The 115,343-nt window shown below is 56.4% G+C and carries 102 protein-coding genes, 1 tRNA gene and 1 pseudogene (2 of these 104 running past the window's edge); 48 read left to right on the forward strand and 56 right to left on the reverse strand.

Annotated features, from left to right (window positions below; all coding sequences use genetic code 11):
* On the reverse strand, nt 1-60 hold the beginning of the coding sequence (gene rlmN, locus ACPOL_RS25020; protein ID WP_236657010.1) for a dual-specificity RNA methyltransferase RlmN. Its footprint begins 1,173 nt before the window's first position; 60 of the gene's 1,233 nt are visible here — the first part of the coding sequence; the start codon lies at nt 58-60; its stop codon lies beyond the left edge, outside the window.
* 55 nt (nt 61-115) lie between these two features.
* Here rlmN and ACPOL_RS25025 point away from each other — a divergent pair, with 55 nt between their 5' ends.
* The 5 genes from ACPOL_RS25025 to ACPOL_RS25050 all read left to right on the forward strand — a co-directional run bounded on the left by ACPOL_RS25025 (nt 116) and on the right by ACPOL_RS25050 (nt 6,450).
* Nucleotides 116-1,390 carry a M16 family metallopeptidase gene (locus ACPOL_RS25025; RefSeq protein WP_114209468.1) on the forward strand — a complete coding sequence of 425 codons (1,275 nt, stop codon included), beginning with the start codon at nt 116-118 and terminating at the stop codon, nt 1,388-1,390.
* Between the two features lie 228 nt (nt 1,391-1,618).
* On the forward strand, nt 1,619-2,131 hold the full coding sequence (locus tag ACPOL_RS25030; protein WP_114211044.1) for a type IV pilin protein: 513 nt from the start codon (nt 1,619-1,621) through the stop codon (nt 2,129-2,131).
* Between the two features lie 8 nt (nt 2,132-2,139).
* Nucleotides 2,140-2,922, forward strand: a complete 783-nt coding sequence (locus tag ACPOL_RS25035) for a LolA family protein (protein WP_236657011.1) — start codon at nt 2,140-2,142, stop codon at nt 2,920-2,922.
* 824 nt (nt 2,923-3,746) lie between these two features.
* Nucleotides 3,747-4,631: a hypothetical protein gene (locus ACPOL_RS25045; RefSeq protein ID WP_150133130.1), complete on the forward strand. Its 885-nt coding sequence runs from the start codon at nt 3,747-3,749 to the stop codon at nt 4,629-4,631.
* Between the two features lie 625 nt (nt 4,632-5,256).
* Nucleotides 5,257-6,450 carry an acyltransferase family protein gene (locus tag ACPOL_RS25050; protein WP_161557555.1) on the forward strand — a complete coding sequence of 398 codons (1,194 nt, stop codon included), beginning with the start codon at nt 5,257-5,259 and terminating at the stop codon, nt 6,448-6,450.
* Between the two features lie 164 nt (nt 6,451-6,614).
* On the opposite strand, the gene ACPOL_RS25055 is transcribed toward ACPOL_RS25050, so the two are convergent.
* The 11 genes from ACPOL_RS25055 to ACPOL_RS25105 all read right to left on the reverse strand — a co-directional run bounded on the left by ACPOL_RS25055 (nt 6,615) and on the right by ACPOL_RS25105 (nt 19,666).
* A complete protein-coding gene (locus tag ACPOL_RS25055) occupies nt 6,615-7,820 on the reverse strand; it encodes a nucleotide disphospho-sugar-binding domain-containing protein (protein WP_161557556.1) in 1,206 nt (401 codons plus the stop codon).
* 97 nt (nt 7,821-7,917) lie between these two features.
* Nucleotides 7,918-8,538, reverse strand: a complete 621-nt coding sequence (locus ACPOL_RS25060) for an acetyltransferase (RefSeq protein ID WP_114209474.1) — start codon at nt 8,536-8,538, stop codon at nt 7,918-7,920.
* 27 nt (nt 8,539-8,565) lie between these two features.
* Complete coding sequence (locus ACPOL_RS25065) at nt 8,566-9,852, reverse strand: glycosyltransferase (protein WP_114209475.1); 1,287 nt, start codon at nt 9,850-9,852, stop codon at nt 8,566-8,568.
* Between the two features lie 114 nt (nt 9,853-9,966).
* Nucleotides 9,967-11,214, reverse strand: coding sequence for a cytochrome P450 (locus tag ACPOL_RS25070; RefSeq protein WP_161557557.1), 1,248 nt, complete (start codon nt 11,212-11,214; stop codon nt 9,967-9,969).
* A 295-nt stretch (nt 11,215-11,509) separates the two neighbouring features.
* The gene (locus ACPOL_RS25075; protein WP_114211045.1) at nt 11,510-12,580 is read right to left on the reverse strand and encodes a PNPOx family protein; all 1,071 of its coding nucleotides are present in this window, start codon (nt 12,578-12,580) and stop codon (nt 11,510-11,512) included.
* 888 nt (nt 12,581-13,468) lie between these two features.
* On the reverse strand, nt 13,469-14,035 hold the full coding sequence (locus tag ACPOL_RS25080; protein ID WP_150133131.1) for a hypothetical protein: 567 nt from the start codon (nt 14,033-14,035) through the stop codon (nt 13,469-13,471).
* 271 nt (nt 14,036-14,306) lie between these two features.
* The gene (locus ACPOL_RS25085) at nt 14,307-15,536 is read right to left on the reverse strand and encodes an FAD-dependent oxidoreductase (RefSeq protein WP_114209478.1); all 1,230 of its coding nucleotides are present in this window, start codon (nt 15,534-15,536) and stop codon (nt 14,307-14,309) included.
* 647 nt (nt 15,537-16,183) lie between these two features.
* On the reverse strand, nt 16,184-16,639 hold the full coding sequence (locus ACPOL_RS36550) for an anti-sigma factor family protein (RefSeq protein ID WP_114209479.1): 456 nt from the start codon (nt 16,637-16,639) through the stop codon (nt 16,184-16,186).
* A gap of 389 nt (nt 16,640-17,028) precedes the next feature.
* Complete coding sequence (locus ACPOL_RS25095; protein ID WP_114209480.1) at nt 17,029-17,229, reverse strand: response regulator; 201 nt, start codon at nt 17,227-17,229, stop codon at nt 17,029-17,031.
* A gap of 254 nt (nt 17,230-17,483) precedes the next feature.
* Nucleotides 17,484-18,599 (reverse strand): hypothetical protein, encoded by a 1,116-nt coding sequence (locus tag ACPOL_RS25100; protein ID WP_114209481.1) that lies wholly within the window; start codon nt 18,597-18,599, stop codon nt 17,484-17,486.
* 431 nt (nt 18,600-19,030) lie between these two features.
* Nucleotides 19,031-19,666 (reverse strand): sigma-70 family RNA polymerase sigma factor, encoded by a 636-nt coding sequence (locus ACPOL_RS25105; protein WP_236657012.1) that lies wholly within the window; start codon nt 19,664-19,666, stop codon nt 19,031-19,033.
* A 251-nt stretch (nt 19,667-19,917) separates the two neighbouring features.
* On the opposite strand from ACPOL_RS25105, the pseudogene ACPOL_RS36555 reads away from it, so the two are divergent.
* Nucleotides 19,918-20,220, forward strand: a pseudogene (locus ACPOL_RS36555) (winged helix-turn-helix domain-containing protein); the annotation flags it as partial.
* Nucleotides 20,221-20,472: 252 nt separating this feature from the next.
* Nucleotides 20,473-21,900, forward strand: a complete 1,428-nt coding sequence (locus tag ACPOL_RS25110; protein WP_236657013.1) for a tetratricopeptide repeat protein — start codon at nt 20,473-20,475, stop codon at nt 21,898-21,900.
* Between the two features lie 337 nt (nt 21,901-22,237).
* Here the strand turns inward: ACPOL_RS25110 and ACPOL_RS25115 are convergent, their stop codons facing one another.
* The 5 genes from ACPOL_RS25115 to ACPOL_RS25135 form a co-directional block, all read right to left on the reverse strand.
* Nucleotides 22,238-23,008, reverse strand: a complete 771-nt coding sequence (locus ACPOL_RS25115; RefSeq protein WP_236657014.1) for a cytochrome P450 — start codon at nt 23,006-23,008, stop codon at nt 22,238-22,240.
* A 324-nt stretch (nt 23,009-23,332) separates the two neighbouring features.
* Nucleotides 23,333-24,097: a heme-binding domain-containing protein gene (locus ACPOL_RS25120; RefSeq protein WP_236657015.1), complete on the reverse strand. Its 765-nt coding sequence runs from the start codon at nt 24,095-24,097 to the stop codon at nt 23,333-23,335.
* On the reverse strand, nt 24,094-25,104 hold the full coding sequence (locus tag ACPOL_RS25125) for a metallophosphoesterase family protein (protein WP_114209485.1): 1,011 nt from the start codon (nt 25,102-25,104) through the stop codon (nt 24,094-24,096). The genes ACPOL_RS25120 and ACPOL_RS25125 overlap by 4 nt, the downstream gene beginning before the upstream one ends.
* 547 nt (nt 25,105-25,651) lie before the next feature.
* Nucleotides 25,652-25,915 (reverse strand): hypothetical protein, encoded by a 264-nt coding sequence (locus ACPOL_RS25130; protein ID WP_114209486.1) that lies wholly within the window; start codon nt 25,913-25,915, stop codon nt 25,652-25,654.
* Nucleotides 25,916-26,076: 161 nt separating this feature from the next.
* Entirely contained in the window at nt 26,077-27,717 is a 1,641-nt protein-coding gene (locus ACPOL_RS25135; RefSeq protein ID WP_236657016.1) for a hypothetical protein, read from the reverse strand.
* Between the two features lie 649 nt (nt 27,718-28,366).
* Between ACPOL_RS25135 and ACPOL_RS25140 the strand changes: the two genes are divergently transcribed.
* Both ACPOL_RS25140 and ACPOL_RS25145 read left to right on the forward strand, forming a co-directional pair.
* Complete coding sequence (locus ACPOL_RS25140) at nt 28,367-29,038, forward strand: terpene synthase family protein (protein WP_414633391.1); 672 nt, start codon at nt 28,367-28,369, stop codon at nt 29,036-29,038.
* Nucleotides 29,039-29,079: 41 nt separating this feature from the next.
* Entirely contained in the window at nt 29,080-30,477 is a 1,398-nt protein-coding gene (locus ACPOL_RS25145) for a cytochrome P450 (protein ID WP_236657018.1), read from the forward strand.
* Nucleotides 30,478-30,667: 190 nt separating this feature from the next.
* Here the strand turns inward: ACPOL_RS25145 and ACPOL_RS25150 are convergent, their stop codons facing one another.
* Entirely contained in the window at nt 30,668-31,531 is an 864-nt protein-coding gene (locus ACPOL_RS25150) for a hypothetical protein (RefSeq protein WP_114209489.1), read from the reverse strand.
* 344 nt (nt 31,532-31,875) lie between these two features.
* On the opposite strand from ACPOL_RS25150, the gene ACPOL_RS25155 reads away from it, so the two are divergent.
* Complete coding sequence (locus ACPOL_RS25155; protein WP_161557558.1) at nt 31,876-33,582, forward strand: S41 family peptidase; 1,707 nt, start codon at nt 31,876-31,878, stop codon at nt 33,580-33,582.
* A 122-nt stretch (nt 33,583-33,704) separates the two neighbouring features.
* Here the strand turns inward: ACPOL_RS25155 and ACPOL_RS25160 are convergent, their stop codons facing one another.
* A complete protein-coding gene (locus tag ACPOL_RS25160; protein WP_114209491.1) occupies nt 33,705-33,899 on the reverse strand; it encodes a hypothetical protein in 195 nt (64 codons plus the stop codon).
* A gap of 405 nt (nt 33,900-34,304) precedes the next feature.
* On the reverse strand, nt 34,305-34,850 hold the full coding sequence (locus ACPOL_RS25165; protein ID WP_114209492.1) for a carboxymuconolactone decarboxylase family protein: 546 nt from the start codon (nt 34,848-34,850) through the stop codon (nt 34,305-34,307).
* A 152-nt stretch (nt 34,851-35,002) separates the two neighbouring features.
* Here ACPOL_RS25165 and ACPOL_RS25170 point away from each other — a divergent pair, with 152 nt between their 5' ends.
* Nucleotides 35,003-35,563 carry a TetR/AcrR family transcriptional regulator gene (locus tag ACPOL_RS25170; RefSeq protein ID WP_114209493.1) on the forward strand — a complete coding sequence of 187 codons (561 nt, stop codon included), beginning with the start codon at nt 35,003-35,005 and terminating at the stop codon, nt 35,561-35,563.
* Nucleotides 35,564-35,759: 196 nt separating this feature from the next.
* On the opposite strand, the gene ACPOL_RS25175 is transcribed toward ACPOL_RS25170, so the two are convergent.
* A complete protein-coding gene (locus ACPOL_RS25175) occupies nt 35,760-36,440 on the reverse strand; it encodes a TetR/AcrR family transcriptional regulator (protein WP_114209494.1) in 681 nt (226 codons plus the stop codon).
* Nucleotides 36,441-36,604: 164 nt separating this feature from the next.
* Here ACPOL_RS25175 and ACPOL_RS25180 point away from each other — a divergent pair, with 164 nt between their 5' ends.
* From ACPOL_RS25180 to ACPOL_RS25200, 4 genes are all read left to right on the forward strand, one after another.
* On the forward strand, nt 36,605-37,231 hold the full coding sequence (locus tag ACPOL_RS25180; protein ID WP_114209495.1) for an NAD(P)-dependent oxidoreductase: 627 nt from the start codon (nt 36,605-36,607) through the stop codon (nt 37,229-37,231).
* 182 nt (nt 37,232-37,413) lie between these two features.
* Entirely contained in the window at nt 37,414-37,935 is a 522-nt protein-coding gene (locus ACPOL_RS25185) for a cupin domain-containing protein (protein WP_114209496.1), read from the forward strand.
* Nucleotides 37,936-38,469: 534 nt separating this feature from the next.
* On the forward strand, nt 38,470-39,033 hold the full coding sequence (locus tag ACPOL_RS25195; protein ID WP_338026803.1) for an alpha/beta hydrolase: 564 nt from the start codon (nt 38,470-38,472) through the stop codon (nt 39,031-39,033).
* A 471-nt stretch (nt 39,034-39,504) separates the two neighbouring features.
* On the forward strand, nt 39,505-40,857 hold the full coding sequence (locus tag ACPOL_RS25200) for an NAD(P)/FAD-dependent oxidoreductase (protein WP_114209498.1): 1,353 nt from the start codon (nt 39,505-39,507) through the stop codon (nt 40,855-40,857).
* A gap of 59 nt (nt 40,858-40,916) precedes the next feature.
* Here the strand turns inward: ACPOL_RS25200 and ACPOL_RS25205 are convergent, their stop codons facing one another.
* From ACPOL_RS25205 to ACPOL_RS25215, 3 genes are all read right to left on the reverse strand, one after another.
* The gene (locus tag ACPOL_RS25205; protein ID WP_114209499.1) at nt 40,917-41,633 is read right to left on the reverse strand and encodes a hypothetical protein; all 717 of its coding nucleotides are present in this window, start codon (nt 41,631-41,633) and stop codon (nt 40,917-40,919) included.
* 370 nt (nt 41,634-42,003) lie between these two features.
* Nucleotides 42,004-42,231 (reverse strand): DUF3606 domain-containing protein, encoded by a 228-nt coding sequence (locus tag ACPOL_RS25210; protein ID WP_114209500.1) that lies wholly within the window; start codon nt 42,229-42,231, stop codon nt 42,004-42,006.
* 159 nt (nt 42,232-42,390) lie between these two features.
* Nucleotides 42,391-42,951 (reverse strand): DUF2062 domain-containing protein, encoded by a 561-nt coding sequence (locus ACPOL_RS25215; RefSeq protein WP_414633320.1) that lies wholly within the window; start codon nt 42,949-42,951, stop codon nt 42,391-42,393.
* A gap of 536 nt (nt 42,952-43,487) precedes the next feature.
* Here ACPOL_RS25215 and ACPOL_RS25220 point away from each other — a divergent pair.
* Complete coding sequence (locus ACPOL_RS25220) at nt 43,488-44,429, forward strand: alpha/beta fold hydrolase (protein WP_161557560.1); 942 nt, start codon at nt 43,488-43,490, stop codon at nt 44,427-44,429.
* A gap of 136 nt (nt 44,430-44,565) precedes the next feature.
* A complete protein-coding gene (locus ACPOL_RS25225; protein WP_114209502.1) occupies nt 44,566-45,105 on the forward strand; it encodes a cupin domain-containing protein in 540 nt (179 codons plus the stop codon).
* Between the two features lie 66 nt (nt 45,106-45,171).
* Here the strand turns inward: ACPOL_RS25225 and ACPOL_RS25230 are convergent, their stop codons facing one another.
* From ACPOL_RS25230 to ACPOL_RS25245, 4 genes are all read right to left on the reverse strand, one after another.
* Nucleotides 45,172-45,981: a hypothetical protein gene (locus ACPOL_RS25230; protein WP_114209503.1), complete on the reverse strand. Its 810-nt coding sequence runs from the start codon at nt 45,979-45,981 to the stop codon at nt 45,172-45,174.
* An 8-nt stretch (nt 45,982-45,989) separates the two neighbouring features.
* Nucleotides 45,990-46,736 (reverse strand): PspA/IM30 family protein, encoded by a 747-nt coding sequence (locus ACPOL_RS25235; RefSeq protein ID WP_114209504.1) that lies wholly within the window; start codon nt 46,734-46,736, stop codon nt 45,990-45,992.
* Nucleotides 46,737-46,911: 175 nt separating this feature from the next.
* Nucleotides 46,912-48,096: an extracellular solute-binding protein gene (locus tag ACPOL_RS25240; protein WP_114209505.1), complete on the reverse strand. Its 1,185-nt coding sequence runs from the start codon at nt 48,094-48,096 to the stop codon at nt 46,912-46,914.
* A gap of 12 nt (nt 48,097-48,108) precedes the next feature.
* Nucleotides 48,109-49,926, reverse strand: a complete 1,818-nt coding sequence (locus ACPOL_RS25245; protein WP_161557561.1) for a VWA domain-containing protein — start codon at nt 49,924-49,926, stop codon at nt 48,109-48,111.
* A 115-nt stretch (nt 49,927-50,041) separates the two neighbouring features.
* Between ACPOL_RS25245 and ACPOL_RS25250 the strand changes: the two genes are divergently transcribed.
* The 3 genes from ACPOL_RS25250 to ACPOL_RS25260 are packed head-to-tail and all read left to right on the forward strand — an operon-like array spanning nt 50,042 to nt 53,346.
* On the forward strand, nt 50,042-51,307 hold the full coding sequence (locus ACPOL_RS25250; protein WP_114209507.1) for a ferritin-like domain-containing protein: 1,266 nt from the start codon (nt 50,042-50,044) through the stop codon (nt 51,305-51,307).
* 11 nt (nt 51,308-51,318) lie between these two features.
* Nucleotides 51,319-52,182 (forward strand): hypothetical protein, encoded by an 864-nt coding sequence (locus tag ACPOL_RS25255; RefSeq protein WP_114209508.1) that lies wholly within the window; start codon nt 51,319-51,321, stop codon nt 52,180-52,182.
* A gap of 39 nt (nt 52,183-52,221) precedes the next feature.
* A complete protein-coding gene (locus ACPOL_RS25260) occupies nt 52,222-53,346 on the forward strand; it encodes a DUF917 domain-containing protein (protein WP_114209509.1) in 1,125 nt (374 codons plus the stop codon).
* A gap of 20 nt (nt 53,347-53,366) precedes the next feature.
* Here ACPOL_RS25260 and ACPOL_RS25265 read toward each other — a convergent pair whose 3' ends face one another.
* Nucleotides 53,367-55,646 (reverse strand): protein kinase domain-containing protein, encoded by a 2,280-nt coding sequence (locus tag ACPOL_RS25265; protein WP_161557563.1) that lies wholly within the window; start codon nt 55,644-55,646, stop codon nt 53,367-53,369.
* A 181-nt stretch (nt 55,647-55,827) separates the two neighbouring features.
* A complete protein-coding gene (locus ACPOL_RS25270) occupies nt 55,828-59,097 on the reverse strand; it encodes a TonB-dependent receptor (protein ID WP_161557564.1) in 3,270 nt (1,089 codons plus the stop codon).
* 255 nt (nt 59,098-59,352) lie between these two features.
* Between ACPOL_RS25270 and ACPOL_RS25275 the strand changes: the two genes are divergently transcribed.
* Nucleotides 59,353-60,162 carry an NIPSNAP family protein gene (locus tag ACPOL_RS25275; protein ID WP_236657021.1) on the forward strand — a complete coding sequence of 270 codons (810 nt, stop codon included), beginning with the start codon at nt 59,353-59,355 and terminating at the stop codon, nt 60,160-60,162.
* 18 nt (nt 60,163-60,180) lie between these two features.
* Here the strand turns inward: ACPOL_RS25275 and ACPOL_RS25280 are convergent, their stop codons facing one another.
* Nucleotides 60,181-61,626: a hypothetical protein gene (locus tag ACPOL_RS25280; RefSeq protein WP_114209512.1), complete on the reverse strand. Its 1,446-nt coding sequence runs from the start codon at nt 61,624-61,626 to the stop codon at nt 60,181-60,183.
* Between the two features lie 159 nt (nt 61,627-61,785).
* Nucleotides 61,786-61,861 (reverse strand) — tRNA-Lys (locus tag ACPOL_RS25285).
* 131 nt (nt 61,862-61,992) lie between these two features.
* Here ACPOL_RS25285 and ACPOL_RS25290 point away from each other — a divergent pair.
* The 11 genes from ACPOL_RS25290 to ACPOL_RS25340 all read left to right on the forward strand — a co-directional run bounded on the left by ACPOL_RS25290 (nt 61,993) and on the right by ACPOL_RS25340 (nt 70,855).
* On the forward strand, nt 61,993-62,850 hold the full coding sequence (locus ACPOL_RS25290; RefSeq protein WP_114209513.1) for a hypothetical protein: 858 nt from the start codon (nt 61,993-61,995) through the stop codon (nt 62,848-62,850).
* A gap of 64 nt (nt 62,851-62,914) precedes the next feature.
* On the forward strand, nt 62,915-64,066 hold the full coding sequence (locus ACPOL_RS25295) for a type IV pilus twitching motility protein PilT (RefSeq protein WP_114209514.1): 1,152 nt from the start codon (nt 62,915-62,917) through the stop codon (nt 64,064-64,066).
* Between the two features lie 66 nt (nt 64,067-64,132).
* Nucleotides 64,133-65,065: a hypothetical protein gene (locus tag ACPOL_RS25300; RefSeq protein WP_114209515.1), complete on the forward strand. Its 933-nt coding sequence runs from the start codon at nt 64,133-64,135 to the stop codon at nt 65,063-65,065.
* Nucleotides 65,066-65,115: 50 nt separating this feature from the next.
* Nucleotides 65,116-66,087, forward strand: coding sequence for a methylmalonyl Co-A mutase-associated GTPase MeaB (gene meaB, locus ACPOL_RS25305; RefSeq protein WP_236657022.1), 972 nt, complete (start codon nt 65,116-65,118; stop codon nt 66,085-66,087).
* A 46-nt stretch (nt 66,088-66,133) separates the two neighbouring features.
* Complete coding sequence (gene mce, locus ACPOL_RS25310) at nt 66,134-66,541, forward strand: methylmalonyl-CoA epimerase (protein WP_114209516.1); 408 nt, start codon at nt 66,134-66,136, stop codon at nt 66,539-66,541.
* Complete coding sequence (tsaB, locus tag ACPOL_RS25315; RefSeq protein WP_114209517.1) at nt 66,541-67,308, forward strand: tRNA (adenosine(37)-N6)-threonylcarbamoyltransferase complex dimerization subunit type 1 TsaB; 768 nt, start codon at nt 66,541-66,543, stop codon at nt 67,306-67,308. Before mce ends, tsaB begins: the two co-directional genes overlap by 1 nt.
* The gene (locus ACPOL_RS25320; protein WP_114209518.1) at nt 67,305-67,835 is read left to right on the forward strand and encodes a GNAT family N-acetyltransferase; all 531 of its coding nucleotides are present in this window, start codon (nt 67,305-67,307) and stop codon (nt 67,833-67,835) included. The genes tsaB and ACPOL_RS25320 overlap by 4 nt, the downstream gene beginning before the upstream one ends.
* Before the next feature lie 55 nt (nt 67,836-67,890).
* Nucleotides 67,891-68,100: a DUF465 domain-containing protein gene (locus ACPOL_RS25325; protein WP_114209519.1), complete on the forward strand. Its 210-nt coding sequence runs from the start codon at nt 67,891-67,893 to the stop codon at nt 68,098-68,100.
* 214 nt (nt 68,101-68,314) lie between these two features.
* Entirely contained in the window at nt 68,315-68,980 is a 666-nt protein-coding gene (locus ACPOL_RS25330; protein ID WP_114209520.1) for a phosphatidylserine decarboxylase family protein, read from the forward strand.
* Nucleotides 68,977-69,789, forward strand: coding sequence for a CDP-diacylglycerol--serine O-phosphatidyltransferase (gene pssA, locus ACPOL_RS25335; RefSeq protein ID WP_114209521.1), 813 nt, complete (start codon nt 68,977-68,979; stop codon nt 69,787-69,789). Before ACPOL_RS25330 ends, pssA begins: the two co-directional genes overlap by 4 nt.
* 28 nt (nt 69,790-69,817) lie before the next feature.
* Nucleotides 69,818-70,855, forward strand: a complete 1,038-nt coding sequence (locus ACPOL_RS25340; RefSeq protein WP_114209522.1) for an Asd/ArgC dimerization domain-containing protein — start codon at nt 69,818-69,820, stop codon at nt 70,853-70,855.
* A gap of 169 nt (nt 70,856-71,024) precedes the next feature.
* On the opposite strand, the gene ACPOL_RS25345 is transcribed toward ACPOL_RS25340, so the two are convergent.
* The 5 genes from ACPOL_RS25345 to ACPOL_RS25365 form a co-directional block, all read right to left on the reverse strand.
* Entirely contained in the window at nt 71,025-71,717 is a 693-nt protein-coding gene (locus tag ACPOL_RS25345; protein ID WP_114209523.1) for an endonuclease III domain-containing protein, read from the reverse strand.
* Complete coding sequence (locus tag ACPOL_RS25350) at nt 71,714-72,088, reverse strand: tetratricopeptide repeat protein (protein ID WP_161557565.1); 375 nt, start codon at nt 72,086-72,088, stop codon at nt 71,714-71,716. The genes ACPOL_RS25345 and ACPOL_RS25350 overlap by 4 nt, the downstream gene beginning before the upstream one ends.
* Nucleotides 72,089-72,160: 72 nt before the next feature.
* Entirely contained in the window at nt 72,161-72,997 is an 837-nt protein-coding gene (locus tag ACPOL_RS25355; protein WP_236657023.1) for a flagellar motor protein MotB, read from the reverse strand.
* Between the two features lie 20 nt (nt 72,998-73,017).
* Nucleotides 73,018-73,791 carry a flagellar motor protein gene (locus ACPOL_RS25360; protein WP_114209525.1) on the reverse strand — a complete coding sequence of 258 codons (774 nt, stop codon included), beginning with the start codon at nt 73,789-73,791 and terminating at the stop codon, nt 73,018-73,020.
* Nucleotides 73,792-73,806: 15 nt separating this feature from the next.
* Complete coding sequence (locus ACPOL_RS25365; protein ID WP_114209526.1) at nt 73,807-74,187, reverse strand: flagellar FlbD family protein; 381 nt, start codon at nt 74,185-74,187, stop codon at nt 73,807-73,809.
* Nucleotides 74,188-74,516: 329 nt separating this feature from the next.
* Between ACPOL_RS25365 and ACPOL_RS25370 the strand changes: the two genes are divergently transcribed.
* The 5 genes from ACPOL_RS25370 (at nt 74,517) to ACPOL_RS25390 (ending at nt 81,963) form a co-directional block, all read left to right on the forward strand.
* Nucleotides 74,517-75,215, forward strand: coding sequence for a class I SAM-dependent methyltransferase (locus ACPOL_RS25370; RefSeq protein ID WP_114209527.1), 699 nt, complete (start codon nt 74,517-74,519; stop codon nt 75,213-75,215).
* 86 nt (nt 75,216-75,301) lie between these two features.
* Nucleotides 75,302-77,821 (forward strand): tetratricopeptide repeat protein, encoded by a 2,520-nt coding sequence (locus tag ACPOL_RS25375; RefSeq protein ID WP_114209528.1) that lies wholly within the window; start codon nt 75,302-75,304, stop codon nt 77,819-77,821.
* A 338-nt stretch (nt 77,822-78,159) separates the two neighbouring features.
* Nucleotides 78,160-79,773: a flagellin N-terminal helical domain-containing protein gene (locus ACPOL_RS33725; protein ID WP_161557566.1), complete on the forward strand. Its 1,614-nt coding sequence runs from the start codon at nt 78,160-78,162 to the stop codon at nt 79,771-79,773.
* Between the two features lie 268 nt (nt 79,774-80,041).
* Nucleotides 80,042-81,424 (forward strand): flagellar filament capping protein FliD, encoded by a 1,383-nt coding sequence (gene fliD, locus ACPOL_RS25385; RefSeq protein ID WP_114209529.1) that lies wholly within the window; start codon nt 80,042-80,044, stop codon nt 81,422-81,424.
* A gap of 44 nt (nt 81,425-81,468) precedes the next feature.
* Nucleotides 81,469-81,963 carry a flagellar export chaperone FliS gene (locus tag ACPOL_RS25390; RefSeq protein WP_114209530.1) on the forward strand — a complete coding sequence of 165 codons (495 nt, stop codon included), beginning with the start codon at nt 81,469-81,471 and terminating at the stop codon, nt 81,961-81,963.
* 121 nt (nt 81,964-82,084) lie between these two features.
* Here the strand turns inward: ACPOL_RS25390 and ACPOL_RS25395 are convergent, their stop codons facing one another.
* On the reverse strand, nt 82,085-83,851 hold the full coding sequence (locus tag ACPOL_RS25395) for an ABC transporter ATP-binding protein (RefSeq protein ID WP_114209531.1): 1,767 nt from the start codon (nt 83,849-83,851) through the stop codon (nt 82,085-82,087).
* Nucleotides 83,852-83,894: 43 nt separating this feature from the next.
* Nucleotides 83,895-84,608, reverse strand: a complete 714-nt coding sequence (locus ACPOL_RS25400; protein ID WP_114209532.1) for an HAD-IA family hydrolase — start codon at nt 84,606-84,608, stop codon at nt 83,895-83,897.
* 167 nt (nt 84,609-84,775) lie between these two features.
* Here ACPOL_RS25400 and ACPOL_RS25405 point away from each other — a divergent pair, with 167 nt between their 5' ends.
* Nucleotides 84,776-86,914: a protein-disulfide reductase DsbD family protein gene (locus ACPOL_RS25405; protein WP_114209533.1), complete on the forward strand. Its 2,139-nt coding sequence runs from the start codon at nt 84,776-84,778 to the stop codon at nt 86,912-86,914.
* Nucleotides 86,915-86,918: 4 nt separating this feature from the next.
* Nucleotides 86,919-87,530: a thioredoxin family protein gene (locus ACPOL_RS25410; protein WP_114209534.1), complete on the forward strand. Its 612-nt coding sequence runs from the start codon at nt 86,919-86,921 to the stop codon at nt 87,528-87,530.
* Between the two features lie 9 nt (nt 87,531-87,539).
* Here ACPOL_RS25410 and ACPOL_RS25415 read toward each other — a convergent pair whose 3' ends face one another.
* From ACPOL_RS25415 to ACPOL_RS25490, 16 genes are all read right to left on the reverse strand, one after another.
* Nucleotides 87,540-88,871: a replication-associated recombination protein A gene (locus tag ACPOL_RS25415; RefSeq protein ID WP_114209535.1), complete on the reverse strand. Its 1,332-nt coding sequence runs from the start codon at nt 88,869-88,871 to the stop codon at nt 87,540-87,542.
* Between the two features lie 34 nt (nt 88,872-88,905).
* Entirely contained in the window at nt 88,906-91,557 is a 2,652-nt protein-coding gene (locus tag ACPOL_RS25420; RefSeq protein WP_236657024.1) for a glycoside hydrolase family 31 protein, read from the reverse strand.
* 86 nt (nt 91,558-91,643) lie between these two features.
* Complete coding sequence (locus tag ACPOL_RS25425; RefSeq protein ID WP_114209536.1) at nt 91,644-92,165, reverse strand: GNAT family N-acetyltransferase; 522 nt, start codon at nt 92,163-92,165, stop codon at nt 91,644-91,646.
* Entirely contained in the window at nt 92,152-93,603 is a 1,452-nt protein-coding gene (gene argH / locus ACPOL_RS25430) for an argininosuccinate lyase (protein ID WP_236657025.1), read from the reverse strand. Before argH ends, ACPOL_RS25425 begins: the two co-directional genes overlap by 14 nt.
* The gene (locus tag ACPOL_RS25435) at nt 93,600-94,814 is read right to left on the reverse strand and encodes an argininosuccinate synthase (protein WP_114209538.1); all 1,215 of its coding nucleotides are present in this window, start codon (nt 94,812-94,814) and stop codon (nt 93,600-93,602) included. The genes argH and ACPOL_RS25435 overlap by 4 nt, the downstream gene beginning before the upstream one ends.
* 61 nt (nt 94,815-94,875) lie before the next feature.
* A complete protein-coding gene (gene argF / locus ACPOL_RS25440; protein ID WP_114211053.1) occupies nt 94,876-95,832 on the reverse strand; it encodes an ornithine carbamoyltransferase in 957 nt (318 codons plus the stop codon).
* Between the two features lie 62 nt (nt 95,833-95,894).
* Nucleotides 95,895-97,166 carry an aspartate aminotransferase family protein gene (locus ACPOL_RS25445; RefSeq protein ID WP_114209539.1) on the reverse strand — a complete coding sequence of 424 codons (1,272 nt, stop codon included), beginning with the start codon at nt 97,164-97,166 and terminating at the stop codon, nt 95,895-95,897.
* The gene (argB, locus tag ACPOL_RS25450; protein ID WP_114209540.1) at nt 97,163-97,945 is read right to left on the reverse strand and encodes an acetylglutamate kinase; all 783 of its coding nucleotides are present in this window, start codon (nt 97,943-97,945) and stop codon (nt 97,163-97,165) included. The genes ACPOL_RS25445 and argB overlap by 4 nt, the downstream gene beginning before the upstream one ends.
* A 129-nt stretch (nt 97,946-98,074) precedes the next feature.
* Nucleotides 98,075-99,163, reverse strand: coding sequence for an N-acetyl-gamma-glutamyl-phosphate reductase (gene argC, locus ACPOL_RS25455; RefSeq protein WP_114209541.1), 1,089 nt, complete (start codon nt 99,161-99,163; stop codon nt 98,075-98,077).
* Nucleotides 99,163-99,603, reverse strand: a complete 441-nt coding sequence (locus ACPOL_RS25460) for an arginine repressor (RefSeq protein ID WP_114209542.1) — start codon at nt 99,601-99,603, stop codon at nt 99,163-99,165. Before ACPOL_RS25460 ends, argC begins: the two co-directional genes overlap by 1 nt.
* 189 nt (nt 99,604-99,792) lie before the next feature.
* A complete protein-coding gene (accC, locus tag ACPOL_RS25465; RefSeq protein ID WP_114209543.1) occupies nt 99,793-101,160 on the reverse strand; it encodes an acetyl-CoA carboxylase biotin carboxylase subunit in 1,368 nt (455 codons plus the stop codon).
* Nucleotides 101,161-101,170: 10 nt separating this feature from the next.
* Nucleotides 101,171-101,668: an acetyl-CoA carboxylase biotin carboxyl carrier protein gene (gene accB / locus ACPOL_RS25470; protein ID WP_114209544.1), complete on the reverse strand. Its 498-nt coding sequence runs from the start codon at nt 101,666-101,668 to the stop codon at nt 101,171-101,173.
* 42 nt (nt 101,669-101,710) lie between these two features.
* Entirely contained in the window at nt 101,711-102,796 is a 1,086-nt protein-coding gene (locus tag ACPOL_RS25475) for a M24 family metallopeptidase (protein WP_114209545.1), read from the reverse strand.
* Nucleotides 102,797-102,846: 50 nt separating this feature from the next.
* Nucleotides 102,847-103,110, reverse strand: coding sequence for a helix-turn-helix domain-containing protein (locus ACPOL_RS25480; protein ID WP_114209546.1), 264 nt, complete (start codon nt 103,108-103,110; stop codon nt 102,847-102,849).
* A 334-nt stretch (nt 103,111-103,444) separates the two neighbouring features.
* Nucleotides 103,445-104,482 carry a 6-phosphofructokinase gene (locus ACPOL_RS25485; protein WP_114209547.1) on the reverse strand — a complete coding sequence of 346 codons (1,038 nt, stop codon included), beginning with the start codon at nt 104,480-104,482 and terminating at the stop codon, nt 103,445-103,447.
* Between the two features lie 167 nt (nt 104,483-104,649).
* On the reverse strand, nt 104,650-106,485 hold the full coding sequence (locus ACPOL_RS25490) for an AMP-dependent synthetase/ligase (RefSeq protein ID WP_236657026.1): 1,836 nt from the start codon (nt 106,483-106,485) through the stop codon (nt 104,650-104,652).
* Between the two features lie 146 nt (nt 106,486-106,631).
* Between ACPOL_RS25490 and thiE the strand changes: the two genes are divergently transcribed.
* From thiE to ACPOL_RS25510, 4 genes are read left to right on the forward strand one after another with little or no spacing between them, the layout of a single operon-like run.
* Nucleotides 106,632-107,306, forward strand: coding sequence for a thiamine phosphate synthase (thiE, locus tag ACPOL_RS25495; protein WP_236657027.1), 675 nt, complete (start codon nt 106,632-106,634; stop codon nt 107,304-107,306).
* Between the two features lie 12 nt (nt 107,307-107,318).
* Entirely contained in the window at nt 107,319-108,914 is a 1,596-nt protein-coding gene (locus ACPOL_RS25500; protein ID WP_414633321.1) for an APC family permease, read from the forward strand.
* 37 nt (nt 108,915-108,951) lie between these two features.
* Nucleotides 108,952-110,604, forward strand: coding sequence for an amino acid permease (locus ACPOL_RS25505; RefSeq protein ID WP_114209548.1), 1,653 nt, complete (start codon nt 108,952-108,954; stop codon nt 110,602-110,604).
* A 31-nt stretch (nt 110,605-110,635) separates the two neighbouring features.
* On the forward strand, nt 110,636-111,421 hold the full coding sequence (locus ACPOL_RS25510) for an MOSC domain-containing protein (RefSeq protein WP_114209549.1): 786 nt from the start codon (nt 110,636-110,638) through the stop codon (nt 111,419-111,421).
* Between the two features lie 58 nt (nt 111,422-111,479).
* On the opposite strand, the gene ACPOL_RS25515 is transcribed toward ACPOL_RS25510, so the two are convergent.
* Nucleotides 111,480-111,977 carry a TlpA family protein disulfide reductase gene (locus ACPOL_RS25515; protein WP_114209550.1) on the reverse strand — a complete coding sequence of 166 codons (498 nt, stop codon included), beginning with the start codon at nt 111,975-111,977 and terminating at the stop codon, nt 111,480-111,482.
* A gap of 27 nt (nt 111,978-112,004) precedes the next feature.
* Here ACPOL_RS25515 and ACPOL_RS25520 point away from each other — a divergent pair, with 27 nt between their 5' ends.
* The 5 genes from ACPOL_RS25520 to truB form a co-directional block, all read left to right on the forward strand.
* Complete coding sequence (locus ACPOL_RS25520) at nt 112,005-113,057, forward strand: glycosyltransferase family 2 protein (protein ID WP_114209551.1); 1,053 nt, start codon at nt 112,005-112,007, stop codon at nt 113,055-113,057.
* 62 nt (nt 113,058-113,119) lie between these two features.
* Nucleotides 113,120-113,530, forward strand: a complete 411-nt coding sequence (locus tag ACPOL_RS25525) for a 6-pyruvoyl trahydropterin synthase family protein (protein WP_114209552.1) — start codon at nt 113,120-113,122, stop codon at nt 113,528-113,530.
* A complete protein-coding gene (locus ACPOL_RS25530; protein WP_114209553.1) occupies nt 113,527-113,949 on the forward strand; it encodes a 6-carboxytetrahydropterin synthase in 423 nt (140 codons plus the stop codon). Before ACPOL_RS25525 ends, ACPOL_RS25530 begins: the two co-directional genes overlap by 4 nt.
* A gap of 77 nt (nt 113,950-114,026) precedes the next feature.
* On the forward strand, nt 114,027-114,659 hold the full coding sequence (gene folE, locus ACPOL_RS25535; RefSeq protein ID WP_114209554.1) for a GTP cyclohydrolase I FolE: 633 nt from the start codon (nt 114,027-114,029) through the stop codon (nt 114,657-114,659).
* Nucleotides 114,660-114,885: 226 nt separating this feature from the next.
* Nucleotides 114,886-115,343 carry the 5' portion of a tRNA pseudouridine(55) synthase TruB gene (gene truB, locus ACPOL_RS25540; protein WP_114209555.1) on the forward strand. The gene runs 418 nt beyond the window's last position, so 458 of the gene's 876 nt are visible here — the first part of the coding sequence; it begins with the start codon at nt 114,886-114,888; the stop codon falls past the right edge of the window.

Consider the following 115,343-nt stretch of genomic DNA (forward strand, 5'->3'; position numbering starts at 1 on the left):
CTCGTCCGTTTCAACTTGTAAGCGGTTTGGCGCTTTGGGTGGCATTCCTTCAGTCTGCATTGTGTCGCTGCTGCTGTACAGGCCCGGCTCGGAACGAGAGGGATTTCGAAAAAATATGATCAACGAACGCAACATACGACGTACTGTTTTGCCGAATGGCTTGACCATTCTGACCGAACGCATGGAGCATGTTCGCTCCGTCGCCATGGGAATGTGGGTCCGTGCTGGTTCCCGTCACGAATTGCCGGAAGTGAATGGCATCTCCCACTTCGTCGAGCACATGGTTTTCAAAGGGACCAAGTCGAGGAGCGCCCAACACATTGCCCGCGAAGTCGACGCCATCGGGGGCAATCTGGATGCCTTCACTGGCAAAGAGACCGTCTGCTTTAACATTAAGGTGCTCGACGAGCACGTTCCGCCGGCGCTCGATGTGCTGTCCGACCTGGTGCTTAACCCGGTTTTCGCGAACGAGGACATCTCTCGCGAACGTGGCGTCATCCTCGAAGAGATCAAGATGGACGAGGACAACCCCGACTATCTGGTTCACGAAATTTTCACCCAGAATTTCTGGAAGGACCATCCCTTAGGCAAGCCGATCCTCGGGACCAAGGAGACGGTGCGCCGTTTTGAGCAGGACACTCTTTTTGACTACTACGGGCAGCGGTTCGTCGGCGGGAACATGATCTTTTCCGCAGCCGGCAACCTCGAACATGACGCCTTCGTCGAGAAGGTCGTGCGCCGCTTCGAGTCAGTCTTGCCGGGAAACCATGAAGGCGGCGATGCGGCGCCAAAGACGGCGGCCCGGATCAGCCTGCGCAATAAGAAATCCTTGGAGCAGGTCCAACTATGCCTTGGCGTTCCGTCGCAGCCGATCGCTCACGAACAACGCTACGTCACCCTGATCCTGAACACTGTGCTCGGCGGCGGCATGAGCTCCAGGCTTTTTCAGACCGTACGCGAAGAGCGTGGCCTGGCCTATTCGATCTACAGCGACCTGAATCCATATCGGGATACCGGCTCACTGTGCGTCTATGCGGGAACTTCCTCATCCAAGGCAGTCCAGGTCATCGAGCTCGTCATGACCGAATTCCGCCGTCTCAAAGAAGAGCTGCTGCCTGCCGACGAACTGAGGCGCGCAAAGGACCAGCTGAAGGGAAATATTCTGCTGTCGCTCGAAAGCTCCATGTCGCGCATGTCCAATCTGGCGCGCCAGGAGATGTATTTCCAATATTTCTTCGGCATGCAGGAGATCCTGGACAAGATCGAAGCAGTCACTGCTGAACAGGTGATGGAAATGGCGCAATCGATCTTCAGGCCGGAAGAGGTGGCGGTGACATTACTGGGTAGACTCGACGGGTTGAAGCTGACGCGGAGGGAATTAGCCTGCTAAGCGAGCAGCGGCTGGCGCTGCTCGCTTGCAGATCTTTATCCGTCGCGAAGGGTGCCGGAAGACGCGCTAAGGCCGAATTTCGGACCACCCGGGTTCGTCGGCAGCTTTCCATCGGGTTGCTTGCTGAGCGTTCGCTTTCCCCTTTGCGTCTACATCAATTAGGATTGCCCTCGGAAAGCTTTCTAACAGGACACTGCACCCATGAAGCGTAGCCTTTTGAAGATTTGCATGACCCGCTCCGCCGAGCGCCGCCGCCAGCACGAAGGCGGCTTCACATTAATGGAATTGCTGATCGTTATTTCGATCATGCTGATCCTCATGCTTATAGCGATTCCCAATTTCTCCAGTATGAAGAGCCAGGCCAATGAGACGTCTGCCATCCAGTCGCTCCGCGCCATTTATCAGTCGCAAATTCAATATCAAACCAACTATCCCGCGCAAGGTTTTGCCTGTGCTTTGAGTACGTTAGGCGGGGCAGCCTCTTCCGGAGCGCCAAGTCCGCAAAGCGCTCAGGTGTTGCAAAGCGATCTTGCCAGCGGGCAAAAGAGCGGCTACACCTTCAGCATCGGAAATTGCACCAAGGTCAACGTAAACAATCAGGATATGTACACCAGCTACGAAGCGTTCGCTGTACCGCAAGCGATCGGCAAGACGGGCCATCGTGGATTTTGCATCGACCAGCAGGGTGAGATCAAGGCTGACCCGGCCGGCGGCACGAACTGTACCCAGCCCTTGCAGTGAGGGATTCGTTGCCGGGTTTTCGTCTTGCGCGGATGCGGCTGCTCCAATCCGTCGGCAAGTTCAAGACGGGCAACTTGGGCGGTGATAGCGCACCTTCCGTCCGCTACTGCGCTTTAGGATTCGAAGCCAGGCGATCCATTGGGCTTCTTCTGCTCTGCGCCGCCCTTGCTCTTTCTCGGCAGTCCTGGTCTGAAGAACACCAACCCCTCGAACTCAGCGCCTCAGTTCTTGCAGCGCGGGTTGATCATCACTACAACGCCCTTCACTCCCTTCGGGTCAACTTTTCACAAGAGTATGACGGCATGGGCCAGCACCGGCGGGAGAGCGGGATGCTCCTGCTCAAGAAACCCGGACGCATGAAGTGGAGCTATGCGCACCCCCCCGGCAAGCTGTTTGTCCTCGACGGCAAGGACGCTTATTTTTATTCGCCGGGACAGTCGGAGGTACAACGAGTCTCGGCGAAGAAGCTCGACGACTTGCGCTCTCCGCTGCGCTTTCTTCTCGGTCATGCCGAATTGGCCAAGGAGCTTCAGGATCTTCGGATCACGCATCACGATGAAGCTTATGAACTCACCGGCGTTCCCAGGAACATGGAGCAACGAGTCTCTTCGCTGCAATTTACTTTGGCGGAGGATGGGACCATCCAGGGAATCAAGATCGAGGAGATGGACGGATCCACGTCGACATTCTCTTTCAGCGATGAACAAGCGAACCCCGCCGCGACCGATGCCGATTTCAGCTTCCATGCTCCTCAGGGAACGGTGATCGTCGAGGGGCTGCCTCCGTCCTGAGGGCGACCGCCGCGGCTGCCACTGCAAACGCGTTGAAAACCGCTCCGTAGCTCTGCCTGCAGCGGGACCTTGGTGGATAATTCCGCCTCTGGAAACCAGAGCGTAAAGTCCAAGCAGGCCGGGATGCGTCCGCCGCGATAATCCTGTCCCTCGACTCTGAGACAACCATGGGTCTGTTCCTCGATTTCCGATCTAGTCCGGAGCAACTAGCTATTACGGAAACTCACAGCTCAAGGGCCAGCGAAGTCACACCACTTGCAAAAATGATTCGGTCCTCAGTGACTTTGCGTTCTCCGCGATGTCAGCCCCCGAAGTGGAGCCCAGATTTTACGCTCAGGCGGCGGAGAGTGGATATCAGCATATCTGTTGCTTGGCGCAACCAAAGGTTTGAATGGCGTCAGTCGCTCGCCAAAAAGCGCATTTCCGATTACCGCCTCGCGAGCCTACCCAAATACTTCGAAGCGCACCTTTCTGAACTTCTGGACCTCAACGCGATGTCGAAGATGTGGGACGGTTTCGATCGAAGAGCTTGGTAATTTTCGCTGCGGTCGGCAGCATGTCGCCAAGGCTACCGCATCATCTTGAGCGCTTCCACCGACCGGGTCAACGCGGCAACGTCAGCATCCTCAAGCACGGTCCGATCGGTGCAACGTCGACTTGCTATAAGTAGCTGGATATTGTCCGAATCTTGCGATTACGTGGACGGGAGACAAGTTCGTGACAACTGATCAACAAGCTGTAGTTATGTTCGCTTTGCTGTTCTGTTTTGCTCTCAGTCTACCTAAAACCGATCACCGATTCCATACACCCAATGGAGAGTCAATATGTTGAAGAGGTTCGCGAGAAGTACAGCCATCGTCGGAGCACTACTTGTCGCAGGTGCAGCAGCACAGGCGCAAAAGTATTCGTTTAACTACTTTCGTGATCCGTCCCCCAATGCGCCTGTCATATCAGGAACAGATTTATCACCCACTGGAGAACTAGTGGGATGGTATACCACGACCACAGCTGCCTGGGGATTTTCCGAGGTCGGTGGCAAGTACACTACAATCGCGCTGCCGCAGCAAGGCTCGGCTTCGCCATACACAGTAATAAACTCAATCAATGGCCAAGGTAAGTTGGTCGGAGTCGGCAGACTGCCGGAAGGCTACGTCGATGGCTTTCTTTTGACGAGCTCCGGCGAGCTAACCACAATTGCGGTTCCATTCCCCAATACACTGACAACTCCGCTAAGTATCAACTCTTCAGGGACTATCGTTGGAAATTACACGACGGAGAGTGGGGCACTAAACGGGTTCGTGCTTGAAGATGGGACCTATAAGGCCTACCAGGTCCCTGGCAGCTATAGCACAACAATTAATGACATCAATGATAACGGCGTCATTGTGGGCAGTTACACAACAAGCCGCGGCGGAACTTCCATAGGTTTCATGCTCAAGGATGGCACGCTTACTAAGCTGACCTTTCCAGGGGCAATTAACACTGTGCCCAACTCCATCAACGCCGACGGCCACATCGTGGGGCACTATGACACTAGCAATGCCGAACTTCCCTTCTATTTTGACGGCACTACGTACACTCAGATTGCCGTTCCTGGACAATATGCGTGCAATTTCACCCACATAAAGAACTCCGGCTACGTTGTAGGTACCTGTAGTAATAGCTCCACTTACGCAACAGAGGCCGTTGTTGGAACACCCACGTTGTAGCGCATCGATCGGAAGGAGTCGCTCTGCGAATAACTGGTAGTGGGTCATTGTGAATAAACAGGTGGTTGTGTGTCAACTTCCGTACCGAAATCATCCTGGATTAGTGGAGGATGCCATCCCTTCAGATGGCTTCCTCCCTGTCCTAGAGTACGGGCGCGCACTCAACACCTCAATCCGCTTCCGATCGCGTTCTCTCATCGATGTCCAGCCCCTCCCTAAACCTGGCAAAGCAAACGAGCCAAACCACGGCTACTACTGGAAGCTAACTGACGTGTTAGCTTTGCAACGCCGACCACGTTTCACACTTTGCAGCAACACCGCGTGTGGCGAATCGAAAGAACAGTCATCGGGGCAAAGCCATAGTCCGTCGCCTGATTGCAAGCAACGCTTTTGGTTGAAGCAATCGATCTGCTTCGAGCCATAATAGATGAGAATTGCCGCACCTGCTTCCCTCCGGAATTTATTTTGTCACCACGGTGGAATATCTGACCACAGAGAGCGTTGGTTGGTTGTAGCCCCTCCGGAGATCCGGGACTTGTTGCAACAAACGAATAAGTTGACAACTGTCGTACTTTCCAGACGCTCCAATCGTCTACAGGAGGAGCTAACAATTGGAGATAATGCGTTGAACCTACATCGTTACCCAAGCACCACGCCTAGGTTCCACTCGCTCGATAGTCTTCGTGCGGGGATGATGTTCCTCGGCATCGTATTACATGGAGTCCTGCCGTACACTGGAATTCGCATGTGGCCGGTGAACGACCCGACTACGCATCCTATATTTTGGGATGCCATCGTCTTTGCTATACATGTTTTTCGGATGCTTCTATTCTTTGTTTTGGCAGGTTTCTTCGCACACCTCCTCTACGAACGTCTAGGAGCGGCGGGTTTCCTTTATCACCGCACCAAGAGGATCCTGCTGCCTTTTGCCATCGGATGGCTGGCGCTCTACCTGCCGACTATCATTGGCGTCCAGTATGGGATCCACGTGCGTGATCCGCACCCCTGGGTAGAGGTATCGCATTATTTCAGCTCTGGGTTATTTCTGTCCCAGTCCTACACAATGCACCTGTGGTTTCTCTATTACTTGTACTGTTCTTACCTTCTCTGCCTCGCTATTTTGATTCTCACGCCGTCTCAGCTCAGAACCCGGCTGCAACAACCAATCACGATGAGCTTCCGGGCAGTAACAAATTCGCGATGGCGAGCATTCATTTTAGCCGTGCCTACCTGTGCACTTCTATATGTCTCGCCCATCGCATCTTTCGGAGCTCCCGAGGGCTGGTTGCCGACGATCATAGATCTTGCCACCTATGGATATTTTTTCGCGTTCGGTTGGTACTTATTTGCCGAGATCGATTTATTATTACGGTTACAGCAGCATGCCGTAACTCACCTAACGATCGCGTTCGTGTTGGGCCCGATAGCATTTAGATTGCACGGCTTGCTCCGGCACGAGCCTCGAGTTCACATTCCCCTGATCGCCATGACCGCGATTATTTGTTGGTGCTTAATCATCGGGCTTATTGGTATAGGGAACCGCTATTGGAACGGCGGCAGCCCTCATGTGCGCTATTTCGCCGACGCCTCCTACTGGGTATATCTGGTCCACTACCCTCTCGTGATCTGGCTGCAGATAGCTTTGTTATTCTTCCATATGCCTGTGATACTAAAGTTTATTTTAGTCATCTCGGCCACCACCGTGCTCAGCCTGGCAAGTTATCATCTCTTTGTGCGCTATACGCTCATAGGTAAGCTGTTGAATGGCACCCGACATCGCACCACTGGCGCGACGGTCGAATGTCCCACCGTAACTTAGCTACATAGACACGAGACTTGGCTGCGTCGCCTTCCAGACGTGCTCGCGACAAAGCTGGAAGCCGACGCAGCATAGACACCTGGCGCGCTGAGCCAGGTTTAGAGATGTGCTGAGGCGCGATACATCTCATTCACCGATCGTCTTTTGGTGAATACTCGTGCCTGCTAACGCTGCATTACATCATGTAGATGTCTCGCTGCGCGTTGAGCTCCATTCTGCCATGCAATCTTCTCTTGCATTCTTCGAGCCGCATTCCTATAAGATGGATCGCCCAACACTTCCTCTATCATTGCGGCAAGTACATCTCGATCAGGTGTCTGAGTATTTAGAAATCTGCCCACTCCGAAGTGGGCGACTCTTGCCGCCACCCCCGGCTGATCAAAGCCAATAGGAAGGACAACGAGAGGCACCCCGTGGTAGAGGGATTCCAGTACTGTGTTCAGGCCCCCGTGGGTGATACATAGATCAGCTAGTTTGAGGAGATCTATTTGCGGTGCATACGATACGGTGATCGTGTTTTCCGCCAGCTCTCCGAGATCATCCGGCTGAAGATATGGTCCCGTAGAAACGACTACTTGCCTGCCCTTTGCTTGAGCAGCTTGTACCACGAGCCGTAGCCGTTCCGCTGAACCATTCAGCATAGTTCCCATCGTTACGTAAATGAATGGATCGCCCGTGAGCCTTTCCCAAGGGAATTCAGTCGTGGTACTGACCTCAGGTGGGCTGATGAGCCCCGCATGGAATAGTTGCTCGGGCCAAAGCGGGCTGGCGAAATCGAATTCTTTAGGTACTTGAGTAATCCATGCCTGTTTCGAAAGAAACGGATAGGCCGTGGAGAGATCGGGCGTTATGCCCCTTTCGCTAAGGTATTTAAGAGCTGCAGCTCGACCAGGGCCGGCAAGTTGCAGGAGCGACCGAACACCTGCTTTGTTCCTTGCAATCGCTTCCATGCTAGCGTCCGGTCCCCAATCGAAGTAACAAGGGGGGGTTCCTCCACTGTAGTCTTCATGAACCTGAGCAGAGAGGTGGGCAAATGGAATACCTAGATTCATCGCAACCATTTCAAATCCTCGGGCACAGGAGTCGAGAATTAGCGCGTCGGCCCTGCTTACTCGAACAGCTCTTTCCCCGTCCTTGAGAACCCCAATGCCTACATCACACGCGACGGACGCTGCCTCACGAACGACATCTAAACCAAACATCGTGCGGATAGGGTGATAGCGTCGCTCGACTTCGCCGTGTGGAAAGTCCTGGATACACGCCGATACAAACTCGATTCCGGCCGCGCGAAACCATGGTTCCTGGTCTTCTAAACCGATTGCGCATACTGTATGACCAAGCGAGTCGAGCTCCCTGGCGAGTCCAGACATCACTCTCATATGACTTGATGCGGGTACTGTATAGACGGCGAATCTCATTGTCAATAATCCTTGATGCTGCTACTAGAAGTGGAGTGGCGAACGTCGGTCACGACAGGTTAGCCGATGATTCACTCTGATGGTGTTCAGGGCCGAGCGATAATGGCGCGCGGTATAAGCTAAGGTCTATAAAGTAGGAGTGATACTTGCCCTGCTCCATGGAAAACTGAGCCGCTGGATGCGTATCAACTCCCCGTGCGGCAGTTATCGACGGAACGTTATTGGCAGCAATAAAGCTGATTGCAAACGCAAACTCACGAGAGGCAGCGCGACACGCGACTGCATGCAGTCTCTGAAAGACATTCTTGCCGCGTGCCTTGCCCGAGAGGCACACTGGTCCAAATAGACACGTCTCCAGGCCGGGATCTACGATACCGTTATCTTCGAAGCTTCTATGGAGGGAGGAGAGTAACGCGTTGATGATAGAGTTGCCCATCCAATGACGCGTGCGAGAGACGCAAAAATAGCCCAGCAAGTCGGTATCTTCACAGGCGATCACGATCCCCAGATCGTTTGCGTAAGTGTCTATGTCTTGGAGCGTCATCTCGACGGAGAGGAATCCTTTTCGCCGCTCTGATTCGGATAGATTGTTTATATAGCGGGTTCGCTGCAAAGCGATGATGGAGCTGTAATCTTTGGGAGTAGCGAATCGGAGTGAAAGTCTAGTCATTGTTCAGATTCCTTTTGAATCGGTGCACTATTTAATCGGGTTTGCTATACCTGTGCTTATCGAAGCGAATGCCCGATCGATAATTCTTCCGGCATGCGCGAGACTCTGTTTCCGATCCAAGGCGGTCTGCATTAGGATCGCATTCATGCGGTATTTCGGGTTGTTTAGCACTTCGTCGACTAGCCGCGAAAGAACCGGTAACGTTATTTCCTCGGCACGGCAGAAGACGCCCACTTCTGCGTGTGCAACCCGCGCGGCGACTCCTGGCTGATCGTTCGTGATCGGAAGGACAACAAGTGGCACTCCGTACTGCAGAGCTTCCAAGACTGTATTTACTCCTCCATGAGTAATACAAAGTCTTGCTCGTTGAAGAAGTTCCAGTTGAGGGGCAGACTTTACCAAGATCAAATTACCGGGTACGTCTTCAGACTTATCCTGCTGCGCTGATCCGCCCGTTGTCAGAACTATCTGACATGTCTTCGCTCGTGCGAGCTGCACAATCATTTGGTAAAGAGGCAGAAGGCCATTTTGCAACGTGCCGAAGGACACATAAATGAGCGGCTCCCCCGTCAGAAGATGCCATGGAAAATCCGCGTGGTCAGTTGCCGATGGCTCGCAGAGTGGGCCGACATGGATGAGCTGCTCTGGCCAATAGGGATTCGGAAAATCTAACTCCGATGGTAACTGGGTGAGCCAAGCAAGCCTCGATGTTAGAGCGTGAGGGTCATTCCAGTTCACCGTGACGCCAGCATCGGTGAGGAAGTGCTTGATCATCGCCTGCATTGGAGCGGCTTTCTGAGCAAAGCGATATAGTCCCGAGCGATTCCGCTCAATAGCCTCCTTTGTTGTGTCTGGTGGCCAATCATAGCTCCAAAAAGGTGTATAGCCAGAGTAGTCACTGTGAAGTGCGTTCGAGACCTGCACGTAAGGAATACCCATCGATAGGGCTACAGCTTCCATTCCTTTGGCCGAGAAATCGATTACTAGCGCTTGAGCACGACTCTGGCGAAGAACTCTGGGGCCATCTCGGAGCACAGCTTTGCACAAGTCACTTAGCAGATCAATACTGAACTCGGTACCAGCCTGGCCTGACATGGAGCGAAGGGGGGCAAAGATAGAGGCAATCGACCCCGGAGGATATTCTTCTTCACACATGGGGAAGAAGAGCATGCCTTCTTCTTGTGTAACTCTAGCCTGGAGATCACAAAGACCAAGGACAATAACCTCATGACCGAGAAGGTGCATCTGCCGCGCGACAGAAAGCAGTACGGACACATGGCTGTAGAGCGGCAGCATATAGAACGCGATTCTCATAGTTCTTCTCGAAACTGCTCGTGCGCGTTGGGCCGTTTTAGACGGGGTGGTATTTTCCTGGTCCTTGAATCGATAGTTAGTTTGCTCAAGGCGTATCTAACTCTTGCCAGAAGGTTAGCCATCTATGCGAACGGGAAGCGATTTGAGTGACCGCATCCAATAGGCGGGCTGATAATCGAATGTCGTTGTGTTCAACTCAATGTTAGGGAACCGCTGTAAAAGAGATGCCAACGATATCTGTATTTCAAGCTTTGCCAGGGAAGCGCCGATGCAATAATGTGGTCCATATCCGAATGCTAAAGAGGAAGGGTTCTCCCTTCTCAGGTGGAGCGTCTCCGGTGAGGAATACTGTTCTGGGTCGTGGTTTGCGGCGCCTAAGCCGAGTTGCACACGGGTTCCACTTTTCAATACAATTCCATCGATGTCATGGTCGCCTGAGAGCAACCTGGTAACCCATAGAACGGGGCTAACGAAGCGCAGGAGTTCGTTGACGGCATTTCCCAGCAACTCCGGCGTGTCTAGCAACTCGACCCACAGAGAGCGCTGTTGAAGCAAGTGCCGCATGGCTCCCGAAAGCAGGTTCGTTGTAGTTTCATGTCCGGCAAACAGCAGGAAGCTAACCTGCACCATGATTTCGTCGGGCGACATCCTCGCTTCGGGGTCAGGCTCATTGACCAAACGCGAAATGAGGTCTTTCGAAGGGCTCTTCCTGCGCAGCGCAATGATGCTCTTGAGTACAAGCTCTGCCGCGCGAACCCGCTCTGCGATGTTCTCGATCATCTGCTGGTCTCCATGTAGAACCGCCCCAGGAAATCGCGTGAGCCACATGGACATCTGCCGAATAGTGTCATGAGACTCCTCAGGGATGCCTAGTATGTCAAATATGACCCCGGAGGGAAGCGGATGAGCGAAGCTGCGCACAAAGTCGATTTCGCCTTCCTCCTCGATGGCGTCCAGCAATTGCACCACTCGGTTTTCGATAGCCTTGCGCATGTCTGCTATGACGTCAGCTGTGAAGGCCTTCGTTATGGCGATGCGTTGGGTAGTATGCTGCGGAGGATCTGTCGCGAGGATTGTGGTAAACCAAAATTTGTAGCAGACGTTGAATGCGTTCGCAGTAGTGGCGGGAAGAGCTTCGGCGCGTCTCAATATCTCCGGACCGGTACCGGACCTGAAGAGTGCCGGTAATTGCAGCGCGGCTTTAACATCTTTATATCGGGACAGCATCCAGAACTGGTTTTCGGCCCGCCAATATACCGGATGGTGTTTCCGAAGACGGGTGAAGTACGGATATGGCTCCTGGATGTTTGACAGAGAAAACGGATCGAGATTGACTGAGAGCTGTTGTTGGTTTGTGTCCATCCTTGAACTCCTAACTGTCTTTACATAAACCTGGCGTACCGAACGCCACCATCGCCGCGCGACACGGTACATTTGCAAAATGCATCCCGCCTCCCCGAGGGCCTATCTCGCGAGCTCTGGTCAGTCAGCGGGCGCGGTCACAGAGGTTCTTAGGCGTATACACCAATTTAAGGTCACATCATTTATCGAGGCAGCTTCGCCCTTACTCAGGCAACTAGGCCGGACGTGTGCAACGTTGTGGCAATTAGGACTTGAACCGATTGTCTCGGCGTCGCCGGATAGACAGGCGTTCGAATCAGAGTGGCGTTCTCAAATCGGCGCAAGATGCAAGCTGAGCTGAGATGCGCTCCGCGACTTCTCTCGATATGGGAGAGCGCACGTAAAAGTCTTCTGCGGTAGACTGCAGTCTGTCAATTCCCAGATTCCTGATGCGCCAATCTTGGTAGAAACCGTGTGCGACGCAGAGTTCCGGTACGTCTGTCACTCCCTCATCGGACAGGACGCGAGCCAGAAAAAACGTATGATAGCCGAGCCGGTGAACCCGCTCGACCTGTAGCTCGCGCACTCTGCACGCAAACAGAGGCACCGGAATTTTGAAGATTTGGGACGGACGCGTGGGAAAGGGAAGCTCCTTCCAATCGATGGTAGGCCGGTTATGATTGGAGCCTAAGAAATATGCGATAGGGCCTTGCTTCATGGGAACACTGCTGAGCGCGACACGCCTGGTTTGTTGGACGAACCTTTCGGGCAAATAATTGTGCTTGAGGCAGAAGCCGAAGTAACTGCGGTTGAGTTCACCCATCACGTTCAGGGGAAAAATATTCCCGTTGCCCTCCTCATCCGCGACGCTGAGGAGAGAGACGGGGCGCGGGCAGCAAAACAGGGCCGACATGGCGTTCATCTGCCCAGCGGGAACTCGGATCTTGTTTGCCCTGCGGGAGGTAACAAGTGTATACCACAGGCGATTGCTCCAAAGCCTTACCGTGGGAAGACAGTAATTGACACACCTGCTGGAACGAAAGAGTAGAAACTCCGACCCACCGCATTCCAGCCTATCCTGATAATCAAGGTCGACCTCACTGAGGACACGATGGGCACCGCCGTTTTCGCACAAACGCAGCTTAAGTAGCTGGCAGTGGCTTTCATCGGGTGCCTGGCCCTGCGCGAATTCGATGCAGATGGTAAACGGCAATCCGGACGCCTGGCAGTGGCGCGTGGTAACGTCGATGGGCCTACCTACCCCGAGGAGCCACACCACGACTTCCTGCTGTGATGCCGTTTGCGCTAGAAAGAACCGGTTCGGCAGTTGCTCTCCGCCAAGTACTGCTTTTTTCATCCGTTTCAGCAGGTGCTTCTTTAGTGACATAGACGTTTCCGTCGGGTGCACGATGAGGCTTTGCCTAAGACAACTGATTATGTCCATGACTATCTCGGCGATCTTTGATGATGCCCCGCTCTTATCTCGGAGGTGATCACCCACACGCCACGTCTAGTAGCGATGGATTACAGACAAGGACGGTTTAGGCGCTCGATTGTGGGCCGCTCGGCCTCCAGATAGACTTGCACTCACTCTTGATATAACGCCTTCACGCGCACGCTGACCATCTCATCGTTGGCATTTGCGGACGTCACGCCTGTTGTCGCCGACTATTCCATTTAGTGCCGAGCGTCGCTGCGCCTCCGACCAGAAGGCCGCTCTTCATAAAAGAGCGGCGGCGATCAAGTGAACGCTTGATGTTGTCCCGTGAGTTTCGCATTCTTGCCTGCCTTTCTATCTAGTGAAACTAGACACAGGCATTTTTATTCTATCCATCTCGAGTTATTCCAAGAAATTCGCCTCGAGCCGATGACCTACCTCGCACACGATCGTTCACCGCTAAGTAGCGGGCACCTTATTAGATCCGGAGACATGGTTGGCTGATGTTCCATCCGGCGGCGCAATATTCCTGCAGCGAAAGCTATAAGCTCGCCCTAGGACTTGCCTGGTAGGTGTAGCAAGGCGATCGATAGGAAGAGGCTGATAACCAGGTAACCAGCCGAACACTCTTGCCCCGACCTCCGAAGAACTGGCACAACTGAAAGAGACAGATCGACCGACGAGAAGACAAGTCGGATTTTAAAACGTGAAGAAGCCCCGCCGATCGGAGCAGTAGAAGGCATAGAACCGTCGATCGGCTCTGTTGTTAGAGTTCTCGGCGAACCTATGCGCAGACGATTTCCAGCTTCTTCAGCTTTAACGCTTGATCGAAAAGCGCTATGCAGGATCAATGGATTCGAGGACCGGATAGCCGAGAACATAGCTCACTGGAAGAAACCCACTTCGGTCCTCTCCCATGTGCCATTGATAGCCGCTACGCTTCAACGGTTGCAACATGTTCTCAACTTCTTTCGTGGAGTAGACACGGAAACATGAAATTACCCCGTCGTACCACAGTACAAACGGGACAACCGGGATAAGGTAGGTCCAGAGCAATCGTGACCAGGAAAAAGGTCGTATGGTCGGAGCCAGCAACCATGTAAGCGCAGGGATGCAACAGACGGCGAGCAGGGTTCGCGGGGAGCGGCGGGCAACTTCGAACACTGCAATCCCTCGCCGTTGTTTCATGGCGTTTTCAAGTATCATTTTGGCCTGACCACTACCAAAATGATGAAACGAGGAAAAGATTGTTTGGAAGCCTTCCAGATCCGCTGGAATCATCGTGGCATCTGTTGAACGGTCCTCAAAAGATAGCAGGGTCGAGACCGCACTGGCCCGCTGGAAAGCTCGCAAATTTGGATACTTGTCGGTCAATCTGACTGATATTGCGGAAACCTTCTTCACTGCAGGCTCCCGGGCTAACCGCAACCATGGACCGCCCCCACCCGAGCAAAGATCCAGTACCTTAGAAGTTCCGGCGCGATTAATGCTTCCAAGTAATCGGCCGAGAATCGGCTTATAGAAGTTCCCAAAGTTCCACAGCGACTGTAACCCGTCGGTCACCAAGTCTCTCAGAAAGTTGGGACATGCCGGATGATCGTGAATTTCTCGCAGATCTAAGCGTTGCATAGATTCAGTAATTTACCTTCCAGGAGGAAATATCGTGGACTTGAACTTAGGAAATACCTCGGCGGTCATGAACAGAGTGCAGAAAAGGAGTCGCTGGAAGTGAAAAGGGTTGACGGCGTTTTTTGGGAATGAGGAGGGATTGCATCACATCTTCGCTGGCATAGAGGCGCATCTCTCTTTCGTACTTCGATATAGCCTGTGTCAGGTTGCCCCGCCCTTTCGCTACGGTTAAGAGCGATCTACATAAAAGCTGGGCGTCTCGCAGGGCGGCATTGGCTCCTATACCGAAGACCGGCGTCGTGTTGCGCACCGCATTGCCGATCAGGGTGACGACGCTCGAGTCCCACAGGGGAGGTTCAGGCATAGCCTTTAAAGGAACGAGGAAAACACTTTCAAGTTCGCTATTGGACATTGTCACCCAAAGGCGGCCGTGCAAGTGCTGCGAGCGCTCCAATGCTAAATCGAGCAACTGCCTTGAGGAATACACTTCCACGTCCGGTGGAAGAGTGCCATCAGCCACCGTATAAGCCCAAACAACAAACGGCGCGACTTCAACTTCGATGGAGGGAACTTTGATGTCGACAGGTGCCCTCGACAATGCTAGGAACATCGAGCCAGTTGCGCGGGAGACCACGGTATTGGGCGACCCATCAAGCATAATGCCCGGTAAGGAGTCAGCCCAGCCAAGGTGGGTTCTTCCGACGATTAAGGATACTTTCGTGCTGACTTTCTCGACACCGGGTAGCAACTGCTTCCGCACGAGTGAATCACTTCCGTCAGCCCCCACCAGGACATCGGTTGTCTCTTGCGTGCCATCTTGGAAAGATACCCCTACTTTCCCGTCGGCTCGCACTTCGTAGCGATCGAAGACTTTCCCCCAACTCACGATGTCCGCGGGGACGCCCACGTGGGAAAGGCCCTGCAACAATATCCTGTGCAGTTCTACCCGGCTGATCGACATGAGGCTTTCGTCGATCAATTTCCCGTCTATCAGGTGTGACCCTCTGACGTCCGCCAGAATCCGCAGCTTCTCATCGAAGAACCGGTTTTGTCCACCAACCCGAACGCTCTTCTGAAGGAATGTCCTCCAGTTGGCCTTTGGAAGACATTCATACAATGCCTGTTGACCAAAGGGGTTGATGTGAATTCCATATCCTGGAAGCTCAAGTAAATCCCTAGCATTGCGCTCAAAAACCTTTACCTCAATCCCGCTTCGCAACAGACCGTGCGCGAGACAAGATCCGCCGACGCCGGCTCCAATGATAATGACCTTCATGATGCTTCCTTCCACAAGGCGGATCTTAGTGAGCCTGTTCTACTTCGGTCTGTCGCAATGCCTGGGCCGCGTCGGGCCGAGATATCGTCTTAGCGGATAACACGCGGTGCATAGTTGTTAAGAGGCGGTGTGTAGCAAGATACGGTATCAGCCTGGCCCGAAACAAAGGATCTTTACCGACCCATCGGCGATATTAAGGATTGCGCTCGCTCTTCGCCGTTCAAGAGCCTGCGAATGCTTCAAGTCGGATGCCATGCACGCGTGCCCCGTCCCTCTCCGGAGGGCCGGTAGGACGTAAGTACTCAACTCATGGTCTTAATGCCGTTTACTCGGAGTATTGCCTGTCTGTCGACGGTTGATCCCGCAATGGATTGTCGTTGATCTCTAGTCCGCCCTTCTTTTACAAACCTCCTTCCTACGTTGGCTGACCAGGCAGACGATCGCGATTATGCCGTAACTCCCGGGTAGCAAGTGAGCAATCGAACCGAGGGCCATCCAGCTTCTTGTGAACCATAAAACGCCTTTGCTAAAAAGCCAGAGCGTCGCTCTCAGATGCGTTGAGCCGGAACGCGGGCCGGGACGCAACAGATAACAGGTATGTACCAACCTGGCGAGAGCGGCTTGGTTGCCGTCTTACGCGTCGCGGATCAAGGCACAATGCTGAATAGACTTCTCACTCTAAAACTGCCATTCTTCAAGGCGCTCAGGCTTCCTGTTGTGGGCTTCGACTTAAACGGCGACGTTCGGTTCGCCGCGAACCGCCACTCACTTAAGGTAGGTTCTGCACGCTGTACTGCCTGTATCACAGCTTCTCGCAGAGCGTTACGTACCCTGACTGAAGGCCGACCATTACGGACTAGGAGAGAAAGAGCCTCCGTATCATGCAACGCGCGGCTGCACCCTGAACAATTCTCTACGTGAGACAGAACATCCACACATTCCTCCCCGGTGAGCTCGCCGTCGACGTAACACTGGATGCTCGCTTCAAACCCGGCGCAGGCACTCACTTTGTTTACAGATTGCATTGCTGTCGCACCCACTCTTTGCAGAATCAACTGCGGACCGTTAATTATTACAACTACACTTGTCTTGACAGAAACCATGACTTTATAAGCGTCTCGCGCAGACCTTTGGATCTAACATCTATTTAAGTGGCATCAGAGTCTGCCTGGAGAAGGCTTCTGTCTCTAGGCAGACTTGATCCTCCTTGGTTCAAGGAAGGCTAGAGTAGTTTAGATCTCGGCCAGGGTCGAGGCGGAGACGAAGACGTAATTTGACAACAAGGTGAGATGTCGGCGGCATGGGGTACACACCTCTACTCGCGCTTTGAGAACGTGCGGCCTCCTCGACATACAAGCTCAAAAACCAGAACTCGCCGCACATCTTATCAATCCTCGCATTCGTGTAACAAGTTCTCGCAAACTGAACGGCACGTCAAGTAATCGTCGGCCCCAGCTTCCAGGAGACGAACCTTTCCGTCGACGTGCGAGCTCTAGCCAAGAACCACCAGGGAGAGACCCGAGATCGAGGTCGCAATTCTCTTGCATAGCCCGTAACCCGCAGGTTCCGGGATCTGCAGGTCGACTATCACTGCTGAAAACCGTTTTCGGGCAAGCATCTCCAGACCAGCCAAGCCATCTGGGACGAGATCGACCTCGTATCCGGCCGAGGAGAAAAGATGGTCACGTTTCATTGCACACCTATCTTTCCTGACAAGTCGATCGCCGATTGCAGGCCGTTTTCAACGGCAGATTAAGGCAATTCGGTTTGACTGCTCTGTTTTCGTTTTCCCTTCCTTGGCAGACCTCGGCAACATAGGGTTATTGGCGTCCCGCAGACCAGCCTGAATGTGCGGCGGCTCTAGCAGCATCGCAAGCTTGGTACTCGTCTCCGCTTAGAGCAGAGTACCAAGCCTGACAGGAGCGGATCAGATAGCACGTGCCACCGTTACCTGGTAGCTGCGTCGGCCGCGACGGCTAGTTCATTTAGTGTTCGCAAAAATTTCTTACTTTGACCGACGAATAGCCCATCCGCCGTAAAGCTGGCGATTGTGGCTACGGCGCCCCCAAACTCGTCACTGAGTGGGCGGATCACGGAACATTTGGGAAGATTAGGTCTTATGAAATCGCAAGGTACCGGAAATATCAAGCTGGGCTGGGTTTGCGGGTTAAGCGGATGGAAAAAATCAGGAAACGTCAATCCTTCGTCTGTTACCGGCGCCACAGGTGCCTGGACTGCATTGCCTGCAAAATCGACCCACTCCAGAAAGTGAGCGATCTCATCTCCGCCGATGCCAAGCGTAATTCGAATCACTTCCGGATGCTTCGCTTTTTGGTTCATTGCTGCGTAGAGGCTCGATCCACCCTGTTCAATATAGCCAAAGTGAAAAGCAGCGGTATTCGCGATCACCTGAAGATGGGCGGCAGAGCCGTTCAGGTCAGCATCGTCGACAGGAATAGCGCGGCGATCGGTGATCTTGAGCGCCTGGGGGAAAGTTGCTCCAAAATCAGGGTTCTTCGCGCTTCGGTAGCGAGTGAACCAGCTTGTGTCGACATTGAGATGCATGAGGTTCGTGAGACGACCGATATTTTGCGCCCCCGTGGCCCGGCTCCCTTGGAGAGTGAGAAACTCGTCGAAATTGACCGGGTCTGCGCCATTCGATTCCAAATATCCGTTTAAGAAGGTAGCGTGACTAATCTCGTCGAGGGTGTTACTGGTGATGTATTGAGTAGCGTCGCCATCAAGATTCTGAAGCGCGGCCTGGTAGCTGTTCAGCGGTTGATTTGGGTCGACCTCAAGCGGAATCCCCGAGTTCAGACCACCTAACTCCGCATATTGTACCCAGAGGTCCGACTCTATGAGTTCTGCCGCCGCCAGGAACCTAAGAATAGCGACATCGCCGGCATCGAGCCTTCGGTTCTCTCCCCATTCCTGTGCTGCTGCCGCCGTTCCATTTGCCAACAAGCCCGTGCCGATTGTCGCTGCACCTCCCGCCAGAAGACCGCTCTTCATAAAAGAGCGGCGGTCGAGTGAACGCTTGATATTGTCCCGTGAGTTTTGCATTCCTGCCTGCCTTTCTAGCTAATGAAACTAGATGCAGGCGTTTTTATTCTGTCCTTATCGAGTTATCCCAACAATTTGTCTCGAGCCGACAGGGTTTACCGGTGACGGTGCTTGCGGTGGTCGCAGACAAACGATCGATCTCCGATGCAGAATACAGGAATCGACTAAGCGCCGCTTATGGTGACTAGAAATACGATCCCTCCAAAAGCTTTGCCACATTCCGGGGGGAGGCTGTCGTGATGATCCCATATTTATTAACAAATTCGAGAGGGGCTTCTATACTAATCTGCTCGTCGGGCGAGTCGCCGTGTGTAGGAAACAGAAGCACACGGACTTCCTAGCAGGGAGCTCATTATCGATCGCTCATTGGTGATCGATGCGTACTACACTTGTTTGATTTCTCCCCTCCGCTGCTCGTCTGTAAAAGCCCCTCATTTCAGTTGACGATGTGCCCTCTCTTTAAGTGCCGCCGTACCGGCTGACTTTCTCGATTGAAGTGAACCGTGAGTACTCCGAAGTGACTCCCGAACCATTTTCCGGGCTCTGGCCAGGCGTGACATAACGGTTCCGATTGGGATCGACAATGTGTCCGCAATTTCCCGGTAAGACGCATCCTCAACGTCACAGAGCAAAATGACGTCTCGAAGGATGGCGGGCAGCCGCTCGATTGCACCTCGAACAGCATCGATGTCGGAATGCCTGATGAGGAACGACTCCGGAGTGGCGGACGTTGTCGGCAGATCCTTCTCGGGGTCTAGTGCAAGGGTCATGCGCCGCTCAAGTTTTGAGCAGGAACCAAGAAATGTGTTTTTCAGAATTTGGAATATCCATGCCCGGAAATTGGTGCCAGGTTCAAACGACTTGTAGCCGCGCATTGCTTTCAGGTAGGTCTCTTGAACGAGATCCTCGGCATCGTTCTGATTCTGTGCAAGCCATCGCGCGAAGTTGTAAAGGGAATCGAACAAAGGAATGGCCAATTCTTCGAACCCGGCCAACGATCCATCGTCCTGCGAGGATGAAGGCCCGAAGTGGACCACACCCGGTAGCCTAAAGCCAAACGGTCTCAATTGCCTGCTCCTCGGGTCACACCTCAAAAGTGCACCCTTAGCCGCAAGGCATCAATTTACCCAGGCTTTTCCCCTCCTATCCTGTATATTGCCTGTCAAATGGCTCATTGTTAAGGCAGTTACCTCTGAACATATCCTTGGCAACGGTTTGCTGGCGTGGCTGTGTAGGGGATAGGGGCGGAGACTTCTCCTTGCATATTTACGAAACCTCGACTTGTCAAAGTGATAAACTCAGCAGGAAAAGCACCAATATGGAACCATCGCGGCAACACTTCCTCGTGCGGTTCGGTACCTTTGAGTTTTCTCTACAGTCGGGCGAGGTGCGGAGAGCGGGTGTCAGAATCAGGGTCCAACAGCAGCCGCTCAAACTGCTGGAGGTCTTGTTGGAACATCCCGGAGAGCTCGTCACCAGGGAGGAACTTCGCAGCCGGGTCTGGCCGACCGAGAGCTTTGGCGATGCCGACCAGGCGGTTAACATAGCTATCGCGAAACTTCGGAGCGCTTTAGGGGACTCCGCTGAAAATCCGCGATATATCGAGACTCTCCCGAGGCGCGGGTATCGTTTCATCGCGGACGTCTCTTTCGTCGACGGGGATGGCAGGAGACGAACGCCGGAACTAGCATCCACGGATGCGTCTGCTGAATCCGAGATCGGGTATCAGCATAACGGCAACGGGGTAGCCGTTCTGCCCATAAGTGAACCCTCGCCTCAGCTTCAAAGCGCTGAGTTGTCTGTCCCACCCAGGACCCGACGGCCACCGACCAGTCGAGTGCTCATAGCGCTCGCGGCCGCACTGAGTTTGACGATGCTTGCCGTCTTGTTCTTCCTTTCCCGCTACCATAAGCCCGCAGTCATACGGTCTTTGGCGGTGCTCCCGCTAGAGAATCTGTCTGGTGATGCCGCACAGAACTACTTTTCTGATGGGATGACAGACGAGTTGATCACTGACCTGGCGCAGATCAGTGCTTTACGGGTAATCTCCCGCACCTCAACAATGGGATACAAGGGTTCTCATAAGTCGCTGCCCCAAATCGCTCGTGAGTTGAACGTGGACGCGGTAGTAGAAGGCAGCGTGGTTCGTGCCGGCGACCATATTCGCATCACAGCGCAGTTGATCGACGCCTCTACTGACAAGCACATCTGGTCGCAAAGCTATGAGAGTGAGTTGCGAGACACCTTAGCGCTACAGGACCGGGTCGCAAGAGCCATTGCCGAGCAAATTCAAATCAGCTTAACACCGCGCGAAAAAGTTGAGCTGACTAGCGCAACGGTTGTCAATCCGCAAGCTTACGAGTCTTATCTCAAAGGCCGATACTTTTGGAGTAAGCGCACAGCAGAAGGTTTAGAGGCTGCCCTTCATTATTTTAATCAGGCGATCGCAGAAGATCCGAACGATGCTAGGGCCTATTCCGGATTAGCCGACACTTATGCCTTGCTGGGGGACTGGCAATATGCAGTGATGACCCCTAAAGAAGCCTATCCTAAAGCCAAGGCCGCAGCGTTCAAAGCTGTGAATCTGGACAACACGCTCGGGGAAGCACACAACTCGCTTGCATTTGTGCTGGACGGCTTTGACTGGAATTTCGATTCCAGCGGAAAGCAATTCCAACAGGCCATTGAGCTCAATCCGGGATACGCAACTGCTCACCATTGGTTTGCTTGGCACCTGGCTCTGTTGGGCCAGTATGACCAGGCGATTGCCGAAATGAATAAGGCGAGAAGCTTGGATCCGTTATCTCTCATTATTAACTCGGATTTGGCAGAGCTTCTTGTCCTTTCACACTCTTATGACAAAGCGATAGAACAAAGCCATAAGACAATCGATCTGGACCCCAACTTTGCTATGGCACATAATCAGTTAGGCCAGGCGTACCTTCAAAAACACATGTCGGACCAAGCAATCGAAGAACTGCAAAAAGCGGTTGAGCTTTCTGGAGGTAGCCCGACGTGCATCGCTAATCTCGCTCGAGCATATAGTTTATCCGGCAAGAGGAACGAAGCGATAAAGCTGCTGAACGACCTGAAGGGTAGTTCGACGGCCCGGTATTCGTATGCTTCGGAGATTGCCGCCATTTATGTGTCGCTCGGAAATGTGGATGAAGCAATGAATTGGCTTGAAAAAGGCTACCTGGAACGATTTAACCCTGGTGTGCTGATACGGCCGGCGTTCGATCCCATCCGTTCGGAGCCGCGCTTTCAACACCTTGTGCAGCGCGTTGGCTTGCCCGGTTGAGTGACCATTACACCATTTAGGTGGGATGGATGCTGAAGCGAGAGCATCTGCTCCATTTTTCATAGTCATGCAGTAGCTTCCGTCATGCGCTTAAAGCCGCGCCGCGCGGGCGGCGATGGTGCATCGCTCGTGCCACGTCCACATGTTCAGTGGAGGGCATGACGTACGATTTCTTTCGCGCATTCAAATGAGTCGGAGCTGGGAAGGTTGGTACAAGCAGAAGGCGAGGCTTCTGAGGGTAAGGCGGGTCTTGAATTCTTCAAAGTCTGGTAGAAATGGAACCCAGGACGCTCCTAGGTTTCTCATACAAGACGGCTAACACCTGTCCATCGTCTTCTCAAATGCGAGCCTCATCCTGCGGAGCTCTCGGCAAGCGAACCCACAAAGACCTTGGGAAGCGAAAACCCGAACCGCCCTGCCACTCGACCGGGGAGACTAGAGTTGGCGCCCCAAACCGTTCCAGCAGGGGACGGGTAATCGTGGCAGCCGCCATGCGAATCAAGCCGGCTGCTACGCATGAGTGTGAGCCCGACCCTAGAGTGAAATGTGCTCCTTCATTTCGATGGATATCGACCTGATTAGGTTGGGGAAAACGGTCGGGATCGCGGTTTGCGGCGATGATCCTCAGGATGACCTGCTCCCCCTTACGAATTAAGCAACCATTCAGATCGATATCCGCCGTAGCTATTCTTGTGACGGTGCGGGCAAGCCCAGAGTATCGCAGCAACTCCTCTATAGCTTGCTCTATAAGTGCGGGTTGTTGATGCAGTTCGGTCCATTGCAGCGGATATTGGATTAGAGCGAACCAGGCATTTCCCAACAGACAAGGCAGGGTTTGTGAGAGAGCGACGAATCCGGAGCTATCTAGGCGCTCGGGGCTGGAGGGAATGTACCTTCGTATCTCTGCGTTGGCGGCCTTGGCAGAGGCGCGCAGAGCGTGGTCGTAAGGCTCGGCGGCAGCGGCTGAAACGTGTCGGGCGCCTTCATAGAGACGGGCGCCATCGTCCCGGGAGATTCCGGTCGTCATCGCTGCTAAAGAGAGACAAAGCGGCCGTGCGTAATCATCCATCAGATCGACTGGTTTTTCGGTTGATAAACCGTCGGCCACCTCATAGACCTCGCGATTTAATTTATCTCTCCACCTCCTTAATGGCACTGGGGAAAGTGACTCTAGGGCTTCTACTCGTATCCTTGCTCGCTCGCGATCGTCCGGCAGCTCAATCGTTTTCCCCAGACGAGGGCTACTCAGCACAAGACTCGATGTACGAAAGGCTGCGAGAACATCAGAGTACTTGCTGAGAACCCATGCGTTCAGCAGGGGATCGAAATAAGCAGCTTCGGTCTCGGGCGAAGATGGACAGTCGAGTTGATCCTGGCTCCAGCTCGGTATAAGTGGATTGCTTGGTTTTATCGGCATCGCGCAGCCTTGCTTTCATTGTTTAAAGTAGGCGATCAGATCCCGCCGCTCCTCAGCCTTGGGTACATAGAAGTCCATCTTGGCATCCGGTATTACCGAATCTGGACCGCTCAACCACTTATCCAGAGTGGCTTCGTTCCAGGTCAGTCCCGAATTCTTCAATCCTTGGGAGTAGTCAAACCCCGGCACGGTTCCGGCCTTTCTTCCATAAACTCCAGCCAGTTTTGGCCCCTCCTCATTGATCTCCATGGAGTGGCAACCTGTGCAGCGCTTGTCGAATACCATCTTGCCCCGTGTAGCATTCCCAGCCCCAGTCAGCGTCGCCTCGGTGTTACCTGCATTCTTGCCTAACTTCGATAACGCTTCCACGTCAGCCTGGGTAAGCTTGGCGCCCCAGTGAAGTGCCAGGTATTGAAGCGGCGGCATGTCCCCACTCTTTGCCTCACTGCTGATCTTGGCAAACAGCACTTGCTGCTGCTCCACCGACAACAACTCCCATCGAGAGAGATCCATGTGCTTGTGCGCCTCGACGACATCTCGTTCGATCAGCCAGGATCCCGGAGCAACGCGGGCGTAGACTGGCCAATGCGTTTCACTCGAGTGGCAATCCGCGCATTTACTCACCAGCACCCCCTTTGCAGCAGGCGACAGGTTGGCGCCCTCGAGCAGCCTGCCCCGTCCTTGCGCCTCCTCTACATGAGGATTGCCAAACGGATGGACATACCCCAGGCCCGTCATCGAGGCTACGAGAAGCGCCGCAACCAACCAGACGCGCCTCACACCGCCTCCGCCAGCGAAGAGTCGACAACCGCGAGGTGATTATGTCCACGAACGACGTTGACATTAGTTACCCCAAGTACGCTCTCTAGCTTGCCAGCGGGAACTGCCATGGGACCTGGGCCCGCCGCAGTTCCTGGCGCAGGCTGCGGGAATGCCGTCGACATAGCCGTATGAAAGCTGACATTGCCCTCGACCTTCTGCACGATCTGATGTATGTGGCCGTTCAAGACCGTGACCGATCCAAAACGCTTCATGTAGCCCAGCGCGGTCGCCCCATCTTGCGTCCCCCAACCCCATTTCTGATAAACCATCCACAGCGGGATGTGGGCAAACACCACTACCGGTGTCGAGGCGCTGAGCCCGCCTAAATCGGATTTCAGCCAATCCAACTGGTCTGGGCCCAGGTTGCCCATTGCATCCACCTGGACACAATTGTTCAACCCCACAAAGTGGACTCCCTTGTAGTCATGGCTGTACCAGCCGCTTCCCAGCGTCCCTTTGCCAAACCGCTGCTTGTACTGTTCGCCATCGTCAAGCGAGAAATCATGTTCTCCAGGCACATAAAATACCTGCCCCACCTTTGCGTCCTTGATTACCTCTGCGGCGGTATCGAACTCCGCTGGCTTTGAGCTTTGAGTAATATCGCCGGTATGAATCATGAACTCAGGTCGCTTCGCCCCCGCGTGCCCGGCGTTGATCTTATCGATAGCGATTTTCAGCGTGTTGGTCACATTCTGATTAGCCGCTTTATTGAAGCCAATATGACTGTCGCTGATCTGCACAAAGGAGAAATCCTCAACTATATTTTTCTTGGCTGTGCTCGTAGAGTCCGCCAACACCTTCGAAGTCGGTACGCCTGCAACCATCGACCAGATCAGCCCCGTACCTGCCCACGCCATGCACTGCAGAAAGTTGCGCCGGTCGATGCCATCTTCTGCCACGACCAGTTCATTTGTCTGGAGCGCCGTCTCTGCCTGGTTCTCGTGCTTTCCATCGTTTTTCTTCATCGTTAATACCTCTGTGTCAGATAACTGGTTCCTCCTCTTTTTATTCTTGGCAATAGCAAAAATCCGATCGATTGATCTGCCTCCTCTCGCTCTAGAGCAGTGATGTTCCCCGACTGAGTGCTCAGGATGACGAGGACATTCACCTTCCTTGAGCTTTATTCTTCCTGATGGTGTTGGGCTGGAGCTTCTTCTTCTGCAAGAGAAACATCTGGGAACGTCGCAGATGCTCCGGACCTAACGTGCGGGGCAAGCGGTGGAAGTGCTCAGCAAGCTGCCGGAACCGCACCGAAATAGGTGGGAATGGTCGATGGCGAATAGTTACGCCATTGGAAGCACGCGCCGACGAAGCGGGCTCACGGGAAGATTCTCCTGTGAACATCACGCTAGTCGCACGACGCTATTTTGCACCAGAGCCCTCAAAACATGGTTGACGTTGGAGACCAGGCCGACAATCGTCCATTGCACATCTGCAGGATGCGATCCGTGTGTGCCGTTTGTTGTTTACCCGTGTATGAGTTCCCGCAGCTCGATGCTTTCAAAATGGAGCTTAGGAGACGGCTTCTGCTGCGTCACTCTCGGAGCCTGCTGCATAATATCGAACATCGCAAGCGTGAGAGAGCGAAGCAGTGGCTCGTCCCAAGTCCGGCAAGAGGTGCAAGAGCTCACCGATCGAGGAACTGACAAACAACATCACGATGATCGCCGAAGCCGTCACAGTTGCCGTAGCGTGCGGGCTGAACACGGGCAGCAGCAGCAGAGCGGAGAAGAACATCAGCCCGCCAAGGCTCGTGACCAACGCGAACTGGCCCATTCTGCCACGAGCTGGGCTGTCTTTCCTGTGTGCCTCAATACCGCTGTCTCAAGATAATGCTGGGGTTGAGACCTCATTGTGATCGTTGCACAAACGTTCGTTTATGCAACGATATGCTATCGGCTTCTTGGATGGACACATAGGCACAACAATGCGTGAGGCTAGCCTGCCGAGTTCTTCGGCTGATGCAAATACGCACTTGCGCGAGTGATTTCCGGGCGCTGTGACGTCCGTCCACCATTGGTGACTTGTAGGAGTTGGCCGTAGAGGCGGCGAGCCTCGTCCCTTTGGCCAGCGTCTGCTGCGGCTTCGGCCGCACCTGCGAGTCCGTTGAAACGGTTAGGACTCAGCTTCAAATCCGTCTTGTACTCAGCCAGCGCCTTTGCAAGGTGCCCCTCTGCACGCAACATGTCTGCGTACATTTCACGCGCTGGTATATCAACTTCAGCCTGTCCTACCCGATCTTGTTCATCAGCAGAAGCGGAGAGTTGCGCAAGAGCTTCGGCATCGCGGTGATGCGCATAATTCTGCCATGCCTGCATAGTCAAAAACGTTGCATGGATCTCTGCTGAAATCGGCGATCCCTCAGCTTCGACGGCCTTATAGATCGATTGCGCGCTCGCCACAGCCCGATCGGCTGCGCCGGGATCCCGTAAGTGGCCGGCGGCAATCGCTTGTGCCCAAAGAAGAAAATAACGCGACGAGACAAGGGGATGGGGTGGTTCAGCAATTGCAATAATGTCTTTCCACTCGTGGCGCTCCAGATGATAAATGGAAGGGAATTCCACCTGCATGTACGAGGTGTACATGTACATCCCATCGTTCTGGATGCCGGGGATCACTGCAAGATGTTGAATCAGCGGATTGGTATCTTCGTAGATCTTTCGTGCACGCGCATCATCGCCGTCCTGCAGATAGGCATAAAGCAGGAACTCATACGCGTGCATCTCATGGGCGACTCCGTCGAGGTGCTCTTTGGCCGCCAGTTCCGAAGCGTTGACCGAGTCGAGATTGGCCGCGATATCTTCCTGCCACATACCTAGCCGTGCGAAAATGTGGCCGGGCATGTGAAGGGCATGGGCCGAGGCAGGTGCAATGGCTGCGTACTTCTCAGCTGCGGGCAGGGCTTCTCGGGCAAGCTGAGGGTTGTCGCAGGTATGGATAATGTAGTGCGCAAAGCCGGGGTGGTCGGGGTGAGCCTCAAAGCCAGGCATGAGTACGGCCAAGGCCTTTCGATCGGCTGCGATAGGATCTTTCGGGTCTAGAGATGCGGCTGCGGAGAGACCGAGACCGTAAAACGCTAAGGCTTCAACATCGCTGGGATAGGCCCTGTGCAGATCGCCCATCACATCTGCATATGTGCTGACCGCCGCGATGTTTTGTCCAGGGTCGGAGTGCAGGTAACCGCGTAGTGCGGCGATGTAGCGGAGCTCGCGGTCGGTCTTGGGGTGAAGCGCCGCTGCATTGTCGATCTCCGCGATCCCTGCCTTGCGCCTGTCATCCGGCATGCCGTCCCAGAAGGGGCGCCATTCGGTCATGGCGAGACCCCACTGCGCCATGGCGCATGAGGGATCGGCGTGGGCTACGGAAGCAAATTGCTTGCGAGCTTCTTCGTACCAGAAGGAGTGAAGCATAGCGACGCCACGTTCAAATGGGACCTGAACAGAAGCACTGCATGAGATAGGGAAGTGCACCGTGCCGAGTTTTACGAGAGCTTCTGGCGGAACGCCCTCACCGCCATTATGGTGGTGCTGCTGTGCTACCGAAACAGAAGCGATTCCAGCAATGCAAAAGTGCATCATAAGTCGTTTTAAGGTCATGCGATGAGTATAAAGTTCATCGAACAAATACTCCACTCAATGACGAGGCGCCGCCGCGCGAGAACAATTCCTCAGCACTCGTCCCTAATATCTATCATTATGGCGGAATAAATCGAGACCTTAGAAGTTTAAGGATACAGGTTGTTAGTTCATCTTCTTGACCTGAGATGCCCCGAGCACGCGCAAAGGAAAACGACAATTGGCGCAGGCTGCAGCTCTCAAAGCTGCTGCGGAGTTCTCGAAATCGGTCGGTATGGACGAGTCGCTCCATGAAGCAGGCTGCGCAATACGAACACTCGACAAACACGCTTGACTAACGAAAACGATGCTATCGCCAATTCAGTTCTTCAGCAGACCACTTGACACGACCACAATGCCGTTCAACCCCAACTCCAAAGAAGCAAAACTTGAAATTGATAACTGGATTCATACTAGCCAACTAGGACTAAGTCCTGATATCCACAATTCCCTAATGCGCGCGAGATTCGAGCGCTTCGCTGCATATACGTTGCCTTTTGCTGATGTTTCACATCTGAAACTTCATGCTTTATGGCTATGCTGGACACATCTCTTCGATGATCCCTTCGATGAGGGACAGCTATGACAGCAACCTGGTCTCGCCCGGGCAGTAATTACACGGCTGACAAATGCACTCTATGGTATTAAATCTGATGATTTGCGACCAATCGATAGAGCGGTTCTTAGTCTCTTCGAGCGGAGCTGCGCTGGACGGTCCCCGTCGTGGCAAACACGTTTCCGTCGTCACGTCGCTGAATACATTCAGATGTATCTCGTCGAAGCTGAAGCGTTTGGAACAGGCAGCGGAACGCTTCCATCGCTTAACGCTTATCTACCGCACCGAGTAAGCGGAGGTGGCGCCGAAATATGCTTAGACTTTATTGAAGTCGTCATCGATGCAGAGCTCCCTGCGCAGGTACTTGCTTTACCCGCCTACCTGAACTTTCGGGAAGCCATGGTCTTAGTTATATCGCTTGCCAATGACATTCTTGGGTATGAGAGAGATCTTCGCGTTGGCTATCGCATGAACCTGGTTCAGGTTTTATATCAGGAGCGGAGCTATAACAGGGGCTACGCTCTATTCGAGAGCGGACTCATTTTTCAGTCATACGTTTTGCGAGTCGAGGAGCAGGAACAATTGTTATTGAAGCAAATGAAGGAAGCACGGATCACTTCGAAAGAGCAGAATCTTGTCACTGAAATAATCGACCAATATAAGATTTGGATCTATGGATATTGCGCCTGGGCTTGCGACAATCCTCGGTTCAGTTCTGTGGAGGTGTGACTGTGAGATGCCCCTTCGACGGCACGTCTGAATCAATCGTGATGGACGAGGCTCTACCAAGAGTTGTTCCTCCAGCTAAAACCCCAGGTCTCTTTGCATTGCTGCGGCTGTCAGCGCGCAATCCGATTGAAGTGTGGCCGCGCGAAGTATATGAAGAAGATCTATTTCATCTTCCTGGGCCGGCTGGGGGATTAATTTTTCTGTCGGCCCCTGAACTCGTGCAAGAAGCTTTAGTCAGCTCCGTCAATGCTTTCGGACGCTCGAAGGAATTTCTTGATACCATACGCCCCCTTGTAGGCAACTCGATCGTGGCGTCCGACGGGCCGCGCTGGAGATTCCAGCGTTCGTTTTGTGCTCCTCTCTTCCGTCCCGAGCAGATAGACAAATTCAGCCAGGGGATGTTGGATGCCAGTGTCGAAGCAGCCGAACGGTTGATTGCTTCAAGTGAACACAAACCTATCTCTCTTCTGGCCGAAATGATGCATTTGTCTCTCACATCGATTGCGAAGACGATGCTCTCCGATCAGGCCATGCTGAACTCAGAGAGGGTAATCGGCGCGATATCGAATTATCTGAAAGAGGTGCCGAAAGCCGCACTCTATAGTACTTTGGGGCTTCCGAAGTGGATCCTTAGGCCTGGGAAGAAAAGCCAACTGCGCGCCCGCGATTTCCTCCATATCGAGATGAAACGCATAATCGATGAGCGCAAAGCCAGAGGTCTGGAGACGGGTAGATGTCCAGACGATCTGCTCGACCTACTGCTTTCTGCAGAGAAACAAGCGGAATGTGGAGCCTTCGGCGAGAAGGACGTATTGCACAATCTTCTAACGTTTGTTGCAGCTGGATATGAAACGACCGGTGTGGCAATGGCGTGGACTATCTACCTTGTCAGTCTTCATCCGGAGACAGAAAATCTTATTCTTGCTGAGCTTGACGAAGTGACCAGAGGAGAACCAATTAAGCCATGCCATCTTAATCGTCTTGTGTACCTTAGACAGGTTGTTTCTGAATCTCTTCGCCTGTACCCGCCTATTGCGGCGATGGCTAGGCGAGTTGTCGAACCAGTGACTATTGGAGGAAACAGACTCGATAAGAATACAACCGTGATGATATCTCCCTATGTAATTCACCGTCACCGAAAGCTATGGGATTATCCCGACCACTTCAATCCCGACAACTTCTCACCCAGCCGCGCCGCAGGTCGTCATCGGTACGCATATCTACCATTCGGCGCCGGGCAACGTATCTGTATCGGTATGAGTTTTGCCATGACAGAAATGTTGATCGCCGTGGGAACACTGGTTCGAACGTTGCGTTTCAGCTCTACGGCAATCCGCCCTCCCAACCTCCAATTACGTATTGCGCTGCATCCATCTGATGGGCTTCCTATGAGAGCGACTCGGCGAGGGCAGGTAAACCATGATCTAAAGGCAGATTAACTCTGCGGCAGATGAAGCGGCTCTGTTGTTTTGTGCGCGGTTAGCTGTGGAGTGGTGTGAACAAAGCATGGATCGTGAAGGCGTCGAACACCTTGTTGACAAAGCGCCGCTCGTCCTTTGCGTGGGGCTGCAGGTGAGGTCACGTAGACATGCGTATTAGACGTGCTCTCCAGATCGACGATGGCACGCCCTAATAGGCCTTTCTTGATCCGTCCGTCCAACGGGAACGCTCTGCGGCTTCATCTTGCCCGCCCTTCCAATCGATCTGTCCAAGGGCCTCGTCGCATGACTGGGCCAACCGGCCTCGAATGCTGCAGCTTGAAAACTGTGTAGACTTCGTGGGGAGTCTAGCGAGGATATGAGGGTACGGCCGAGGATTCGACAGATCCTTAAGTCCTTGTAAATCAGACAGCAGCGATGGATCTTTTACCGCCTCGTTCGTCTTGAGATGTATAAAGTGCCGCGAGAAGCCGGTCCAGCGGTCTACCTCCATCAGCTGGTCGGTGATCTTGACGTGCGACAGCATACTGCTGAGGGCATCCCGAAGAGCTTCGCCTTCCTTCGGAACGCCGTTCTCAAGCGGACTGATCTTGGGTCCCGCACTGTTCAACTCCGCGTTGCGCAATTGATCCTCGCGGGCGAGAGCATCGGTGTGGTCGAGAGCACTCCGGAGCAGAGACATTCGCTGCTCGATATATGCCGCCCCTATCGTAGGGACAGCGACATGTAGCTGGCCTTGCGTAAGCCTGCGATCTAACTCCGGGTGCGGCATCAGGTAGTCCTCGAAGTCGCGAAACTGGCGAGAACCAGCTAGCAATACATCGCCGGAGCGCGAGGAATTCTTCAACTCAGCCATGACACAGAGTTCATAAAAGCGCCGGTCTATGGCTTCAGGACCGAGCACATAGGCTTCCCGCCGCCTCCGAAGGAAGCCCAAAGGTGCGTTCTGGGGCACTTTCCTCAACCCGCCCCACTTCATTTCCCGTAGCAATTCAATCGCTTCGATCAACTCGCGGGCAACCGGAGCAGGCCGGAGTTGAAGAGTCTCGATCAACGCAGGACCGTAGCGCCTGAGCTGACGGTAGTGTTCTCCGACAAGTGAGAGCGCATCGAAGTCCTAATCCCGAGCGAGCTCGGCTGCCTCTTTTACGCTGGCAGAAAATATCCCCGTGCGTTCGCAGAACAGGGCAAAGCCATCAACGAGAAGGTTCGGCTTTGCGCAAAGGTCGGGGCGGCGCTGGTCGATGCCGGTGAGCAAGGCCGCGACCCATTCGCGGATGCGATCGTATCCTGAAGAATAATCCCGAGCCAGAGGCCGGTTTCATGGTTATGGATCGACACATAGCCTGCCTACAACCTGCAGACCGCAGTCGGGGGCACCTCAAGAAAGGGAAGTTTATGTACGCTAAGCTCCACGCTATACCGCACTATTCTCAAACCCACCGTCTGAAAGGAACCTTCATCGCTATGTTGCGCACTTGTTCGCTCGCCTTGGTTTGTCTCTTTACTTTGCCCACCCTTGGCCAGGAAGCCACTTCTGCGACGGCCAACCTGATGAAACAAGCTGAGGCCGCGTACGAGGCAAAACATTTCAGGGAAAGTGCAGGCTTTTACATTCGCGCTCTTCCGCTCGTTCAAGATAATGATCGTGCAGGCGTCGAGTACAACCTCGCGTGCTCGCAAGCTCTCGCAGGGGACCGAGCGTCTGCTTTCGACTCCCTCGATCATGCTGTCGAAGATGGCTACACTGACCGCAAAGATACCGAAGCCGATAAGGACCTCGTCTCACTCCACACCGACCCACGGTGGCAGCCGCTGCTTGAGCGGATGACCAACTTCACCGCGCAGCAAGATGCACGTTGGGGTGATGCCGCGTTCGCTACCCCAAACGCAACCAATATCGCTGATGTGGATAAGCTCGCGGGGCTCGCCGAGCTTTGGGCCCAAGCCAAGTTCGGTTTTGCCAACTTCTGGCACGTTCCGCAGCTTAATTGGGACCAGACCTACCGCGACTTCATTCCAAAGGTTCTGGCTACTCGCTCGACGGAAGACTACTATCGCGTTCTTCAGAGCTTCTACGCTCTGCTTCAGGATGGCCATTCCAATGTGTACTCACCTGAATTGATCGAAGGTAAGCTCAGCCGCTTACCACTCCGCACTCGGCTGGTAGATGGCCACCTGCTCGTCATTGGTTCTCGCGATCCTTCCGCAAACCTGCAGGGTCTTCATGCCGGCGACGAGATCATCACGATCAACTCTGAACCGGCCACTAGCTGGGCTGAGCGCAACGTGGCACCCTTTGTGAGCGCCTCGAGTTCTCAAGATCGCAACACCCGCACCTACGAGTACGTGCCCTTTCTCGCGCCGATCGGGACTACCTTCACCCTCGGTGTCGAAACGACTTCGGGAAAACAGAGCACACACGTCTTCGAAGTTATGAAGAGTGCTTCGCAACACAGTCCCCTTTTCGACCTAAAGTTCCTTCCCGGCAATATCGCCTACGTAGCATTAAACGGCTTTGACGATAATACTGCCGCGAAAGAGTGGGACAAACACTGGCCCCAGATCAGCAAAGCCGACTCGCTTATTCTTGATTTGCGCAAAAATGGCGGCGGCAGCGACGCGGTGGGAGCCCATATCATGGCCACCCTCATAGACAAGACCGCGCTGGGCGAGTTGTCGCGATCCACCCGGTGGATTGCCACCTATCGTGCCTGGGGAAACGCCGAGACTCCCTTACGTTTTCCCGTCGGTACTGTAGAGCCAGATCCTGCGCGCCACTTTTCTGGTCCTACCGTTCTGCTCATCAGTCCCCGGACCTACTCTGCCGGGGAAGACATGGTCGTCGTCTTCGCTCAGGCACATCGAGGCAAGACCATCGGTGAACCCACCGGTGGTAGCACCGGCCAGCCTCTTATGTTCAAACTACCCGGCGGCGGCGGCGCTCGCGTCTGTACCAAACACGACAGTTTTGCCGACGACCGCGAGTTTGTTGGTGTTGGTATCCAGCCTGATATCCCGGCTCATTCGACACGCTCTGACATTATCGCTGGTCGCGATTCCGTTCTCGAAACAGCCATCCATTCGCTTCAGACAAAGCCCTAACAGGGTCTCAAAACGTCTCTACCTAAAGCCCTCCGCTGCTTGCCTCGGAGCTTAGCGTACATAAATTTCCCTTTCTTGAGGTGCCTCCGACTGCGGTCTGCAGGTTGTAGGCATGCTGTGTGTCAACCCATAACCATGAAACCGGTCTCTGGCTCGGGATTATTCTTCAGCTTATCCAGCGCTGCCTGCACAGTGGAGCGGTCGAACTCCGGCGTCTGCTCGTCATCCATCTTCTCCATGCTGTCGAGATAACGCTGAAGCTGGAACCGCTCGCGCACTGTGTCGATGCTGACCAGGGCGTGAAACCTGCTCCCCATCGCTGACGAAGCCGCGGATCAGGAGACCGTAGCGCCGCGTATTGGTTATCAGAATGCTTCTCAGTTCAATCGCAGTATCATCGTCTTTTTGGTCGTTCCCCGGGATCGTGATTGCACCTCATTCGAATCAACTTATCTGACTCGCAATGACAGGGCTATGACCATACGCCTGGGGAAGGTGAACGTTCCAACAGACCACATCCCCACGTCGGTCTCTAGTCAGCAACCGGATCTCGCAGAATCGCGCTCGGTGAGTTCCGTAACAGGCTCGTAACCTCAGCCTATCCTCCGCCAGGTTCAGCCAGCGTTCGAGGATGTACTAAAATGACACCCGGCCCGACATCACACCTGGCCCGGGTAACGCCCGGAGCAACGATAGTCTGTTGCTCCAGTAACGATCCGGTTCTAGGCAATCTCCGCATAAGAGATCTGGGGGAAGTCGATCTCTACTTCGGTCGCCACGTTGAAGTAGTTGGTGAAAACGTTGAGAGCAACATGCGCGATGATCTCTGCAATCTCACCTTCTGAGAACCCTGCGTTGCTGACCTCCCCAAGGTCGGCATCGGTGACCTGCCCCTTGGTTTCCAGAACCCGTTTTGCAAAGGTGAGTGCCGCCGTCGTCTTCGGGTTGCTGCCGTTGCCCCCGCGGCTGGCAACGATCTGCTGTTGATCGAGGCCGACCATCTTGCCGATTGCGGTGTGCGCGGAAAGGCAGTAGTCGCAGTGGTTCTCCTGCGCTGTCACCAGAGCGAGTTGCTCTCTGATCTTTGCGTCAAGGAGGCCGCGGCCAAGTGCTCCGCTGAAAGCAAGGTACGATTCCAGCACGGCAGGGGAAGTGGCCATGACCCGCGTCATATTCGGGACAAGGCCAAGCTTGCCCTTCACGGCGTCGAGTAGTTCTTTGGTTTTTCCAGTAGCGGTGGAAGGATCAACAGCGTGCAGACGAGACATATTCTTTCTCCTTGAGTTTAGTCGGCCATTGAGGGCCAGGGTTCTAATCCCACAATAAGATTACCGAACGTTCGGTTAAGATTCGAAAAGTTTGCTACTTTTAAAAGAATCTTTACCGACTGATCGGCATATATTGGAGGTGAGGTCAATCCATGGCGCACCGCACCATCAGTGACGAGGATTTACTGGCAATCGCGCTGGATTTGTTCCGGACCTACGGGTTCGAGGGAGTAAGCCTGAAGCGACTTGCGGATGCTACTGGACTGGAAAAGGCGAGCCTTTACTACCGCTATCCTGATGGCAAGGACGAGATTGCAATGGCCATCGCCCGAAATGCTGTCGCCTGGTTTCAGGCGAATGTCTTTGAACCGCTCACCAGCACTAGCCCTGTGCGGAAACGCGTGTCCTTCGTCGCTGAAAGGTTGAAGGAGTTCTACTCAGGAGGTTCTAAGGCCTGCTTGATGGATGTACTCTCGATCCCCGGGGGCTCAGAAGAACTGCAACTCGCTCTTCGGGGAGCGATGCAAGCCTGGGTAAGCGCTTTTGCGCTGATTGCTAAAGAGAGTGGGTTTGGGATAGCGGCCGCTCGTTCAAAAGCGGAGGAGGCCATCATTCGGATCGAAGGCTCCTTGGTTGTCGCCAGGGTGCTTGGAGATACTACAGGCTTCGAACGGGTGCTCAAATCTCTGCCGGATCTGTTAACAGGAGCGTAAGGAACCTTAAACTAGCTTTCTTCAAAGATCATTCACTGACGACACAGTCGGCTTTGTCGGACTGATCTGTTCTTCAACGAGTGAATTCGTATTTGGGCGTAAAGCGAGAATTCTCCCTGCGATCTGCACATTCAGCAGAAAATGCCGTAACTCCATGGGCATACCCTCCAAACGAATCCTAGGTAGGTAGAAGCTGTTATTGCTTTGAAGCAAGGGATCGTCCGGATCTTTTCAAGACTGCACTCTTTGGCAGGCGTGGAACAGCCTGAACGCCAGCCCAAAGGGTTGCGATCGTTTGCTCGACCACGAGGGCCTGGTCCGGCAAGTCGGGCACAACCCCTTGGATGACCATGAGGGTGGCAAGCCCAAAGATCGCAAACCACCAAGTGTGGGCTACCACTATGTCATCCCTATTTGGCAATCCTTCCTCCTTGGCAACATCGAAAAAGAGCTTTACGAAACGCCCAAATAACGGCGCGCCAAGGTCGTTGATGTGTTGTCCAGCGCGGATGCCGTTGCGGTTCTCGGGCCCGAAGAAGACGTTGCGGAACAGCTGTGGATGGGCGGTGCAGAACTGAATCAAGCCACGTGAAGTCGCAAAAAGACGCTCTTTCGGTGAAAGATGTTTAGCGGCAATCATGTCGAAGTTCTGAACCATCAATCCGATCGTCGCGCTGCTCAACTCGGCAAGAATGTGCCATTTGTCGGGGAAATGCTGATAGATCACCGCGTGGGTGTAGCCGATCTCTTTAGCGATTTCGCGAAGCGTCACGGCTTCATAGCCGCGATCGGCGAACATTTTGCTAGCGGCTGCAAGGATTTCGGCCCGCAACCTCTCCTTGCGCTCTACCCGGCGACTTGGTGATGTGGATGACATTCAAACAGCTTAGCCGCTTTTGGCGATGTTTGCGGCCGCTTGTTAATTTACAACCATTATTATAAAAACCAACGATTATTTAGCAACCATTGGTTACGCAAGTTCTCTAATAGGCAGATCGCTCACTGGATGGGCGGCCAAATGCGAGGCAGGAGGAGGATACGATGAAAGTTTTGGTGATTGGAGCAGCGGGCAAGAGCGGTGCAGCGCTCGTAAATGAGGCGCTGGCGGCCGGGCATAAGGTGACGGTTTTCGTGCGTACTGCCGCGCTGTACAAGAAGGTGAACGTCAGAGTTGTCGCGGGCGACGTGCTGGACGCGGATGCGGTCGACGTTGCCGTAGCCGGACAGGATGCGGTGATCGACGCGTTAGGCGGCAAGACGCCTTGGAAAGTGACGACGATGGAAACGAACGCCGCACACAATATTGTGGACGCGATGCGGCGCAATGGCGTGCGTCGCCTGCTGAAGATTTCAGTGGTGGGTGCGGGCGAGAGCGTCAAGAATGCCGGCTTCTTCAACGAGCACGTACTCATGCGGACGTTTCTTCGCGGTCTGTTGGTAGACAAGGCGGGCATGGAGGCCGAGATCGAAAGCAGCAACCTCGACTGGACGCTCGTGCGGCCACCGATGTTAACCGACGGTGAAAAGACCGGCATCGCCAGGGTGCTGAGTACGGAGGGCGGCGAGAAGGCGCACAAGATTGCGCGTGCCGATCTGGCGGCATTCATGGTGAAAGAGCTGGAAAGCGGCCGGTATGTGCGTCAGGCAGTAACGGTTACGACCACATAGCAAGACCTGGGCGAGGATCAACCGTTCTCTCATCGATACGATCCAATCGGCCCTGTAAGGCCTGCAACGATTCATGCGACGGATAACTGTGCCCCACAGTACTAGCAGAGTGCTAGCTGCGCAACTCACAAGCTCTGGTATTCACGTCAGAGCACCAACTTCGTTCACGAAAGGATTTTGCTATGTCGAAGTTCCCCACACCGCTTGAAGAAGTCATTCATCACAACGTTATTAAGAACCATAAAACAGGCGGCCCGACGCTAGATATCGGACCTATGCAGTTGCTGTGGAGGGCGCTGGGGGAAAACACGGGCTACACGTTCTCGATTTTTGAGACCGCGGTCGTGCCGGGCATGGGAATCCCCCTGCATAAGCACCCCTTTGCGGAGTTTTTCTATGTTCTGGAAGGCAAACTGTCAATTGGACACTGGAACAATCAGGGCGCTGCCGAGTGGGACGTGTATGAAGTCGGAGAGAGCCTACTGGTGCAGCCCAACGCGCCTCACTCGTTCTTCAATAAGAGCGAGCGTCCGTGCCGGGTGCTGAGTGTGTCAACGTATCACCATGAGCGAATGATGAAGGATGCGGTGCATCCGGATGGCAGGACGGACTTCTTACCTGCTCAACTTACTCAGGCCGACTTTGAGAAGTTGACAAAGTCTATGGAAAAGAACCAAACGTTTCTCGTTGCCGATCAAGCTTAGTATGGTGCGTCTCTTGAGTTCACCTTCAAGCTCGAGAGACGCACCGCGATCCAAGGACACCGCTGCGGCAGCGCCGGTACCGTATCGTCTCGTAGAAAACGCGCTGGCCGGAGCTGTTAACAAGAGCGTACGGACCGCTAAACGCGCTTTCTTCAGAGATGATTCACTGACGAAACGTCGAGTCCGGGCCTAATCATCTTGATGAGCGCTGTGCCGCTCGCGGCCCTCCAATATTCTGCTTTTGACCCTTCGACATGCGGCGTGTGTCTTCATCCCGAGATCGACCGGATGCGAGTTCGTCCGCACGAAGCAGAAACTTCTTGATCAACGGAGATGTATTCGACTTGCTGTATCCCATCACCAGATCGATGGTTGGGACTTCACCGTGCAACGGTCTTGCAACTACCGAAGGGATTAGCGCGCTCTGCACATAGCTAGGTAGAAGCGTATAAGCCCCCGTGGACACCACGAGCGACATACCGCCAGATAGCACTGCAGGCGGATGGCCACGAGGTCATCGCAGTTCAATACAGCCTGGAGTCGTTCGAAGACGACGTGGCTATGATCGAGCGTACTCTCAACCGCGTCGGCAGTCCCGCGCTCCTCGTCGGACACTCCTACGGCGGCGCTACCATTACGGCTGCGGGAGTCGATGATCGCGTGGCTGGCCTCGTCTACATTGGAGCGGTTGCTCCGGATGTAGGTGAGACGGTACAGGACCACCTCAACAAGTATCCCTCGGATGTCTTTTCTCGCGTGGAAGTCAAGGACAGTTACGCCGGGATGCTTCCGAATGGGACTGAGTTTTTCTGCGGAGACCTTTCCGAGCAAGAGCAGAAGCTAGTCTGGGCGACACACTTCCCGCCCCATGCCGACCTCTTTACGCAGGCCCCTATCCAAAGCACCCCCTGGAAGTCTAAGCCAAGTTGGTACATTCTGTGCCCGAAAGACCATACTGTTCATCCCGATCTCCAACGGTTTCTCTCAAAACGCATGGGAGCGACTGTGATCGAGGTGGAAAGCAGTCACGTGCCTATGCTTTCTCAGCCGGATATCGTCATTGAGGTGATCCGCAAGGCTACAAAGGCCGTTCAGTAAGATCCAATGACCTAGCGGTGTTACAAGACCTCTTACCTGGACAGACCGTCGGTTGGCGGTCTGTCTTTCGACAAGCGGCTCGCGAATTTTCGTGTGGCGTCGAATCTCCACTCTGAGGTGTAGTCGCCGGATCGCCATCCCGCCCAAGGAAAATTTGGACGGCCACGAGCTTTGAGACCAAGAAGCCATGTGCTCGAAAATCGCCTCCACCAAAATCGCCTCCACCCTGGGGTGATAGCAACCTTAGCTTGTGTTAAGTTGTGGGGGAAAGAGCTTCGATAGCAGCTTCTGCGAACAAGCCAAGATGATGATTTCGGCGGATACCGCTCGATGCGACGGCTTCCGCACCTCAAAATTTACTTGAGAATGGCCCCTTCTGGACGTGGTTTGCGTCTCATTTGTAATACTGAGCGTGAAAAAGGGCAGGGACGTGATTCTAAAGTTTGTATTAATTTGTGAGGTCCTATAAATATGAGCAGCTTATCAGGGCAAAACGCCGGCAGCGGAAAGCATGTCGTAATTGTCGGCGGCGGATTTGCGGGGTTGAACTGTGCCCGCCACTTAGGTTCGAAGCCAGGCGTCCGAGTGACGCTGCTCGACAAGAACAACTATCAGCAGTTCCAGCCACTGCTCTACCAGGTGGCAACGGCAATCCTCGCTTCGGGCAACATCGCCTTCAATCTGCGCGGCGTCTTACACAACTACCCCAATGTCGAAGTAAGGATGACGGAGGTGACCTCGATCGATCCGCATACGCGTACAGTGGAGACCGCAGAGGGTCAGCACTATCAGGGAGACTGTCTCGTGCTGGCCGCGGGCGCGCAGGCAAATTTTTTTGGTACGCCCGGAGCGGAGGAGCATAGCTATCCGCTCTATTCTTTGCGCGACGCGCAGCAATTGCGCTCGCGGATATTAGCGATGCTTGAGTCGGCCGACCGGGACCCTGCGCTGATCGACAAGGGGGCGCTGAATTTTGTGATTGTAGGCGGAGGCGCGACCGGCACGGAGATGGCTGGTGCGTTTGGAGACATGCTGCTGACAGCCCTGAAGCTGGATCCTGGAAGGCGCAGCTACAAAAATCTAGGCGGCGATGGGCGGATAGCAAAGATCTTTCTGGTGGATGGGGGCGATGCAGTGTTAAAGGCATTCTCTCCAAAGAACCAGGCGTACGCGGGCAGGATGCTCGAGAAGCGCAGGGTCCAGCTGCACCTGAAGACGCGAGTCAAGGAAGTTGGAGACGGATATGTCGTGCTTTCGGACGGCACGAAGATCTTGACCCACACGGTGATCTGGGCGGGCGGGCTGAAGGCGGTCGACCTTTCCGGCAAGTTGGGGATAATGCCGGGGAAGGGAGGCCGTCTTGATGTTGCACCCGATCTTACCGTACCTGGCCTTGATGGAGTTTATGCGCTCGGAGACTTCGCCAATATACTCGGCAAGGATGGTAAACCGCTCCCGCAGCTCGCGTCCGTGGCGCAACAGTCGGGGAACTGGTGCGCGAAGAATATTCTGCATGACGTTGCAGGAAGGCCGCGAGAGGCATTTCGCTATCTGGATAAGGGCATCATGGCTATGATCGGGCAGAACTCGGCGGTGGCTGAGGTAGGAGGCGGCAAAATAGCCTTCCGGGGCTTGATCGGATTTATGGCTTGGCTGGCGGTGCATGCGGTGCTGCTTACTTCGTTCCAAGCAAGGATTGAAGCTTTTGTTGCTTGGGCCTGGACGTTTATCGGGGGCGCCCGCGGCGATGCACTGATCGATCGGCCGGAGGAGTTGAAGATCGACTGGACGGCTGGGAAAGCGCGGGGCAGCGGAGTTGATTAGGGGACTGGCGGCGTTGGTGAACTCTACGAGGATCTAATCTGAAAATCGCAAGCTGAGGGTTAGGGCGTCTTCGCCGGAGCCGCCGTGCCGTCCGACCACTTATCCGCCAGGACGAACAGAATCGTCACACGTTCTTCCAAGTCATTCGCCGCTATGACGGGTGAGTTTGGGCTGTTGGCTGCCCAGCTCTTTTCCATGTCGCCGCTGAAAAAAAACATAGCATGCGGGTGCCAGACCAAGTCTCGGTCGTTTAAGTATTGCTGCTTCGACATCATGTAGGCCATCGCGCCAGGCTCCAGCGCGGGCAGCTGCTTCGTATCCAGAGCCTTGGCTACTGCCTGCGAGATTTCAGCCTTCGATTTTCCTGCCAGTACGAGTCTGGTCTTCATCAGGTAGATGGGCGCGAAGCTCCTCGCGGCTTGTGCGTTGAAGCAATGAGGGGCGCGCATCTTTGGATTCCAGAACTCCGCCTGATCGGTGCTCTGTCCCCACGATCGTTCCACTAGGCAGAGGAAGCCATTCGTGCCCTTTACCGCGGTTTTGTACCCCTGGTGTCCCAGCACCATCACTTCGGCTTCCTCGGAGATAGAGCCGGGTGCAGCACTGCGAGCCATGGTGATCTCGGAGTTCTCGTCAGATATCAGGTATTGCTCGAAGGGCGCCATTGCCGGATAGAGGGCATTTCCCGCTGATGCGACAGCCTGCCCGCCTGCGTCATGGAAGACGATTTGCAGAGCAAATGCCAAAGCGACGACCCTGACTTGATCTTTCCGCATGCGATCCTCTAAGTCCGCACGTTCCCGCCAGTGAGCATCGACCCGGAGATCGATTTGCAAATTATAGATCGACTAAAACAGGCGTCGTCAAGCGGATAGGGCGCAGTCCACGAGAATCATACTGGGTGAGGGGCGTCTAGCAGCCAATTCGGCTATCGAATACTCGAAAGCCCCCGAGCGAAAATTCTAGCTTTTACGATTGTGCAGTCCGGCCGGTCTTGTTGCCAAGATCAAACCGGCCGGGAAGGGCATGATGACCCCTATTAGAGTAGGGCCGCACTGAGAGCCGCTCCAGGATCGACACTTTGGCTGCATCGTCCTTGAAGGAATATAAAACGCAATAGCGGGTCGGCATAGACCGGATGCCCAATCAGACAGTCTTAGGATGCAAAGCGGCCCGTACTTTCTCTACATGGGTACCGTGACTGCGAATCGCTTCGTGGAGTTGATCACCGGTTACGCCAAATTCCGTGGACCAGTAGGCGATGTCGGATGCCATCTTTGGGTTTATCTCTTTCGGATCATGCGGACCCTTGATGTGTTCCTCGTGGAGTGCGTGGGGCGCGTGCGCCTTCGGGGCATCGTGATGCTCTGACATTAAGTATTCCTTTCTAGCTCCTTAGTCCGATGACGATAGAGTCAGCGGCGATGCCTGGCTTGTGAAACCACTGCCATGTCGCGCCTGCCGCCGCCGGACCTTATCGCGTCCGTTATACGCGAAGGACTGCACGCTCCGATTGACGGCTCATCAAGCCTTCTAATGCACAGCGGGGCGAGAACGAAGTAATGTTTTGTGGCGGCGCATCATCAGCACCAATGCGCGTCGCAGGTAGATCGCGAGCAGTGGCATGGCGATGGCAGCTATTACACCCCATACTATCAGCGCGTGCCATTCCCATTGCCAGATGGATTGAAACAGGCGATACGGATGATGGCTCAGATGTTCGATCTGCCGCCGGGTGAGCGGCAGACGACGGGTATGAAAAAGGTAGACGCCCAATTGAATGAACGGCACAAACAGCAGTAGGTGAAGCGGCGTCGCCACGTGCGCACCGATCTGCGACGCAATCTGGTTGAGTCCGAAGGCCCATGCAATCAGGATTACAACCAGCGTCGTGACGCCTACCGACGGATTGATTCCGACGACGATGCCCAACGCCAGGCTCCACGCCAAGCGCCGCGGTGTAACGCCGCCGCGCAGTTGCCGGAGCAATGGTCGCAAGAGTCTACAGCGGAACCATTCGCGTAGGGACTCGGGCACAAGCACATTGATGTTTGATGCCAGGCCGCGACTGTCCGGCAGGCCGAGATACAACATTATTGCTTTTGCACTAACAAGTCGATCGGCGCCCGGTCGAAATGTCTCTATGTGCGGCTTCCGATACTATCGGCATGCCGATCGCGAAGCCTCATCGGGTAACTTACTTCTAACAAGAAGAGATGCAGCGTCCCGACCTGAGTGCGCCACCCTGCAAAGCTGGAATACGAACAGCAAGTCGGGAGAGTTTGGCCGGAGGGTTTACAATTCAGGACCTCCGTCCGGCGTGATCGGAGTAAAGTACTCCTTGGCCCACGGCTGCCGCAGCCGTGGATCACGATCGGTTCCCATGTACATACACGGCGAGAAAGTCCAGAAATACCTGGACCTTAGGGGTAAGGCGAGATTGTCCAAAGAAGAGAGCGCAAACCCGCAATGGCGGGAGCTTATACATTTGATCCATGCATAGCCATTGCATACCCGCAACGCCGCTTTGCCTGATGTGAGCCAAACCAGCGGAGGCTTTCGTCATCCCTCATATGTACGGTGCAGGACCACCATGTACCCGCGCTATGGGCAGCAGCGAGGTGATCTACGTGACGCACAGAGGAGGGTCTGCAGTGGTGCCAATGGACGCGCCTGAAATTACTGGTTTCCGCAGTGAGACGGCTAAAGTTCGCGACGTCCGCCTGCACTTCTGGGTCGGCGGCGACCCCGGTGGAACGCCTGTATTGCTCTGGCATGGCTTCCTGGGAACAGCGTATAGCTGGTACAAGGTAATGCCCCTCCTGGCGGAGGCCGGATACTCCGTGCTCGTCCCCGACATGCGAGGCTACGGCGATTCCGACAAGCCGGCAGGCGTCGAGGGCTACGATGCTCGTGCGCTAGCTCAAGAGTTTCGCGCGCTCGTGCAGCAGCTCAGGTTCGGCGGGGGCAGAAAGCTTTTGCTGGTTGCGCACGATATGGGAGCTCCGCCCGCCCTTCTATGGGCTGCCGAACATCCAGAGGAGGTCGCGGGGCTGGTTTATATGGAAGTCCCTACGATGCTCGAAGAGTTTCTCGCCAAGACAATCGTATACACACCAGAGGCGATGGCAAAGGGATCCATGTGGTGGTGGATACTGCCGCTCGCTCCCGGTGTGCCGGAGCGGTTGATCGTGGGAAAGGAGCGTGAGTTTCTCACCTGGTTTTATGACGGCGCCACCGCCGAACGGAACTCGATCTCCGAGGCCGCCCTTCAGGAAACGTTGCGAACGTTCCAGGGAGTAGAAGGTGTGCTTGGAGCGCTCGGAGTTTACCGCGCTGCCTTCGTCACCATCGCCCAAACAACGCCCTTGACAAAACACAAGCTGAAAACGCCTGTGCTGGCCATCGGAGGCGAAAAAGCTTTGGCAGCCAAGGTTGCAGAGATGGTGGGAGCTGTCGCCGAGAATGTTACCGCGGAGACGATTGCGTCCTGCGGCCACTTCATTCCCGAGGAGCGGCCCGAAGAATTCTTCAACCTCTTTCAGCATTTCGTTTCGAGGATCCTCGCGTGATGGGCCATTCTCATTGAAGTCCCTTCGGCGTCACCGCGTCTGCAGTTGTGAGGACCTCGTGAGAGATGTGGATCTTTGCCGCACACTTACTTACAACCCTGACTTATTTCCCAATCCAACGCAAAGGAGATCCACTATGCCTGAACCTACGTCTCAATATCCGCCGGTTCCTCCCGACGATCTGCAACGTACGCTCACCATCTCTCAGCCGGACAAGGACCAGACACTGCCGCACATCGGGTTGGTGGGTGATACCTACACCATTACGGTGTCGGGCAACGACACCAACGGCCGGTTCTGTGTCGTTGATATGCACATTCCGCCGGGAGGTGGCCCTCCCCCGCATCGTCATGACTTTGAGGAAACCTTCATCCTGCTCGAGGGTGAGATGGAAGCTACGTTCCGCGGCAACAAATCCATCGTCCGCGCCGGCGACACGATTAATATTCCTGCAAATGCGCCGCACCGCTTCCATAACATCTCTTCGCGGCCCGTGCGTCTACTCTGCATCTGCTCTCCAGCCGGACAAGAGGAGTTCTTCCAGCAGGTTGGCATCCCGGTAGCCACTCGCACGACCGCCCCGCCCAAGCTCGACAAGCAGCAACAGCAGGAATTCATGGAGAAGGCAAAAGCGCTTGCTCCGAAGTACCGTACTGAGTTACTGCGGGAAGCATAAGTACTGAAAACGGGTACTGGCCTCATCCTATAGTGCCGGCTGCTTCCCTAACTATGGAGGCCGTCTTTACCTCCGGCTTGCGTCCAGGTCTCGCACCAGGCTGGTTTGACTCCCGAAGAGATCGGGTGAGGCCAAGTCGCTGGCCAGTTCTATCTCGGTCTCTACGGAAGCCGGTTTGCCCTCGATGGCGGCGTTCTCACGCATGAGTTCGATCTGGGCTTCAATGCGGGCGAGGTCGCTGTCATTCTCGCGGAGGATGCGATCGCGGTTCTTTAAATTGTCCAAACGGCGGTGCAGAATGGCGAGCGTGGCCTCTTGAGAACGTTGCAGCGCGGTCGATTGTCCCGCTTGCGCGCTAATCGCAACGGATTGCATCTGCTGAATGCGAGCTTCGAGGTTCGCTTCTGATTCTTTACCGAGTTCCGCAGTCAGATGGTGCCGGGCGGTGAGCAGCTTGAGGTAAATCCACTGAAGCTTTTCCAGACTGGATTCGGTGCCGCCGAGTAGCTCCGGCTCGATACCGAGGCTTTGGTAGATGGAAAGGATTCGCGCCGAGGTTGCCTGCACGGCGGCGAGCCTGGCGCGAAGTTCCTGAGGCAGCGCGGCAATCAAGGCCGCATTTTGTTCGGCGCGTTTAGCGTTGCCGTTATCGAACGTACGGTCGGCGCTGCGAGCGTCTACCACCTTTTGAAACCGGGGATGAAAGGCGAGCGACGAGACGAGCGCCGCTTCAATCCCAAGGCCGGCCAGCCAGATGCTCGGCTCGACAAAACCGAGAATTCCTACTGCGGCCGTTCCCAGCGCGTTCACGGGAATTCGACCCAGGCCAGGGACATCCACTCCAACGAGGAACGCAGCTTTAAGATAGCGCCACATGAATGGGGTTAATAGGGACCCTTCTGCGCGTTGGGAACGATGATCGACGGCAGCGTCTCCCGCGACTCAGCAGAGATTTGCGCCGGCGCCTGGCTGGCCTCAAAGGCGGCGAGCGCCTGTTCGGCGAGCGCTCCTTGCTCAGCTTCGCGGATGTGAACGTCGCGCAGATCGAGGCTGTCAACGGCGACACGGACGCGGCCGGCGGCCTTGTGACGCTCTTCGCTGACCATTTCTTCCAGACGGTTAAGAGTCTCGCCGCTGCCGCCCAGATCGGTAACCATGCCCGACGCCATCTCCGTGATCTCGGCCATGGCGCGCTTCATCTTCAGGTCGCTGAGTCCGGACTTAAGCGACTCGATCTTCTGCCGGGCGATTGAGATCGCCACATCCCGGGCGCGCACAAGCTCTTTATAGGTGGTCTCGGCCTGTTCCATCTGCTTGCGGTTCTCGGCCAGTTCGCGCTCGACTGTCTGCAGGCGCAGCGCGTACTGGCCGGCGGCCTGGCGATTCCCCATCTTTAAGTTGGCGGAGGTCTTGGCGTGGAGCTCGTTGTCTTCGGTCTCCAGCTTGCGGACCTGGGCGATGAGGCGCTCGACAAGTCCGGCATGGGCGGCGAGTCCGGAGTTGAACTTACCAATCTGTTTGCGCAGATTTTCCTGCTCGACCTCGAGCAGCGCCTCCGGGTTCTGGCGCTCCAGGCCAGAGATGAAGAGGCCAACGAATCCATAGAAGAGATTGCTCAGGCGGCGAAACATGCAGTCAGTTCTCCTTGGTGCGGTTCGCGTTCGGTTCTAATCTTACTCGGATGCTGTTTCTCAAAGCATTTTCACTTCCGGTGTATACAAAGCAGTCCAGTTGATCGTGGCTTTTTTTTCCAGAAAAAGCCACTCTTCGCCACCCTTACCGGTACAGACTAGAAGTGAAAACGCTCTAGTGGCTTGCGTCGCGGCGTTGCCAGCTTGCGAGGAGATTGGTGACGATCTCGGCTTTAGGCGGCGTGCAGATTTTGCCGAGATCGAGCTTGACTCCATTGGGTTGATATTTCGTCCACGGACTGTCCGGGGTGCGCGTGGGAACGTTTGGATTTGCCGGGCGGAAGCCGTGGGTGATCGACTCTTTCTGAATCGAGTCGCTTAGCAGAAAGTCGAGGAATGCCTGGGCACCCTTGCGCTGGTCGTCCGAGCTCCACGAGGCATTCAGAATGTAATACGGGTTCTCATTCCAGATGTTGTATTCGGGATAAATGACGTGGATCGGCCCCCAGCGTCCCTCGGCATTCTTGAGGTAGTCAATGGCCACGCTCTCGTAGACCAGGAGAGCGTCGTAAGAGGACGGCCCTTTCAGCACCATCTCGCGCATGAGGTTGCCGGTACTATTGGAGTCGCTGTTGGTTGCGGATTCCAGCTTGCCGAGCCAGCTTTGGAATTGGACATTGGTGACGTCGCCGAGACTGAGATCGTCGGTTTTCTTGAAGTAGCCGTGCCCGGCGAGCAGCAGGGCGAGGATGCCGGAGTTAGAGTCGCCGGGATTGGTGTGGCCGAACTTGAAAAGGCCCCAACCGGGTTGTTGGCCGATGGTCTGCCATCCACCCGGTTCATGCAGGGCGCGGTTGATGGTGTCGAAATCGACCGTGCCGTAATGCGCCTGGAAAGCCTGGTAGCGCTCCTCCCACATGACGAACACCATCGGCGTGAGCGCGAGCGCGTCTTCTTTGAGGATGGGATCGGATCCATACTTGGCCTGCCAGTCCTCGACGAAGGTGTTCTTATAGACGGCGCTGGCTGGAGACCAGACCTGGATGCGTTGGTCTCCGTTGAGCGCCGCGTGGGCGCCTTCGAGCGAGCCCATGGGAATCAGGTTGATGTGGATATGTTTGCCTTCGGAAGTGGTTTTGAATTGCTCGACCGCCCATTGCAGCCAACGCTGCTTTTCGGTGCCGTAAGCGATGCCGACCTCGACATCTTTGCCGCCGACGCCGGCCGAGAGGCGATCAGGCAAGACGTGGCGCTGCCGCGCCCAGTAGAAGGCACCTCCAACACAGGCGACAAGGAAGAGCGCGATAGCGGCTTTGCCGGCGAGGGTGAGCGAGGGACGAGATGTAGGGTCTGAGGCCATGATCTAGAAGGTTTAGAAAAAAGTCGAGATATCGCGGAAGACTTCGACAACGTTTTGCGGCGTCCCATCATAAGCCTTGCCTTGAGTGGCGTTGGCGATTTCGCCCAGCACGTCACGTTTCGCGTCGTGGCCGTAGGCGATGGTGTAGATGCGAATGGTATGCGCTTCGGGGTCGGCGTGGATGCGACTGAGCAGTTCGCTGAGCGTTACGGCGCTTTTATTGTCCGCGCCATCGGTGAGCACGATGATCGCGCGAATATGATCGGCGGGGCGGCGCTGCAGATGGGTGTAAGCCTGATCGATGGAGTCGTAGAGGGCGGTCTCCCCGCCGGGAAAGAGCGAGTCTACAGCCTCAAGCGAGGGCCTGCGCGAGCTAGCCAACGCCTGATCGGTGGTCGCCCAGCTGGGCACGTCGTTGAAGGAGATCAGCGAGAATTCATCCTTGTCGCTGAGCAAGGAGACGAGCTGTTTCGCGCCGGCCTTGGCATTCGGCATCTTCGATTCTTCGCTCATGCTGCCGGAGGTGTCGAGCACCAGGGCGATGTCGGCCGGCTTCTTCTCGACAGCGTCCCATTCATGTTGGATGGCGGCGACGACTTCGGAAGACGGAACTTCGAGGGTGGTCACTGGCTGCTTAGGGTCGACTCCGTGGTCGGCGTCGATAGGCGCCCCGACCGGAATCTCGGTCGAGCCGGGGCGAAAGCCATAGGCGAGCGCCTTCTGCTGTTGCGGCGCGGCTAGCAGGTAATCGATGTAGATCTGTGCGGCCTCGCGGCGCTCCGGTGTCACCCAGTCGCGCTCGACGACCCCGACCGGATGATCGCTCCAGAAGCTCCCTTCTTTCGGATAGATAGCGACTATGGGGAACGGCAGCGGTTTGGCGTTGCTATAGGATTCGACCACCATGCTCTCGTAAAGCACTGCGGCGGAAAGATACTCTGGGCCACTGTCGAAGAGCTTGCGCCCAAAAAACCCGGTCGAGCTGCCGTAGTGGACCATCGAATTTTCGATGCCGTTTACGAATTCGCGCGTCTTCGGACTTTCGACATCGGCGACGGTCAGCCCGTGGACCTTTCCGGTGGCCGCATAGTTCTCGGCGATCAGCGCCAGGATGCCGCTGTTGCTGTACGCCGGATGGGTGTGACCGAATTTGAAGCTGCCCCATTGCGGGTAACCATAGCTGCTCCAGCCCTGCTTGTTGCGCGCCAGGGCGAGTATCTCGGCCCAGCCGACCGGCTTCTTGCCCCAGCCGATGGCCTCGGCCATCGGCCTCCACATAGCGATGACAATCGGCGACAACACCAGATTTTGTGTCCCGCCGATCAGGTCCTTGCCGGTCGCGGTGCGGGACTGGGCATTGCCAAGTTTAAGGAAAATGTTGGACGCGGGGCTGACAAGATCGTCATGCTCGCGACCGGAGATCAGGTCGTCGACGCACTCGCCGGAACCTTTAGGAAGCGCCTTGACCGTGATCCGCTTGCCGCTTTTCGTTGCGGCCCCGCTCTGATTGAAGCTGGCGGTGACGTCCTCGATCCACTTCTGCTTCTCTGAACCATAGGCGAAGAGTAGTCGAACTTCGTTAGCGGACGGAGGCCGTTCTACTGAAGTTTCGGCCGAAGGCTGGTTCTTGCAGGAAAGCAGGCCATACGCCAGCAGCGGAAGCAACGCCACCGCCAGCAATCTCCCAAGCCGCGTATCGAGGTTCCGCATCGTCGTACCCGAGGATACTAGAGTTACGTGATTTCCATGTACGAAGTTCAAACCGAGTAGCTCGGCAACCGGCAAACCAACGAGGAAGATCGGAAAGTTATTAACTCTCGCACGCAGCATTAAATAATTTCTCGCTTTGAACCACTCCCGTATAAGCTCATTCGTGCGGGCGTCCGGGTCGCAGTTGCCCAGGGCTTGGCGCAGCAATCCTGGTTCGTGGGACAGTTCTGCAACTATGGTCGAATCGCGGGATGAACTAATCTTTTTGCTTACTGAGGCTGCAGCCCTTGAGCATTCGCTCATGTGCCAATATCTGTTTGCCGCCTTCTCTTTAAAGCAGAGTGCCGATGAGGGCGTTACTCACGAGCAGATGAATTACATCGCGGACTGGGAGCGCTTTCTGCTCATGGTGGCGCGCCAGGAGATGGAGCATCTCGGCCTGGTCTGCAACCTTTTGACCGCTGTGGGCGCCGCGCCCTATCTGGCCCATCCGAATTTTCCTTACCGGACCACTCTGTTCTCGCACGCCATGTCTCTCGAGGCGTTTTCCGAGGCCACTATCAAGAAGTTCATCTGCTTTGAGCGCCCAGAAACGATCGAGCCGGAGGATGCGTTCTGTAACGAGCCGCTCGCGGTCCACTTGACGGTGCTTAAAGATGTCTCTCCGGTGCCGGTCCCGTACAAGACAGTCGGTGAACTCTACGACGCGATTGTCGACGGTTTCGCCGAACTCACGAAACGGGGAGTGAAACTGATCATCGGTCCCGGATCCGCCCAGGTGACTGGAACGCAGTTGAACACCGATTTTGTGCGGCGCGGCGGCCAGGGCGGTGGTTACGACATCTTCATGGTCCCTGTCACCGACATCGAATCGGCACACCGCGTACTCGATCGAATCATTGAGCAGGGTGAGTCAGCGCGAAATCACGGCGAGAGCTCCCATTTTGAAACGTTCCTGAGGATTCTGAAACAATTCCAGAAATTGCAGCAAGATGATCCGGATTTTCAGCCGGCTCGCCCGGTGGTGCCGAATCCCGTGCTCTATCCGGATGGCACGCCGCACCAGACGGCGATCACCAGTCAGAATGGCCGCGGGGTGCTCGACCTGCTCAACGGCGCCTATGAGGTTTTGCTGTTGCTGTTGATTCGGTTTTTTGCGCACTCCGACGAGACGACCGTTGAGATTGCGCAGCTTCAGGCAGCTGCATTTTTTCCTTTCATGACCATGGTCATTCGGCCTATCACCGAAGTTTTGATGAGCCTTCCGGCATTCGACGGCGGCGGCCCTGAACGAGCTGGGCCAAATTTCGAATTCTATCGAAATGTGAATTATCTGCCGCATCGCCGGGCCGCATGGCAAGTGCTCTACGAGCGGATGGTGGAGTTGACCGAGACCTGTCAAGCGCTCAGCAAGCAGCCGGAGATGCCACCGCGGCTGGGCTATATCGCGGAAAGTCTGAAACTCATAACCATGCGCTTCCAGTCGTTGCTTCATTTATAGGTGAGAATCCGATGATGATTCTAGGCTACGAGGGATGGTTCCAGTGCAGGTTCGCGACCGACCCTGACCCGACCGACGATCCACGCGGGGTGAGCGGCCCGACATTTTCGGTTCCGGGAGAACCTCCGCTCGATCAGATCATCCGGTTAGGGGATTATGTCTTTCCGCGATTCCCCCGTCGGCAGTCCGATGGCGTGACCGTGCGTTCGGTCACCATAGGCCAAACTCCGCAGGCCAGCCACCCGCTCCTGAATGCTTCGGTACGTCTGCTCGATGATCCAAGATTTCAGCAGCGCAATATGATCATCGCTCCGCTGAATCCTCCTTTTCAGACGCCCATCGACCCGTTTCGTATCCAGATCTCCGGAGGAGGCATCACCATAACGCGCCAGGATTGCATCGACCTCGTCCATCCGGAGCTCACTTATAAGGATGTCTTTCTCAACACCCAGCTAATTCAGCGGAGGCAGAACCAGGTTGCCATTCAGTCCGTTGCAGTGGCCGAAAAAACCGGATTTATGAATTACTGGGAAGTCCGCGCCCAGCGGAAAGCCGATCTCGAGCGGATGCTCAAGAGCGAGAAAGACCCCATCGCTATCGCGGCGCTGAAGAAACGAATCATGGCTATTGAGAACGACCGTTTTCTCATCGGAGAAAAGCTGGCCGCGACCCAGTTCATGGGGATGCAATGCAGCTACGGCTTCAGCATCAATGGCGGCTCGCAGATAGTCGATCCAGACAATTCACTACAGGGCACCATCGGGCGGTCGCAGGCTTGGCCAGTGACTTTCTGGATGGGTGGATTTGATGTTGACACAATGTTCGGCTATTTCTCTGGTAGCCTTACGCTGCCTTTCTATCCTATGGCGACATGAAACCTGGCAGCTCGGAGTTTGGTAAGAAGGAGACTTGCGATGACTGTAGCGACGATCGGTAAGCCGTTAAGTACGGATGATCTTCATGCCATCTTGAACGGTGCGTGCATCCTGGGGTGCGGCGGCGGAGGGCCTCTTTCGTTGGGGTCCTCGCTGCTCACTCAGATCATCCAACAAGGGACGGTCTATTTAGCGGACCCGATCAACGATCTTCCGGATGACGCGCTCACGGCCATCGCTGCGGGCGTGGGGTCGCCCCTCGCCGCCTCGGAGGGTTTTCCCTTCGATGTGGCATCGATCGCATTCAAGAGTCTGGACGACCGGCAGGCGGCGGCTTCTGGCAAGCATTTCAGCTTTGTTCTGCCCGCCGAGGTCGGGGCCGGGAACAGCATCGTCCCTATGACCGTGGCCGTGAAGTTGGGCCTGCCGATCATTGACGCCGATGGCGCCCGCCGCGCCATCCCGGAGCTCGACATGGTCACTTATGCGAGCCACAACTTGCCGATTTCCCCTATCGTGCTCGCCAATGCGACCCAGGCGATCACCTTCTACGCGCCCAATCCTGCGGTTGCCGGCGTGACCGCGGACGGAATCATTAGTGGGGGCGCCTTTACTGAAGATGCCGGTATCTCTCTCTGGAGCATGACCGGCGCCGATGTCAAAGCCGCTGCGATTCCCCACACCATGAGTTATGCACGAGATTTAGGAATTGCGTTGAAGCAGACATTGGCTGAACAGAAGGATCCCGTCGAGGCCGTTCGCGCTTACCTTGACGGAACGGTGATCTTCAAGGGTACGATCGATTCGACCAGTCAAACTACCGAGGGTGGCTTTGACTTCGGCACACTGGTGCTGAAGAACGAGCGAGGTAGACTTACCATCTACAACCAGAACGAGAACCTGATTGCATGGAGCAGCCTCTCGCCAAAGCCTCTCGCACTGGCTCCTGATTTGATCTGCTATCTGACGACCGATGGTCAGCCCTTCACGAACGCCGATCTCGACTTGGCGCAAGGTAAGGAGATTGCGGTGATCGCGGCATCCTGCCTGCCGCAGATGCGGGTCCCGGCCATCTTAGACAAGTTCCTGAAGGCGTTAAAATCGCTCGGCTATGCGGGGAGTTATGTCCCAGTTGAAGAGCTTCTCAAGGGCTCTGTTCAGTGAGTGAAGGGAAGACCGAACCCCTACTGAGGGAAATTAATCTTTCGCAGTAACTCGTCAAATCTGGCATCATTTCGCAGGCGGTCTGACTTAGGATCGAGCTTTAGGTAAGCTAAGTAACTCGAAGGCTCATCGGCAGCTCGTCGAAGTAACTCAAAGGCCTTATCCAGATCACCAAGCCCCACGTACACGCGGGCAATCTGATCGGACGGAACATACCGGGTTGCGGCGACACTTAGCAACTCATCGAGCGCGTTCATGGCATCATCCCGCCTTCCCGCAATGGCGTAGGCATGTGCCAGCGCGGCTACATATGCGGGATTGCGGCGCGACATCTCGGTTCCTTGTTCCAGATGCGCCAATGCCTCGTCATGCATTCCCTTTTCCAGGTAGGACCAAGCCAGGGGAAGCCGCGCTACCAGAAACTTATTGTCCATCTCCAGGGTTTCCTTGAGCTGATGGATCGCATCATCGAAGCGGCGGCTGAAGTAGTATGCCAGTCCGAGGCTCGAGTTGATCCAAAGCGAGAGTGGATCGAGCTTACGGGCATGCTGAATCTCGCGCACCGCCTCGCCCATCCGTCCGCGAGCGCCGAGGTACCATCCATACCATTGGTGAGCGGTTGCGTAGTTTGGATTGATGCGCAGCGCTTCAATAAATTCTTTTTCCGCCGCCTCCCAGTCCCACAACAATCGCCAGGATAATAAGGCGAGCGAGGCATGGGCTTCGGCGAATCCGCTATCAAGCTCCAGCGCGCGAGCGGCGGCGCCCCTTGCTCTAACCATGGCATGGGCCGGCGGCTGGGTTCCGATGGCGCTGTCCGCGAGCACAATATAGCAATCGGCAACTCCGGAATGTGCCGGCGCATACTCGGGATCCAGTTCGAGTGCCTGTTCAAAATATTCGAGGCTCTTGCGAATGCTCTCTTCGGTGACCTTGTTCCATTGGTGCCGCCCTTTGAGGTAGGCGTTGTATGCCTCGGGCTTAACGATCCGGATTTTACTCAACTCCTCTTCTTCCTGTGGAGTGAGCTTTACCTGGATTTCACGAGCGATCGATCGAGCGACCTCATTTTGCAGGCTTAAGACATCCTCGATCTCCCGTTGGTAGCTCTCCGTCCACACGCAGCGATCGGCAGCCACATCGACGAGACTGACATTCACGCGGACCAGGTTCTTAATTTGCCGCACCGAACCTTCAACGATCGTATCGACGCCCAATTCCTTCGCTATCTCCGAAAGAGACTTTTGGGACTCTTTGTAGCGCCGCACGGAAGTTCGCGAGATGACGGTCAACGAACCGATTCGGGCGAGCGTCGCCAGCACCTCTTCGTGCATCCCGTCGACGAAATAGTCCTGATCGGTGTCGCCAGAGAGATTTTCGAGCGGAAGCACTGCAAGACGCTTCGATTCTCCCGGAACATACAGCCCGAAGAAGCTCCCCGTCTGCAGCCTTCGCAGCGCGTCCGCCACACCTCCGGTCGAGAGGAAGCGGTCGTCGGGATTCTTCTGCAGGCACTTCAAAATGACTTGTTCGATCTCTGGCTTGAGCTGGGGGTTGAGCTTGGTGGGCGGCACGGGCTCGGTGGATACGATCTTCTCGGCGAGCGCCATTGCGGCCCGGTCCGGGAAGGGAAGGTAGCCGGTAGCCATTTCATAGAGCAGGATGCCCAGCGCCCAGGTATCGGTACGGTCGTCCACTCGCTGCCCGAGGTATTGCTCGGGAGACATGTAGGGTAATGTTCCGCTGATCCCGGTCTCCAAGGCCACTGTCTCCATCGTGGCTGCAGCGGAGGGATCGGTATGGTTTCCGGTATGCCGTTCATCCTCAAGATGAAGCAGCTGAGCAACGCCAAAATCCAGAATCTTGACGTCGCCTTTCGCGGTGAGCGCTACGTTACTTGGCTTCAAATCTCGATGGACGACCCCGCGCTCATGAGCGTCCTGGAGCGCCTCAGCCGTCTGGCAGCCAAAGCGAATGATCTCCTTCTCACTGAGTACGCCGTAAGCCATCTTGGCGGCCAGTGTCACTCCGCGGACGAGCTCCATAACCAGGAAGTCAATGCCTTCCTCGTTATCGAAGTCATAGATCTGGGCGATGTTCGGGTGGTTCAGCCGCGAAAGCATGATAGCTTCCTGACGGAAGCGCCTGCGCGTGTCCTGATTGCTCAGAGTGCCGGACGGAAGCACCTTCAGCGCAACGTCGCGTTCGAGACGTTCGTCGTGCGCTCGATAGACCTCACCCATCGCTCCCGCGCCCAGCTTGGCGGTCACGCGGTAATGAGAAAGCGTCCTGCCGATCATTCCCTGAAGTGTCCTCCTCAAGCATCTTACGTGAGCCGGTAGCCGCATTTTCGAGGATTGTTGCAGAGCTATGGACACCACAAGGTTCGAGAGGGCGCTACAGTTTGAGCCATCGCCGGATTCGTGGTGACATCGTCGCGGATCGCTACTGAACGGATCGTTTGCGGTGTTGCCGTTGTTCTCAGAAGATGAGTTTCATGCCGAATTGAATCTGGCGAGAAGAAGTGACAGTTCGAAAAATGATCCCGGCATTCGGACTCAAGACGCCACAACCAAGATTCTCGGGGTCGTTCTGTGCGGTACAAAGGGTGACCTTGTCGGCCAGCGTCTGCCTTCTGCCAACAAAGACCTGGTCGCCGTTACCTCCGCTGCCGGTAGGCCCCTGAGTGTTGACGGGGACATCAAAGTTGGCGTGATTCAGCAGATTGAAGGATTCGGCGCGAAACTGGATCGAGAAGCGATCATTCAATTTCGTCTGCTTCGTAAGCGATAAGTCGACGTCAACCAGCCCCGGACCGCACATGGTATTTCTGCCACTGTTGCCGTACACACCAGGCGGCGGCAAGGTGAAGACGGCGGGGTTGAACCATCCGGTCGGCTTGCGATAAGTCACCGCGCCCGAACACAGGTTCACCCCGGGCTTCAAGTTGGGGCGATCGGCGGGATCGGCCGCAAAGGTCGCCGAATTATTGAACGACCCCAGATTCGCCGTGAACGGCACCCCCGACAAGGCGCTCACGATCAACCCCGTTCGGAAGCCTTCGGCCAGCTTTCCTGTCACTCCAGTCAGACTCTGACCCCAGCGTCGGCCCGGACCAAAGGGCAGATCGTAGAGCGAATTGAAGACGAATGCATGTCGTCGGTCGAAGGAGGAGCGACCACGGTCGGCCTCGCGGTCGAAGAAGTTTTGCGAGACTCCTGACTCGGAGTCCCAGTCGCTGGGGTAGGCTCCGCTCTGGTCGTCGATGGACTTTGAATAGGTATACGAAGCCTGCAGTGAAAGCCCCGAGCTGAAGCTCCTCTGCAGCCGTCCCTGGAGTGAGTCATAGGCGGAATTGGCATCCGTGACGATCAGTGGAATAGAGCCAAGCAGGGGATTGATCGACCGGCCTCCGGGTAAGTCATTGGCTTCGCCGGTACGGACGAGATGCACCCCTCGAGATCCGACGTAGGCGATCTGCAGGATCGTGACTGGATCAAGCTGGCGTTCGATATTGAGGTTGTACTGCATGTAGTAGGGGAAGGAGGGGCGATAAGTCATGCCGAAGCTACCCACTACAGAGGGAGGAATCGGGCCAACGATTGAATCGACGCTGGTTGGAGGCGCGGCAAACCTTGGCAGGATATAAAGCAGCGGCTTATAGAACGGTTCATAGAAACGCGTATTGAAATACAGGTTTGCCCAAATCTGATCGCGCATTACCCCAAAACCGCCGCGCAGCACGGTCTTTCCGCTTGCTTCGGGGGTCCACGCAAAGCCGACCCGCGGCGACCAGAGGTCAAGTGGCACGCTCTGCCATATCTTGCCTACCGTTGGTCCGGGATCGGTCGCGATTTTGCGAATATTCGACAGCCGGTTGTCCTCTTCGGACGGGTTACTGGAGTACTCCCAGCGCAGTCCAAGATTCAGCGTCAGCTGGGGAAGTATCCGCCAGTCGTCTTGCATATAGAAGCCGAGATAGTTCTGGCGATAGCCGCGGTTCGAGTCGGCAAAGTTAGGATCGACCCCAAAGTAGGTATAAGGGACGCCTTCCAGGAAGAACTCAAGTGCTGGATCGGTGCTCTGCGCCGGAATGCCAAACGAGGAGAGATCATCAAAGCTGTATTCGCCATCGATGAAAAAATCGAACGGCCCGTTGACCTGGATTCGCTTGGCGTCTGCGCCAAATTTAAGAGAGTGACGGCCCCTGGTGAGAAAAACGTTGTCAAACTCCTCGAAGGTGTTCGAGGAGGTGCCGGAGGGGAAGATTAAATTATTGCCGATCAAGGGAAGGCCGGAGATGGCGAGCCCGCCGAGAGGGCGATGGTTTTCCAACGAGATGCTGAGGGGCGATTCATTGTCGGTCGTCGCCTGATACGAAGTCCGGTTGTAATTGAACTTCGCCTCATTCAGCAGGCTGGTGTTGATCACTCGCTGCCAACTCAGGAGAAGGTAGTTATCCGCAACCGTACGCTTCCCATCGAAGCCGGGAACAAACGTACTTTGAAAGGGAACAATCGAGTATCCGTTGTCGATGACCCATCTGGCGAAGAGCTGGTCTTTTTCCGTTAGCTGATCGTCGACCCTGAGCAGCCCATAATTCTCCAGTGTCGGCTGGTTGCGGGAGGTATTGAGGACTGCCAATCCGCCCGAAAGCGATGCCCCGTTTGCATGAGGGAACAACGCCAGAAAGGGGGAAATCAGCGGATTCACCCCCACGTTAATCAACAGGCTCGGGTTAGCGGCAGACGGCAGTAGTCCCAGGTGGGCATTATCGTCGGGAACGGTCGCGCTGGTAGTAATCCCTCGTTGTTCATCAAGTCCTTCATAATCGGCGAAGAAGAACAGCTTGTTCTTGAGCAGCGGGCCGCCTAGCGCTCCACCAAACTGATTGCGCGTGAATGAAGGAATCTGGCTAAGATCAAAATAATTTCGAGCGTCGAGTGCGGAATTTCTAACGAAGTCAAAGACCGATCCGTGAAACTCGTTCGTCCCGGAGCGCGAAACCAGCTGGATATTCGCTCCCGCATTCCGCCCATATTCGGCGCTATAAGTGTTCAGAAGCACCCGAAATTCGCGGATGGCTTCGACGCCGAGCTGCACTCCGGCCGGCCCCCCCGGGTAGGTGTTGAACCCGGGATCGTTGATGTCGCCGCCATCGAGATTGAAGTTGTTCATGGTCGGACGGGATCCCTGGACCGCAGCCTTGGTGATCCCACCCTCTGAGAAAGGGCTGGGTCCCGCATTCGTGGTTGGCAGTACACCTGGCTGCAGCAGCGTCAGCTGAAAGAGATCACGCCCGTTCAGTGGCAATTCGCGAAGGATATTCGCGCTTACCACGGTGCTCATCTGCGAGGTTGTGGTCTCGAGAATGGGACCAGCCTCGGTCACGACGATCTGTTGTTCGACCGAACCGACCGGAAGATCGGCATCGACGACTGCCTGCTGGTTGACTAGCAGATTGATATTGGATCTCACCACGGTCTTGAAGCCGTCGTGCCGGACCACGACTTCATACCCACCAGGCTGCAAGCCCGCGATGTCATAACTCCCGATCGAGTCGGTGCGCGATTCTCGAGTGGTTCCGGTCGCCAGTTGGCGTACGGTGACATGGGCATCGCTAATTAGCGCGCCGGAAGCATCCCGGACCGTTCCCAGGATCTCGGAAGTAATGCTCTGACCGCCAGCAGGAAGCAGGTGGGTCGCAAACACGAATATCACAGGCAAGGCATGACGCAAAGCGTTCTTCACATTCGATCCTTGAGAGAATGCAAACGGCCGCCTATAGGACAATTCCCAGTCGATTGAATCTGACGCATGTGCCGGACATCTGACCCCGCGCCTTTGCTAAACAAGCTACACGCTCCGGTATCTAAAGTGGAAATCTATCTTAGTAAGTCTATGCCCGGGGCGAGTGGAGGATATCATCCTGTCCCTTATAGGATTCAAGGCCCTTTCACCGAGCAACAGAGTGACTGGCAAAACACGGTGGTCGCTTGCAGTAGAATGGTGCATTCCTCGGAGGTCATCATCCAACGCCGACAGTTTCTCGCCGCCAGCCTGGCTACTTCAGCATTAACCCTTACCCGCAAAGGAAGAGCACAAGCGGCGCCAGCAGCCTCTCGCGAATTTTATCTGCTCCGACGCTACGAGCTGCAGTCGGGGCCACAAACGAAGCTCACCGAGAGCTATTTCGCAACGGCGCTCATCCCGGCGCTCATGCGCATGAAAGTTGGTCCAGTGGGCGCTTTCCAACTCACCATCGGACCGGAGACGCCAACCTTTTACCTGCTCGTCCCGGGCAACTCGGTCGAGTCCTTAGCCACTCTCGATCTGCATCTCGCCCAGGACGAGCAATTTCTCAAGGACGCGGATCCCTTCTGGGCCGCACCTGCGACAGCGCCATCGTTTCTTCGCGTCGAGAGTACCTTGCTTGCAGCCTTTGAGGGATGGCCGAAGCTGACTCCGCCGGCCACTGCAGCCAAACGAATCTTTCAACTGCGAACGTACGAGAGCCCTAGCGACCGTGACCACGTCCGCAAGGTCGAGATGTTTAATCAGGCCGAATTGGATGTCTTCCGGAACGCCGGATTTCATCCCGTTTTCTACGGCGACGCCCTGATAGGTCCACGCTTGCCAAAGCTTACCTACATGTTGAGCTTTCCATCGATGGAAGAGTTGAATGCCCGTTGGGCGGTCTTCGGTGCCGATCCGAACTGGAAGAAACTCTCTAGCTCGCCCCGCTATGCCTTTGAAGAGATCGTAAGCAGCATCACGAACCTGATTCTGACGCCGCTTACCTGCTCCCAGATCTGAAAACCACTTGAGCCGGGCTTAGAGCGTTTTGAGAAAGGCGATCAAGTCTGCCCGTTCCGAGGGTTTGAGGCTGAGTCCAAAGGGATGACCGGGAATCGACCGTGTCTTGCCGTCGTAGCCTTTGAAACCAGTCGGGATGTAGTCAGGCTCGAGGCGAGCGGGATTGAACCAATCCTCTAACGTGAGAGCCGAACCATTGTGGCCGAAGGGCCCGCGATACCACACTCCCCGGAGTGAGGGGACCTTGTAGTACCCAGTACCTTTGTGGGTTTGCAGGGTGTAGCGCGGATCGACGCCTATATGGATCGGCATCACCTCCGCTGGGGCTGCGCTTCCGGTAAACCCCTCTACTGCAATCAGCTTGTTGTTCGTGTAGAGCGGCGGCGTGTGGCAGACGCCGCATTTCTGTTGGGCGAAGAGGATCTTTCCGCGAGCCGCTGATGCGTCCAAGCGGTTTGGATTCGGCGGGGGTTGCAGAGAGTAGAGATATTTGGCAAGCGCATAGAGTTGTCCATCACTATAGCGGGCAGCTGGAAGCGGCGGCTCGGTCTTGTCCGGCCCGTACCGGTCGGCCGCAAACATATCCTGAGCGAGCGAACCATAGCGCATCAGGTCCCCGATATCACGTTGACGGACCAATCCGGTGTGGTCAAGGAAGTGCCGGTCCCGAACCCCAATCAGATCCGGGATTTGCGGAGGCAGCAAGATACTCGTGTTGGCGCGGGCGGTGACGCCGGGCGGGATCGCCTCTCCGGCTGCAGCCAGCTCCTCAAGACTCATCGATTCGGGCAGCCGGTTGATGTCTCCTGGAACCCATGGCACTTCGAACTGCCGGGCGAAGCCGCGCACCTGGGCGAGGACCTTGCTCTCGGGCATAAATTTTGCCGAACTCCTCAGGAGCAGCGCTCCTTCACGATCGTTGGGGTTGTTGCCTTGCCCTCCAGGTACGACCGTACCGTCGGCCAGCACCCGGGTGTGGCAGGTGGCGCAGCTCATTGACCCCAATTCGACAATGCCCTTGCGCCGGACCACCCAGCGAGCGAAGGGTATCGTTCCATCCTTCGCCACCGGCATGCCGGTCTCCTTGAAAAAGTTTGGATCGCGCAGGTTCTGCTCACTGAAAAATACCGGGTGCAGCGAGGTGGGCGCATTGAAGACGATCTCTCCCGCAGCGATCCATGCATCTTCATCTCTGGGCGCATTTACTGGGAAAATGATCTCTGGATCCCGCGTCTTGAGCCAATCCCCATATCCGGCCGGTTCGCGTCCCGGGGCAAATACCGGATAGGACTTGTAAATGACTCGCTCTGAGATTTGGTAATATCGGTCCCGATCAAGGTGGACCGGAGAATATTCCGGGTTTGCGAGCGGCAGCTCGAGTGAGTGAATGGCAGTCTGGTCCCACGTTTGGGGGGTATCGGGGGCCAAGGCGAACAAGGCCAGAAGCAGCGCAGCGTATCTCATATAGGGCCGCTAACCGAGGGCGAAAGATGGAGGCTACAACCAACAAGGAACGGGAAATACCAGGAAACCTTAGCACATGCCCGGCTCAATAACCCGCGGGGCGGTCTTGGCGCCGCGCAACTTTGGATTTACCGGTGTGTTTAGTTCTAGGGGATATCGTGGTGAGCTCGGTGGGATTCGAACCCACGACCCACGCATTAAAAGTGCGTTGCTCTACCGACTGAGCTACGAGCTCACTATTTACCGCTACTTTCAAATTAACACAGACATTCTGCATCCCATGACTAAGCTTTCGGCGTAACACCGCCTATCGTGAATCCCTCAACCATGCGGTACTATCGACAGACTGGATGAACTATTCAAAGTATGACCCCATCTTTCCGCAAGTTCTTTGACCGGTGGTTTCTCACCATTTCCGCTCTCGGATTGCTGGCGGTTACCCCATCCACTTCCAAGAGCGCCGAGATTGCCCCTCAGTCTCTCATGCAGAACGGCTTCCACAGCATGTACAACCTGGATTTCTCTCAGGCGACGCAGGACTTCGATGAATGGCAGAAGCAGCATCCTCAGGATCCAATGGGGCCAGTCGCCCATGCCACTGCTCTTCTCTTCGCGGAGTTTGCCCGGCTCGGCGTGCTGGAAGCTCAATTATTTGTTGATGACAAGAGCTATGAAGACCGTAAGAAGCTTACTCCGGATCCGAAAATCAGGGATCAGTTTCAGAATCAGCTGGCAATGGGCGATCAGTTGGCAGCCGCCGCGCTGCTCAAGAATGCCAGCGATACAAACGCACGGTTCGCCAAGGTGCTTTCGCTTGGCTTGCGCTCCGATTACGCGGCCTTAATCGAGAAACGAGATCTTGCCGCCCTGAACTACACAAAGCAAGGACGTGAGGACGCCGATCTGCTGCTCAAAGAGAAGCCAGACGCCTACGACGCCTACATCGCCCTGGGGGTTGAGAATTACCTGACCGGCATCAAACCCGCTCCGATCCGTTGGATGCTTCAGATGGGTGGAATGCAGACCGACAAACTGCAGGGAATTGAGCAACTCCAGAAAACCGCTGATCACGGGGTTCTGCTCGCGCCCTTTGCCAAGCTGCTCCTTGCTGTGGCCGCGTTCCGTGACAAGGACATGAACAAAGGCTGCAACCTGCTTCGGGGGCTGGCCTCCAGCTACCCGAAAAACCCGCTCTATTCTCGGGAGCTGGTGCGCTGTCATTGACCCGGCGAGGGTCCTCGTTTGCGACGCTTATCGGTCGCTGACGATTTACGATAAATGAACGCGCATGAGTGCATACGAGAGCGAATTATCCCGGCTTGTCGACGAATTGAATCGTTCCGTTCCTGGCGTGCGCAGCGGGGAACGCACCTCGCTCGATCAACTACTTGCGCTCGCCGCGCAACGCAATGCCTCTGACATGATCCTGGTCGTCGGTTCGGCGATTGCGCTCCGGGTCAATGGCGGCCTCAGTGCGGCGGCGGGTAAGCCGCTCACACACGAAGACATTCGCGGCATGTTGCTGCCCCTCCTGACCACGGATCAATCTGAGGAACTACAGCGCGAGAGGTCCTTAGACTTCTGCTTTGTGCGGAATTCTATTGGCCGGTTTCGCGCCAATTTTCACTATCAGCGCGGGACTTTAGCGGCCAGCATACGCCTGCTTCCACCCCAGGTGCCGTCGCTTGAGTCGCTGCACCTGCCTTCCGTGCTCGCCCCGCTGACGGAGCGTCGCCAGGGGCTCATCCTGCTCACCGGTCCAACGGGCTGCGGCAAGACTTCAACCTTGGCGGCCCTGATCGACCTAATCAACGGTCGCCGCCGCGACCACATCATTACCATTGAGGATCCCATCGAGTACCAGCACATGAATAGGGGATCGATCGTCGAACAGATCGAGGTTGGACATGACACCCCCAGTTTTGCTCAGTCGATTCGCGCTGTGCTACGTCAAAGCCCGGATGTGATTTTGGTAGGAGAGATGCGCGATGCCGAGACGATGGCGGTTGCGCTGACCGCGGCCGAGACTGGCCATCTCGTCCTTTCTTCGCTGCACACCAATGACGCCGCCCAGACGGTTTCTCGTATTCTCGACACTTTTCCTAGTTCGCATCAGCCGCAGATCCGGCAGCAGCTCTCGTTGGCGTTGTTGGCGGTCATCTCCCAGCAGCTGGTCCCGGCCGCTGATGGTAGTGGGCGCTATCCGGCGATAGAAGTCATGCTTGCGACAACGGCGATCCGTAATCTGATTCGTACCGGTCAGGATCACCAGATACGGTCCCACATCTCAGTCGGACGGGCGGACGGGATGTTCACCATGGAGCAATCACTTGCCGAACTGGTACGCGCCGGCCGCATCCTGCGCGAGACTGCTTACGCCCACTGCTACAACCAGGCTGAGCTGCGCCAGCATCTCGACACCCCTTCACGGCATTCCTGAGGGACTGTAGCTACTTTTATCTTGAAATTTCCTTAGAAAACGGCAGAATGCATAGGGAAGAATCCAATGAAAAAGCCGGTCGCCCTACTTCTGTTGGTATTTGCCACGCTCTCCCTCCAAGCCCAGGATGCAAGCACCGCGCTGAGCCAATTCTTTGAAGGCAAACAAGTGGTGGTGAAGATCGATATGCCCGGCACGCAACAGGGGATTGACATCTATCCAGGCAAGCCAAATGCTTTCGACGCGAAGGCTTATGGCAAGCGGATGAAGAGCTTCCCGGCCTCGCTGCGCAGCGGCGATGCGGTCATGATCACTACCGTCAAGGTGAAGGATAAGCTGATCGAGTTCCAGCTAGGCGGAGGAGGCTTCGGCACTTTCGGGGACGACACCAACACTGCCGTTCAATTCACTCCGGCGCCCAAAAGCGATCGCGAGAAGGACCTGGAGAATCAACTCAGCAATACCGACGACTCCGATCAGAAAAGCCGCATTCAGCGGGAGTTGGATTATCTTCGCCGTCAGCGGGAGCGTGACGATCAACGTAACCGCGCTATCGCCCAGCAGGCTGCACAAGTCAAGAAAATGCAGGTCGATGACAGCCGGATGAAGGGCGGCTCCCGCTTCAACTTGAAATACGACGGCAAGGTTCCTCCCAACGTGACTCCGCAGGACGTAATCGCGGCGTTGTCCCCCTACGTCAGCTTTCCAGCCCAGATGACTGGAGGGTCCCCGGCTGATGCAGTCCCACCCCCGGCGGCCACCCTCCAGCCGGCGGTGATGTCACAGAGCACCGGAGCATCTTCGGATCCATCGCACGGCTTGCAAAAGGGAATGCATCAGGACCAGGTGCGAGCGCTGCTGGGAAATCCGACAAATGTCACCGACACCGATCATGACGGTCTTCATGTCCACTCTGAAACCTATGCTCAGGGAAGCACCCTCATTCACGCAGAATATGTGAATGGCATTCTGGTGCGTTACTCGATGGACGTTCACTGAGCAGTCACAAAGCCGTCATGACTGAGCTGGCGATATGATCGCTGCTGAGCATGACTGATGCAATTGAAGAGCTGATTGAACAACTTCGGGGCGGCAGCGTCCGCGCTTTGTCCCGAGCCATCTCCGAAGTCGAGAACGGCGGGTCGCTGGCTCCAAAAATCCTTGCAGGTTGCTTTCCATATTCTGGACGCGCCTTGAGGGTCGGTATTACTGGTTCCCCAGGGGCAGGCAAGAGCACTCTGGTTGACCACCTGGTCACGCAATACCGCAGCCAGGGAAGAACCGTTGGCGTGGTCGCCGTCGATCCGACGAGTCCCTATTCCGGGGGCGCCATATTAGGGGACCGCATCCGAATGCAGGCCCATCACGCAGATTCCGGCGTTTTCACTCGCAGCATGGCGACTCGCGGAGCTCTGGGCGGCCTGGCGAGTACCACGGCAGATGTTGTCTCCATCATCGAAGCCAGCGGCAAAGACGTCATTCTCATCGAAACAGTCGGCGTAGGTCAGGACGAAATCGACGTCGTTCGTCTGGCGGATGTCTGCGTTGTCGCGGTGGTTCCTGGGATGGGTGATGATATTCAGAGCATGAAAGCGGGAATCATGGAGATTGCCGATGTCCTGGTCATCAACAAAAGCGATCGCGAGGGGAGCGACCGTCTCGAACAAGAGCTCCGAGCGATGCAGAGTTTGGGTCACTCGTCCAAAGAACCGAATTTGGATGTTCACATTATTCGCACCGTAGCCATCACTGGAGACGGAATCGCCGAGTTGCAATCTGCCATCGGAGCACAGGAACAGTGGCTGGGAATGGAAGGACGATTGTTCGCAAGGCGCTCGGCACAATGGCGAGAGCGCATCTCGAATATGATCAGGCAGGAAGTGCTACGCAATATCCAACGGCCAGGCGGGGGCGAGGACGAGTTTGCGAAGCTGGCCGAGGCGGCCGCTGCCGGCACCGTCAATCCTTACCTGGCGCTGCCCAGGATGATGGAGAGATTGCGGCAGGCTGCTCGGAACTAAGAGAAAATGGCAGAGAAGATTGACTTAAGGAGACCAAGACAGAATTATGGCAACGATCGATCATTTAGGCATTGCGGTCAAGAGCATTGCGGCCGCTCGCGGATTCTACGAGTCGCTGGGGCTATCGGTGGTGCGGGAAGAAGAAGTGCCCGACGAACAGGTGCGGACCGCAATGATTCCGGTAGGCGAAAGCCGGGTCGAGCTGCTTGAACCCACCAGCGACGATTCTCCGGTGGGACGGTTTCTGGCGAGTCGAGGCGAAGGCCTTCATCATGTGGCCTTTCACGTCGACGATATCTCGGGAACCCTCGAAGAACTCAAAGCCAAGGGTGTGCGGCTGGTAAACGACGATCTTCAGATCGGAGCCGGCGGTCATCTGTATTTCTTTGTTCATCCAGAGAGTGCCGGCGGAGTGCTGGTAGAGATCTGTCAGGATTCGATCGCGGACGTCTGATGCTTTTAGCTATCGATACTTGCGGGACCTTGGGAGGAGTGGCGCTCGGTGAGTTGACAGCCCACCCCGCCACCCGGAGCTCCGAACCAGCGCAGGTGCGGCTCGCGGCCGCCCGCGAACTTGCGGGCAGAAGCTATTCCGAGCAGCTTATCCCGACCATCTCTGAGGTGCTTGCAGAGACTCGCGTGGGACTTCCGCAGTTGCAGGGTATCGTCGTCATTCATGGTCCGGGGAGCTTTACCGGGATCCGCATCGGCGTCAGTGCGGCAAAAGGTCTTGCTGAGGCTCTCGCCGTCCCGATTATTGCCGTTTCTCGCCTCAGGCTCTTGGCTCTGAAAGCCCAGGGCACGGCGATTGCCGTCCTCGACGCAGGTCGCGGCGAGTTTTTTGTGGGCGTCTATCAAGACGGAATTTGCGTTCAGGAAATTCTACTGACCCGCGAAAATTTGATGGAGGCGATGACGAACTGGAAGTACCCGGTTCTCGTCTGTGAAAACCGAGTTTTTGAGTCCCTATCGGAGATCGGGCCACGACTAGTCTCTGCACCAGCTGCGATCGACGCGCTTGCTGCCGGTGCAAACCGGTTTCTCGCCCAGGACTTCGACGATACGGCCCTGCTAGACGCCAACTATCTGCGTCGTTCTGAGATCGAGATGCTTGCCAGGATCGCCGAACATGCAGCACTGCGGGCCGCTCCATCGTGTGCTGACCCACGCCCTGCTTCGGTGTCGGTTGACTCGGCACCCGCTGATGTTCATCAAAGATGAGCGATGCGATTCGCATCCGGGCTATGACCGCCGAGGATGTGGAGGCGGTGATCGGGATGGAGCGGCAAACCGATACTGCTCCGCATTGGTCCCGCGACGACTACCTCTGCTGCCTCGAGCAGAATGCCGCTATGGCTCTGCAGCGGTTTGCCCTGGTAGCAGAATCGGGGTATTCCCTGGCAGGCTTTCTCGTCTTGCGCCTGTTAAAACTTCAGGGCGACTCCGAGGCGGAGCTGGAGTCGATCGTAGTCGCTCCTTTTCTGCAAGGGCAGGGAATCGGTAGACGGTTGATGACCGCGGGCCTGCAACTGGCAAGATCCCAAGGGGCCCGGCGCTTTTCTCTCGAAGTGCGAGCCTCAAACCAGGCGGCAATCCGCCTTTATCAGAGCTTTAAGCTAGCCGAAATTGGCCGCCGCCCGGGATATTTTCACCTTTCTGAGGAAGATGCTGTCCTAATGAGCATCAATTTGGAACTGGAGTTACGCGAAACCTTCGCACTTTCAGAATTTCCTCAACAAGTGGATTGAAAAGATCAGGCGACCGGAGTGATACTTTCATACGTCTTATGGAAAGAGGTGTTGCATGAAGGTAGAAACAACCGGAACGCAAGACGACGTGTCAATCCAGCAGCTGCAAGAGGAACACCGCCGGTATTCTGAGAAACTTGATGGACTCTCCCACAGCCCCTATCTATCAGCTGAAGAGCAGATCGAGGAAGTCCGCTTGAAAAAACTCAAACTTCGTGTCAAAGACGAGATGATGGGCCATCGTCCTTTCATTCGCTTCAACTAGCCAAGCCCTGGATTACGGCAGCTTCGTCACCCATTCGTGCTGCGGCGCCTGGACCACTGGACGCCGCAGGGGAATGGCTTTTTGTGTCCCATAGAACGCGCCAGCGCGCGTTACGACGCATTGACCTTCATCGCGACCTATACGCACCTATAATGGAAGAGGGCAGGCTCAAAGCCTGTGACATTCAGGAATAGAAGGTCGCTAACTCAAGTTCATGGTGCGTGACGGATATTTTTATGGCTTCGGCCTGCTGGCGGTCGCCGGGGCGCTGATCTGGTGGACGGGAGGATGGCTGTGGGCGATCGTTCCTCTTCTGCTCGCCGCGTTCTTTCTCTGGTTCTTTCGCGACCCGGCGCGCAGAATTCCCTCCGGAGCTGGTCTGATTGTTTCTCCTGCTGACGGGGTAGTAACCAGCGTTGAACACGTTTCGACGCTCTCGGGCAAGCAAATTAAACTGAGTGTCTTCTTGAGCGTCTTCGATGTGCATGTCAATCGCTCCCCCTTAAGCGGGCTGGTGCGGGAAGTTCGCTACGAAAAGGGTCTATTTTTGAATGCAATGAACCCGGCTTCTGCAGACAAGAATGAGCAAAATACCGTGGTTGTCGAGGGAGATGGCTGCCAGATCGTCTTCAAGCAGATCGCGGGTCTGCTGGCGCGGCGGATTGTCTTCAATAAGCGGGTTGGTGACCGGGTCGAGCGCGGTGAACGCGTAGGCTTGATCAAGTTTGGTTCGCGAGTCGATGTGCTGCTGCCAGGGAATGCCGCTGTTTCGGTAAAAAAAGGCGATAGGGTCAGGGGCGGCGCATCGGTGCTGGCCAAGGTGCCGGTGCCTACGCCCTTGTCCGGCGAGCCGATGATCGCCGGGGAGAGGAGAATTTGATCGCCCGCCAACGTCGGCGGGGCCTCTTCATTCTGCCGTCTGTTTTTACCGCCGGAAATATCGCTGCGGGTTATTACGCCATCACTCAGAGTTTGGAGGGTTCGGTGCTGGCGCCGCAGCACTTCAACTACGCGGCTCTGGCGATTGGGTTCGCAATTCCGTTCGACGCGCTCGACGGCCGCATTGCCCGCATGACCAATACCACCAGCGAGTTCGGCAAGGAACTCGATTCACTCGCCGACGTGATTACCTTCGGGGTAGCTCCGAGCATCCTAGCGTTCAGCTGGGGTTTTCGCTCGCTCGCCTTGGAAGGATATTCAGACATCCGGCAGCGCCTGGTGCAACTGGGAGCCTTCATCTGTTTTCTTTTTCTTATCTGTGGCTCGGCAAGGCTCGCGCGCTTCAATATCAGCCACAATCCGGTTGCCCTCAATCCCGGACGCGGGGACCGGAAGTACTTTGTGGGCATGCCGATCCCGGCCTCGGCAGGGATGATCGCCGCTGTCGTGCATTTTTTCCGAGGCGAGCCGCTGGCGGTCTGGTGGATGTCCGTACTGTGGATGGGACTGGTCGGCCTGATCGGCTTTCTCATGGTCAGCACCTGGCGATTCTGGAGCGGCAAGGAGATTAACCTTTTTAATCGACATCCCTTTCGTTTGTTGATTTTGCTGGGCGCATTTGTCTATGCGCTGGTGGTTTTTTCTCAGGTATTGTTGTTGCTCATGGCTGCTTTTTATACGTGCTCGGGGATTTTTTCCCGTGCTGCCTACTCCTGGTCGCGAGGACGAAAGCCCGCGAACGCTGCTTGAAAACCTCAAACATGTGAAACGAGACTTAATGCCTGAGAATTATCGGATTGCGATCGTCGGTGCTGGCTCCCTTCGCGGCAAGGAACTCAACGAGGCGCTTGGTGAATCCGCGTTTGCAGCGTCCGACTTTGTGCTGCTGGATGATGAGAGTTCGTTGGGCAAGGTCGAGGCGGTGGGGGACGAAGTCACTGTGGTGCAAATGATCGATCCACAGTCATTTGATCACGCGGATTTTGTTTTCTTCGCTGGAGACGCCGGCAATACGCTAAAGCACTGGAAGAGCGCCTCCCGTTCTGGCGCCAGCATTCTCGATCTTACTTACGCGCTCGAAGGCGAACCCGATGTATTGGTGCGTTCTCCGTGGGTGCGCGAGGAGCTGAACGGTCTTTCCTCAGGAAAGGCAACTCCCGATCTCAGAACGCCGGCGATCGTGCCGGCGCATCCTGCCGCCGTCGCGCTGGCGCTGTTATTGCTTCGCGTCAAAAAGGTGGGACCGGTCGCCAGCGCCTGGGCCACCGTCCTCGAGCCGGCCACGGAACATGGCCGCTCCGCCATGGATGAGCTGCATCAGCAGACCATCAGCCTGCTGTCCTTCCAACCTCTGCCCAAGGAGACCTATGACGCTCAGGTGGCCTTCAACCTGCTGCCAGTTCTCGGCGAGGAAGCGAAGGTGGACCTCGGTGCAACGGAATTGCGTATCCGCCGCCATTATGGGTTGCTATCCGGGGGAGGACTACCTCAGGTGAGCGTGCAGTTGATCCATGCTCCCGTATTCCACGGTTATGGCATTTCTCTCGGCATTGAACTGGAGCAGCCCGCCTCTGTTGAAGAATTAGAAGCAGCGCTTACCGGCGAACATGTCGACGTGGTTCTCGGCGATCAAGATGCACCCAGCAATCTTAGCACCGCTGGAGAAGAAGACATCATGGTGCGGGTGCGAGGGGAAGAAGGACGGCAACGTTTCTGGATTTGGGCAGCCGCCGACAACCTGAAGCTCTCAGCCCTTAACGCGGTGGCTTGCGCACTCGAATTGCGCAAATTGCGCCCGCAGGGAAAGGTCCAATGACTGGCGACAACTAGTCAGGCGGACTATCGCTGGCGCACGGTTCACGGCTGATGAAAAATTCCGTAGAAAGAAAAAACCCGGCCAAATCGGCTAGCAGCCTGGCGATGGTTCCTCTTTCGGGTACTAAGGACCTGCGCGGCACGGCAAGGATATGAAATCTTCAATGAAGCTATTTAAGGAACGGACCTGAAATGGGCAAGAATTCGGCGAGCGGGCAACCGTCGCACTTCGGAGTGGGTCCGCAGTGGGTCTTTCCCACCATCACGACGAGCGCGTGAAACTCGTTATAGTGCTGGACGATCGCATTCCGGTCGCCTTCTGGATAGCTTTCATTTAGCGCGTCTATTGCGAGCGCCTGGATCTCCGAGTAAGTTGCCTTCGCGGGTAAGAGCCTGTGCCGAGTGACGATGCGGCGGAGGTATTCGTCAACCACCATGGCTGGATGACCCAAAGCATATAGCAAGATGGCATCGGCGGTCTCAGGTCCAACTCCAGGAAGGGCGAGTAGCTTCACCCGGGCAGTCTCGGGCTGTTCGGCAGCAAGCTGACTTAACGAACCCCGGTATTCGCGGTCGAGCAACGTGACAAAGGCCTTCAGCGCTGCAGCTTTTCGCACCATAAATCCCGACGGGCGGATCAGCTGGCGCAACTCCTCGTCGGGCAATCCACGAACACCGTCGATGGTCAGCGAACCATGTGCCGCAAGGTTCTGGATTGATCGTTCTACGCCTTTCCATGAGGTGTTTTGGGTGAGATAGGCCCCGACGATGACTTCGAAGGAGGTGGCTGCCGGCCACCATTGCTGGGGACCATAGACGGCAGTCAATCGGAGGTACATCTGGCCGAGCCGCGCCTTCCTCATTCTGGCGATCCGGCTCCGTTTAGAGTTCGCAGCTGCTGCTTCCAGCCGAGCAGTTTGGCTTTGAGGGCTTCGGCCTCGGCTTCAGGAATTCTTCCTTGATGCTGATAGAGAATCGACAGGCTGGTATGTGCAAGCGGATCTTCTGGGTCGCGCATGATCAGTTCAAGCGCCGTATCGATCGCGCGGCGGTAGTCGCCCGAATCCTGAAATGCTCGGACCAGTCCATGCATTGCGTCCAGGAATTCCGGATCAATCGCCAGCGCCTGCTGAAAATGGCGAATTGCCGATCTGCCGTCGTTTCTCGCAACGCAATCCAGTGCCTGGTCGTAGAAGCTTTCAGCCTGTTTGCGGATCGCGCTTTCGGAAGTCATGCGTACTCCCATGATAAGTTTCCATGATAAGTTCTCCGATGAGCACACCAGAAATCTGGAACAAAGGCGCCCTCAATGCCGCGAAACAACGCTTCCATGGTGGATGACGCCGGCAAGGGCAACCGGAACCTGCGTCGGTATCGATAGCTCCGGGTGACTGCTCGTCCGCGGGAGCACGATGATGTCCACCCGCCGATTCTGGCTGCGGCCGTCAGCGGTGTCGTTGGGAGCAACCGGGTGAAACTCCGCATACCCTGATGCCGACAGCCGGTAGGGCGCGAAGCTGTCGGCGACGAAGATTCGCGTCAGCCGGGTCGCGCGGCTGGTCGATAGCTCCCAATTCGAGTCGAACTGTTCGGTGTGGATGGGAACGTTGTCGGTGTGCCCTTCAATGCGGATGTCGTAGGGAGAACTCGCCAATGCAGTTGCAATTCTATTCAGGACGGGCAAGGAATTCGTATGAATTGCCGCCGAACCGCTATCGTAAAATCCCGCTTCCCGAAGCGATATGACCAGCCCGTCACGGCCGATCTTCATCGAAACGACGTGTTCTGCAATCTGGGTCGAGAGCATCCCGGAGAGCCGCTCCTTTAGCTTCTCCAGATCCACTTTGACCGCCGGAGGAGCCATCAGTTCCTCTCCCGAGACAATGTTCATCGGGGTAACCGGACCTTCCTGGTTATGAGCGAGTCCGGCAGCCCCGTTCTTAGTTGGCGTCTGTTGGAAGAGGCCCAGAGTGCGAAAGGCCGAATCGATCGAATCAGCCATCTGCACCTGCTTCTTCACGTCGGCCTTCGAGGTGGCATACATCACCACAAAGAAAGCGAACATGAGGGTAATAAAGTCGGCATATGAAACCAGCCAGCGTTCATGGTTGACATGCGGCTTGTTTTTCTTTCGTCTCATCATTTCGGTTTCGGATCGGCCGGTCAGGCGCGTACCGGCGACTTGCGGTTCTTGTCTTCGGAGAGGAAGCTCTGCAGCTTAATCTCAATCATGCGAGGGTTCATCCCCTCGAGGATAGACACTACCCCCTCCAGCATCATCTCCTTGTAGACGCGTTCTTCCTGGATGCGGATCTTCAGTTTGCCTGCCGAAGGTAGCAGAATCAGATTGGCCGCTCCGACTCCATAGATCGTGGCCACAAAAGCTACGGCAATGCCTTTGCCTACCTCTTCGATCTTGTCCAAGTGCTGCATGACCTGAATCAAACCGAGCACTGCACCGATAATCCCGATCGTAGGAGAGAAGCCGCCGGCCGACTCGAAGACCGCCGGAATGCGCTCCTCTTCCTCAGCGCGGTTCTCGATCTGGATCTCCATGATTTTCCGCAGTTCCGAAGGTTCGGTCCCATCCACCGCCAACATGATGGCTTGTTTAAGAAAGGGATCGGTGATTTTCTTCAGCTCCTGGTCGAGCGACACTATGCCGCTCCGCCGGGCTTTGTTGGCGAAGTCGATGATTTGCTTCAATGCTTGATCGGTATCCCTCTTCCCACCCACAAAGACCTGTATGAATTTCTTGAAAGCAGCCAGAACCATAGGAAGCGGAAACTGCAGCATCACCGCTCCCAGGGTTCCCCCAAAGACGATCATGGCCGCGGTTGGCTGCAGAATCTGGCCGAGGCTTCCACCTTCGATCAGCAAGCCCGCGATGATGCCGGTCACTGCCAGCAGAACTCCGATGATGCTGCTCTTGTCCATTCGAATTCAGGGTCCTTATCTTCGGGACGGTCGTCGCATGTGGCATTGAATGCAAAGGTGTTTGAAGGCTTTTCTAGCCGGACTGGTTCTCATCAACGAAAGCCTTTGTGTATTTCGAATTGGCTTTTGTCCGAGTTGCCTGGGACTCGGAAGCGTCGTGGCAAATGTCGCTAAATGCAACAGTGTTCTGCCGTCAGGGACCAGTTTGACCACCTCCGCCAGCAATTTGGCTCGCTGCAATGTCATGCGCTCGACCACCTGAGCGCACGACTCATGGACCAGCACCTTCTCGCCGTTGACCAGGGTGAGCATCGTATCCGGAGACGCTTCAGCCCACTTGATCAGGTCACAGTTGACGAAGAGTGGATTGCCGTTCAGCCGAGTGAGTTCAATCATCGAGGCTCCTCCTCCGGGCTCTAAGGCGTTATCGGCGGAAAGGGGCTGAATGTTCAAGGACTCAACATTCGTCGGCGAAATCCGGATCCACCTCTACTTTGTCGGCTTACGCCGTCAGCCTCACGGACCTTAATAGGGCCCGCGATCTACAAGGGCTCGGATGGATTATCGAGTGCGCAACTCGCGGCCTCGCGAGTCTTTCTTTCTTTCTGGGATTGCATCTCCAAAATGGGCAAGTGCCTGGCCATATGGAGTGAATCGCTCCAACCGGGTATGCGGGACGAGGGAGACTATAGGCGTGGGCAAGCCGCCTCACGGAGCAAAACGCGATGAATCTCTGGCAGGACTTCAAGACCAATCAAGGCAAGATCATCTACAAATGGCAGCATTACTTTCCGATTTATGAGAAGCATCTCTGTGCCTGGCGGAACAAGACCGTTACGGTCATTGAAATCGGAGTTTTTCACGGAGGGTCGCTGCAGATGTGGCAGCGATACTTCGGGCCGTTAGCAACGATCGTGGGCATCGACATCAATCCCGAGTGCCTGCGGCATGAGGAGCCGGGCATCCACATACGCATCGGTGACCAAAGCGATCCGGCTTTCCTGCAATCTGTCGTGGATGAGTTCGGCGCTCCGGATATCGTGATCGATGATGGAAGCCACCAGATGCAGCATCTCAGGAGCAGCTTTCTGTTCCTCTATCCCAAGCTAAGTAAGAACGGTATCTATGTCGTCGAGGACTTGCATACTGCCTACTGGGAGGAGTATGGCGGCGGACTGTGTAAGCCGGAGAGCTTCATCAGCCTTAGCAAGCAATTCGTCGACGCCCTGAACGCCGACCACGCTCGCGGCGCTCTGGTCCCCGATTTCATCACCAGGCATACCTTCGGGATGAGCTTCTACGATAGTGTGGTGGTCTTTGAACGGGGGACGATCCCGATAAAGATGGCTGTCTGGAGCGGTCGGCTATCCCAACCGGTAAGCTTGCCAGCGGTCAAAGAGATCGAGACTGCAACTGCGACCTAGCGCGGTGGCTGGCTAGATCCATTGCTCGGGACGGGGCTGCTGCGGAGCTCCAGGAAGAAGGCGGCCCAAGTCGCCCGGGGTGATCCATGTTGACGGTGCAAGCGAATGAACTGAATGTCGACGCCGCTCTGCGCGCAGCCAAGAACGGGCTTGAGTCGGGAGATCTTGCGGGGGCCGAGCGGCTCTATCGCGCGATTCTGGCAACGTGCCCCAACCAGGCCGATGCAAACTACAACCTCGGGGTGCTGTCCGCGCACACCGGTCGCGCGGCGCTTGCGCTGGGCCACTTCCAGGCCGCTCTCCAGGCCGACCCGCGGCAGCCGCAGTTCTGGCTGAGCTGTATCGACACTCTAATTCGGCTGGGGCAGACCGGGGCAGCCGTCGAGATGCTGGCCCAGGCTCGTCTATGCGGCCTCGGCGGACCAGGCGCTGAGTCGCTGGAGGTTCGGCTGCGAGCGCTCTCCAGTCCGCATACGGAGAGGAGGCGGGAAGAGGCGAAGATCTCTTCGGTCCCTGCTTCAACTCCGCTCTCCGTTGCGGCCTCGCCTCTGGTTGCCAAAAAGATCCGGAAAAGAGGTCAAAGGGCAAAAGATCGGGCAGTCAGGTGGAAACAATCTGCTTCATTGCCGACCGTATCTGCGGCGATCGCCAAGCAAGAGGCCGACGAAGAAGCCGAGCTCATGGGACTGTATCGGCAAGGCCGCTTTGCTGAAGTGGAGGCGCTCGCTCGCGGCCTAGCGACGAAGTCCCCTGCGCGCGGGTTTCTTTGGAAGGTGATCGGCGCCGCGGTGCAGCGGCAGAAGCGGTTTGAGGAAGCGCTCGAAATCAAGCTGCGCGCTGCGGAGCTGCTTCCCGGCGACGCTGAGATGCAAAACAATCTTGGCGTCGCGCTATTGGAGCTGTCGCGTTACGCCGAAGCGGAAGCCTGTTACCGGCGCGCCACAACCTGGTGCCCGGAGTATCCCGAGCCGTGGACCGGGCTGGGGCTCGCGGCGCAAAAACAAGGCCGGCTCGAGGAGGCAGAGCAATTCTGCCGCCGGGCGCTCGAGCTTCGTCCGGTCTTCGCCGATGGCAGCTGCAATCTCGGGGTCGTTCTGCAGTTTCGCGACAAGCTTGACGAGGCCGAGGGCTGCTACCGGGAGGCGCTCAACGCCGAGCCTTCTCATCTCCATGCCTTAAGCAACTTCGGCACCCTGCTTCAGAAAATGGGGCGGCTGGCTGAAGCTGAGGACCTGTTTCGCCGAGCTCTCGTTCAGGATCCGGACTTCGTTGATTCCTTGGTTAATCTCGCCGGATGCCTGCACCAATTGGGGCGGATGGAAGAGGCGATTGCCGCGCACCGGCGCTCCATCGAAGCCGATCCTACCAGCGCCCCTCTCTATTCCAATTATCTCTTTTGCCTTGGCCATAAGATCGGGTACGCGATCGAAGACCAATTCGCCGAGCAACTGCGGTTTGGAGAGCGATTCGAGTCTCCATTGGTCGGACAATGGCGGCCGCATTCCAACTCCCGCGATCCGGCGCGTGTTCTCCGCATCGGCTTCATATCCGGAGATTTCTACAAGCATGCGATGGCTTCTTTTGTGGAACCCATGCTGTCCCAGCTCGGACGCGATCGCGGCTTCGCGTTGCATATCTATAACAACCGGAGCCTTGAAGACGAAATTACCCTCCGCATGCGGAGGCAGGTCCAACATTGGACCTCATCGGCTGGTCTTTCCCCGGAGGCTTTGGCGGAGAAGGTCCGGGCCGACGGTATCGATATCCTCTTCGATCTTTGCGGACACACCGGAGGGAGCCCAATGGTGTTTGCTCGCAAGCCCGCGCCGATTCAGATTGGCTGGATTGGCTATCTCGGCAGCAGCGGAATGAAGTGCATGGACTACTACCTGGCCGACCCGGTATTCCTTCCGCCTGGCGAGTTCGATCGTTACTTCACCGAGACGATCATTCGTTTGCCGGTGGTGGCTGCCTTTCAACCCAATATGGCTGCGCCTGCGGTCTCTGCGTTGCCCGCGCTAGTCAACGGCCCCCTCACCTTCGGCAGCTTCAGCCGGATGGGCAAGCTGAATCCGGAGACGGTGGGGCTGTGGTCGCGGCTGCTTCGCCAATTGCCGGGGTCGCGGATGATCCTCGGCGCGATGGCCGCCGACGGGCGTCATGAGCTCCTGGAAAGTTGGTTTGCACAGGAGGGGATCGCGAAGGAGCGGCTCGAGTTCCATTCAAATTCTACGATCGACATCTATCTCGGCCTCCATCATAGGATCGATATCTGTCTGGATCCGTTTCCCTTTACCGGCGCCACCACCACCGGCAACGCGATGTGGATGGGTGTGCCCACGCTTACGCTACAGGGAAACACGCCCGCGGGGCGGCTGGGAGCCGCCATGCTGGGGCACGCCGGCCTAGAGGATTTCGTCGCCCGCGACCAGGATGACTTCGTCGCAAAAGGCCTTAATTGGGCGAAAAATCTTGAAGCTCTCGCTCAACTTCGCGCCGGAATGCGCGCCCGCTTCCTGGCTTCGCCGCTCGGCGAGCCGGAGCTCTTCGCGCGGGAACTCTCCACCTTGTTGCGGCGGCTTTGGGAGAATTGGTGTACCAAGTGACTCAATTCTTGCGGAAGGCTGACGTAGTTGAACGCCCTGCTGCAACGAAAAAGATCCTTAAGGCCGAAGCAGGGCACCGTGGCTGGCTATTCGCTGCACTGAGGACGCGCGCCGCCGCCAACTCCTCATCTGCAAAACGGAACTGCTCGGGTCGCAACCAGCTTTATCCCTCCGCAGCTCAACTTTGGCACCTAAAGTGCTCCAGAAGGTCGCCGATGAAGGCAGTGGGTAACGCGGTTCCTTCCGCTAAGTGACCCAGAGCAAAATTACGGCATCTGGTCAGGAACCCAAAGCAAGGCAATAAGAGGAATCAATCTCACGCATCAAGGAGCAATGACATGTCTTTGGGTGTCCTAAATAACATCTCGGCAATTTACGCGCAGAACAACCTGTCCACCACGCAGGCCAACCTGCAGAAGACCCTGGAGCAGTTGTCTTCAGGATCGCGGATCAACTCCGGCGCGGATGATCCGGCCGGCCTTTCCATCAGCAACGGGCTGGCGGCCAATGAGGCGGCGCTCACCCAGTCTTCGCAGAACGCCACCAGCGGCGTCGGGCTGCTGCAGGTCGCCGATGGCGCTCTGTCGCAGGTCAACAGCCTGCTAAATCGGGCCATCACCCTGGCCACCGAGGCGGGCAACGGCACTCTGGACAGCGCCCAGGGCGCTGCCGCTCAGCAGGAATACGGCGACATCCTGAGCGAGATCAACACCATCGGCAGCTCGACGGAATTCAACGGCAACGCGGTCTTCTCCAGTGCGCAAAGCAACATCTTCACCAGTGACGGCACCACGACTGGAACCAACAGCTACAACGTTGGAGTTGGAACGCTGAGCACTACCAGCGGCGTCGGCGTCACGGCGCCGGGCACCAGCAGCGGCACCGGCTCGACGGCGAGCCTGGCCCCGCTGCTCACCAAGGCAGGCGCGGCGGCGGCCACCTATACTGCAGCGGTCAAGAGCGTCTCCACCTTGACACTCACCGGAACCCTGGCATCGACCGACAACGTGATCGGCACCCTGCAGTTATATGCCGGCTCGACCGCCTACACCATCAACACCGGCACCACCGGCGAGACGGTCGCTGCACTCGATGCGCAGATCGCCGCCGACACCGGCGGCACCACCGCGGTCGGCGGCGCGGCGATCACCATCACCGCTGGCACCGCCGGGGTCGCCAATGCGATCGTCCTGGGCACCAGCACTCTGGAGGACACCACCGCCGGCGCCGTGACAGCGTCGAGCGGCGCGCTTGCGGCCGCCAACGGCACAGCGGGCGCAGACACCGTCAATTATGCGGCGTCGGCTTCGCAGACCTACTCGATCAACGCCCACAGCGCCGCCGACACCTTCACCAACAGCGGGCTGAGCGTCACCTTCGGCACCGGCGCCAATGCCGTCACCACCAACGTCATCTTCACCGGGACGGGCGGAATCGACACCCTAGCCCAGTTGGACGCCAACATCGTCACCGCGGCCGCCAGCGCCGGCGCGGGAACGATCGCCGCTACCGTGACCGGCAATAACGTCGCCTACACCGCTTCAGCCAGCGGTTCGGCGGCTGACTTCACCATCAACGGCGGGGTCAACGATATTCTGGCCTCTTCGGCTTCAAGCTCAGGGTCGCCAAGCGCCGGCGCCACGCTTAGCGGCACCAGCTTGAGCACCTCCACGGGGGCGGCGAGCGCGTTGACCGCCATCTACAACGCCATCAACGACGTCTCTTACCAGCGCGGAGCGGTGGGGGCCAACATCAACACCCTAACCGCGGTCTCGGAAGTGGAGTCGACCCAGAACGTGAACGTGACCGCCGCGCAGAACTCGATCAGCGCCACCGATTACGGCCAAGCCACCTCGAACCTGTCCAAATACGAGATTCTAAGCCAGACCGGCATCTCGGCACTCGCCCAGACCAACAGCGTACAACAGGAGGTCTTGAAGTTGCTGCAATAGTCCCACGGGAGCAGTTCTTCATGGGGCACGCCGGGCAGCAGATCGATGCGAGCCAGGCAAAAGGGAAGGAACTACTGGATGGCGGAGGATGGGTCGAAACTGGCCTAAAATCCGCCATATTTTCTGGCGATGGCTCACCAAACCCGGGCCGGGTCGATAGAGTTCGCGGAGTCCTCCAGCGATCCAGCGGTTCTAAAAAAAAAACTAATTCTTTCTCTGCATAGGTGGCTCTTGACTTGAATACAGGCAGAGGGACAAAGGAGAATCTATGGGTACGGTGGGGATAAGCTTCGGGAATCCGACCGGTGGCGCCGGTTTCGATGTGACCACGACGGTGGCAGCAATCGTTTCAAATCTCGAGCACGTGGAGACCCCGTGGAAGACTCAGCTGACCAGCTTTACTGCTCAGGACGCTGTCTTCACTAGCTTAGGAAGCAATCTTTCGACACTCAGTGCCGACATTCAGACGCTCACCGATCCGGCCGGGGTGCTGGCCAACAAAGAGGGCTCAAGCTCGGATACGAGTGTGCTCACCTTGACCTCGGCGAGCAGCACGGCGGTGGCTGGAACCCACACCGTCCTCGTCAACAGTCTAGCCCAAACGTCTACGGCGGATACCGCCGAGATCGGCACCACCGATGTACTCACTGGAGGGGTGGCCATTCAGGTCGGCAGCGGGACCGCGCAAACTATCAACGTCGGCTCGACCCAGACGTTGGCCGGATTGTCGGCAGCCATTAACGCGGCCGGCATCGGCGTCACCGCCAATGTGATTACCGATACCAACGGCTCCCGCCTTTCGATCGTCAGCGGCACCGGGGGCGTGGCGGGCCAGCTGACCGTCAGCAGCACGCTTGTTGACGGTACTAAAAATGTCGGAACGACGGGGAGCCCCGCCCTGGCCTTGACCACCATCCAGGCTGGAGTGGATGCCTCGCTTAAGGTTGACGGGTTCACCGTCACGAGTGGAACTAACACTGTCTCCGACGCGATTCCCGGGGTAACCTTCCAATTATTGGCCGATGCCCCGAGCGAACCGGTTCAAGTTGTGATCACCAACAATGCCTCCGCTGTGACCAGCGCCCTCACTACTTTCGTCAGTGACTACAACACCACCATCAATGCCATCACCGCCCAGGAAGGCAATACCTCAAGTGGAACTCCTGAGCCGCTTTATGGCAGCCCGATCCTAGCTCGATTGCAGGAGCAACTGCAAAGCGCGCTCAGTTCCAAATACTCCTCAGGAACCATTAATTCGCTCGCCCAACTAGGCGTGGAAGCCCAACAGAACGGCACGATCACCCTCAATTCCGATACTCTGACCACCATTCTTAACAGCAACTACAGCGGCGTTAGCGAGTTCTTCCAGAATACCGGTACCTTCGGGGTGACCTTCAGCACGCTGCTGAACAACCTCAGCAGCAGCAATCCGAGTGGAACACTGGATCTGGCTCTGGCTGAGGATAAGAGCGAAGAGACAACCCTGAACAAGAACGTCTCCAACGAAGAGGCTGTGGTCGCAACTCAGAAGACCAATCTCACTAACGAACTGAACACTGCCAATCAGGAATTGCAAGCCATTCCCGAACAACTGCAGGAAGTCAACGAACTTTATTCGGCGATCACCGGATACAACCAGACCCACTCCTAACCCGGAGAGCAAACCAGCATTGACAGATAAGGCGGCCGTACCAGATGAACTATCAGCAGCAGTCGCTCGCCGGGCTCAACGGCATCGAATTGATCATCGCGCTTTATGACGGGATGGCGCGTTTTCTCCATCGCGCAATTGAGGCGATCGAAGGCGGCGACGTTCATGCGCGTCGTCGGGCGATCAAACGAGTCTTCGATATCCTGATTCACTTGCAGGCCCGCTTGTGGATGGATGTTGGCGGTTCGCCCGCCAGAGCACTCAGCGACTTCTACACCGCCATGTTCGCCCTGGCGCTTCAGGGTTCTCAGGAGGAGTCTAAAGACAAGCTGCTGCAGGCGATCGCTGGTATTCGTAATGTCCGCGAAGCGTGGCAGCAGGTTGCTCTTGATCCTGCGGCTCAGAAGATGATTCCCCGGAACCTGCAGACCGTCGAAGAGCGGATTTCTAGTGCCGCGCTGCCGCTTCTACGTTCCAAACCGGACCACTATGATAGCGGGGACGGCACTATGCCGGAATCCTGTCAGTGGATGGCGTAGTATCGATCAGGCTGGAAGAACAGGGGGCATTGAGAATATCGCAGTGTCAAGCGAATTCGCCTTGTCGAGCGAATTTGCCGACCTCTCCCTCTTCTCCTGCCGAACCCAGCTCTGGTTCTGACTACGTCGCTACAGCGAGTTCTTCTTCGAGTAATTGTTTCTGGAAAAGGCCGGCATAGTAGCCGTCGCGCGCCAGTAGTTGTTCATGGGTTCCGGATTCTGCAATCCTGCCCGCCACCAGCACCGCAATCCGATCGGCGTGGCGAACGGTCGAAATGCGGTGGGAGATAAAGATGGTGGTGCGGTCCTGCATGATGCGGCGAAGTTCGTTGAGGATCTGCTCTTCGGTATAGGTATCAACGCTCGCAAGTGCGTCGTCAAGGATCAGCACTCTGGGATCGCGTACCACCGCGCGCGCAATTGCCGATCGCTGTTTCTGTCCCCCGGAAAGGGTGACTCCGCGTTCGCCAACCATAGTCTGGAAGCCTTTCGGGAACTCGTCAAACTCCTCGCGGATATGGGCCGCTTCAGCGGCGCGGTAGATCGCCTCATCGCTTGCCCCGGGAACTCCGAGTGCGATATTTTCGCGGAGTGTCTCACTAAATAGAAAAGTCTCTTGCGGAACGAAACCAATATTAGTCCGGAGCGTCTCCAGGCGATATTCGCGCAGCGGGCGACCGTCGAGCAGTACACTCCCGGCGGGGGCATCGTAGAGTCGAGGAATGAGGCTAACCAGCGTTGATTTGCCCGACCCAGTGGGACCAACGATAGCCAGGCTGCTGCCTGCTGGAATCTTCAGCGAGATGGAATGAAGTACCTCGACCGGGTTCTCCGCATCGGTTGGATAAACAAAGCTCAGATCGCGAAATTCGATCTCGCCACGAAGCTTCAAATCCCGCGGAATCTTCGGGTCGGCGTCCTTGTCGTCGATGGTCGGCATCTCGGTGAGAAGTTCGTTAATGCGGGTTACCGACGCCGTGCCCCGTTGGAATAGGTTGACGACCCAGCCTACGGCGATGATCGGCCAGGTCAGCATCATCATGTAGGTATTGAAAGCGACGAAGCCGCCCACCGTGATGCGGTGAGTCAGCACTTCATGGCCGCCAACCAATAAGGTGATTGCAAGCGCCAGGCCGAGGATGAACTCAAGCGTCGGCCACAGCATGCCCATCATTTGCACCAGTCTCAAACCGCGCCGAATATACTCCCGGTTGGCCAGATCGAAGGAGGCAACTTGCGCCTCTTCCTGTGCAAAGGCTCGGATCAGTCGAGCGCCGGAGAAGTTCTCTTGTGCTTGCGCGGAGATCTCCGAAAACATAGCCTGGATGCGCTCAAAACGGTCATGAATTCTCCGGCCCAGTGCCTGCACCAGGATGCTCGCCAGAGGGAGCGGCACTAACGCGACCAAAGTCAGGAAGGGGCTGATCCTGAGCAGAAAGAAGAGCGCTCCTATCGAGAAGAGCAGGGTATTGGCGCTGTACATGATGGCCGGTCCCAGCAGCATGCGAACCGCATTCAGGTCGTTGGTCATGCGTGCCATAATGTCGCCGGTCCGGTGCTGGTGGTAATAAGAGGCCTGTTGCCTTTCCAACTGCCGGAAGAGGTCGCTGCGCAGGTCGAATTCGATATCCCGCGAAATGCCGATCAGGATCAGCCTGGAGAGGAATAGAAAGATGCCTTTGACTCCCGTGACCGCTATCAACATACCCGCATAGATCAAAATCTTGTGCCGGGTGACGCCCGTATTGAGGCCGTCGATCACCATGCCCACAACTTGAGGGAAAAGGATCGCAACCAGGTTGCTCAGGATGATCGAGAGGCCGCCCCAGAAAAAATCCCGCCGGTAGCGGTGCAAATAGGGAAACAAGGGGCGGATGAGGGTCAGCATCTGGTTCTATTTTAGTTGATCCGGGTAGATGTCGCGCGGTCACTTAGAAGTGCTCGGCGAGGGCGGCAAAGCTCGTCAATTCCAAGAAGTGCTGACCCAGCGGCGCCTCATCGATCTCCTCATGCTCCAACGCCCAGGTATGGGGGTGGTGCACGAGCACGGCATGGAGACCGGCCAGGAGGGCAGGATTTATGTCCGAGCGCGGACTGTTGCCGATCATCCAGGTCGTGTTAGGGGAAAGCTCATGTTTGGCACAGATCGCGAAATAGGCCTGCGGATCTTTCTCTCGCGGAATCTCGATCGCCGTGAAATGCTCTCTCAACCCCGAACGCTGGAATTTATCGATTTGCTCGGCCTGGTTGCCTTTGGTCACCAGAATGAGGCGATGCCGGGATGCCAACTCCTCAAGGGTTTCGGCAACGTCGGGTAGAAGCTCTATCTCCTGATCAATGATGGACTGTGCGAAACTGCTGACCAGCTCCCGTTTACTCTCCGTAAAGTGTTCATGAGATAGTCGCTCGAAACATGTGATCAAGGACTGACGGAAGCTGGAAACGCCGTATCCATGCGATAAAATGGTCTCTCGTTCGACCTGGTTCAGTTGCACCCGGACCTCAGCCGGGGAGTATTCCTTATGATCCAGGCACGAAATAAATGCCGCGATCGCCCGTTCAAAATAAATGTTGTTCTCCCAAAGCGTGTCGTCCGCATCGATGAGCAGGGTTTGGCGCGCTGGAAATCGAGATTTAAGTTCCATTTGTATCCGCAGCTTCTTTCATTGAAAAGTAACAAAAACTAATGACGAAATAAAAGCTAAAGAGTGGCGATCGGCTTGAACGGTCTGCATTCACAGCCTGCCATCCCGTTTGCGTAATTTTCCTGGTACTGCCACGTCCTACAATAGAAGACGGAAGCGAGCGAGACATGCGGCTACACGGCAAGACACATTACATTTGGCTGGCGCAGGTTCTGCTGGCGTTGACTTGCAGCGCCGGAGCGCAGGCTCCGCCTGCGAAGGTCCTCGATAGCACCGGTGCGGTACAAGCTCCTCACCTCTCTGTCCAGTTGATCACCGCCAAAGATGTCATTCACCCCGGCGACTCCTTACATGCGGGACTGTATTTTAAGCTCGACAAAGGCTGGCATGTCTATTGGTCGAATGCCGGGGATTCGGGCGAACCGCCAGCCATCCGATGGACTCTTCCCACCGGCATCACTGCTGACCCGATGCAGTTTCCAACGCCTCAGCGGTTGCCGCTAGGTCCTTTGATGGACTACGGCTACGAAGGCGAAGTGGTCTTTCCTATCCTGCTTCACGCCGCCGCCTCGCTCCCGCCAGGCGCATTGCCCGCGGCCGCCGCGAAGGTAAACTGGCTCGTCTGCCGTGAAGTATGCATACCCGGCAAAGCGGAGCTGACGCTGCCGTTGACCGTTGCTGCTGCTGGAAATCCTGGCAAAGACACCTCGCAGGCATTAATCCAAAGCTATCAACAGAAGCTTCCCCAGCCGCTGCCGCCAGACGCCAAGGCATCTTTCGCGGCTACGCCTACTGGCTTTAGCGTTGTCATGAAAACCGGAAGGCAAGAGTCCTCTGCGCAATTCTTTCCCTACGATCAAAGCCAGATCGACAATCCTGCCAAGCAGTTGATCAAGCCGCTGAAAGATGGAATTCAGCTCGATATCAAGAAGGACGAGAATCTTAAGACGACCCTAAGCGCGCTTCATGGCCTGGTGGTCTTTCCGGATGGGCGATCTTACGATGTCCAATTTCAGCCTGGCAGCCTGGCCGCCGCGCCTTCGAGCACTAACTTTGCGGAGGTTTTAAGATACGCGGGCCTGGCCTTCCTGGGCGGCATCATCCTGAATTTAATGCCCTGTGTCTTTCCGGTGCTCTTCATCAAGGGATTGTCGCTGGTGCAATCTTCCGGCGAGGAGCGCGTCCGGATGCGCGCTCATGGACTTGTCTATACCGTCGGGATCATCGTTTCCTTCTGGGCAGTGGTGGCGGTACTGCTCGCTCTGCGGGCAGGGGGACAGCAGTTCGGATGGGGATTCCAATTTCAATCACCGGCATTTGTCGCTGTCATCGCACTTTTCCTCTTTTTCCTGGCGCTCTCACTCGCCGGCATGTTTGAGATCGGCCTGACTCTAACCAATGCCGGCTCTGGACTTGCCTCTCGCGGCGGTTACGCGGGCAGCTTCTTCACCGGCGTCCTGGCTATGGTGGTCGCTACACCCTGCACCGCACCTTTAATGGGAGCCGCGACCGGCTTCGCCCTGGCCCAATCGGCGACGGTGACATTCGTGATCTTCACTGCATTGGCCCTGGGTCTTGCCGCGCCGTACTTACTGCTGTCCTTCAATCCTGCTTGGACCCGTTTTCTTCCCCGGCCTGGCGCATGGATGGAAGTGCTCAAGCAGGCAACTGCGGTGCCCCTCTTTGCAACCGTGATTTGGCTAGTGTGGGTCTTTGCCCAATCTGCTGGGATCAACGCGCTGATCGGCCTGCTCGGCGGATTCCTCCTGCTGGCGATCTCCGGATGGGTATTGGGGCGCTGGCCCGCAAAGACGCCAGCCGCCTTCGTGGCCGCCCTGGTCGGGATACTCGCAATTGTGCTGCCCATTTACGCTGCGCGGAAGTATGCCGATTCATCGGCCAGCGCGGCTACGGCAAAAGGGCCATCGACATGGGAGGCCTTCACGCCTCAACTGATCGACGGCTACCGCGCCCAGGGCAAACCGGTCCTTGTCGACTTTACGGCGAGCTGGTGTCTCAGTTGCCAGGTCAATGAACGCGTCGTCCTTGATCGCGAAGATGTTCAGAAGCGTCTCCACGACAGCGGCATCGCTCTGGTTCGGGCCGATTGGACGCGTCATGACGAGACCATTGCGCAGACACTGGCGGCGCTGGGACGCAGTGGCGTTCCCACCTATGTTCTCTATCCGGGAGGCAGCGGGGATCAGCCGAAGATCCTGCCCGAGGTTTTGACCACAGGCATCGTCTTCGACGCATTAGACGAGCTCAAGCTAAGTAAGCAGGCGAAGCTTTCTACGAAGGAGTGAGGTCATGCGACGTATCGGACTTCTCGTGACTGTATTGTCAGCCTTCATCGTCCTTAGCAGTGCTGCCTATGCCGTGAGAATAGGGGACCCGGCACCCGATTTTACTGGTACCGACAGTAATGGCAAGTCCCAGACACTCTCCTCCTATAAGGGGAAGTACGTCGTCCTCGAGTGGTCGAATCGTGACTGCCCTTACACTCGCAAGCACTATGCCAGTGGCAACATGCAGTCTCTCCAGAAGCAATGGACTGCGAAGGGAATCGTCTGGCTGACGATTCTCTCCTCCGCACCAGGCCAGGAGGGTTATGTGACAGCCAGCGAAGAGAACGCCCAACTCGCCAAGGTTCACGCAGCTCCCACAGCCGCCATCCTTGATCCGACGGGGACGATTGGCCATGAATACGACGCCAAAACCACGCCCCACATGTTCGTCATCGATCCGAGCGGGAAGGTGATCTATGCGGGGGCCATCGACGATCACCCGACCGCCGATGTCGCCGACATCAAGCTTGCAAAGAACTACGTCTCGGAGGCGCTTACCGAATCCATGGCCGGAGGGCCGGTCACGACGACCTATACGCGGCCATACGGTTGCTCGGTGAAGTACGGCGAGTAAGGCTGCGGATCACGCCTTTTCGCGAAGTCGCCGAATCTCGTCCATTCGGGCAGCGAGGAGTTTTTCCCGGCCCTCCTGCGTAGGCTGATAGTAACGCCGGTCTCGCAAGTTATCGGGCAGACACTGCATCTCGGCGACCTTGCCCTCTTCATCATGGGCGTACTTATAGCCCTTCCCATAGTCAAGCGACTTCATCAGCCCAGTCGGCGCGTTGCGCAAATGGAGCGGCACGGGTGCGGCGGGTTCCCGCTCAATATCCGCAAGCACTGCGCCATAGGCGGTATAAACCGCATTCGATTTGGGCGCCAGCGCAAGATACGCGACGGCCTGGGCCAAAGCCAGATCGCCCTCTGGCGAGCCGAGAAAGTGCATCGCATCGCGAGCAGACAAGGTCAGATTGAGGGCTTCCGGCGCCGCGAGGCCAATGTCTTCGACTGCCATGCGAATGATGCGGCGCGCGACATACATCGGATCTTCGCCCGCCTGCAGCATCCGCCCCAGCCAGTAAAGCGAGGCATCGACATCGCTGTTCCGGATTGATTTGTGAAGCGCTGAAATGAGGTTGTAGTGCTCTTCGCCGGACTTGTCATAGAGCAGCACTCGCTGTTGCAAGGCCTCTTGCGCGACCTCTCTCGTGATGCGGGCTTCCGGTTTCGCTGCCGCTAGTTTCGCGGCAACCTCTAATCCGCCGTAGGCCAGGCGTGCATCGCCGCTCGCATAGGAGACGATCGCGGCGAGAGCATCCTCGTCGGCCGTCAGCCGGAGCGAGCCGAGGCCACGTTCCTGATCTTCGAGCGCGCGATGGAGTAGAGAAATGAGCTGCCCTTCGCTCAGCGGACGAAGCGTAAACACACGGCAACGCGAGAGCAGCGCCGAGATGATTTCGAAGGATGGATTCTCGGTGGTCGCTCCAATGAGCCGGATCGTCCCGCGCTCAACATAGGGGAGGAAAGCGTCCTGCTGGGCCTTGTTGAAGCGATGAATTTCATCAACGAACAGCGTCGTCCTCGAGCCGAAAGTCGAAGCCTTCTCCGCTTCGACCATGACCTGCTTGATCTCTTTGATTCCGGAGAGTACCGCCGAAAACTCTATGAAGCTGGAGCGGGTGTGTTCGGCGATGATCTTCGCCAAGGTCGTCTTGCCCACGCCGGGTGGTCCCCAGAAGATGATGGAAGCCGGGTCGTCGGTTTCGATCAGCATGCGAAGCGGCTTGCCCGGCGCTACGAGATGTTCCTGACCTGCGTACTCGTCAAGGGTTCGTGGCCGCATCCTCTCGGCAAGCGGAGCGCTCTCCGGGGGTCGCGAAGGCTTCAGATCGGGCGTCACTCCGAAGAGGCTCATATCCTCTTTTGTACGCGTTCTGGCCACGAGTCGGCTACCGGGTAAGCACAACTTCGACGCCCGAAGCGCTCGCCGGAATCACTACACGCACGGCAGACTCAGTGGCTTCCACTTGAGCTTTCATGCGTTGACCATCAACGCTGGCGTGGGCCGAAGCCTGCTGCCAGCCATAGACGACGATCTCCATCTGCTTCCACCATGGCACAAAGCTGCCTTGCTGGGGCGAGACTTTCACGCTGATTCCATCGGCCGTTCTGGCGCAGGTAAATTCTTCCCGCAGATACTCGCCCTGCTGGTAACGGAAGCTGTGTCCATCGTCGAGATAAATGGACCCGGCACAGGCCGCTCCTGAGCCAACAGGGGGATAGACGCGTAGCTGCAGTGGCCCTTGAGGGACATCTTCGGTGCTTTGAACCAGCGGCTGCATCGGCAGAATACTGCCTGCGCGGACGTAAACCGGGAGTTCTTCTTCGGTCGGCTGGATGCGGTTCGCGTTGATCGCCTTCATGGCTGCTTGAGCAGCGGGGGACTGCATGGTCGAGCCATCTGGCGAGGCCTGGAAGAGGACCTTGAGCTCAGCCTCGGAGGGAATGGCTGGGAGCTGCTTACCGGTCCAAAAGTCGTACCAACCGTTACCCGGTAAATTGAGCGAATATTTGTCGAGGGTATCTGGGTAAGCGGGCGGAGCGATCAGCAACGACGGGCCAAACATGAACTCTCCCCCGGCATCGAGATCGACTGGATGGCCATCCTTGTTCGCATGAGGAAATTCCAAAAAGAGAGGGCGAATCATTGGCAGGCCGGTTCGAGAAGTCTCCTCGGCGACGGTGTAAAGGTAGGGAAGCAGGCGATAGCGGGCATTGATGAACTTGCGCACCAAGGCTTCCTGCTCGGGCCCGTTCACCCATGGTTCATGATCGGCAGTGCCCTTAGCCGAGTGATCGCGGTCGATGGGCTGAAAGGCAGCGACTTCAAGCCATTTCGTCAGCAGTGCCGGCTGCGGGGAATTGGCAAAGCCGCCCACATCCGCGCCGGCAAAAGCATATCCGCTCAGCCCTAAATTTTCGAGCATTGAGGTGCTCATCCGCAAATGGTTCCAGGTGGCCGAGTTGTCGCCGGTCCAGGTGACGGAATAGCGTTGACCGCCGGAATAACTGGCGCGAGTCATCACGAACGGACGTTCGCCGGGATTTAGTTTCAATACGCCCTCATAGGTCCCGCGGGCGTTCTGCATGCCGTACAAATTATGAATTTCTGCATGGGTCGCAGTTCTTGTGGCAAAGCCTGGTTCATCGATCCGATGCACGGTCGTTAGCGGCATTGTCTTGCCCGGCCCATCAAATACGGATGGCTCGTTCATATCGTTCCAGAATCCGGCGAAGCCGTATCCGACAAACTGTTTGTAGAGCGTGCCCCACCAGGCACGCGATTGCTGCTGGGTGAAGTCAGGAAAGACGCTCGGGCCTGGCCACACGACTCCAGAGAAGACCGATCCATCGGGATTATGGACAAAATGATCTCCCGCGATGCCGGTGTCGTAAGGCGCATAGCCTTCCCCGGGGACCTTGGCGACATGAAGGTCGGTAATGGCAACGGTATGGAAATGCTGTGCGCGTAGGTCGGCGAGCAGCTGCGGCATATTGGGAAACGTCTTTGGGTCGACCGTGAACGGGCGGTTTCGGTCCTGAAAATCTATATCGAGCCACAACACATCAGCCGGGATTTTGTCTTTGCGCAGCCGGTCAGCAACTTCCCGCAGACGCGACGCGGGAGTATAGCTGTAGCGGCTCTGCTGATAGCCGAATGACCAGAGGGGCGGCAGCGGCGGAGCTCCGGTCAGGTAGGCATAGTCTTCGACGACTTGCTTCGGTTCTGGCCCATAAAGAAAATAATAGTCAAGCGGGCCGCCTTCAGATCCAAAGGAGTAGGCAAGCCTCTCCGATCGGCCAAAGTCGAAGCTCGATCTCCAGGTGTTATCCAGAAAAATGCCATAACTGACACCGTGATCGATCGAGAGAAAGAAGGGAATCGTCTTGTAGATCGGGTCGGTCGACTCCTGGAAGCCAAAAGCGTCGGTATTCCACATGGAGAAGGCTTGCTCGCGGCGATCGAGAGGACCGGTCTTATCACCGAGGCCGAAGAAGTGTTCGTCACTTGGCAACGTCTTCGACACACGGAAGGAGCCGTTCTGAAAGTTGGTGGTGTGGCCTAGCGCGTCGGCGTTGATGATGTTGCCTTGCAGATCGGCGATGACGAGGCGAGCGGTGGCGCGATCGATGCGGACGTCGAGGAGTTTGGTGCGGAAGCCAAGGGTGCTCGGATTGCTTGTGCTCTCGACGGCAACTGTTTTCTCTCGAAGCCCGGGAAGCACAGCCCAGCTGCCGTCCTCGGTGAGTGGCTGGCCGCCGGTGACGGCAGCCTGGACGCGTAAGATGTCGTCGCGCAAGGCGGTGACGCGCATGATTGTGCGGCCAGAACGAATCTCTACACCGTTAGGCAGAATTCGCGACTCTGATATCTCACTCACCGAGCCCGTCTGGCCGTTGGTGGGAAGACCATTCTGTGCTTGCTGCTCGCCGAGCGAGGGGGGCATGGCGATGGGTGTCGCAGTCGTGGGCTGTTGCGCCGAAGCGGTCACTGCGTATGCGAGAATCAGACTTCCAACCAACCAGCGCGTGCGAATCATGCGAGTCTCCGTCCCTGGGCCAGCAGCCATACTAGAGCAAAACCAGGGAAGTGAGAACCCGGACCGAATTCGGGAGGCTGGACTGCCTAGCCGGCAAGCTGGACGAGGCGCTCAGCGGCGATCCTCGGCCCCAGGATAGAGACATTCGGGATCTCCCCGCGCACCATGGCTACCTCATCGCAGCGATAGAGTCGCGGGCAGCTCTGGCAGTCTTTGTAGATCTTGTCGGGGAGCGCGGTCCGGTCCTCCACGATGCGAAAACCATGGCGTAGGAAGAAGTCTGGAATTCTGGTGAACAAGCATACAGAATTGACTCCATTGTCTTCCGCCTCATCGATCAGAGCATCGAGCAGCTTGGCGCCGGCACCGTGACGTTGCGCTTCGGGATCCACCACGATCGAACGCACCTCAGCCAGATGAGGCCCATAGAGATGCAAAGCACCACAGCCGAGGAAGTCCCCGTCATCGGTCTCCGCGACGGCGAAGTCGCGAACATTTTCGCAGATCTCTGCAAAGCCGCGCCGCAACAGCGTTCCATCCGTTGAGAGGCTATTGACCAGGTGATAAATGTTGGAGGCGTCGGGAAGTTTAGCCTTACGCACCCGCATGAAGGATCTCCTCGGCCGAAATCTCGGTCTGTGCCATGCCCCCCTGCAATGCTGCTAGCCGCTGGGCCGCATCACGGAGAGCGTCCTTCACCCGATGGGTCGCAGTTCCGCCGACGACATCGTGGCAGTCGAGAGTTGCTTGCAGAGTAATGCTGGCAAAAAAGTCTGTGTCGAATTCCACGCCGAACTCTTTCAACTCCGCGAGTGAGAGATCACCCAACTCGCACCCTTTATCGAGACAATACCGCACTGCGTTCCCGATTTTCTCGTGAGCTTTGCGGAAGGGCACTCCTTTGTAAACCAAATATGTAGCCGCGGCCATTGCATTTAGAAACCCACTCTCGCAGGCAGCCCGCATGCGTTCGGTGCGGAAGCGCAGCGCGTCGCTGAAGGGCGCGAGTACGAGGAGCATCTGATGGGCAACGGCAGTAGCCTGGAAGACGGGCTCCTGGGTTTCCTGCATGTCCTTGTTGTAGGCGAGCGGGAGCCCTTTCAGTAGCAGGGTTACGGTCTCTGCTGCTCCGTGAAGGCGGCCGACCTTGGCGCGCACTAATTCGGTCAGATCAGGATTTTTCTTCTGCGGCATCGCGCTCGATCCCGTGGAAAATGCTTCTGGCAGTTCAATAAAACCGAATTCCGCTGTTGCGTAAAGAGTGATCTCCTCGGCAAATCGACTCGCATGCAAGCCAATCTGAGTGAGTACTTGAAGATACTCAAGCACGAAGTCGCGATCGCTGGTCGCGTCCATGCTATTCGCGGTCGGCGCCGCAAAACCCAACTCGCGAGCAGTAATGCTGCGATCGAGCTTGAGCGTCGCCCCGGCCACCGCGCCCGATCCCAAGGGGCAGCGATCCATGCGCCGGGCGCAGTCTTGCAGCCGGGAGATATCGCGCAACAGCATCTCCACATAAGCGAGTAGCCAATGGGCGACGAGAACCGGCTCGGCCCGCTGCAAATGGGTGTACGCCGGCATGACCGCGCCGTCCGCTGCGCGCGCTTGGCGGATTAGGGCCCTCCCCCACGCAGCAAGATCTTCGCACAGGAGCTCGATGCTTGAGCGGCTGTAGAGGCGCAGATCGGTGGCAATCTGTTCGTTGCGGCTGCGTCCCGTATGGAGTTTGAGGGCCAGGTCGCCGATCCTCGCGCTGAGCTGCAACTCGACGAAATGATGAATGTCTTCAGCGTCGGGATGGTCTCGAACCCATCCCGTTCCGCCAGTCTTCGCGTCGTGGTATTGCCCGAGAATGCCGTCGAGAGCCTGCCGTATTGCTGATGCTTCTGAATCAGTAAGGATATTGGCCGCACACAAGGCGAGCGCGTGCGCCTTACTGGCAGCGACTTCCTGCACAAGCAATTGCCAATCGAATCTCAACGAACGCTGCCAGTGATCGAAGGAAGGATCGAGTGGTTCGCGAAAGCGCCCCGACCACATCTTCACTTAAGTACCTCTTTCTTGCTGTGGAGGAGACGAGCGCGAGTTCGCGCCGGGAGCCCGAGGATCTGGATAAATCCCTTGGCATCCTTTTGATCGTAAGTGTCGCCCATCGTGAAGGACGACAGCTCATTCGAATAAAGCGAGAACTCACTCGCGCGCCCGGCGACGGTGACATTTCCCTTATAAAGAGAAAGCTTCACGGAGCCGGTGACAAGCTGCTGGGTGTTCTCGACAAAAGCATCGAGCGCCTCGCGCAAGGGGGTAAACCATAGGCCGAAATAGACGATCTCGGCGTAGCGCAGCGCAACCTGCTCCTTGTAGTGGGCTACCTCCCGGTCTAAGGTGAGCGCCTCAACCTCACGATGCGCGGTGGTGATGAGCGTGCCGCCCGGGGTCTCGTAAAGGCCGCGCGACTTAATGCCGACGAAGCGATTCTCTACCAGATCGATGCGGCCGACGGCGTTGCGAGCGGCGATCTCGTTCAGCAGTTCAACCAATTGAACGGGCTCGAGTCTCATGCCATCGACGGAGACAGGCACACCACGTTCGAAGCCGATCTCGACCGACTCTTCGCGGTCAGGGGCCTCCTGAGGACTCTTGGTCATTGTCCAGGTGGTGGCAAGTGGAGCGTTGCCGGCATCCTCAAGCTCGCCGCCCTCATGGCTCACGTGCCAGAGATTGCGGTCGCGCGAGTGGATCTTTTCACGGCTCGCCGCCACTGGAATTCCATGCGCTTCGGCATAGTCCAGACAATCTTCCCGCGACTTCAACGTCCACTCGCGCCATGGCGCAATCACTTTGAGCTCTGGTGCTAAAGCCTGATAGGCATGCTCGAAGCGGACCTGGTCGTTCCCCTTGCCGGTGCAACCGTGGGCTACGGCCTCCGCCCCTTCTTCCAGGGCGACCTCGACCTGATGCTTGGCGATCACGGGACGCGCGATCGAGGTCCCGAGCAGATACTTGTGCTCGTAGATAGCGCCTGCTTTCACCGTCGGAAAGACAAAGTCACGAACGAACTCATCTCGCAGATCGCGGACCACGACCTTCTTGGCGCCGGTTTCGTAGGCCTTGGCGACAACTGCGTCAATATCTTCGCCTTGCCCGACATCGGCCACCATGGCGATCACATCCATTCCGTAGTTCTCATTCAGCCAGGGAATGATGATCGAAGTGTCCAGACCGCCCGAGTATGCCAAAACAACTTTCTTTGCCATCGATAACTCCTTCAAGAGTGCAGGCTGTCGCCTCGATGAGGCATTCCTGCTTGCAAAATTGCTACTTGTGGAACGCCTGACCGGTTACGCCCCCCGCCAGCAGAAGCAGTAATGCCTTCTGAGCATGCATCCGGTTCTCTGCCTGTTCAAAGACTACTGATTGCGGCCCGTCGAGCACGGCGTCCGTCACTTCAGCATTGCGATGGGCCGGCAGGCAGTGCATGAAGACCGCGTCAGCCGAAGCCCTTGCCATGAGCGCTTCATTCACCTGATAAGGCTTGAAGATGGGTGCGCGCTTCATCGCCTCGTGTTCTGATCCCATGCTGGTGCAGACATCGGTGTAAATGGCGTCTGCGCCAGTCGCTGCTTCAATAGGATCGTTCATCAAAGCCAGCGTTGCCCCTGTTGTTGCAGCGATCGCTTCCGCGCGGGCCACAATCGCTCCCTGCGGAGCATAGTGCTTCGGAGTCGCAATTCGGCAATGTGCGCCCAGCTGCGCAGCAGTCAGTAACAGTGAATGGCACACATTATTGCCGTCACCCACATAGGTGAAATTCAAACCGCGTACGCTGCCGAACCGCTCTTCGAGAGTCAGAAAATCAGCGAGCGCCTGGCATGGGTGCTCGAGGTCGCTAAGCGCATTAATCACCGGCACGGTGGCATATTCCGCCATCTCGGTGATTGTCTCGTGCGAATAGGTACGCAACACGAGCAAACTCACCCACCGTTCGAGATTACGAGCCATGTCGGCGAGAGACTCACGCTCTCCAAGGGGCGATTGCGTCTGATCGACAAAGATTGCCGAGCCGCCGAGAGTATTGATTGCGGTTTCAAAAGTGACTCGGGTTCGAAGCGAAGCCTTTTCGAAGAACATGATCAACTGCTTGGCATCGAGCGCCCAGCGGAAGTCTTGCGGCCGCGCTTTGACCAGGTGCGCGAGCTGAAGCACTGCGGCAAGCTCGTCGCTAGAGAAGTCCGCAATAGAGCATAGGTCTCGACCCTCAAGCGACGCAGCCATTGAGGAGAAAGCAGGATCTTCTCTGGCGACAGTGGTGTTTAATTCAAGAATTTTCGTAGCCACTATCGGCCTCCCTGGGAAACGGTCTCGTGCGACTGCTGGTTCGTAGCGACTTCAATGCCCATCAGGATCTCATCGAGCGCATGGAGGGCTGCTTGTACGTGCTCGGCCTGAAGAATAAATGGCGGCAGGAAGCGCAGCACCGTCTCATCAGTCCGATTGATCAGGATGTGACGGTCGAACATCTGCGCCAGTACGCTTTTGGCGAGCTCTGCCGAATTCAACTGGGCCGCCAGCATCAGCCCTTCGCCGCGGACGTCCACTATAGAGGAGTGTTTCGCTTGCAATGCAGCCAATCCCTCTTTGAAGGCAGCGCCGGTCGCTGTGACGTGGTCCAAAAGGCCGGTAGCCTTAATAGTATCGATCACAGCGATGGCGACAGCGCAGGCCAGCGGGCCTCCGCCGAAGGTCGTGCCGTGCATCCCCGGGTGAATGGCGCGGGAGACTCCCTCGGTGCAGAGCATGGCGCCCAGTGGCAAGCCACCAGCCAGCGGCTTAGCCAGAGTCGTAATGTCCGGTTGGATGCCATAGTGCTGGTAGGCAAACCATTTGCCAGTGCGACCTAGTCCGGACTGAATCTCATCCGCGATCAGCAGTGCACCTGTCGATTGAGTCAACTCGCGGGCCGCAGCAAAGAATTCCTGGGACACCGGCCGAATCCCGCCCTCACCCTGAATCGGTTCCAGAAGGATGGCGCAAACGTCGGTGGAGAACTTGCCGCGAAGGTCATCGACATCGTTGAAGCGCACGAAGTCGACACCCGGCACTACCGGACCGAATGGTTCACGATACTTGGCCTTATGAGTCGTCGATACGGAGCCGAAGGTCCGGCCGTGGAAGCTGTTCTCGATCGCGAGGAACTTCGTACCGATGGATTTACCCTCATTGCGCAGTAGACCGGCATAGGCGCGCGCCACCTTCATCGCCGCTTCCCATGCCTCGGTGCCGCTGTTGCAAAAGAAAGCGCGATCCAGTCCACTCATCTCGGTCAGCCGCAGGGCGAGCTCTGCCTGTCCGGGATGAAAAAACAGATTCGAGATATGGATAAGTTTCTTGCTCTGCGCCGCGATGGCCGCTTCGATCGCCGGATGGCCATAACCGAGCGCATTGACGCCAATGCCGCTCAGCAGATCAAGATATCGGATGCCCTGTTCATCTTCCAGATAGACGCCTTCGCCGCCAGTAAAAAGAATAGGGTTGCGCTCATAGGTCGAGAGCAGGAGTTTGGCCTCCGCTGCCTTTAGTTGTTCCATTTCCTTGCGTGGGGAGCTCATGCCACCATCACCTCGGTTCCTTGGGTTATTCTTGCGCTGCAAAGGTCGGACAGGACCCCCGCTTCCGCCGCCGGCAGGATCCTGACTCGCTTGACGCCATGCAAGAGTGCTTCGCGGCAGGCGCTGAGCTTTGGCAACATGCCGCCGCTGATCACTTCATCCTTAGCGAGAACGGCGATCTGGTCGATATTGAGCCAACGCAGGACGTCGCCATCGGCGCCGCGCACCCCAGGGACATCGGTCAGAAAGACCAGAGCGTCGGCGTTGCAACTCATCGCACAGGCGGCCGCCATTTCGTCGGCGTTGATGTTGTAGTATTCGCCGTCGAAGCCGAGCGCCATGCTCGAAAGCACCGGGACAGAGCCCATCTTCCAGATTGCTTCGAGCCAGCGCGGGTCGGAGGCGACGATCTCGCCGACAAAGCCCAAGTCCGGGGCGGTACGCTTCTTGCGCGCTCGAAAGATCAGTCCGTCGCCGCCGGAAAGTCCGACAGCAGACTGGCCGTGCGCGCCCAGCGACGCGACCAGCGATTTGTTGACATGCCCGGCGAGCACCATCAATGCGGTATCGCGGGTGACGGCATCCGTCACCCGCAGACCGGCGATGAACTCGCTCTGCTTGCCCATCTGCTTCAACGTCCGAGTCAGCTGAACACCGCCGCCGTGCACTAAGGCCACTTGATGACCATCCCGAGCCAACTCCGCAACCGCCTGCGCGCAGCGATGCAGCATTTCGGGATCTTCCAGGGCCGCACCGCCCAGCTTCACGACAAATTTCATTGTCCCACTCCTTACTGGCGAGTTAGACCAGAACTACGATTCTTTAACGTGGAGGATCGGTTCCGTAAGCTCTCTAAGAACCGCCTGAAGAGCAACTCCCCGGCCCATGACGGCCTGCATACTTCTGCTCTAGACCAGTCCCTCTGCTTCATTCCATCCGTACATCAGGTTCAAGTTCTGAACTGCTTGTCCTGCAGCTCCCTTAAGCAGGTTGTCGAGACACGACACGAGGACGCACCGTTTGCCATCCTTCGCCAGTTGAAAGCCGATGTCGCAGAAGTTGGTATAAGCCGAGTATTGAATTTGCGGCAAATTGCCAGCACTGAAGACCCGCACCATCGGACTAGCCGCATAAAAGTTATCAAAGCAGCTTTTGATTCGGTCCGCGTCCATCGCCTCTTTAAACCAGACGTAAATCGTGGATAAAATACCCCGGGGAATCGGCAACAGATGCGGGGTAAAGACAATCTGTTCCGGTTGCAGTTCGAGTTGCTCCAGGAGTTCACCGGTATGCCGATGCCCGAAGACGCCATAGGCGGAAAGATTGTCCGCGGCATACATGAAGTGGGTCTTTGCCGTCGGGGCTTTGCCCGCGCCCGAAACCCCTGACTTCGAGTCGCAGACAATGCCCCTCTGCAGATCGACCCAGCCCTTCGCAACCAGCGGTTTCAGCGCAAGAATGATCGAGGTTGCATAGCAGCCTGGATTGGCGATCAGCTCCGCACCGCGAATATCGTCGCGATGTAATTCCGGCATTCCGTAAACACTCTTCGCCTGGACCGCATCGGTACTTTGCTTACCTTCGTCTTCAAACTTGTAGACTGCGCGGTTGGCGGATTCATTCAACCGCCACGCGCCACTCAGATCGATGACCCGGATCCCGCGTGCGAGCGCCTCGGGAACCCATTCCCGCGACTGTTCGTGAGGCGTGGCTAGGAAGAGAACTTCGACGCCGCGCGACTTGAATAATTTCCAGGAAAACGGCTCGACGAGCAGCCCGGCCGAGCCATTGTTGTCCATCAGCCGGGGATGAATCGTAGACAAAGGCACGGCTGATCCTGGCGCCCCACCGGATGCCTCAGCAGCGCTCGTCCCTCTGCCGGCAAAGACGGGAGGGGCTCCGTTCAACTGCGGATGGTGCAATAGCAGCCGGGCCAGTTCCATCCCCGCATAGCCCCCAACCCCGACAACGGCGGTTTGAATTGCTCGAGTGCTCATCAGCGAATCATCTCTTCCAGGCGTTCAAGCAATTTCGATGCCTGTTTGTTATCCGGACAAATAATCAAGACCGTGTCGTCGCCGGCGATGGTCCCTACCATCTCCGGCCACTCTTCATGATCAATCGCCAGCGCGACTGGTTGAGCCCCACCCTGGGTGGTGATGACAACCAACTGGTTCTGGGCTTGCTTTACTTTGAGCGCGAAACCGCCCAGTACGTCTTCAACTCTCGGCTCGTTGTCTTCTTCCATATCGACGCCGTTAGGCAGCGTATAACCGCCCGGCCCTTTATAAAGACGCATCTCCCGGATGTCGCGGGAAAGCGTGGCCTGGGTCACGTCAAAGCCGCGACGAACGAGCTTCCGGCGCAGCTCGTGTTGATTGACCACGGGCGCTGATGCGACGATCTCGCGAATCACGGTGTGTCTTTCCGGCTTCATTCCAGCTAATTTCCCTAATGAGAAAAGCGGCCACTTGGGCCGCAGTCCAGAATCTCTTCATGCATAAAAACTACTTCATCATGTATAAATATGCAGAGAGAAAAAGTCAAGGATCGGGAGCAAAATTTACGTCATTTCGCCCGGAAGACCAAGGAAGAGCATTGCATGTGGCTTGGTGAAGCTGGTCGCTTAAACTTCCGCTTTCTGCTCTTCCTGGCGCTCGAAGAACCGTTCCATGAACTTTGTATCGAAAGCGCCGCTTTTGAACTCCGCATCGGCGAAGATCTTTCGGTGCAGTGGGATCGTGGTGTGAATACCTTCGACGATGAATTGTTCGAGGGCGCGGGACATTCGCGCCATTGCCTCGGCCCGGTCGCGCCCGTGGACGATCAGCTTGGCGATCAGCGAATCGTAGTAGGGAGGCACGACTCCCTCTGCATATTGGGCCGTGTCCACCCGAACGCCATTGCCGCCGGGAACATTGAAGACACTGATCTTGCCTGCCGAAGGCGTGAATTTCTCCGGATGTTCGGCATTAACGCGACATTCGATGGCGTGCCCGCGAATGGCGAGCGGCTCGGTGAGGATGCTGGATAGCTTCTCTCCAGAGGCGATGCGCAACTGCGCCTTGACCAGGTCGATCCCGGTCACCATTTCAGTCACCGGATGCTCCACCTGAATGCGGGTGTTCATCTCAATGAAGTAGAGCTGACCATCTTCATCCATCAAAAACTCGATCGTTCCGGCATTCTGATAGCCGACGTGCTCTAAGCTGCGCTTCAGCGTTTTAGCAATATCGGCGCGCATCTTTTCGTTGACCTTGAGTGATGGCGCTTCTTCAATCAGTTTTTGATGACGTCGTTGGATCGAACACTCGCGCTCGCCCAGCGAGACCACGTTGCCATGTTCGTCGGCCAGCACTTGGAATTCGATGTGCCGCGGCCGCTCGATGAATTTTTCCATGTATAGATCGCCATTGCCAAAGGCGTTGGCTGCTTCGGTATGCGCCGCTTGAAATAATGCCGGCAGTTCCGCTTCGGTGCGTATAACTCGCATTCCACGTCCGCCGCCGCCAGCGGAGGCTTTGAGGATCACCGGAAAACCGACGGTGCGCGCCCATTCGATCGCCTCGCCTTCCGAGGTAATCACCCCGTCCGATCCGGGAAGGATCGGCACTTTGGCTTTCTTCATCGCCATACGCGCTTTTTCTTTTTCACCCATCAGACGAGTGACTTCCGGCGGAGGTCCGATGAACTTGATATTGGAAGCGCGGCAGACCTCGGCAAAGTTGGCATTTTCGCTCAACAGGCCATAGCCAGGGTGAATCGCGTCAACATCCGCAATTTCAGCGGCAGAGATGACGGCCGGAACATTGAGGTAGCTTTCAGCGGAGCGGGGCGGCCCTATGCAGATGGCTTCGTCGGCGAAGCGGACATGCAGGGAATTGCGATCAGCTTCGCTGTAGATAGCGACGGTGCGGATGCCCAGTTCCTTGCAGGCGCAAATGACGCGCAGAGCGATCTCGCCGCGATTGGCGATGAGGACTTTTCTTAACATGTTCAATCTGCTAACTCGGACGGACAGAGAAGAGCGGTTGTCCGTATTCGATGGGCTGGCCGGTTTGCACAAAGCGTTTTACGATTTCGCCCGCAACATCCGACTCGATTTCGTTCATGAGCTTCATGGCTTCAACGATGCAAAGCACTTGGCCGGCTTCAACCGTATCTCCCGGTTTCACAAAGGGAGGGGAACCCGGAGACGGCGATTCATAGAAGGTCCCGACGATGGGCGACTTCACAATGTGCAGGTCGGCATCTTCGTCCGCCGGAGCAGGCGGTTGCGCGGACGCGGCGGGCGTGACTGGATGCGCAACGGCGGGAGCAGCTGACGCGGAGCCGAGCAAGCGGTTCAATCCCGCCAGGTCCAATCCGGAAGAGCCACCCGATGCCTGCGCGAACTTGAGGCGGACCTTCAAGTCGCCGCGTTCCAGATCGAACTCGCCGATCTGGTTGTCCTTCAGGAACGCAATCAGTTCCTTTAATGCATTCAATTCTTCAGGATTCATGATTCCTATCTTGTGGAGCGGGGGCCGTTCTGGGCCTCACGTCTAGAGTTCGATCAGGGTCTTTGGCGCTGGGGTGAGGACCCTCTGTGCGCAGTCAGTAACCGTCACCATATCTTCGATGCGGATACCAAACTTCCCCGGAACATATACACCGGGCTCGATGGTTATCACCATGCCCGGAACTAACACTGCTTCCTGCTCCTTGGCAATCCTCGGAGCCTCATGGATTTCGATGCCTACACCATGCCCGGTGGAGTGGGTGAAGTATTGATCCAGACCAGCCTTGCGAAGTAATCCTCGCGCCGCCTCATCTACTTCACCACAGGTTGCGCCCGGACTTACCGCCTCGACTGCCGCCTGTTGGGCTTCCAATACTGCTTCATACGCGAAGCGCTCTCGCCGGTTGATCTTCCCGATATGCACAGTGCGCGTCATGTCGGAGCAGTACCCATTGAGAATAACACCGAAGTCCAGGGTGACGAAGCCATTAACCGGCAGCCGGTTGAGGGTGGCATGGCCATGCGGTAGCGCCGAGCGGGGGCCTGATGCAACGATTGTTTCGAAGGACATGGCTTCCGCTCCGCGGGTTCGGGCGGCGAACTCAAGTTCCGCCGCAACCGCGATCTCCGTCGTCCCCGCCTCGATCTTATCCAGTAACTCCGCGAAGAGCTCGCATCCTAATGCAGCGGCTTTGCTGATCGCCGCCAGCTCCTCTTCATCTTTCACCAGCCGCAGATTGACCACCAGCGGGGCATCCAGCGGAGTGAAGAAGTTTCGCCGCCGGCGATCGATCGACTCGCGCATGGTTTGCAGCGCTGCGACGGTCACATGTTCAGGACTGAAATAGGCGAACTTGGCTCCGCATTTGGAGAGCCATACGCAAGCATCCCGTAAAGCCGAGGCTGCGGAGATGACCACTCTTGCCGACTGCGTTTGTTGTTTCGCCTGAACCGAATAGCGCCCGTCGGTAAATAGGACGGCAAGGGTCGAGCTCACCGCCAGGGCAGCATTCGATCCGGTAAAGCCGCAGAGATAGCGAACATCCGGTAAATGAGTGATGAGCAGGGCTTCGATGCCCTGATTTTTCATGCCCCGGCGCAAGGCGCGGAAGCGGCGGCTGTAATTCATGTTCAATTCAAGCCTACCAGCCCCGTTTTCGATTTGCAGGAGCGATCGTCTTAACGAGCAGCGCGCACCGGCTTTCTCTGCCGCGCAGCCACGGCGACCGGCTGCGTAGGCGCCGATTGAGCGGACGATTGCTGGTCCATCCACTCGTCGATGCGGGATTTCTTGAAGCGCCAACGATTCCCGAGCTTGAACGCTGGAATGAATCCTTCTGAGGCGTATTTATAGAGGCTGTCGGGGCTGATTCCGAGGTAAGAGGATGCCTGACGGATGTCCATAACTTCGCGAACTTCACTGCGCACTGCGGACGGTCTCATGCGAGCTTCTCCTGGTGCAAGAAAAGGAAGCGTTCGGGAGCGAAAGGGCGTAGGCGTACCGAGACAGCGAAACCCGGCATCATGCTTATACAGCGTTTCGCGGTTTGATGCAACGTTTTTCCGGTTTTGTCCGACTTTTATAGGTTTTTGCGGAGAGTCGGGCAGGCAACCGGATCTGGAAAATTCCAACAGAATTAAGCGGAAGCCCGCCGACAACATCCCTGCGACCGAGGCGTGCTGGTCCTTCTACCTTTTAGGAATTTCGGACTTTAAGCCTATACAGGAACCAAGGGAGCACGCAGTTGTGCCCCCTTGATTCGAGCCGGGGGAGCGATCAGACCGCTGGTTCCAGGCCGGTCAAGATCTCCAGGAAGTGGTCGTCGACGGTGCGATTCTTGGAGATAGCTTCGGCGAGAGTGATGCTCTGGATTTCAGTGCCCCGCAGCACGACGAGGCGTCCGAACTGCCCGGCATGAACGAGGTCGAGCGCCGCCAGGCCATAGCGAGTAGCGAGCATCCGGTCAAACGCCGTTGGGGTGCCTCCGCGTTGAGTATGGCCAAGGTTCACTGAACGGGTTTCATAGCCGGTCTGCTCTTCGATCTTGTTGGCAAGCAATTCGGCGATCCCAGAAAGACGCGCGTGCCCGAAGGAGTCGACCTTCGTGCCCTTAATCGCCTGTTCGCCGCTATCGGGCAGCTTGGCGCCTTCAGCGACGACGACGATGCCGTACTTTTTGCCGTGATCGTGGTTGTACTTCAGCAAGGCGCAGACGTGGTTGAGATCGATCGGCTTCTCTGGAACCAGTACCACGTGCGCGTTGCCGGCTACTCCGGCGGTGAGGGCGATCCACCCGGCATCGCGGCCCATTACTTCGCAGACGATGACCCGATTATGAGCTTCGGCAGTGGTATGGAGCCGATCGATCGCCTCGGTGGCGATGCTGACCGCCGTATCGAAACCGAAGCAGACATCGGTGCCGTTTAGATCGTTGTCGATGGTCTTCGGAACCCCGACCCCTGGAACGCCGATCGCAGTCAGCGCGTTGGTCACAGATTGGGTGTCATCTCCACCGATCGCAATGAGGGCGTCGAGCTGGTTAGCCTTAATGTTCTCTTTGCATTTCTCCAGACCACCTTCAATCTTACGGACGTTGGTCCGTGAGGTCCGCAAGATAGTGCCACCCTTGGTGATGATGCCGTCGACCGTCTCCAACGTCAGGGGCATGGTATTGTTATCGAGCACTCCGCGCCAGCCCTCCAGAAATCCGACGAACTGGTCTCCGTGATGAAGAATGCCTTTTTTAACGGCGGCGGCGATGACTGCGTTAAGACCGGGGCAGTCTCCGCCGCCCGTAAGTAGACCGATGCGCATTGCTTGTTCCTCCAAAAAGGCGCCAACGCCTGGTTTGCCGATGGTGTTGGTTCATCCGCAGACTTGGTGGGATTGTAGGATCCCTTCCGCATGATACGGGTAGGGCAAGACAGATTCAATTTCGCGCGACTTCACAATGGCTCGGGCTTAACCGGCCCATTTCATCTCTAACCGTGGAAAGCTGATTCATCGGAGTAGAACTTCGCAATCTCCGCGGCATATCGCTCCGCGATCACCCGCCGTTTCATCTTGAGGCTTGGTGTCAGCTCTCCACCTTCGAGCGACCACTCCTCCGGGACAAGCTTGAACCTCTTCATCGTCTCGAAGTTTGCCAAACCCGCGTTTACCTCGTCGATAATCGCCTGGTATTCGGCAATGACTGCGGGGGACTCGATGAGCGCTCGGCGTTCGAGAGTCCCGACCCGCCGCTCCTTCGCCCAGGCTTCCAGCGCGGCGAAATTCGGTGAGATGAGGACACTGGCAAATTTATGGCGATCGCCGACCATCGCTGCCTGACCAACCAGCACGTTTGCTTTCAGCTTGTTCTCGATCGGTTGAGGCGCGATCAACTTGCCGCCGGAGGTCTTGATCAGCTCTTTCTTGCGATCGGTGATGTACAGAAAACCATCTTCGTCGAATCGCGCGATGTCCCCGGTATGGAACCACTCGCCATCCGGAGTGAAGTTCGCGGCAGTCTCGCGCGGCTTGCCCCAATATCCTCGAAAGACGGCGGGGCCGCGGACGAGCAGTTCGTTATCAGAAGCGAGCTTGCATTCAAAATTCGGCAGCGGTTTTCCTACTGACCCCATCCGGTAGACTCTTGGCTTGTTGAGCGCGATGACTGGAGATGTCTCGGTCAAACCGTACCCTTCGAGGATCCGAATGCCAGCATCGGCAAACCAGCCGGCAGTCTCGACGCCGAGCGGCGCTCCTCCAGCAATAAAAATACGTGCCCGGCCGCCAAAGGCCGCGTGGATCTTGGTAAGAACCAACTTCGCGGCGAGCCGCCACATCGCCGATTTCGGCAGAGTGTCGGCGAGGATGCTCTGCCGATGCTTATGACCGGTAGCAATCGCCCAGCGCAATAATCTTTTCTTGATCGGGGAAAGCGAGGCCCGCCGCTCGACTTCCTGCCGGATTTTTTCGTAGACCCGAGGGACCGCTACAAAGATGGTGGGCTTGACCGAAATCATCGCCACTGGGAGTTTATCGAAGCTGGAACAGTAAGCGATCGTTACGCCCTGGGCAAAGAGCGCGTAGTCGAGGTGACGGGCAGTGATGTGCGAGAGCGGCAAGAAAGAGAGAGAGGAATCGTCGCTGCGAAAGCCGATGCCGACTGTCGAATAGCTGACATTCGCGGCTATATTGCCGTGGGTCAGCATCACCCCTTTGGGTTCGCCAGTAGTACCAGATGTGTAGATGATCGTCGCGAGATCATCAGGCTGAATGGATCTGGCACGATCATCGAAATCCGGGAAGCGCTGCTTGCCATCGTTGTCCGCATTGGTCACTAGCGCCGAAAATCCGATAGCGTCGACGAGGTCGGGGACTTCATCCATCACGATGATTCGCTCGAGCAGAGTGCGACTGCGAATCGCGGCCACCTTGGCATATTGTTCGCGGGTTGAAACAACGGCGATGCGGCTCCCTGAATCCACCAGCAACTCGGCGGTCTGATCAGCGGTGAGCGTCGGGTAAACCGGGACATCGACGGCGCCGATCGCCAGAGCTGCGAAGTCGGTAGTCGCCCACTCCCACCGATTCTCGGCAAGGATGGCGATGCGGTCTCCCTTTTTGATTCCCCAACTGAGGAAAATGCCCGCGAGAGCACGCACTCGCGCATAGATCTGCGAGGTTGATAGCGGGCGCCAAAAGCCTTCTCCATCCTGGTAGAGGATTGCGTTTTCGCGAGGATCGCCGGTAAGCCGGAAGAAGATGTCGTTAGCGCTTAGAAGGCCGAAAGAGGTGGGATGGCTGACGGGATGTTCGGCGGCAATTGGCACTGGAATTCTTCCCGGAGCGGGCACAACTCTCGACTCTACCGGCCTTGCGCGAAATTGGCAAAGCCGATCCGGCTCCAAGTGCAAAGATGACCAATAAGACGACGAGGACTCCACCGCTATAGTTTCCGGGCTGCTCCGGGATGTGCTTGAATCAGAAGATGCTTTCCCGGCTTTACCCGATCCTTCCCCGGCTTTATCCGATCCTCGATGCCAGTGTCCTGGCCGGCGAGGGCGTAGCTCGAGAGCAACAACTGCAGCGTCTTGGCCAAGAGCTGCTGGAGTCCGGCGTCACGCTTCTGCAGTATCGAAACAAATCTGGTGGCGAAGCCGAAGTACTCGCTGATGCTCGCATCTTGAGAGATGGAATGCCGGCGGGGAAATGCCTGCTGATTCTGAACGACTATCCGCGACTCGCAGTCGAGGCGCAGTTTGACGGAGTACACCTCGGGCAGGGCGACATGCCCGCGAGCCAGGGCCGTGCCATTCTCGGTAACGATCGGGTACTAGGCTTGTCGACCCATAACTTGGAACAACTCGCTGCAGCGGAGAGAAGCTCCGCGAACTATGTGGCGATCGGTCCAGTCTTTGCCACCTCATCCAAGCAGAATCCCGATCCCGTCGTCGGGTTGGAGGGAGTCAAGCGCGCGCGGATGCTGACGACGAAGCCCCTGGTTGCCATCGGTGGTATCACTCTCGAGACCTGCAGACAGGTGGTCGATGCGGGCGCCGATTCGATTGCCGTGATCTCCAGCCTCTTCTCGGACCAAGGCGGTCGAGCTCCGGCAAAAGTAGCGGAAGACTTTTTCGCCAAATTGCGGTAGAACCAGTTACAAGTGTCCACGCATGTCTCCACCCCACCGGCGCTGCCCCCTGAGAACCAGCCTGAACTTGCGCCCGAGGCGCATCTGGTAAGGCGATTAGGCCTATTCAGCTCGACTGCCATCGTGATCGGTTCGATGGTCGGTTCCGGGATCTTTATCGTTGCCGCCGATATTGCCCGTGATGTCGATTCTCCAGCCCTCTTGATCGCCGCGTGGCTGGTCACCGCGGTGATGACGATCATTGCGGCGCTCAGCTACGGTGAGCTAGCGGCGATGATGCCTCGAGCAGGAGGTCAGTACGTCTATCTGCGCGAGGCGCTCGGTCCATTGTGGGGGTTTCTGTATGGCTGGACGCTCTTTCTGGTCATTCAGACAGGAACGATCGCCGCCGTTGCAGTCGCATTTGGTAAGTATGCCGGCACCTTTTTCCCTTCAATCTCCTCCTCTCACTGGTTATGGCATATCGCCCACGTTCCGGCCTGGCAAGTTGGACCGATGGTCCTCGGCAACATGGATATCGGCGTCAATACAGCAAATCTGGTGGGCATTACCATACTTGTCCTGCTGACCGTAGTGAATATCTTCGGGGTGCGTCTGGGTGCGATCGTTCAGGACATATTCACGACCGCGAAGGTCGCAGCGCTGCTAGGTTTAGTCGCGTTCGGCTTACTGTTGGGGCGAAACTCCTCCGCCATCGCAGCGAATTTCGGCTCTGGTTGGCACGCCTTCTGGCACAATGCTTCGTTTTCGTCGCTGCATCCTGTGCAAGTCGGTATCGGTGGACCGACGGCCTTGGTCGGCGTCTTCACCGTGATCGCAATCGTCCAGGTAGGCTCCTTATTTTCGGCCGACGCCTGGAATAATGTCACATTTACAGCCGGAGAAATTCGCGACCCGAGCCGAAATCTGCCGTTGTCGTTGGCCATCGGGACGGGCACCGTGCTTCTTCTTTACATCCTGGCCAACTTCGTCTATCTCTGCGCCCTACCTCTGCACGGCGATCCCCATGGAACGACGCTCTTTGCCCGAGGCATTCAGTATGCTTCCGAAGACCGGGTGGCTACCGCGGTGCTCGAGCAGACCTTCCACTCAGCGGGCGCTTACCTGATGGCAGCGGCAATCCTGATATCGACCTTTGGCTGCAACAATGGGATGATCCTGGCTGGCGCGCGTGTTTACTATGCGATGAGCCGTGACGGGTTATTCTTCCATGCTGCCGGGAAACTGCATCCGCGCTACAAGACTCCGGTAGCGTCGCTCATCGTGCAGTCGGGGTGGGCCTGCTTGCTCTGCCTCTCGGGCTCGTATGCACAGTTGTTGGACTATACGATGTTTGCGGCGCTGCTCTTTTACATTCTCACCATTGCCGGACTGTTTGTGTTGCGAGTGCGCAAGCCGGATGCTGAGCGACCCTACCGTGCCATTGGGTATCCGGTGCTCCCGGCGGTATACATTCTGATGACCGCCTGGATTTGTATCGTATTATTGCGCTACAAGCCTCAATATACCTGGCCTGGACTGGCGATCGTGCTGCTCGGCGTTCCCGTCTATTTCCTGTGGTCCGCTTCCTCCCGGAGAGAGCGGAGCAAGCGTGCTTCCGGGGTTTGAATCCCCCAAGAATTGAGTTTATGGAGAAACCTGATACATGCCCAATCTGCTGGCCAAGAAACCGCTGAGCGCACTGCTTTCCGAGGCGAAACAGGAAGGCGAACAAACGCTCGAGCGGGTGCTGGGGCCCTTTTCCCTGACGGCGTTGGGAGTGGGAGCCGTGATCGGCGCGGGCATCTTTGTGCTCTCCGGCCTGGGCGCCCACTATGCAGGCCCTGGGCTCATGCTCTCGTTCATTCTGTCGGGACTTGGATGCGCCTTTGCCGGCCTTTGCTATGCGGAGTTTGCAGCCATGATTCCGCTGGCTGGGAGCGCCTATACCTACGCCTACGCGACCCTAGGCGAGCTGTTTGCGTGGATCATCGGATGGGACCTTACCCTCGAGTATGCGATGGGCGCGAGTACGGTATCCTCTGGTTGGTCAAACCACTTCATCGAGTTCCTGCGCATCTTTGGCTTGAAGATGCCGTTATGGCTGGCATACGATCATTGGACAGGGCTGCGGGCCGCGACCGATATTGTGGCTCGCCAATTCGTGAGTGCGACGAATCCGGCTTTGCTCCCGGGGTCCCAGGAATTTCTGTTGAAGCTGGACGCGGTCAAGAACGCGCAGACACCAGAACTGCTGAGTCATGCCCACCAACTGCTGAATGCGCCGCACCTGTTTGGCGTTGAAATCGGCGTGAACATCCCGGCGTTTATCATTGCCCTCATCATTACCACGATCCTGGTCATTGGCATCAAGGAGAGCGCCAAGTTCAACGCCGGTATCGTGATGTTGAAGGTTTCCGTGGTGTTGTTCGTGCTGGGCCTGGGTTCTCATTACGTGAACCGCGCCAACTGGGGCACTGATTGGCACTCCTATGCGCCGAACGGCTTTGCCGGCATTGGGCTGGCGGCGGGTTATATTTTCTTCTCGTATATAGGATTCGATGCGGTTTCGACGACTGCACAGGAAGCGAAGAATCCTCAACGAGACCTGCCCATCGGCATCATTGCGTCGCTGACGATCTGTACATTGCTCTATATCGGAGTAGCAGCGGTGTTGACCGGGATGGTCCCGTGGCGCGAGGTGAACATCGAAGCTCCGATCGCGCGAGCTTTCCTGGATAAAGACCTCGGATGGGCATCGAACATCATCACCGTAGGCGCCTTGGCGGGATTGACCTCAGTGATGCTAGTGATGCTGCTCGGACAATCGCGAGTGCTTTACGCAATGGCCAACGACGGCTTGCTGCCGAGGAGTTTCTTTGCATCCATTCACCCCAAGTTCCGGACCCCATGGAAGAGCACAATCCTGGCGGGCCTGTTAGCGGCCATTGTCGGTTCGGTTACGCCTATCGACGATATTGGCAAGATGGTGAACATTGGAACGCTCCTGGCGTTCGTGATCGTCTGCATCGCTGTCGTGGTGCTGCGGCGAACCAATCCCGATCAGCCTCGACCCTTCAAGACGCCAGGAATCTACCTGGGCGGATTGCTTCCGGTTGTCCCAATCCTGGGCATCCTCTTCAATGGCTACATGATGTACAAATTGGGCTGGATCAACTGGGCCCGCTTAATCATCTGGCTGATCATTGGATTGGTTGTGTACTTCTTCTACAGCGTCAAACACAGCAAGGTGCAGGCGATGCCGGCAGCTATGACCACCGGCCGCCCTATGGTGAAGGGGGTTGCGGCGCGGGAGTAAGGCTTGGGAAGAGCTGTGGCAGGAGGAAGCGATGCTTGTCGGCGTGGTAGAGAGTCTTTGGCGATACCCGGTTAAGAGCATGCGCGGCGAACGGCTTGAGCAGGCATACCTCGGCTTCTCCGGTGTTTATGGCGATCGCCGATACGCCTTTCTCAGTTCCGCAGCGCCGAAAGACTTCCCCTATTTCACGGCGCGCGAGAAACACTCAATGCTGCTGGAGCGCGCGATCTACCGCAATCCTGAAAAGATGGTGTCTCCGCAGGACGGCTCAAGCCTTGCGGATGGTACGCTCGAGATCGAGACGACGGCGGGCGAGCGGTTGCCGATCGAAGACCCTCGTCTTGCTGAACTGCTTCGCGAAGGGGTTGCAGAGCGACACCTGCTTCGCTTGATCCAGTCGGAAATCGCACTGGTGGATAGCCGCCCAATTTCGCTGTTTTCGCTGCAAACGGTGCGGCAACTGAGCGTAGAGACCGGCATGGAGTTGGACAAGCGCCGTTTTCGCGCCAACATTTATGCCGATCTTTCCGGAGCTAAGGGCTTTGTTGAAGACGAATGGGTGGGGCAGAAGCTTGAGGTCGGCCGCCAAGCCGTGATGCAAGTCGCGAAGAGGAACATGCGCTGCAAACTGATTACCTTGGATCCCGACTCGGCACAGCCAAGCCCAGAGGTAATGAAATTGGTGGCTCGGGAACACCAGTCCTGCGCAGGAATCTACCTGACGGCGGTCATCGAGGGGATGGTCTCGGTTGGGGATTCGATCCGGCTGGTCGATTCGAGTTTCGCAGATGAGCTGAGCGGGGCCCGGCCGGCGTAGTTTTGTTGATGCAATCCCAGGTGGCCTCGGTGCACCGATCCGAAGCAACTGACAAACTTCAGGACGCCTCCAGCTTGTTCAAGTAGGTGATGAGCTCAGGGGAGGTCCAGTCTTGGGGACCAATGAACTTGCGCCGAATGACTCCTTTTTTGTCGATGATGTAGGTCTCGGGCGGCCGGGTGGTTCCGTAGGCTAGATTGCTCTTCTCGCTGGCATCGAAGACGGTAAGCAAATCGATGTGGTTCTCGGCGATGTAGCTATGATAGGCGGCGTCTTCATCATGGAAGCTGACTGCGAGCACTGCTACATTTGGCATCTGGCGTTGCAGTTGAATGAGCGACGGAAACTCCTCGAGACACGGAGCGCACCAGGAAGCCCAGAAATTCAGGACTACCACTTTCCCGCGATAGTCGGCCAGACGGACGGTCCGATCTGTATCGGTTACCGTGAATGCCGGCGCGGTGGTGCCGATTTGTCCGGGATGGCTGCCGCGATCGCATCCGGTAAATAACAAAACGGCCGCCAGAGCGCCGAGAGAGCTTGCAGGTCTTCGCACTTTTCTATAATAAATTGCGGAGACTCCTTGAACATCCCCGGTGAAAACTACGTTCCGGCAGATTCCCCTTCCTTGCAGTTGTCGGTGATTGTGCCGGCCCGGAATGAAGAGGATTGCCTGGGAGATTGCCTGCGATCGCTGGCCGGTCAGAGCGATCCAATCTTTTCGCTCGGAGCCCACTGGGAGATTCTGGTAGTCAATGATGGTTCCGTGGACGGCACGAGGCAGATCGCCCAATCAATTCCCGGGGTGACGGTCATCGACGCTGGGCCGCTGCCGAAGGGCTGGACGGGAAAGGCCAACGCCGTCTGGATAGGCGCCAAGCTTGCCCGCGGGGAGTGGTTGCTATTCACCGATGCAGATACCATCCACGAGCCCGGCGACTTGCTCCGGGCGATGCACGAGGCTGAGAAGGCGAAGGTGGCGATGCTTTCCTATTCGCCGCGGCAGATTGTGAACGGGTTTTGGCAGAAGGCGGTCATGCCGCTGGTCTTCTGCGAACTCGCACTGGCGTACCCACCGGAGAAGATCTCCAACCCTGAATCCAGGCTCGCTGCCGCGAACGGCCAATTCGTGTTGATCCAGCGCGAGGCCTACTTTTCGGTCGGCGGTCACGCCTCCGTCGCTGAATCGGTGCTAGAAGATGTCGATCTGGCCAGATTGGTGAAGCGACGCAAGCTGGGACTTCGGTTTCGTTATGCTCCAGACGCGCTGAGCAGCCGGATGTACCGCAGCTTTAGCCAGATGTATGAAGGCTGGACAAAGAACCTGACGCTGCTGTTCGCCAATTCGTTGGCGCTTGGGGCTTGGCGGCTGCTCGATTTAGCGCTGCTGGTTGGATTACCCCTGATCTTCTTCGGCTTCTACCAGCCGACGATGCTGTGGTGGGTCCTGATGGCGCTATGGGCACGCACCCTGTGGCGTTTCTACCGCCGGGTGGCGCGGTCAAATTTTCCATTTGGGGACTGTGCCATGACCATTTTTGGTCTGCCTCTCTTCGCATGGCTTTTATGGCGAAGCTGGTTTCACCACACCATAACAAAGCGCGTAATCTGGAAGGGTCGAAGCTATGCGAGCTGATCCTGGAGCGCTGGCCTGAAACGGTTTGATGTCTCGAGCATCTTTTAACTGTAAAGACAATCATGATTTTACTCACGCGCAAGGCTGAATTTTCGGCTGCTCATTTCTACTGGAACGATGGCTGGAGTCCGGAAGAGAATGAACGGATCTTTGGCAAGTGTTCCAATCGCAACGGCCATGGCCACAACTACACGCTGGAGGTGACGGTTGCGGGCCAAGTCGATCCCGTTTCCGGATTTGTTGTGGATCTCAAGGCGCTTAAGGACATCATTGACCGCGAAGTGATTCAGGTCTATGACCACCGTCATTTGAATTTAGAGGTTGCAGAGTTCAAAAAGTCCATCCCGACGACTGAAAATATCGCGATCGCCATCTGGAGGCGGCTTGAGGGCAAGATCCCCGGGGCAAAGCTGTCTCGGGTCCGCGTGTACGAGATGCCCGACCTGTTCGCGGATTATGAAGGTGAGCCATGAGGGCCTACTTCTCGCGCCGGTATAGGTTTAGCGCCTCACACCGGTTGCATAGCGATTCATATTCAGAAACGGAGAACCAGAAGACATACGGTAAATGCAATAATCCGCATGGCCATGGGCATAACTACATCGTGGAGGTCACCACCGGCGGCCAGGTGGACGCGCAAACCGGTATGGTGTGCGACCTGGTAAAGCTCGATGATGCCGTGCGGAAGAACGTGGTAGAGCGATTCGACCTCACCAATTTGAACCTCGATGAGTGCTTTCGCAAACTGGTGCCGACCACTGAAAATCTGTGTATTGCCATTCACGAAAGGCTAATGCCAGTCTTTCAGTCGGGAGTGTTGGGTCAAGTCGATCTCGTGCGAGTGAGAGTTGAAGAGACCGCCAATAACTTTTTTGAATTCACAGGGAAGTGAGAATGGCGGCCACTGTGCCAGCCGAACATACGGTCTGATGCCGTTGTCGAAGGTTTGAAAGGAAAGAGGAAGAAGTTATGGCACAACCCGCCATTGTTCATAAGGCCAACATTCCAAAGCAGGAGCCGAAGGGCGGCATCTCCGAGTTCAGTACACAGGAGATTTATGCCGAACTGCTACAGCGGTTCGACGGCGATCCAACCCGGGATGGTTTGTTGAAGACTCCAGAACGGGTCGAAAAGGCTATGACTTTTCTCACTAAGGGCTATCAGGAAGACCCGACAAAGATACTGCGGGGCGCCCTCTTCGACGTTGACTACGACGAAATGGTGATCGTGAAAGACATCGAAATGTTCTCCCTGTGCGAGCACCATATGCTGCCCTTCTTTGGCCGCGTTCATGTCGCTTATATCCCAAATGCTAAGGTCATTGGTTTGAGTAAGATTCCACGGCTGATCGAAGTCTTTGCCCGGCGCCTCCAAGTCCAGGAGCGTATGACCCAGCAGATCGCTGACTCCATCCAGGAGGCCATCCACCCACAGGGAGTAGGGGTAGTCGTCGAGGCACGTCATTTGTGCATGATGATGCGTGGGGTGGAGAAGCAGAACTCATCCACCGTAACTTCGGCGATGCGTGGGGTCTTCGGCAAGCAGAGCACCCGAACGGAGTTCCTGTCGCTGGTTCGGGAGCGGGGCCAGGGAGCCTTCTGAAGTATTTGAAGGGATTTGAGAAAGCAGTCGGTCGGCTATCCGATGGTTCAAAGATCGATCATCTACTCTCCGGGGCTTGGCTCCGGCCATCGCACGGGAACCTTCTTTCGTAAGGCAGGGTATTTAGAACTGTTTGTGTTTTCGTCGCTTTCACTCCGCTCCTCTCAGTTTTCCATAGCGGGGTCGTGCAGAATCGGAGGGCTTCGCTACAGCCTATAGTGAGAGAGTGAACGGTCTCCTTATCCTCGATAAACCCGCCGGCATGACCTCGCATGATGTGGTGAACCGGGTTCGGCGAGCTACCGGCGAGGCGTCTACAGGACACCTGGGAACGCTTGATCCTATGGCGACCGGCGTTCTTCCCTTGCTGCTGGGGAGATATACCCGATTAGCCCAATTCTTCGGCGCGATGGAGAAGTCTTATACGGGGACGATCCGGTTTGGTTACTCGACCGACACTTACGATGCCGAGGGCGCACCGACCAGCTCAGTTGTTCCGGCGGCGTTAAGCCTGGAGGCGGTGCGGGCTGCAGCTAGAGAGTTTTCGGGCGAGATGCTGCAAACGCCACCAGCTTTTTCAGCAAAGAAGGTCGGCGGGACGCCCTCCTATAAGCTGGCAAGAGCAGGAAATGCGAAGCCGCTCAAGCCGGTGCGGATCTTCATTCATGAGTTCACTATCGCGAA

The organism is Acidisarcina polymorpha, assembly GCF_003330725.1.
In the GTDB taxonomy this organism is placed as follows: Bacteria; Acidobacteriota; Terriglobia; order Terriglobales; family Acidobacteriaceae; genus Acidisarcina; species Acidisarcina polymorpha.

Bases quoted from the DNA above. Each gene is read 5' to 3' on its own strand.
- fliD (WP_114209529.1), top strand. From the start codon at position 80,042: ATGGGTACGGTGGGGATAAGCTTCGGGAATCCGACCGGTGGCGCCGGT.
- ACPOL_RS25070 (WP_161557557.1), bottom strand. From the start codon at position 11,214: ATGGACACAAACCAACAACAGCTCTCAGTCAATCTCGATCCGTTTTCT.
- argC (WP_114209541.1), bottom strand. From the start codon at position 99,163: ATGAGCACTCGAGCAATTCAAACCGCCGTTGTCGGGGTTGGGGGCTAT.
- ACPOL_RS25530 (WP_114209553.1), top strand. From the start codon at position 113,527: ATGAGGGCCTACTTCTCGCGCCGGTATAGGTTTAGCGCCTCACACCGG.
- ACPOL_RS25300 (WP_114209515.1), top strand. From the start codon at position 64,133: ATGAAAAAGCCGGTCGCCCTACTTCTGTTGGTATTTGCCACGCTCTCC.
- argF (WP_114211053.1), bottom strand. From the start codon at position 95,832: ATGGCTGCGTCGCTTGAGGGTCGAGACCTATGCTCTATTGCGGACTTC.
- ACPOL_RS25085 (WP_114209478.1), bottom strand. From the start codon at position 15,536: ATGAAGGTCATTATCATTGGAGCCGGCGTCGGCGGATCTTGTCTCGCG.
- ACPOL_RS25230 (WP_114209503.1), bottom strand. From the start codon at position 45,981: ATGTGGCGCTATCTTAAAGCTGCGTTCCTCGTTGGAGTGGATGTCCCT.
- ACPOL_RS25390 (WP_114209530.1), top strand. From the start codon at position 81,469: ATGAACTATCAGCAGCAGTCGCTCGCCGGGCTCAACGGCATCGAATTG.
- ACPOL_RS25525 (WP_114209552.1), top strand. From the start codon at position 113,120: ATGATTTTACTCACGCGCAAGGCTGAATTTTCGGCTGCTCATTTCTAC.
- ACPOL_RS25340 (WP_114209522.1), top strand. From the start codon at position 69,818: ATGCCTGAGAATTATCGGATTGCGATCGTCGGTGCTGGCTCCCTTCGC.
- meaB (WP_236657022.1), top strand. From the start codon at position 65,116: ATGACTGATGCAATTGAAGAGCTGATTGAACAACTTCGGGGCGGCAGC.
- ACPOL_RS25370 (WP_114209527.1), top strand. From the start codon at position 74,517: ATGAATCTCTGGCAGGACTTCAAGACCAATCAAGGCAAGATCATCTAC.
- ACPOL_RS25395 (WP_114209531.1), bottom strand. From the start codon at position 83,851: ATGCTGACCCTCATCCGCCCCTTGTTTCCCTATTTGCACCGCTACCGG.
- ACPOL_RS33725 (WP_161557566.1), top strand. From the start codon at position 78,160: ATGTCTTTGGGTGTCCTAAATAACATCTCGGCAATTTACGCGCAGAAC.
- ACPOL_RS25110 (WP_236657013.1), top strand. From the start codon at position 20,473: ATGCTTGCCGTCTTGTTCTTCCTTTCCCGCTACCATAAGCCCGCAGTC.
- ACPOL_RS25100 (WP_114209481.1), bottom strand. From the start codon at position 18,599: ATGCAAAACTCACGGGACAATATCAAGCGTTCACTCGACCGCCGCTCT.
- ACPOL_RS25225 (WP_114209502.1), top strand. From the start codon at position 44,566: ATGCCTGAACCTACGTCTCAATATCCGCCGGTTCCTCCCGACGATCTG.
- ACPOL_RS25155 (WP_161557558.1), top strand. From the start codon at position 31,876: ATGTACGCTAAGCTCCACGCTATACCGCACTATTCTCAAACCCACCGT.
- ACPOL_RS25420 (WP_236657024.1), bottom strand. From the start codon at position 91,557: ATGATTCGCACGCGCTGGTTGGTTGGAAGTCTGATTCTCGCATACGCA.
- ACPOL_RS25200 (WP_114209498.1), top strand. From the start codon at position 39,505: ATGAGCAGCTTATCAGGGCAAAACGCCGGCAGCGGAAAGCATGTCGTA.
- ACPOL_RS25445 (WP_114209539.1), bottom strand. From the start codon at position 97,166: ATGAGCTCCCCACGCAAGGAAATGGAACAACTAAAGGCAGCGGAGGCC.
- ACPOL_RS25375 (WP_114209528.1), top strand. From the start codon at position 75,302: ATGTTGACGGTGCAAGCGAATGAACTGAATGTCGACGCCGCTCTGCGC.
- ACPOL_RS25045 (WP_150133130.1), top strand. From the start codon at position 3,747: ATGTTGAAGAGGTTCGCGAGAAGTACAGCCATCGTCGGAGCACTACTT.
- ACPOL_RS25460 (WP_114209542.1), bottom strand. From the start codon at position 99,603: ATGAAGCCGGAAAGACACACCGTGATTCGCGAGATCGTCGCATCAGCG.
- ACPOL_RS25160 (WP_114209491.1), bottom strand. From the start codon at position 33,899: ATGGGGAGCAGGTTTCACGCCCTGGTCAGCATCGACACAGTGCGCGAG.
- ACPOL_RS25210 (WP_114209500.1), bottom strand. From the start codon at position 42,231: ATGTCAGAGCATCACGATGCCCCGAAGGCGCACGCGCCCCACGCACTC.
- ACPOL_RS25435 (WP_114209538.1), bottom strand. From the start codon at position 94,814: ATGGCAAAGAAAGTTGTTTTGGCATACTCGGGCGGTCTGGACACTTCG.
- ACPOL_RS25480 (WP_114209546.1), bottom strand. From the start codon at position 103,110: ATGAGACCGTCCGCAGTGCGCAGTGAAGTTCGCGAAGTTATGGACATC.
- ACPOL_RS25505 (WP_114209548.1), top strand. From the start codon at position 108,952: ATGCCCAATCTGCTGGCCAAGAAACCGCTGAGCGCACTGCTTTCCGAG.
- ACPOL_RS25030 (WP_114211044.1), top strand. From the start codon at position 1,619: ATGACCCGCTCCGCCGAGCGCCGCCGCCAGCACGAAGGCGGCTTCACA.
- accB (WP_114209544.1), bottom strand. From the start codon at position 101,668: ATGAATCCTGAAGAATTGAATGCATTAAAGGAACTGATTGCGTTCCTG.
- ACPOL_RS25400 (WP_114209532.1), bottom strand. From the start codon at position 84,608: ATGGAACTTAAATCTCGATTTCCAGCGCGCCAAACCCTGCTCATCGAT.
- ACPOL_RS25405 (WP_114209533.1), top strand. From the start codon at position 84,776: ATGCGGCTACACGGCAAGACACATTACATTTGGCTGGCGCAGGTTCTG.
- argB (WP_114209540.1), bottom strand. From the start codon at position 97,945: ATGAAATTTGTCGTGAAGCTGGGCGGTGCGGCCCTGGAAGATCCCGAA.
- ACPOL_RS25360 (WP_114209525.1), bottom strand. From the start codon at position 73,791: ATGGACAAGAGCAGCATCATCGGAGTTCTGCTGGCAGTGACCGGCATC.
- ACPOL_RS25060 (WP_114209474.1), bottom strand. From the start codon at position 8,538: ATGACTAGACTTTCACTCCGATTCGCTACTCCCAAAGATTACAGCTCC.
- ACPOL_RS25510 (WP_114209549.1), top strand. From the start codon at position 110,636: ATGCTTGTCGGCGTGGTAGAGAGTCTTTGGCGATACCCGGTTAAGAGC.
- ACPOL_RS36550 (WP_114209479.1), bottom strand. From the start codon at position 16,639: ATGGTTTCTGTCAAGACAAGTGTAGTTGTAATAATTAACGGTCCGCAG.
- ACPOL_RS25290 (WP_114209513.1), top strand. From the start codon at position 61,993: ATGACCCCATCTTTCCGCAAGTTCTTTGACCGGTGGTTTCTCACCATT.
- ACPOL_RS25295 (WP_114209514.1), top strand. From the start codon at position 62,915: ATGAGTGCATACGAGAGCGAATTATCCCGGCTTGTCGACGAATTGAAT.
- ACPOL_RS25145 (WP_236657018.1), top strand. From the start codon at position 29,080: ATGGACGAGGCTCTACCAAGAGTTGTTCCTCCAGCTAAAACCCCAGGT.
- ACPOL_RS25215 (WP_414633320.1), bottom strand. From the start codon at position 42,951: ATGTTGTATCTCGGCCTGCCGGACAGTCGCGGCCTGGCATCAAACATC.
- ACPOL_RS25065 (WP_114209475.1), bottom strand. From the start codon at position 9,852: ATGAGAATCGCGTTCTATATGCTGCCGCTCTACAGCCATGTGTCCGTA.
- ACPOL_RS25075 (WP_114211045.1), bottom strand. From the start codon at position 12,580: ATGTCACTAAAGAAGCACCTGCTGAAACGGATGAAAAAAGCAGTACTT.
- ACPOL_RS25240 (WP_114209505.1), bottom strand. From the start codon at position 48,096: ATGGCCTCAGACCCTACATCTCGTCCCTCGCTCACCCTCGCCGGCAAA.
- ACPOL_RS25355 (WP_236657023.1), bottom strand. From the start codon at position 72,997: ATGATGAGACGAAAGAAAAACAAGCCGCATGTCAACCATGAACGCTGG.
- ACPOL_RS25250 (WP_114209507.1), top strand. From the start codon at position 50,042: ATGGTCGAATCGCGGGATGAACTAATCTTTTTGCTTACTGAGGCTGCA.
- mce (WP_114209516.1), top strand. From the start codon at position 66,134: ATGGCAACGATCGATCATTTAGGCATTGCGGTCAAGAGCATTGCGGCC.
- ACPOL_RS25330 (WP_114209520.1), top strand. From the start codon at position 68,315: ATGGTGCGTGACGGATATTTTTATGGCTTCGGCCTGCTGGCGGTCGCC.
- accC (WP_114209543.1), bottom strand. From the start codon at position 101,160: ATGTTAAGAAAAGTCCTCATCGCCAATCGCGGCGAGATCGCTCTGCGC.
- ACPOL_RS25365 (WP_114209526.1), bottom strand. From the start codon at position 74,187: ATGATTGAACTCACTCGGCTGAACGGCAATCCACTCTTCGTCAACTGT.
- ACPOL_RS25280 (WP_114209512.1), bottom strand. From the start codon at position 61,626: ATGAGATACGCTGCGCTGCTTCTGGCCTTGTTCGCCTTGGCCCCCGAT.
- ACPOL_RS25320 (WP_114209518.1), top strand. From the start codon at position 67,305: ATGAGCGATGCGATTCGCATCCGGGCTATGACCGCCGAGGATGTGGAG.
- ACPOL_RS25095 (WP_114209480.1), bottom strand. From the start codon at position 17,229: ATGAAACGTGACCATCTTTTCTCCTCGGCCGGATACGAGGTCGATCTC.
- ACPOL_RS25265 (WP_161557563.1), bottom strand. From the start codon at position 55,646: ATGATCGGCAGGACGCTTTCTCATTACCGCGTGACCGCCAAGCTGGGC.
- ACPOL_RS25180 (WP_114209495.1), top strand. From the start codon at position 36,605: ATGAAAGTTTTGGTGATTGGAGCAGCGGGCAAGAGCGGTGCAGCGCTC.
- ACPOL_RS25345 (WP_114209523.1), bottom strand. From the start codon at position 71,717: ATGAGGAAGGCGCGGCTCGGCCAGATGTACCTCCGATTGACTGCCGTC.
- ACPOL_RS25260 (WP_114209509.1), top strand. From the start codon at position 52,222: ATGACTGTAGCGACGATCGGTAAGCCGTTAAGTACGGATGATCTTCAT.
- ACPOL_RS25415 (WP_114209535.1), bottom strand. From the start codon at position 88,871: ATGAGCCTCTTCGGAGTGACGCCCGATCTGAAGCCTTCGCGACCCCCG.
- ACPOL_RS25350 (WP_161557565.1), bottom strand. From the start codon at position 72,088: ATGACTTCCGAAAGCGCGATCCGCAAACAGGCTGAAAGCTTCTACGAC.
- ACPOL_RS25325 (WP_114209519.1), top strand. From the start codon at position 67,891: ATGAAGGTAGAAACAACCGGAACGCAAGACGACGTGTCAATCCAGCAG.
- ACPOL_RS25055 (WP_161557556.1), bottom strand. From the start codon at position 7,820: ATGTCTGGACTCGCCAGGGAGCTCGACTCGCTTGGTCATACAGTATGC.
- ACPOL_RS25245 (WP_161557561.1), bottom strand. From the start codon at position 49,926: ATGCTGCGTGCGAGAGTTAATAACTTTCCGATCTTCCTCGTTGGTTTG.
- ACPOL_RS25475 (WP_114209545.1), bottom strand. From the start codon at position 102,796: ATGAATTACAGCCGCCGCTTCCGCGCCTTGCGCCGGGGCATGAAAAAT.
- ACPOL_RS25135 (WP_236657016.1), bottom strand. From the start codon at position 27,717: ATGATGCACTTTTGCATTGCTGGAATCGCTTCTGTTTCGGTAGCACAG.
- ACPOL_RS25175 (WP_114209494.1), bottom strand. From the start codon at position 36,440: ATGTCATCCACATCACCAAGTCGCCGGGTAGAGCGCAAGGAGAGGTTG.
- ACPOL_RS25255 (WP_114209508.1), top strand. From the start codon at position 51,319: ATGATGATTCTAGGCTACGAGGGATGGTTCCAGTGCAGGTTCGCGACC.
- tsaB (WP_114209517.1), top strand. From the start codon at position 66,541: ATGCTTTTAGCTATCGATACTTGCGGGACCTTGGGAGGAGTGGCGCTC.
- ACPOL_RS25235 (WP_114209504.1), bottom strand. From the start codon at position 46,736: ATGTTTCGCCGCCTGAGCAATCTCTTCTATGGATTCGTTGGCCTCTTC.
- ACPOL_RS25125 (WP_114209485.1), bottom strand. From the start codon at position 25,104: ATGAAGAAAAACGATGGAAAGCACGAGAACCAGGCAGAGACGGCGCTC.
- ACPOL_RS25425 (WP_114209536.1), bottom strand. From the start codon at position 92,165: ATGCGGGTGCGTAAGGCTAAACTTCCCGACGCCTCCAACATTTATCAC.
- ACPOL_RS25165 (WP_114209492.1), bottom strand. From the start codon at position 34,850: ATGTCTCGTCTGCACGCTGTTGATCCTTCCACCGCTACTGGAAAAACC.
- ACPOL_RS25025 (WP_114209468.1), top strand. From the start codon at position 116: ATGATCAACGAACGCAACATACGACGTACTGTTTTGCCGAATGGCTTG.
- folE (WP_114209554.1), top strand. From the start codon at position 114,027: ATGGCACAACCCGCCATTGTTCATAAGGCCAACATTCCAAAGCAGGAG.
- ACPOL_RS25130 (WP_114209486.1), bottom strand. From the start codon at position 25,915: ATGGGCCAGTTCGCGTTGGTCACGAGCCTTGGCGGGCTGATGTTCTTC.
- ACPOL_RS25170 (WP_114209493.1), top strand. From the start codon at position 35,003: ATGGCGCACCGCACCATCAGTGACGAGGATTTACTGGCAATCGCGCTG.
- ACPOL_RS25275 (WP_236657021.1), top strand. From the start codon at position 59,353: ATGGTGCATTCCTCGGAGGTCATCATCCAACGCCGACAGTTTCTCGCC.
- ACPOL_RS25205 (WP_114209499.1), bottom strand. From the start codon at position 41,633: ATGCGGAAAGATCAAGTCAGGGTCGTCGCTTTGGCATTTGCTCTGCAA.
- ACPOL_RS25185 (WP_114209496.1), top strand. From the start codon at position 37,414: ATGTCGAAGTTCCCCACACCGCTTGAAGAAGTCATTCATCACAACGTT.
- ACPOL_RS25410 (WP_114209534.1), top strand. From the start codon at position 86,919: ATGCGACGTATCGGACTTCTCGTGACTGTATTGTCAGCCTTCATCGTC.
- ACPOL_RS25485 (WP_114209547.1), bottom strand. From the start codon at position 104,482: ATGCGCATCGGTCTACTTACGGGCGGCGGAGACTGCCCCGGTCTTAAC.